The organism is Streptomyces sp. NBC_01551, assembly GCF_026339935.1.
Lineage (GTDB): Bacteria > Actinomycetota > Actinomycetes > Streptomycetales > Streptomycetaceae > Streptomyces.
On record NZ_JAPEPX010000001.1, the window covers coordinates 454,579 to 567,254 of the forward strand.

A 112,676-nucleotide genomic window follows, 5' to 3' on the forward strand; every position below is an offset into this window, starting at 1 on the left:
TCCTCCCGGCCGACCCGGAGACCGGCGAGTTGCTGCGCCGCCGCGCGGCCGTACGGGCAGCCGCCCCGGGCGTCTGACCGGAGGTCAGCCGGCGGCGGGGTGGCCGCGCCCCTCCCGGCCGAGGGTGAGCGCCGTGTTCACCAGGCCGACGTGGCTGAACGCCTGCGGGAAGTTGCCGAGTTGGCGCCCGGCGATGGGGTCGTACTCCTCGGCGAGCAGCCCCACGTCGTTGCGTACCGCCAGCAGCCGCTCGAAGAGTTCCCGCGCGTCCTTCTCCCGGCCGGTCAGGTGCAGCGCGTCGGCCAGCCAGAACGAGCAGGCCAGGAAGGCCCCTTCGTCACCGGGCAGGCCGTCCACGGAGGGGCCCTCGGTGGTGTAGCGGCGGACCAGGCCGCTGCGGCCGAGTTCCAGGCGGACGGCGTCGACGGTGCCGATGACCCGCGGATCGTCGGGCGGCAGGAAGCCGACCCTGGGGATGAGCAGGGTGGCCGCGTCCAGCTCGCGCGAGCCGTAGTACTGGGTGAAGGTGTTGCGCTCGGGGTCGAAGCCGTTCTCGCACACGTCGAGGTGGACCTGGTCCCGCATGACCCGCCAGCGCTCGACGTCGCCCGGCAACGTGGGATCGGCCTCCAGGGTCCGCACCGCCCGGTCGGCCGCGACCCAGGCCATCACCTTGGAGTGGACGAAGTGCCGGCGCGGGCCGCGCACCTCCCACAGCCCCTCGTCGGGCCGGTGCCAGTTGTCGCCCAGGAAGTCGAGGAGCGCGAGCTGGATCTGCCAGGCGTGCTTCTCCACCGGGATCCCGGCGGTCCTGGCCAGGTAGAGCGAGTCGAGGACCTCCCCGTACACGTCGAGCTGGAGCTGGTCCACGGCCGCGTTGCCGACCCGGACCGGCGCGGAGGAGGCGTACCCGCGCAGCCACGGCAGGTCGCTCTCGGGGATCCGCCGCTCGCCGCCGATCCCGTACATGATCTGCAGGTCGGCGGGGTCGCCGGCGATGGCGCGCAGCAGCCACCTGCGCCAGGCGCGGGCCTCGTCGTGGAAGCCGGTCGCGAGGAGCGAGCCGAGGGTGAGGGTGGAGTCGCGCAGCCAGCAGTAGCGGTAGTCCCAGTTGCGGACGCCGCCGAGCTCCTCGGGCAGGGAGGTGGTCGCGGCGGCGGCGATCCCGCCGGTGGGGGCGTAGGTGAGGGCCTTGAGGGTGATCAGGGAGCGGGTCACGGCCTCCCGGTAGGGGCCCTCGTAGGTGCACTGGTCGCTCCACTCGCGCCAGTCGGCGAGTGTCTGCTCCAGCGCCTCGTACGGGTCGCAGAGCTCGGGGCGCGGTTCGTGCGAGGGGTGCCAGGTGAGGCCGAAGGCGACCCGCTGCCCGGCGGTGACGGTGAACTCGGAGCGGGTGCTGTTGGCCTCGCCCCAGGTGCGCACGGACGGCTCGCTGCGGAACCAGGCGGAGTCCGGGCCGGCGACGGCGACCCGGTCGCTGCCGCTGCGGCGGACCCAGGGGACGACGTGCCCGTAGTCGAAGCGCAGGCGCAGCACGCTGAGTACGGTGGCCTCGCCGGAGAGGCCCTCGACGATCCGCATCACCTCGGGCGCGGTCTCGCGCTGCGGCATGAAGTCGATGACCTTGAACGCTGCGCCGTCCGGGGTCTCCCAGTACGACTCCAGGACCAGCGAGCCGTCCACGTAGGCCCGGCGGTTGCACCGCTCCCCCTCGGAGGCTCCGGCCGGGGCGATGCGCCAGTGGCCGTTCTCCTTGTCGCCGAGGAGCGCGGCGAAGCAGGCCGGCGAGTCGAAGCGCGGCAGGCACAGCCAGTCGATGGACCCGTCGCGGCCGACGAGCCCGCTGGTCATGAGGTCACCGATGAGTGCGTAGTCTTCGATGGGTTGGGTCATTTGTGCGCTGTTCCCCCGAATGCCCGGGCCCAATCAGCGTGGGACCCGGGCACCATTCGTGCGGGGGATGGCGCGGGCTCGCGCTCCGCTCCGCTAGCTGCGGACCAGGAGCATGACGCAGCCGAGGACGATGCCGAGGGCCAGGGCCACGGCGCCGTGGGCCAGGCGGTGGCCGCGCAGCACGGGCAGCAGGCGGTCGACGGCGTACCGGCCGGGGCCGGTGAGGGTGAGGGCCGCGGCGCCCGCGGTGAGCAGCAGCTCGTACTCGATGCCCTTGGGGGCGAAGAACTCCCCGGTGCCGTGGACGGCGATGGCGTTGATCATCGTGCCGACGACGGCGGCACCGGCCAGCGGGGTGAGCAGCCCGAGGGCGAGGCCGAGGCCGCCCAGGGTCTCGGTGAGGCCGGCGACGGCGGCCATGGCCTCGGGGGCGGGGTAGCCGCTGGCCTTGAAGAAGCCGCCGGTGCCGCTGATGCCGCCGCCGCCGAACCAGCCGAAGAGCTTCTGGCAGCCGTGGGCGGCCATGGTCAGGCCGAGGACGAGGCGGAGGAGGAGCAGGCCGACGTCGTGGCCGGGGGTGGAGAGGGTGGTCAGGGCGGATACGGCCGGTGCGTTGGCCTGCGACTTCGTCGAGGTGACGGAGGGGCTGGTCATGGTGGGGGCCTTCCGGACGGGGTGGGAGTTGTTCAAATTCGAACCGTAGGGGGACGACCATAGCGAGTCGTTCGCCGGTGATTCAAATTGGAACAACCCATGTACTCTGGGCTCCATGGCTGACACGAGATGGCTGGACGAGCGCGAGATGCGCGCCTGGAGCGGATTCCTGGCCGCGTCCGCACTGGTGAACCGCCGCCTCGATCAGCAGCTCAAGGATGACTCAGGACTCTCGCACCCGCAGTACGAGATCCTCGTCCGGCTGGCCGCCGCCCCCGACAACGAGCTGCGGATGACCGAGCTGGCCAACGGGCTGATCAACTCCAAGAGCGGGCTGACCTACCAGGTCACCCAGCTGGAGAAGGCCGGCCTGGTCCGCCGCCGCAGCTGCCCCTCCGACGTGCGCGGGGTCTTCGCCGTGCTCACCGAGGCCGGCCGCGCCCGCCTGGAGGAGGCCGCACCCGGGCACGTGGCGACGGTGCGGGAGATCCTGGTGGACGTGCTCACGCCGGAGCAGCTGGACGCGATGGCGGAGGGCCTGGGCGAGGTCGGCCGCCGACTGCGGGAACAGGGCGCCTGAGCGGGCCCCGACGGGGTATAGGGACGTTATGGACGGAAAGGCCTGGTTCACCGTCGCCGTGATCGTCGCCCTCGGGCTGGCGGTCGCGGCGGCCGTGCTGCTCGTACGGGTCCTCAAAGCGCGCCGGCTGCTGCTGGACGCGGGGATCCCGCTGCGCGACAAGGCCCTTTTCTGGGTGGCGGTGATCTACACGGTCTCGCCGGCGGACCTGATCCCGGACCCGGTGTACCTCGACGACGTCGGAATGCTGCTGCTGGCCCTGCGCTCGCTCCAGGCGGCCGCGTCGGCGGCCCGCCCGGCGAAGGAGCGGGGCGAGCTGTGACGGGCGGGGCGCAGGCGGCGTGACGGGCGGGCCCTGAAGGAACCGGGCCGGGGCGCTTGCGCCGATCGGGTGGCGCCCCGGGTGGACGCGGCCGCGACGTGCCGGGCGGTGCGCGCGCCCGGCACGTCGGCCTGTCCTACGTGCGCGGCGGGCACACCTGCCACGCGAGGTGGTAGAGGGTGCTGACGCTGGCGTCCGTGGAGTCCATGGCCATGAAGCTGGTGGCGGTCTGCGGGTTGGAGGTGCCGGCGTTCACCCGCAGTTCGGTATTGATGTTGAAGTTTCGCTTTTCCCCGCACGGCGCCCACACCAGGTCGGCGTATTCCGTCTTGTCGGAGGTCTGCCAGTTGTCGTTGAGCGGCCCGTTGAACGTGTGCGTCCGCTGGGAAGTCTGCGGCATTCCCTGGAAGTAGTAGTTCGCCCTTTCCTGACCCCAGGCACCGGGCTGCAGGAATGCGAATCCCCGGTAATCCGCCTGGACGATCGCGTAGGTGAATCCCGAGGGAACGTGCACGCGGAGATTGAGCTGGCAGTTCTTGCGGAAGGCCGTGGGCGGGGCGCCGGGGCCGACCTGCGCGAGGTACTCGCTGTACGTGACGGTGAAGGCGGTGTTGTCCGGTGCGACGGCCACCTCGGCGGTGCCCTCGCGGCAGCCGGAGCCGTTCACCGTGGCGAGCTCGATGACGATCTTGTCCGGCGGGACGGTGATGGGCGGCTTGTTGCCGGCGGCTCCGGCCGGCGCCGTCACCGTGGCGACGAGGGCGGCGGCCGCGGCGGCGGCGAGCAGGGTGCGGGACAGGGAATTGGACATGGTTGTCGCTCCTGACCGTGTGTCGGGTTCGGTGCGCTCGCGCCGCGTCAGGCCGCGGGGCATTCCTTCCACGCGAAGTGGTAGACCGTGCTGACGCTGCCGTCCGTCGAGTCCATGCTCATGAAGCTCAGGGCCTGCGGGTTCGAGCTCCCGGCGTAGACCCGCAGCTCGGTGTTGACGTTGAGGTTGCGCTCCTCGCCACAGGGCGCCCAGACCAGGTCGGCGTAGTCCGTCTGGTCGCTCGCCTGCCAGTTGTCGGTGTACGGGCCGTTGAACTGGTGGGTGGTACGGGCCGTCTGCCCCATGCCCTGGAAGTAGTAGTTGGCGCGCTCCTGCCCGAAGGCCCCGCGCTGGAGGTGCGCGAAGCCGCGGTAGTCGGCGCGGGCGATGGCGTAGGTGAACCCCTGGGGCACGTGGATCCTCAGGGCGAGCTGGCAGTTCTTGCGGAACTCCGTGCCACCGGAGCCGGCCCCCGCCTGGGCGAGGTAGTCGCTGTACGTGACGGTGAACGAGGTGTTGTCGGAGGCCGCGGCGACGCTCGCGGTCCCCTGGGGGCACCCCGATCCGTTCACCCCGACCACGTCGACGGTGATTCTTCCGGGCGGGTTGTCGGCCGTATCGGCCTGAGCGGGCACGGCGACGGCGGAAAGCACCGCGACCGCCGCGCCGATGGTGATCCTGCGCAGCTTCATCGCTGTTTCTCCATTCATCGGAACCGGCTGTTGAATTGCCGTGCACATGCCACCACGGGGAAGTCGGACCGGGAAGGGCCCGAAATGGACAACGCCGTTCCGGCCGTGCGCGTTGGCCGAATTCCGCGACCCGGCGAAAACCGCCGGACCCGGCCGTTAGCACCCCGGGCCTCGGCGGCGAACCGCCGGCCGGCACCCGCCGGCCCCGCCGGCCGTCCGCCGGGCCGCCGCGGCGAAGGCGCGATCGCACCGCCCCGCCCGGCGGCCGAGGCCGGTGGCCGGCCGCGAAGCGGATGGGCGCTGAAACCGCTCAACCACGTGGCGCGCGGCCCCCGATGACGCCCGGGTTCGAGACCCAGGGCCTGGTGCTCGGCGCCCTCACGGTGCCCGCGTTCGCCATCAAAGTGGCGGTCGGGCCGAGCGGATCACCGGGTCGGGCTCCATGAACACGGGAGAGAACGGGCGCGGGGCGAGGGCCGGAACCCCGACGGCGCCTGGCGCGTCGGATCCTGCCACCGGGCGCGGTAGTCGCCCGTCGCCGTCGCTCGGGGAGATCGCCACGGCCGCGACACCGCGGCCGTGACGATCTCGCGGCTCCTGGACGCGCCTGACCGTAGGGTGGTGGTGGGTGGGACTGGCCAGGCGATCTGAGGCGAGGAGATCCGGTGCGTGACGCAGACTTCTTCCGGCGCTGGATGACGACCACGGCGGCCGCCGTGGAGCGTGAGGCGGACCGGCTGACCGAACTCGACTCCCCCATCGGGGACGCCGACCACGGGAGCAACCTGCTGCGCGGGTTCACCGCGGTACGGGCGGCCCTGGAGGCGGAACCCCCGGCCACGCCGGGCGCGGCGCTCCAACTCGCCGGGCGGACCCTTATCTCGACGGTCGGCGGGGCGTCGGGACCGCTGTACGGGACGCTGCTGCGGCGGACCGGCAAGGAGCTCGGCGAGGCCGCCGAGGTCTCCGACGACGAGGTGCGCAAGGCCCTGTACGCCGGCGTGGGCGCGGTGGCTCAGCTCGGCGGCGCGGCGCCGGGCGACAAGACGATGCTGGACGCGCTGGTGCCGGGGGTGGCGGCGATGAGCACGTCGTACCGGGCGGCGGCGGAGGCCGCGGAGAACGGCGCGCAGGCGACGGTGCCGATGCAGGCCCGCAAGGGGCGGGCCAGCTACCTGGGCGAGCGGAGCATCGGCCACCAGGACCCGGGGGCGACGTCGTCGGCGCTGCTGCTGAGCGCGCTCGCGGAGGTGGCCGGATGACGGCGCTGGTCGGGATCGTGCTGGTGTCGCACAGCGCGGCGGTGGCGGAATCGGTGGCCGCGCTGGCGACCGGGCTGGCGGCGGGCGGCGCGGTCGCCCCGGTCGCCGCGGCGGGCGGCAGCGCCGACGGCGGCCTGGGCACGGACGCGGACCGCATCGCGGCGGCGGCGCGGGAGGTGGACCGGGGAGCCGGGGTCGCGCTGCTCGTGGACCTGGGGAGCGCGGTCCTGACGGTGAAGGCGCTGCTGGCGGAGGGCGACCTGCCGGACGGTGCGCGACTGGTGGACGCGCCGTTCGTCGAGGGCGCGGTGGCAGCCGTCGTCGCGGCCTCCACGGGTGCCCCGCTGGACGCGGTCCTCGCGGCCGGCTCCGAGGCGTACGCCTACCGCAAGCTGTAACCCGCCGGGGTCAGCCCCGAAGCCGCCGCCGCCGTCCCGGGGCGCCGCCCCACCCGGCACTGGGGGCCACCGAGGCCCCGGGGCACTGCGCGGCCCCGTCCGCTATCCACCGCACCCCGGCAGGGCGGGCACGGCTTGGACTCTCCCCGCCCCGCCTTCCACCTCCCCCGCACTCCCCGTCCGGGGGACCACCACCCGGCGCTGCCCGGCAGTGGGGCTTTGGACGGCGCAGGAGTTCCGTCCCGGCTGCCTCGGCCCGGCGGTGGCGGGGCGCCCGGGTACGTCCGGTACGCGGGCGCCCGCACGGCGCCGGACGCCGCCGGCCTGACCGGCGCCACTTCGACGACAGGGCTAGCGGGCGCGGAGGGAGTCGATTTCCCGGCGTTCGCGCTTCGTCGGGCGGCCCGCGCCGCGGTCGCGCGTGCCGACCACGGCCGCCTCGATCGGAGTCGGCGGCGGCGGGCTCTTGTCGATCAGGCATTGCGCCGCGACCGGCGGGCCGACCCGCTTCGACACCGGCCGCTTCACGACCACGATCCGCTCGCGCCCCGCGTGGTACAGCCGGACCTCGTCCCCGGCCTTCACCGACTGCGCCGGCTTCGCGCGCTCCCCGTTGACCCTCACATGGCCCGCCCGGCAGGCGGTCGCCGCGATCGCGCGCGTCTTCGTCAGACGGACCGACCAGATCCAGGCGTCCACCCGCGCCGAGCCGGGTTCTGATCCTGTTCCTGTTGATTCCTCAGCCATGCCTCGACTTTAGCGAGGCACACCCCCGAAAACGGAACGACTTTTGGCAGATTCGACAATACGCATCGCATCTGCCAAGTGGATTATCCCAATCGAATTGCAAATGCGCCACGTGTGCCCCTACCTTGTCGCACATGCAGTCCTACACCATCGGACAGGCGGCGCGCCTGCTGGGCGTCAGCCCGGACACCGCCCGCCGCTGGGCCGACGCCGGCCGGGTCGCGACCCATCGCGACGACACCGGCCGGCGCTTGATCAACGGCCGCGATCTGGCGGCTTTCTCCGTCGAGGTGGGCCAGGGCGCCCACACCGAGGACGGAGAGCCGTACACCTCGGCACGCAACGCCTTCCCCGGCATCGTCACCGCCGTCAAGCTCGGTGACGTCGCCGCCCAGGTCGAGATCCAGGCCGGTCCGCACCGGCTGGTCTCCCTGCTCACCCGTGAGGCCGTCGAGGAGCTCGGGCTGGAGGTCGGCATGCGGGCCACCGCCCGCGTGAAGTCCACCAGCGTGCACATCGACCGCACCTGACATCCGCCCTCCACCCGCTGATGTCCGCGGTCCCGACCCACCGCATTCCGCTCAGCAGCACCCCGCGTCCCCACCCGCTCCGCCCGTCACCGGCGCGGGTCACCACCGCGCGAACCGGCATCCGGCCGGCCGCCGACCCCCGACCGAGGAGCACCAGCTCATGTCCCCGATCACGACCGGCCGCCGCGCCGCCGTCGCCGCCCTGTCCGCCGCCCTGCTCGTCCCCGTCCTCGCCGCCTGCGGCAGCGACGACAAGAAGGCCGACGCCGCCGCCCCGAGCGCGAGCGCCGCCTCCGGCGAGACCAAGGCCGCGAACCTCACCGTCCTCGCCGCCTCCTCCCTCACCGACGTCTTCAAGACGGCGGGCGCCGCGTACGAGAAGGCGCACCCGGGCACGAAGGTCACCTTCTCCTTCGCCGGTTCGCAGGAGCTCGCCGCGCAGGTCAAGCAGGGTGCCCCGGCCGACGCGCTGGTCACCGCCGACACCAAGACGATGGACGGCCTCAAGGCCGAGACGAACGACCCGGCGATCATCGCCAAGAACCGTCTGGTCATCGCGACCGGCAAGGGCAACCCCTTCAAGGTGGACGACCTGAAGGACCTGGCCGACACCAAGCTCAAGGTCGTGCTCGCCGCGCCCGAGGTCCCGGTCGGCCGCTACAGCAAGCAGATCCTCGACGCCCAGAAGATCGAGGTGAAGCCGGTCTCCCAGGAGCCCAACGTGCGCGCCGTGCTGAGCAAGGTCGAGCTGGGTGAGGCCGACGCAGGTCTCGTCTACAAGACCGACTCCGCCAAGTCCGGCGACAAGGTCGTCACGGTCGACATCCCGGACAACCAGAACGCCGTGGCCTCCTACCCGGCCGCCACCCTCAAGCAGTCCAAGAACGCCGAGGCCGCGGCCGCGTTCGTGGCGTGGCTGAGCACCCCCGAGGCGCAGAAGATCCTCGCCGACGCCGGGTTCCAGAAGCCGTAACCCCTGCGGCACGGCCGTCGTAGGAGAGCCGAGAGGGGCTGCCCGGTCCGGGGGGACGGGCAGTCCCTCTCGGCATGTCCCGCCTCCCCCGCCGCCGTACTCTTCCCCCGCCAGGAACGCACGCACCCAGCCAGGAAATCCACATGAGCAGATTCCGTACCCGTACCAGGCCCCCCGTGACCCTGGCGCTCCCCGCGCTGCTCGCCGTCGCGTTCCTGCTGCTGCCGCTGGTCGGCATTCTGACCCGTACTCAGTGGGGCGAACTCGGCGAGCACCTCAGCAGTCCCGGTGTGGTCGAGGCCCTCCGGCTCTCGCTGATCGTCTCCTTCTGGGCGCTCGGTCTCTCCCTGGTCCTCGGTGTGCCGCTCGCCTGGCTGCTGGCCCGCGTCGAGTTCAAGGGCAAGGCGCTGGTCCGCTCGCTCGTCCTGCTCCCGATGGTGCTGCCGCCGACGGTCGGCGGTGTGGCGCTGCTGCTGGGCTTCGGACGGCGCGGGCTGCTCGGGCCGTGGCTGGAGGACACGTTCGGGATCACGCTGCCCTTTCACACGTCAGGTGCCGTCGTGGCGGCGACCTTTGTGGCGATGCCCTTCCTCGTCATCAGCCTGGAGGGCGCGCTCGGCGGCCTCAAGCAGAGCTACGAGGAGACCGCGGCCTCGCTCGGCGCCTCGCCGGTCCGGGTGTTCTTCACGGTGACGCTGCCCATGGTGGCCCCCGGTCTGATCGCGGGGGCGGCGCTCACCTGGGCCCGCGCCCTCGGCGAGTTCGGCGCGACCATCACCTTCGCCGGGAACCTTCCCGGCACCACCCAGACCCTCCCGCTCGCGGTGTACCTGCTGCTCCAGGACCAGCCGGAGGCCGCGACCTCCGTGTCGCTGCTGCTGCTCGCGATCGCGATGGGCGTACTGATCGCCCTGCGCGGCCGCTGGACCGCGACTCCCGTCGCGCGCAAGGCCGCCGAGGCCCCGCCGGTCGCCGAGGAGCCGGCGCCGGGCGCGGCGTCTCCCGCCGCCGAGCCCGCCGCCGAGTCCGCGGACGAGCCGCGGGCCGCCCGCGACGGCGGCCGCTGGCCCTTGCACGCCACCGTCACCGGCTTCAACCGGCTCGACCTCGAAGCCGAACCCGGCACCACCATCGCCGTCGTCGGCGAGAACGGCGCCGGCAAGACCACCCTGCTCCGCGCCCTGCTCGGGCTGACCCACCGCGCGCACGCCGAACTCCGGCTCGGCGACACCGACGTCACCTCCCTGCCCCCGCACAAGCGGCAGGTGGCCTGGGTCCCCCAGGACGGCGCCCTGTTCCCGCACCTGAGCGCGCTCGCCAACACCGCGTACGGGCTGCGCGCCCGCCGGATCCCGCGCGCCGAGGCCCGCCGCGAGGCGCAGACCTGGCTGGACCGGCTCGGCGTCGGGCACCTCGCCCGGCGCAAGCCCGCCCAGCTGTCCGGCGGGCAGGCCCAGCGGGTGGCGCTGGCCCGCGCGCTCGCCGCCCGCCCCCGGCTGCTGCTCCTGGACGAGCCGCTCGCCGCGCTCGACCAGACCACCCGGGCCCGCGTCCGGCACACCCTGCGCACGCACCTGGCGGGCTTCGGCGGGGTCTGCCTGATCGTCACGCACGATCCCGTGGAGGCCGTGTCACTGGCCGACCGGGTCCTCGTGCTCGCTGACGGGAAGACCCTCCAGGACGCGCCGCCCGCCGAGGTGACCCGGCACCCGCGCTCCCCCTGGGTGGCCCGGATGCTCGGCCGCAACGCCTGGCCCGGCACCGCCTCGGAGGGCGGGCTCGCGCTCGCCGCCGGCGGGCGCCTGGTGCTCGCCGAGCCGCTGCCCGACGGGGTGCGGGCCCTCGCGATCATCGCCCCCGAGGCCGTGTCCGTGCACCGGGAGCGCCCGGCGGGCAGCCCGCGCAACGTCTGGCCGGGAACGGTACGGGAGATCACCGCCGTCGGCAGTCGGCTGCGGGTGCTGATCGGCTCGCCGGAGGCGCCCGACCTGGTCGCGGAGATCACCCCGGACGCCGCCGCCGAACTGGGACTGGCCGACGGGACGCACGTGTGGACCAGCGTGAAGGCCACCGAGGTCACCCTCGTACGGCTCTAGCCCGGCCCGGCGCCGGTCAGTAGCGCCGTACGGAGAGCCAGTCGCCGGTGGCGAAGGCGTCGACCCCGAAGAGGGTCCGGCCGGCGCGCGGGGCCGAGACCTCCAGCACGCCCTCCGCGCGGCCGGCCGCGAAGCGGGGGGCGCCGAGCGTGATGACGGCGGCCCGCTTTCCGGTGGTACGCCGGAACTCCCCGAGGTACCGCGTCAGCAGGGCTTCCTCCTTGCCGTCCACGGCCCGCGGCGCGTACCGCCGTACGACGGCCAGCGCGCCGGTGTCCGGTTCCCGGGCGGCGGCCGCCAGGGCCGCGCGCAGCGTCCGCATCCGGTCGAGGCCGCCGCCGTCCAGGGTGGCCCGGCGGGTGTCGAGCGTCAGGAACCGCACGCCCCGGTGGGTGAACGCCGGGCGCTCCGTGGCCGTGTCGAGCACGAAGTCGGTGTCCGGGGTCCAGGCGGGAACCGCCCCGGCCGGGCGGACCGCGAACCTCCAGGGACGGGCCCGGACCTCGGCGGCGCCGGCCGCGATGGGGTCCGGTCGCCTCCGCTGGGCCGGGGCCCGGCCGGTGGGCGGAGTGTCGGCGGTGAGGGTGTCCAGCACCAGCCTCCCGGGCGCACCGGTCGCTGAGAGTCCGGTCAGGGTGAACGGCCGCTCCGCCCCGGCCGGCAGCGGGAGCGTGATCCGCCGCCAGCCGGTCCAGTCGACGGCGGGCCCGCGCAGGACGACCGCGGCCCCGATGTCATCGGCCAGCCGTACGCCGGGCCGGACCCCCGACCCGTCGCCGTCCACCCAGAGCGAGACCGACCGGGCCAACTCCGGCAGGACGACGGGCCGCGCCGCGGCGGCGACCGCTTCGGCGGCGCCGGCGGAGGTGGTGAGGGCGAGGCCGCGGCCCGGGTGGCCCGGGGCCGGGCCCGCCGCGGGGCCGGCCCACCGGGCGGCGTCGTCCAGGCCGGTCAGCGCCAGCGCCCGCAGGCCGGCCCCGAGGGCCAGTTCGGCGCTGGCGCCGGTGCTGTTGACGGTGGCGCGCAGCCGGCCGGTGGCGCGCGCGACCCGGGCGGTGACGGTGAAGCCGCCCCGGCCGTCGGCCGTGACCCGCCAGCGCGAGCGGTCGAAGCGCAGGGTGACGTCGCGGGGTTCGACGGCGGCGGCCGCGCCCTGCGCGTCGTATCCGACGAGGCCGAACCCGGCGCTCTCGCCCCGCCCGGCGAGGCCGATCCGGGCCTTCGTCGGGCGGAGCCGGACCGGCGGGCCGAGCACGTCGAGGGGGAGCACGCCGCGTACCGCCCCGCGCCGGGCGTACGCCCTAGCACCGCCGGGGCGCAGGGCGTGGAAGACCCCGGCTGAGTCGACTGTCCCGCCGCCCCCGGCCGACCAGGCGGGCGCACCCGGGGCCGGGCCGAGCGCGGTGTCGTGGCCGGAGGCGGTGAGGGTGCGGGTGAGCCCGCGCAGCACCCGGGCGAAGTCCGGGCCGGCGCCGCCCAGGGGCTCGACCCGGTACCCGGCGAGCTGCCCGGATCCGGCCGGGGCGGTGAGGGCCAGGCCGTTCGGGACCCTTCTCGGCGTCCCGTCCGACGGGGTGTTCTCCGGTGCCAGGTCCGTCGTCCCGCTGAGCCCGGCGAGCAGGGTCGTGGAGCCGCCGCCGTCCAGGTTGAGGGCCTCGTACATGCCGAGCCGGTGCATCAGCCGGCCGAGGCCGGTGAGGGTGAGGCCGCCGCTGTCGCGCCGGCGGCCGTCGACGGTGACGAGCCGGATCTGCCGTCCGTCGCGGGAGACGCCGACGGCGGTACGGGGCGCGGCGGTGTCGTTCGGCGCGCCGTCGTGGCTCCGCGGGACCCCGGCCACGACGAGGGCCTCGCGCCCTCCGACGGCCGCCCACGGTACCGGTCCGCCCCCGGTGACCGGACGGGCGGAGACGGCCACGGCGTTCCCGGGCCGCAGCGCGGCGAGTTCGGCGGCCGCGGTGGCGCCGGACGCGACCAGCACGGTGGCGCCGGGTGCGGGACGCTCGCGGTGCGCCGGTCCCCGTACCGGCGCGGCGGCCGCCGGGACGACGGCGGCGACACGGCCGTCCCGCAGTTCGACGGCCGGGCCCGTCCCGGGGAGCCCGGCGCCCGGCCAGTCCGAGGTGTACGCGGCGAAACCGGCGGTGGGCGGGCGCGCCGCGTTGTACCCGGCCAGCGGCCGGACCGCGCCGCCGGGCAGCGTGACGCTCCCGGCGAGGCCGAGGCGCAGCACCCGGCCGCTGCCGTCGGGGCCGAAGCCGACGGCCGGGACGAGGCGGGCAGCACCGCCGGGGCCGGGCGTCGCGGAGTGCAGCAGCCGGCCCTCGCGGATACCGGGGCCGAGGGGGGTCCCGGCGCCCAGGGCGTCGAAGAAGTCCCCGTTCACGGCGCCGACCACGCGCCGCCCGGGCCCGGCCGGATGACGGGCGGCGGCCTCGGCGACGGTCTCGGGGCCGTGACCGCCCAGGTATTCGGCGCGTACGCCGCCGGTACGGCCGGAGTCGGCGACGAGCTCGTCGACCCGGAGCCAGCGGTCCGCCTCCAGCCGGTCGTACGACTCCAGGCGGACTCCGGGTGCGATCCGCCGGGTGGTACGGGCGGTCTCGATACCGGGGTCGTCGGCGGCCTGGGCCGCGGGGGACGAAAGGGCCAGGGCCCCGGCGAGCAGGACGGGCAGCAGCGGACGCGGAGTCGGCACCCTGGCAGGATCCCCCGGCCGCTCCGCGCCCGGGCCCGCGAACCGGTCCGTGACCTGGTGGTTCAGCCGTTCGCCGCCGTCACGGAAGGCGCACATCTGTTTGGACGCCGGGTGACGGGCTGGCATATGTTCTGCGGGGCCCGCGCGTCAGCGGGTTCCACTCGCATGTCACATGTTCCCGTGGGGGGTACCGTCATGTCCTTCAGCGCGCCCGGCTCACCGCCGCCGCCCGCCGTGCCGCCGATACCGGGACACGCGCCGCAGATGATGCCTCCGGTACCGGCGCAGCCGTACGCGGGGCAGACGTACCCCGGCCCGCAGGGCCCGTATCCATACCCGTACCCGTACCCGGGTCAGCCGGTGCACCCCTACCCGGCGCCGGCCGCCGTCGACACCCTGCGCTCGCCGCACGGGCTGGCGACGGCCCTGACCGTCCTGCTCTCGGTCGCCGCCCTGTCCAACCTGTACGCGACGGGTGTCTGCCTCTACCTCTGGTCGCTGATGGACGGCCTGGTCACGGACCCGTTCAAGGTCACGGACAGGTCCCTCGTCAGGGCCGACGACCTGATGACCGTCGCCACCGTCGTCCAGATCCTGATCACGCTCGCCACGACCGTCGTCTTCATCGTGTGGTTCCACCGGGTCCGCCGCAACGGCGAGATCTTCCGGCCCGACGCGTTCACCCTGTCCCGGGGCTGGGCCATCGGCAGCTGGTTCATCCCCCTGGCCAATCTCGTGATGCCCTTCGTGATCGCGCGCCAGACCTGGGCGGCCAGCACCCAGCTCGCTCCGGACGGCTCGTTCCGCAAGGTCTCCACCGCGCCCCTGACGGCATGGTGGCTGGTGTTCGCCGCCTCGCAGATCGTGGATCGCGTCGCCGCCTCGCTCTTCCGCCTCGCGGACACGCCGGAACAGCTGCGCGGCAGCGCCGCGGTGGGCGTCGCCGACGGCCTGCTCACGCTCGTGGCCGCCGTCCTCGCCGTCCTCTTCGTCCGCAAGCTGACGGCCCTGCAGAACACGAAGGCGACGCAGGGCCCGTACGCGGCCGTGTGACACCTCCGATCAGTCCCCCGCTCCTCGATCGCACCCACGCGTAAGGAAACGCTGGGAGTCGGCTACACCGGCCTCGTGATGGACGCGCGCGCCGTCGAGCTCGCGGAGTTCCGTACCGCGGTGGCCGTCGAAGGCGCCGGCCACCTCCTGCTCCTCGTCGCGGGCGGTCTCGCGATCCTGTTCGTGCACAGGCCGACGGCCATGCAGACGGCCAAGCAGGGCGTCACGGCGGGCCGCTGAGACGGGTCGCTGAGACGAACCAATGAGACTGGCCCCGCCCGCTCAGCCGGGCGGGGGCGCGGCCTGCGGCGCGGGGACCGCGAACTCGCACCAGACGGATTTGCCGCCGCCCCGGGGGTCCACGCCCCAGTCGGCCGCGAGCCGGTCCACCAGCAGCAGCCCGCGCCCCGAGACAGCCCAGTCCCCCGCCTCGCGGCGGTGCGGCAGCGCGCTGCTCCCGTCCTCGACCTCGACCCGGATCCGGCCCTCCGCGGTCAGCCGCATGCTGAGCTGGGCCCCGCCGTCCGTGTGCACGAGGGCGTTGGTCATCAGCTCGTCCGCCGCCAGTACGATCTCGTCCGCCTGGTCCCTGGCGCCCCACGCGGCCACCGCCGCACGGATCAGGTGGCGGCCCATCGCGGGCCCGTCCGGGTCCCCGGGGCTGAGCCGCACGCGCAGCGGGCCGCCGCCGCGCGGGGCGGGGGTGCCGCGGCGGCGCAGCAGGAGCAGGGCCATGTCGTCGCCGCCGCCGGCGTCCCCGACCAGGTCGCAGAGCAGGTCGGCGAGTTCCTCGACGTCGACCGGTCCGGTCCGGACCGCCTCCATGAGTTCGCGCATGCCCGACTCGGGGTCGCCGCCGGGGCGGTCGATGAGGCCGTCCGTGCAGAGCACCAGGGTGTCGCCGGGGTGCAGTTCGAGGCTCGTGACGGGGTATCCGGAACCGGCGCCCGCACCGGACCCGAACCCGGAAACAGAGCCGGAGCCTGAACCGGAGCCGGAACCGGAGCCGGAACCGCCGGCCGTCTCGTCGCGCGGCGGCAGCCCGAGCGGCAGCCCGCCGGCCACTTGGACGCGGTGGCAGCTGCCGTCGCCCCGGCGGACCACCGGGTCGAGATGGCCGGCCCGGACGATGTGCAGCATCCCGGTCCCGAGGTCGATCTCCGCGTAGGTGCAGGTGGCGAACCGTTCCGTCTCCAGCTCGCGCAGGAAACCGGCCGCCCGCGACATGGCCGTCCCCGGGGTGTGGCCCTCCGCGACGTACGCGCGCAGGGCGATGCGCAGCTGGCCCATCACGGCGGCCGCGTCCGTGTCGTGGCCCTCCACGTCGCCGATCATCACCCCGACGCGGCTCTCGCCGAGCGGGATCACGTCGTACCAGTCCCCGCCGATGTCCCGCCCCATCCGGGCGGCCCTGTACCGCACGGCGATCAACGCGCCCGGGATGTCCGGGATCCGGCGGGGCAGCATGGCCCGCTGGAGGCCCTCGGCGAGATCGTGCTCCTGCTCGTAGAGCATGGCCCGCTGGAGGCTCTGCGCGATGCCGCTGCCGAGTGCCACCAGCAGGTTGCGCTCCTCGGCGGTGAAGTCGGCCTCCCGCGCGTAGAGCAGGCCGAGCGCGCCGATGGGGCGCCCCTGGGCGATCAGGGGCAGGTAGACGCCGCTGCGTACGGACAGCGGCTCGATGTACGGCCACAGCCGTGGGTAGCGCAGCCGGAACTCCCCGCGCGAGGCCAGGTACACCGGCTGCAGGGTCCGGACGGCCTCGCTCATCGGGAAGTCCGAGTCGATCCGGGTGTACTCGATCTCCGGGACGTACGAACCGAGCTGCCCCTCCGCGACCAGGTGGATCCGGCCGCCGTCGACGATGCCGAGCATGACGCTGACCGCGCCGAGGTGGCCGAGGGACTCGGGGTCCTTGAGGATGTCGGTCACGTCGTTGACCGTGCGGGCGTGGGCCAGGATCGCGGCGGTCCGCTCGACGACCCCGGTCATCCGGCGCCGCCCCTCGGCCTCCTCGCCGCCGGCGCCGGGCTCGCCCGGGTCGTGGGCGGCGTCGCGGACGATCCCGATGATCCGGTACGGGCGCCCGTCCGGGCCGCGCAGGATGTGGCCCTGGATGTGCGTCCAGGTGGGGGAACCGTCACGGCGGCGGCTGCGGAAGTACGCGCCGTAGTGGCTGCGCCCGTCCTTGAGCGCCTGGGCGACGCGCGCGTCGAGCCGGGCCTCCTCGCCGGGGGCGATCCGGGGCCCGAGCCCGGCGGCGGTGCCGCTGAACTCGTCCGGGCGCAGGTCGAGGACCTCGAGAGCGGTGTCGTCCAGATGCATCTGCCCGCTGTCGAGGTCCCAGTCGAAGGTGCCCAGGCGATTGAGCGCGAGGCTCGTGTCGGGCCGCGCGGGCCAGTCGACCTCGGGGGTCTCTCCCCTGTCGGACATGCAGCAAGCGTCTCATCGATACCCCACCCCCGGCATGTCCGGGACCGGCCTCGCCGTGCCGTGGCCCGGGCTATTCGGTGGTGCCGTCCTCCTGGGCGGGGGGAGGCTCCTCGGCCGGGGCCTCTTCCTCCGGGACGGGGTTCTGCTCCTGCTCCTGCTCCTGGGGCTCGACCTGCTCGGCCGGACTCTCCTCCTGCGCCGGGGGCTGGTCCTGCTCGGCCGGGGTCTCCCGGGCGGGCTCCTCGTTCGTGGCTTCGATGCTCGGCGGCGGCTCCGAGACCGGCTCCGAGACCGGCTCCGAAGCGGGCTCCGAAGCGGGGCCCGAGCCCGGCGCGGATTCCGGCGGCGGGCCGGTCACCGTCTCCTCGGGCGGTGCCGAGGACTGGACGGACGGCGGGGGCTCCGAAGCCGGCTCCGAGTTCCGCTCAGGCGTCGGCGCCTCCGTGGGCGTCTCTGCGGGCGTCTCTGCGGGCGTCTCGGTAAGCGTCTCCGCGGGCGTCTCCGCAGGCGTCTCCGTATCCGCGGGCGTCTCCGTAAGCGTCTGCGCGGGCGTCTCCGTGGGCGCCTCCGTGGGGGGCACTCGCTCGGACGGCGTCTCCCCGGACGGCGTATCCCCGGTGCGCGGCTCCTCCGACGGCGTCGACGGCGGCTCGCCCGTCTTCGTCCCCTTCGTCGGCGGGCCGGTCGGCGGCCCGGTCGGCGGTCCCGTCCGCGTCTGCGTCGGGGTCCGCGTGGACGTGCCCTCACCCGGCTTCCGCGTCGGGGACCCGTCCGGCTTCCGCGTCGGGGACCCGTCCGGCTTCCACGTCGGGGACTCGGTCGGGTTCCACGTGCCGGTCGGCGTCCAGGGCCTCCACGACGGCGTCGGGACGACGGGCGGCGGCACCGGCTTGTCGTGCTTGTCCTTGTGGTGGCGGCCGGGGTCGCGCTCGTACCAGTGCTTCTCGTGGTGGTCGTAGATCACGAACTTCTTCACGACCGTTACCGCCGGCGCGATGACGACGACCTTCGCCGGCTCGTACGAGGTCCACGGCTCGCCGTGCCGCTCCGGGTTCGCCCTCAGCGCCACCGGCAGGCCCAGCGGGTTCCCGCACGCGCAGCGCACCCGCGGCACTCCGCGGTCGTCCACGAGGACGGGGGTGCCGGCCTGGAGGACGGCCTGGTACGGGTGGACCTTGCCGTCGCGGTAGCCGTGGTTCGTGACCCGGGTGTCCAGACCCAGCTGGACCGGGGTGAGGGAGCGCAGGTAGCCCGGTACGGCCGCCGGCCGGATCCCGGCGGACGCGGCGAACGCGCTGTTCGTGGCGGGCTGTGCGGACAGCACCTTGATCTGCTTCTCCACGTCGCAGCTGGCCACGTCCTTGGTGCCGCCGTACACCCCCGGCGCGGCCCCGCTGACGCTCCACGTGGCCGTCCTGCCGGGGGTGGTGGACGCGGTCGTGCCGGGCCCGGTCTCGCGCGGGCCCGGCGACGTACGCGGGGCGGTCGGCGGCGACGTGCCCTGCGGCGGCGGTACGGCGTCCTTCGCCGCCGTGGACGCGGTGAACGGGTCGGGGCCGGTCGTGGAGGCGGGCTGGAGGAACACCTCGCCGCTCGCGGTGTCGTCGCCCTGGCCTCCCGGCCTGATCAGGACGACGACGAGCGTCACCACGGCGGCGAGCGCGACGAGCACGGTGGCGAGCCGGGGCGCGGACCGCCACCACGGCTGCCCGCCCGGCTCCCGCGGCGTTCCGGACGGACCCGAAGGGCCTGACGGCCCTCCGGGAGGCGCGGGCGGCGGTGGCGGTGGGGCTCCCTGGCCGCCCGAGAGCGGACCGGAAGGAGGACCCGTGGGGGGTGTGGTGTCGCGTTCGGACCGCGGCCGGGACGACTGCGACGGCTGCCGTGGCGGCTCTTGGCCGGAGGGTTGCATGGTCACGGGCTCTTCTTCCCGGGCGGAGGAGATCCGGTCCCGACGGGGACGCTCTGCGGGCAGTGGGCGGAAATATCGTGATTTCTTGCACTCCTGCGGACCATTGTGTGCGCCGTTCAGGTGGTGGCCGCAAGCCGGGGGTGCCTACGGTGGCGGGGTGAGCACGGCACGGTCCGGGCAGCGCCCGGAGTCTTCCGGGGGCTCCGCGAGGGCTTGGCGGGACGCCCTCGTCGCGGTCGTCGCGGGCTTCGCCGTGATGGGCGTGCTCGCCGCGGCGGGGCTCGCGTACGCGGGCGCGGCCGGGCTCCCCGAAGGCGCGTTCCCCCGGGTGGTGGCGGCCGTCGTGGTGATGGCGGCGGGCGGCTCGATGGAAGTGTCCGGCGAGGCCGGGTTCCTGGCCGGGGCCGACGCGAGCCTGTCCGTACTACCGCTGTCGGTCAGCCTCGGCGGCGCGCTCACGGCCGGGTCCCTCTTCCTGCGGCCGCTGCACAACCGGGCGGTGGCCGGGCCGCGCGAACTGCTGGCCCGGGCAGGTCCATTGGTGCTGTTGTGGATGGTCGCACTGACCGGCGTCGCGCTCCTGGCCCGCCAGACGTTCGGGATCTCCACTGGCGACTCCCCTCTCGGGCAGATCGGCGAACTCCTGGACTCCGGCCCGACGGTCGGGTTCGAGGCCGTCCTGCCCGCCACCCTGTTCTACGGCTTGCTGTGGATCCTCGGCCTGTTGGTGATCTCCCTACTGGTCTCCCGCCGCGCGCCGCTGCCCGCGAGGCTGGTCCGCTTCCACGCGGCGGTCCGGCCGGTCGCACACGCCACCGTCGTCCTGCTCCTCGCGTACGTGGTTCTCGGCGTCGTGGTCGGCCTGGTGGTGGCCGCCACCCAGGGCCATACGGCGCGCACCCTGGCGGTGGTCCTGCTCGGCCTGCCGAACCTGGCCTGGATGGCGCTGACGCTGGGCTTCGGCGGGGCGTGGCAGGGCCGGGTCGACGGCCCCTTCGGGCTGCCGATGCCGCACCTGCTGGACGAGGTGCTGCGCGGCCCGGAGCTGTCCACGGTGGACGTGGGCTCCCTCGCGGAGCAGGACGCCCGGGCGTGGTGGCTGGTGGTGGTCGCGGCCGTCCTGCTGCTCGGCACGGGCTTCTTGGCGGCCGCCCGCTCCCCCGCCGGCGTCCGCCCGTGGCAGCATGCCGTCCACCTGGGCGCGTCCCTGGCCCTCGCCACCTTGACGATCTGTCTCCTGGGCCGCGTACAGGCCCAGTTCGGCCTGTCCGTCCTGGGCATCGGCGAGGTGGACGCCCTGAACGGCACGGTGACCTTGGACCCGGTGCTGTGGCGGACGGTGGGCCTGGCGCTGCTCTGGGGCGCCCTGGCCGGCTACCTCGGCGCCCTCCTGGCCCGCCCCGTCCACCGCCGCGGGCGCGTGGGGTAGCGACTGAATGCCGACAGGTGCGTCAGGTCCGGGAACCGGTGGTCAGTGGAGACGGTGGCGGGCCGTCCAGGAGGTGAGGGACGCGGCGATCAGCGCCGGCTGGTCCTCCGGGGTGTGGTGGCCGGCGGGTACGGCGTGGTGTTCTACCTCCAGGGCGGCGATGTTCCGCGCGCACCAGGCGACCAGTTCCGGGCCCATCATCACGCCGGGTCCGGGCGCGAAGGTCAGCAGCAGCTTCGGCACGTCGGCGCTCGCCTCCAGCCAGGCGCCGTACGCCTCGACCCGCGCCACCACCTCGGCCGGTTCGCCGCCCAGCGGCATCGAACGGGCCCACCGCAGAAGCGGTCTGCGGCTCTCCCGGGTGGGGTACGGGGCCCGGTAGGCGGCCAGGTCGGCCGGGTCCAACGGGGTGGCGACGGTGCCGGGGAGCGCCTCCTCGACGAAGGCGTTCTCGTCGAGGATCATCGCCTCGCCCACCCCGTGCGTCTTGACGGCCCGGAACAACTCGCGCCCGCCCTCCGGGAATTCCTCCCACTGCATCGGCTTGACGATGGTCTCGGTGAAGGCGATGCCCCGCACCCGCCCCGGGTGGCGCGCGGCCCAGTCGAAGGCGAGCGCGCCGCCCCAGTCGTGGCCGATCAGGATCACCTCGTCGAGGCCGAGCGCATCGAACCAGCCGTCCAGATGGCGGGCCTGGTCGGCGAAGGTGTAGTCGATGTCCGGCTTGCCCGACCGGCCCATGCCGATCAGGTCCGGGGCGAGCCGGCGCCCCCCGCCCCCGACGGCCGGGAGGATGTCACGCCAGAGGTGCGAGGAAGTGGGGTTGCCGTGCAGGAACACCATCGGCGTACCGGCATCGGTACCGGCATCGGCGCCGAGTTCGAGGTGGTGCATCGTCGTGTCGAGGACGGGCAGTACGGGCACGTGAACGCCTTCCGGTCGGGTTCGGTCAGGTCCGGGCAGGTCGGGTCCGGGCAGGTCAGCTCTGGCCAGGGTCAGCGGAACGCGGCGGCGGCGCCGGCCGCCCAGTCGGCGAAGGTGCGGGGCGCCCGGCCCAGGACGCGTTCGACGTCCGGGCTGGTCCGCCGCTCGGCGGGCAGCGGCTCGCCGAGGATGCCGAGGGTGCCCTCCGCCACGGGTTCGGGCATGAACCGCAGCATCCGCTCCCGGGCCTGGGCCCGCGTCAGCTCCATGAACCGCACCGGGGCCCCGATCGCCGCGCCGATCGCCTCCGCCTGCTCCCTCGGGGTCACCGGCGCCGGCCCGGTGAGTTCGTACGTACGGCCCGTGTGGCCGCTCTCGCGCAGCACCGCCGCCGCCACGGCCGCGACGTCCGCCGGGTCGACGACCGGCAGCCCGACATCGCCGAACGGCGCCGCCGCGGTGCGCTGCGCACGGACCGAGTCGGCCCACGCGTAGGCGTTGGAATCCAGGCCTCCGGACCGCAGGATCGTCCAGTCGAGGCCGGACGCGCGGACGGCCTCCTCGAACGTTGCCGGGTGCCGGTAGACCTCCGGGCGCGTCCCCGCGCCCTGCGACGAGAGGAGGACGACGCGCCGGACCCCGCCCGCCGCCGCGAGGCGCAGGACGGCCCGCGGGTCCTCGCCCGCCACCAGCAGGAACAGCGTGTCCGCGCCCGCCAGGGCGGGGCGCAGGCCCTCCGGCTCGGCGAGGTCGGCCCGTACGTGCCGTACCCCCTCGGGCAGTTCACCCGGCCGCCGGGAGACGGCTGTCACCCGCTCCCCCGCGGCGACCAGCAGCCGTACGAGTTCCCGGCCTACGTTCCCGGTCGCACCCGTTACCACCATCATGCGCATTTCCCCCACTCACTCGGCCAGCCAGTCAGTTAGTTGACTGACTTAGTCACGTCACGAACATAGCCCGTCACCACGCCCACGTCTATAGTCAGTCAGGTGACTCACCCAAAAACTTCCGGGAAGGCCGCGGGCAAGCGCGAGCGGCTCGCGAACGCCGCGGCCCAGGTGCTGCACGAACAGGGCATCGCCGCCACCACGCTCGCCGACATCGCCCGCGCGGCCGACGTCCCGGTGGGCAACGTGTACTACTACTTCAAGACCAAGGACCAGCTGGTCGAGGCGGCGATAGGCGCGCACGAGCAGAACCTCCGGCAGCTGATCACCGCGCTCGACGCGCTTCCCGCCCCCCAGGACCGGCTGAAGGCCCTGCTGGGCGGCTGGGTCGACCAGCGCGAGGTGATGGCCCGGTACGGCTGCCCGACCGGCAGCCTGGCCTCCGAGCTCGACAAGCGTGCCGACGGCCTCGACGAGACCATCGCGAAGGTGATGCGGGTGCTCCTCGACTGGTCCGAGCAGCAGTTCCGGGCCATGGGCCGCGCGGACGCGCGGGAACTCGCGGTCGCGCTGATGGCCGCCTATCAGGGGATCGCCCTGCTCACCAACACCTTCCGCGACCCGGAGCTGATGGTCCGCGAGGGCCGCCGCCTGGAGCGCTGGATCGATTCCCTGGTCTGAGGCCCTACGGCTCCCGGTGGGCGCGGAACACCGGCGTGGCCCACTGCGGTGGTGGAGGCGGGGGCCCGGACGGCGTCAGCGGCCGGGGCTTCGGCGGCGTCGGGGGAGCGAGCGGCGCGGCGAGCGGGGCGGCGCCCGCACCCGCCCGGCGCAGGGCCGAGGTGAATTCCAGGCAGCTGCCCCAGCGGTCCTCCGGGGACTTGGCCAGGGCCTTCGCCAGGACGTCGTCCGCCGCCGGCGGCAGGTCCGGCCGCCGTGAGCTCAGCGGGGGCGCCGGGTCGTACTGGTGCGCCCACAGCAGGGCCATGTCGTCCTCGCGCTGGAAGGGCGGCCCGCCGGCCAGCATCTCGTAGACGACGCAGCCCAGGCTGTAGACGTCGCACCGCCCGTCCACCGGTTTCCCGGCGATCTGCTCGGGCGCGACGTAGTCCAGCGTCCCGACGAACTGCCCGACGCTGGTGAACCCGGTCAGCGACAGGGACTTCTTCGTCAGCCCGAAGTCCGTCAGGTACACGTGCTCGGGGTGTTCGCTGTCCGTCCCTTCCGCGACCAGGACGTTCCCCGGCTTCACGTCCCGGTGCACCAGGCCGTGGTCGTGCGCCGCGTCCAGCGCCGAGGCCACCTGGGCGGCGATCCGCACCGCCGCCTCGACCGGCATCGGACCCGTCCGGTCCAACAGCGCCCGCAGGTCCTGGCCGGCCACGTACCGCATCGCGATGTACAGCAGTCCGTCCGCCTCCCCGGCATCAAACACCGGGACGATGTGCGGGTGGTCGATGGCCGCCGCCGCCTTCGACTCGAAGGCGAACCGCTGCCTGAAGGTGTCGTTCCGGGCCAGCTCCGGTGCCAGCAGTTTCAGTGCCACCGTCCGGTCCAGCCGCAGGTCGTGCGCCTGGTAGACGACCGCCATCCCACCGCGCCCGATCTCGCTCTCCACCTGGTACCCGGCGATCCGCTTGCCCAGAAGGTCCGCCCGGTGGCCCGCGGGCTCGTACAGCCCGGAGGGGCGGGTGACCTCCTCGGGCTCGGAAGGCATCAGGACTCCCGCTCGGCCGATGCGGCCGGGGCCACCGACGGGTTCGAGGCGCCCGGGCCGGCCGCCACCGCGTAGGTCGTCAGGTGGAGCCCGTCGCCGTACATCCAGCGCCCGGAGGCCTCGTCGTACAGCCAGACCGCCTCCCCGTCGAGCACCATCCCGGCCTTCACCCCGAGCGTCGCCCGCCGGAACCCCTCCGTGTCCAGCCGCCCGGAGCCGAGGTCGTCGGCGGCCCGCCGGTAGCGGTCCAGGGCCTCGGCGGTCCGCGAGAGCAGCGCTCGCGGGTCCTCGGTGCGCGTCAGCGGCTGTCCGCCGGTCGGGGGCGGCTGCGGTACGGAGACCAGCAGGCGCCCGTCCACCCACGCGGACCACCCGTTGGCGCAGAGGATCTCCGCCCACTCCCCGCGCCGGGAGAGCAGTTGCACGGGCAGGAAGGCGTCGAGCGGGGTGGTCGGGCGGGAGGTGTCGGGTGCCTCCCAGGCGTGCAGCCCCTCCTGGGGGACGACGTGCGTGGGCCGGAAGTCCGCGAACTCTTCGGCGCCGACGGACGGGGTCGTCATCGGGCCTGCTTGCGCATGACCGCGGGCTCGTGCCGCCGCAGCAGCAGGGCGACCAGCACCCCGAACAGGACGGACAGGACCACCATCATCCCCATGTTCAGCAGCCACACCCCGCCCGCGTGTGCGAACAGCGGGTCGGCGGCGAGGGTGCCGGGGACGATCGCGCCCAGGTCGATGGTGCCCGCCATCGCGCCCAGGGCCCAGCGCGAGGGCACCAGCCAGGCCAGTTGCTCGATGACCGGGACCCCGCTGAGCTGGAGGAGGGCCCCGCAGAACACCACTTGCACGATGGCGAGGAGGACCAGCAGCGGCATGGTGACCTCCTCCTTCGTGACCAGGGCGGAGACCAGCAGGCCGAGCATCATCGCGGTGAACGACAGCAGGGCGACGGCGAGGGTGATTTCGAGGAGCGGCGGGAGGAACACGCCCTCGCCGTCCGGGGCGCCGAGCTGTACGCCGAGCAGCGCGACCAGGGTCAGGACGACGGCCTGCGCCACGGTGACGGCGCCGAGCACCACCACCTTGGACATCAGATAGGCCGACCGCGACAGCCCGACCGCGCGTTCGCGCTGGTGGATGACGCGTTCCTTGACCAGCTCGCGCACGGCGTTGGCGGCGCCGGTCAGCACCCCGCCGACGCACAGGATGAGCAGGGCGTTGACGGCCGTCTCCGCGGTCAGCGCGCTGCCCGCGAGGGCGCGGGCCATGGCGCCCATCACGAACGGCAGCGCGATCATGACGACGAGGAAGGTGCGGTCGGCGCCGAGCACGGCGGCGTACCGCCGGATCAGGGTGCCCAGCTGGGAGCGCCGGCTCTGGGCGGTGGGCGCCGGGGCCACGGCCGCCGGCCCCGCGGTCCGGTCACCGCCGCAGGCTCTGGGCTGGCGGGCGGCGATGTCCACGTAGGCGCGGTACGGCGGCGAGCCCCGGTACTCGCCGGCCCAGTCGCGGCCGCGCTGGTTCTCGAACGCCTCGAAGGCGTCGGGCCACTGCGTGAAGCCGAAGAAGGCGAGCGTGTCCTCGGGCGGCCCGAAGTAGGCGGTGCGCCCGCCCGGCGCGAGGACCAGGAGCCGGTCGCAGACGTCGAGGCTGAGCACGCTGTGGGTGACCACGATGACGGTGCGGCCGTCGTCGGCGAGGCCGCGCAGCATGCGCATCACCGAGCGGTCCATCCCGGGGTCGAGCCCCGACGTGGGCTCGTCGAGGAAGAGCAGGGAGGGTTTGGTGAGCAGTTCCAGGGCGACGGAGACGCGTTTGCGCTGGCCGCCGGAGAGGCTGTGGAGGGGCTGGTCGGCGCGCTGCGCGAGGCCGAGTTCGCCGATCACCTCCTCCACCCGGGCCTGCCGTTCCGCCGTGGCGGTGTCCTGCGGGAAGCGGAGTTCCGCGGCGTAGCCGAGGGCGCGGCGGACGGTGAGCTGGGTGTGCAGGATGTCGTCCTGCGGGACCAGGCCGATGCGGTTGCGGAGTTCGGCGTAGTCGCGGTAGAGGTCGCGGCCGTCGTAGAGGACGGTGCCGTGGTCGGCGGGGCGCAGCCCGGTGAGCGCGCCGAGGAGGGTGGACTTGCCGGCTCCGCTGGGTCCGACGACGGCGAGCAGGCATTTGGCGCCGACGGGGAAGGAGACGTGGTCGAGGAGGGTCCTGCGGGCTCGGCCGGTGCTCACGGACACGGCGAGCTCCTGCACGTCGAGGGAGACCTCGCCGGTGTCGACGTACTCCTGGAGCTGGTCCCCGGCGAGGCAGAAGGCGACATGGCCGATGCCGATGATGTCGCCCTCGGTGATGCGGGCGGCGCGTTCGACGGGGGCACCGTTCAGGTAGGTGCCGTTGTGGCTGGCGAGGTCGACGATCTCGTACGTGCCGTCGCCCCGGGCGCGCAGTTCGGCGTGCCGGCGGGAGACGGCGAGGTCGTCGATGACGAGGTCGTTGTCGAGGGCGCGGCCGATGCGGACGGCGGTCCGGGAGGGCAGCGGGCGGGTGCCGCTGGGCTGCCGGAAGGTGTGGGTCAGGGCGGGCCGCGAGACCGCGGCGGGGCCGTCCCCGGCGGAGGCGGCCGATGCGGCCGATCCGGCCGGTGCGGCCGGTGCGGGCGATGCCTCCGATGCGCGGGACGCGGAGGGCGCGGCGGACGCGGAGGACGCGGAGGACGCGGGGGACGCGGCGTGGGGCGCGGGGCCGAGGAGGAGGGCGCGCGGGCCGTCGTCCGCGCCGCCGAAGCGGAGTTCGCTGCCGATTCCGACGGCCCACTCGTGGACGCGGTGGCCGTCGGCCCAGGTGCCGTTGGTGCTGTCCTCGTCCTCCAGGGTCCAGTGGTCGCCGTCGGGGCGCAGGACCGCGTGGTGCCACGAGACGCGGGCGTCGTCGAGGCAGATCTCGCACAGGGGGTCCCGGCCGACGTGATACGTCCGGCCCGGGCTCATCCGTGTGGAGCCCCTGTCGGTTTCCAGGACAAGCTCGGGCGCGGTCGGCACACCGGGGCGCTGGACCATGAGCAGATTTTCCCACGATCGGACCGGCTCAGCATAACCGCAGGTCAGAGGCCTCTTATGGGTAATGACAACGGTCCCCGTTGCAGCCTTTGCCCATCTCGGCGCGGTGCGCTTCACTTCACGCGTCGGAACCGAATCAACGGGGGATCCCATGACTGGGCACGACCACGCTCACAGCGACCACGCCGACCACGGCAGCCGCGGCGACCACGACGGTCACGGACACGGCGACCACGGACACGGCGGTCACAGCCACGGCGTCGACCCGAACGCCGACCGCCGCTGGCTGGCGATCGCGCTCGGCCTGATCGGCACCTTCATGGCGATCGAGGTGACCATCGGCGTGATGGCCCACTCCCTGGCCCTGATCTCCGACGCCGCGCACATGCTGACCGACGCCGTCTCGATCGTCCTCGCGCTGATCGCGATGCGGCTCGCGGCCCGCCCGGCGCGCGGCGGGTTCACGTACGGCCTCAAGCGCGCGGAGATACTCTCCGCCCAGGCCAACGGGCTCACCCTGCTGCTGCTCGCGGCCTGGCTGGCCTACGAGGCGGTGCGCCGGCTGCTCGACCCGCCGCCGGTGGCGGGCGGGCTGGTCCTGGTGACGGCGCTCGCGGGCATCGTCGTCAACATCGCGGCGGCCTGGTGCATCTCCCGGGCGAACCGTTCCTCCCTGGCCGTCGAGGGCGCGTACCAGCACATCCTGAACGACCTGTTCGCCTTCATCGGGACGGCGGTGGCCGGCCTGATCGTGCTCACCACCGGCTTCGTGCAGGCCGACGCGATCGCCACGCTGGTGGTCGTGGTGCTGATGGTCCGGGCGGGCTACGGGCTGGTCCGCGAGTCCGGCCGAATCTTCCTGGAGGCGGCCCCGGCCAACGTGGACCCGGACGCGGTCGGCGACCGGCTCGTCGGACAGCCGCCGGTCACCGAGGTGCACGACCTGCACATCTGGACCATCACCTCCGGCCAGGCGGCCCTCTCGGCGCACGTCCTGGTGGAACCGGCGGGCGACTGCCACGCGGTGCGCCGCGACCTGGAGCAGCTGCTCGCCAAGGAGTACGGGATCACCCACACCACGCTCCAGGTCGACCACGTCCAGGAGGAGCTGCTCTCGGTGGGCCGGGCGGGCGGCCACCCGGCGGACCCGCACTGTGCGGACGCCCACGGCCCGGTCCACCGCGAGGGTCCGCACGCGCACTGACCCGGCCCGTTTCGGGGCATGGATCGGGGCATGACGAAGAAGCGGAGTGCCGGACTGCTGCTGTTTCGCCGGACGGGCGGCGAGGACGGCGCCGACCACGGGATCGAGGTCCTGCTCGGGCACATGGGCGGCCCGCTCTGGGAGCACCGCGACGAGGGCGGGTGGGGCATCCCCAAGGGCGAGTACGAGCCGGACGAGGCCCCGCTCGACGCGGCCCGCCGGGAGTTCACCGAGGAGATCGGGCTGCCGCCGCCGGACGGCCCGTACCTGCCGCTGGGCGAGGTGGTCCTTTCGAGCGGAAAAACGGTGCGGATCTGGGCCGTGCGGGCGGACCTGGATCCGGCGCTGATGGTGCCCGGGACCTTCACGATGGAGTGGCCGCCGCACTCGGGACGGGTCGAGGAGTTCCCGGAGCTGGACCGAGTGGCCTGGTTTACTCCCACCGTGGCCGGAACCAAACTGGTGAAGGGTCAAATTCCTTTCCTGGAGCGGCTGTTGGGGCTCCTGAAGGGTTGACCGCACCTTGACTTGCCAGCGGACCACATCTGCATTGACATTACACATATGACGAACGTCGTGCTGGTGGGAACCCTGGACACCAAGGGTGTGGAGTACGGCTGGTTGCGCGAGAAGCTGCTGCGTGCCGGCGTCGAAGTGGTACTGGTCGACACAGGGATCATGGGCGAGCCCCGGGTGCCCGCGGACGTGCCGCGTGAAGCGGTGGCCCGGGCGGCGGGAACGGAACTGACGGAACTGCGGACGGCCGCCGACCGGGGCGCGGCCGTCACCACGATGGCCCAGGGGGCCGAGGCGGTCCTCTTACGGCTGCACGCCGAGGGCCGGCTGCACGGGGTCCTCGCGATCGGCGGCAGCGGCGGGACCTCCATCGCCAGCCGGGCGATGCGCGCACTGCCGCTGGGCGTCCCGAAGCTGATGGTCTCGTCCATGGCGTCCGGGAACGTGGCCCCGTACGTCGGATCCTCGGACATCACGATGATGTACAGCGTGGTGGACATCGCGGGCATCAACAGCGTCTCGGCGCCGGTGCTGACGAACGCGGTGGAAGCGATCGCCGGGATGGCCAAGGCCTTCGCCCGCACCTCGGTGGAGCGCCGGCCGGCCCGGCTGGGCGCGGGCGGCCCGCCGCTGATCGCCGCGAGCATGGCGGGGGTGACCACGACCGGAGTGGACGCCGCCCGCGAGCGGCTCACCGAACTCGGCTACGAGGTGCTGGTCTTCCACGTCAGCGGCACCGGCGGCCGCACCCTGGAGACCCTGGCCGGGCAGGGGATCTTCGCCGGGGTGCTGGACCTCACCCTCAGCGAGCTCGCCGACGACCTGTGCGGCGGCGTCCTGAGCGCCGGCCCCGACCGGCTCAGCGCGGCCGGGCGGGCCGGGATTCCGCAGGTGGTGAGCCTGGGCGCGCTGGACATGGTGAAGTTCGGCCCGCTGGAGACCCTGCCGGAACACGCCCGCTACCGGCGGGTCCGCGTCCACAACCCCTCGATCACGGTCATCCGTACGACCGAGTCCGAATGCGCGGAACTCGGCCGCCGGGTCGCCGGCAAACTCCGCGTGGCGACCGGGCCCACGGCGGTCTGCGTCCCACTGCGCGGACTGTCCACGCTCGGCGCCCCCGGCGGGCCGTACCATGACCCGCGCGCGGACCGGGCCCTGTTCTCGGCGCTGCGCGACGGATTGCGGGGCAGCGCCGCCCGGCTCTACGACTACGACACCCACATCAACGACCCGGCCTTCGGGCGGGCGGCGGCCGACCGGCTGCACTCCATGATCGGGGCCCTGCGGGCCGCGGCCTGATCACGGCCCGACCACGGCCCGGCCACGGTTCGGGACACCGGACGGGGTTGGGAACCGGCCGTGGCGGAAACCGTGTCCCAGGGGGTGGCCGGTCGGCTTGCGACCGGAGACCTTGGGCGCGGCGACGCCACGGCAGGGGGCAAAACGATGAGCAGCACCTGGACGGTGCCCGGATACACGGAGGTCCGGGACCTCGGTTCCGGCGGCAGCGGCCGCGTCGTGCTCGCCGTCCACGACGGCACGGGCACGGCGGTCGCGGTCAAGTACCTGAGCGACCGGCTCCGCGAGGACCCGGCCTTCGTCCGGGAGTTCCGGGCGGAGGCGCGGCTCCTGGGCGGGCTGCGGTCGCCGTACGTCGTCGGGCTGTACGAGTACGTGGAGTCGCCCGGCGGGGCCGCCATCGTGATGGAACTGGTGGACGGCGTCTCGCTGCGCGCGCTGCTGAAGCAGTCCGGGCGGGCCGACGCCGAGGCCGCGCTGGTGGTGCTCAAGGGCTCGCTGCTCGGGCTGGCCGCGGCGCACCGGGCGGGTGTGGTGCACCGCGACTACAAGCCGGAGAACGTGCTGGTCGCGGCGGACGGTTCGTCGAAGCTGGTGGACTTCGGGATCGCGGCGGGCCGCGGCACGACTCCGGGGGTGGCGGGTACGCCCGCGTACATGGCCCCCGAGCAGTGGCAGGGGCAGCCGGCCTCGCCCGCCGCGGACGTGTACGCGGCGACGGCCACGTTCTTCGAGTGCCTGACCGGGCGCAAGCCGTACGACGGGGAGAACTTCGCGGAGCTCGCGGTCCAGCACATAGAGGCCCCGGTGCCGGAGACGGAGGCGCCGGAGCCGGTACGTCCGCTGATCCGGCGCGGTCTGGCCAAGCGGCCGGAGCAGCGCCCGGAGAACGCCGAGGCGTTCGTGGCGGAGCTGGAGGGCGTGGCGCTGGCCGCGTACGGACCGCAGTGGGAGGAGCGCGGGCAGCGCAAGCTGGCGGCGCTGGCCGCGCTGCTGCCGCTGCTGTTCCCGTCGGCGGGAGCGCCGGCCGCGGGGACGACGGCGGTGGCGACGACGGTGCTGGAGCCTCCGCCGCCGAGCTGGGCTCCGGGGCGGCGCGGGCTGACCGCCGCCGGGGTGGCGCTGGTGGTGGGGGCCGTCCTGGTGCTCACGTACAACGCGGTCGGCGGGGAGCCGGGCGGCGCCTCGGCGCTGAGCGCGTTCGCGACGACGAGCCCGTCCGCCGGAAGCGTTTCCCCGGGCCCGGGCCCCGCGGCGAGCCCGAGCCCGAGCCCGTCCGCGACGGCGAGCCCGAGCGCGAGCCCCTCGGTGTCCGCGTCCGCGTCCGGGACCCCGACGGCGAGCCACTCCCCCACGCCTACGCCCACGCCCACGCCGACCAAGACCACCCCGACACCGACGCCGACGCCGACGCCGACTCCCACGCCGACCATCGTGGTCGGCGGCGTGAAGGTCTCCCTGGCGGCGAGCCCCTCGGCCGGGCTGGCGACCGTGTCGGTCGACGTCAAGGGCGGTCCGGCCACGGTGACGCTCGAATGGTTCCTGGGCGACAGCCCGGGCGACCTGCGCCACGCCGACGGCTCGGAGTCCGTCCCGGTCCAGGCCGGCTCCACCACGCTGGAGCGTCGGCACGCCTTCACGCGCGGCAGCGGCTGCCACCTGACCGTGCGGGTGACCACCAAGCCTGGCGCCAAGGTCGCCACGGACTCACAGCCCATCCCCCGGTGCAAGCCCCCGGTGATCCTGGAGCCTCCGCGATGAGCGATCCCCGCGTCCCCGAGGACGACGACTACAGCGCCACGGTGCTCGGCAGCCACTGGATCAGCGGCCCGCCGCAGCGGCCCGCGGAGACGAAGCGGTTCGACACGCCCCAGGCCGTGTCCGGGGCGGTACCCGACCGTATCGAGGGGTCGCTGCTGCGGTTCGGGCCCGGGGTGACGGCGCAGATGCCGGGCACGCCGTTCCCGGTGGCCGTCGCGCCCGCCCCGCGTCGGCGTCGGGGGGCGGCCCTGCGCCGGTACGCCCTGGCGGCCGTGGTGCTGGCGGCGGTCCTCGCGTACCTGGGCTGGCAGCGGCTCGGCCCGGCGCTGGAGGTGCGGGAGGTGTCGGTGAGCACCGACCCGAAGGGTCCCGCCTGCGACACGGCGGCCGATGTGGTGGCCCTCGTACGGACGAACGGGCGCCCGGGAACCCTCACGTACCGCTGGGTGCGCAGCGACGGGACGCGCTCGGATCCGCTGACGGAGCGGGTGCCGAGCGGGCGGAAGGAGGCCACGCTGCACCTGCTGTGGACCTTCCAGGGGACGGGCACCTATCCCGCCAGGGCCGAGCTCGAACTGATCTCGCCCGCGAGCCGCACGGCCGCGGTGGAGTTCACGTACCGCTGCCGCCCGTAGCCGGCTCGGCCGATCGGCCGATGCGCGGGAGCGCCGGTTCCGTTCTTCCGGCCGAGGCGCCGGGGTGCCGTGCGCTGTTTCACTCGACCCGTCAGAACCGGGCGTGCGCCGTGATGTCCGCCGCGAACTCCCCCGTCATCGCCGGCGTCACCGTCGGCCGACACTGCGCCACCGCCGCCAGGTAGTCCGCGGTGCTCGCGCCCAGCTGCGCGGCCGCCGCGCCGCGCGCGCCCACCGCCTCCAGGTCCCGCTCGAACGACACCTGCGCCGCGATCCGCGCCGCGTGCTCGATGTCGGCCGGGGTGAACAGCTCGCTCGCCGCCACCAGCGCTGCCACGTCGACGTCCGCGCGGCCGGCCGTGTAGCGGCCCCAGATCGCGGCGCGGGCCCCGGCGTCCGGGGTGCCGATCGGGATCAGGTAGTCGAAGCGGCCGGGCCGCAGGAAGGCCGGGTCGAGGGAGCGGATGGAGTTGGTGGCGCAGACCAGCAGCCGCTCGCCGCCCTCCCGGAAGCCGGGTATCAGCTTGAGCAGCTCGTTGGTGACGCCGTGGATGCCGCCGGGCTGCGCGGGTTCGGTGCGTACGGGCGCGATCTCCTCGACCTCGTCGATGAAGACGAGCACCCGCTCCAGTTCGGCGATCCGGGCGAACGCGGTGCGCAGCGCGGCGGCCAGGTTGCCCTCGTCGGCCAGCCGGGACGGCAGCAGTTCCACGAAGGGCCAGCCCAGCCGGGAGGCGATGGCTCGGGCGAAGGTGGTCTTGCCCGTGCCGGGCGGGCCGAACAGGGTGATGGCGCGCGGCGGCTGCACGCCGTGTGCGGCGGCCCGTTCGGGCTCGGCGAGCGGCAGCACCACGCGCCGCTCGATCAGGTCCTTCTCCGTCTCCATGCCGGCGACCTTGGTCCAGAGGTCGTTCGCGAGGAAGCGTCCGCCGAGGTCGTCGAGGAGACCGGCGGCCGGTCCGTGCAGCGGCTCGGTCTTCTCGAAGTAGGCGACGGCGGGCTGGCGGGTGTAACCGGCGTTGAGCAGGCCCTCGCCGAGCAGGTCCTCCTCGGGCAGCACGTAGGCGATGCGGCCGACGCGGGCGGCGATCAGCCGCCGCTCCAGCTCGACGAGCAGGGCGCTGGCCAGGCCGCGGCCCCGCCAGCCGGCGGCGATCGCGATGCGCATCACCCAGGCCCGTTCCCCGGTGACGCAGGCGAGGGCGGCGCCGATCGGGACGCCCTGGTGGACGGCGACGACACAGGGCTGCCGGTCGGTCAGGGCGCTGATGCACTCGGCCAGCGAGAAGACGGACTCCTGGCCGAGTTCGGCCGTGGTGTCGATCAGGTGGACCACCGCGGCGAGATCGCTCTCGCGGTAGTCGTGGATGAGCCAGTTCACCGGGTACCGCCCCTCGTTCGTGCTCCTGCGGCGAGGCTAGGGGCGGGCGGGCCCGGCGCTCACGCGCCGCCGTGCACAACACACGTTCGATAAACCCTCCGTGGCGTCCATAGACTGGCCGCTTCCGCCGTCGCATCCCACCGAGGACCCGAGCTCTTTCATGACATCCCACATATCCACCGGACCCGCCTGGGCCCGCACCGGCCCGCGACGGCATCTCGGCTGGCTGGTACCGGTCGTGTGGACCCTGGCCCTCGGGCTGTGGGGGCTGTCGCGGCAGGACAGCGTCTGGCGGGACGAGGCGGCGACCTGGCAGGTGGCCGGCCGGTCGGCGGGCGAGATCTGGTCGATGCTCGGCAACGTGGACGCCGTGCACGGGCTGTACTACCTGCTGATGCACGGGCTCTTCGAGGTCTTCGGGGCGGGTACGGCGGTCCTGCGGCTGCCGTCGGTGCTGGCGGTGGCGGCGGCCGCGGCGTGCGTGGCGCTGATCGGGCGGCGGCTGGCCGGGTTCTGGGCGGGGCTCGGGGCCGGGCTGGCGCTGGGGCTGCTGCCCGCCGTGCAGTTCTACCTCCAGGAGGGGCGTCCGTACGCGCTGGTCGCGGCCGGGGCCGGGGTGTCGACGCTGCTGTTGGTGTCGCTGGGTGCGCAGGACCGGCCCGGGCGGCGGGTGTGGCCGCGCTGGACGGCGTACGGGCTGACGGTGCTGGTGTGCGCGCTGCTGAATTGGCTGTCGCTGCTGGTCCTGCCCGCGCACGCGGCGACCCTGTGGTGGGTGCGGACCGGGCGCGGGGTGTGGGGGCGCTGGCTGCTCGCCGCCGGGGCGGCCGGGGCGGGGGCGCTGCCGCTGATCCTGTTCAGCCGGAGCCAGTCCGACCAGGTGTCGTGGATACCGCCGCTGACCTGGCACATGCTGACGGGCCCCGGGATCCTGCTGGCGGTGGGCGCCCTGGGCGCGTGGGCGGACCGGTGGAACGGGCCGCGCGCCGCCGGCCGGCTGTCGGTTGCCTCGGTCGGGCTGCCGCTGCTGGCGGTGCCACAGCTGGGGCTGGTGGGGCTGTCGCTGGCGCAGCCGCTGTTCCTGGACCGGTACGTGCTGTTCAGCATGCTGGGTCTGGCCCTGCTGATCGGCGCGGCCCTGGGCGCGGCGGTACGGGCCTGCGCGCCGCGGTTCCCGACGGCGGCGACCCTGCTGGTGCCGGGCCTGGTCGGGGTCTCGGTGCTGGCGCTGCTTCCGGTGGAGCTGGGCAAGCGGGCCCCGGCCAGCCGGTTGGACGACGTCCTGGCGGTGGCCGGCGAGGTGGCCCGGCTGAAGCGGGACGGGGACGCGGTGCTGTTCGTGCCGGCGGCGCGGCGGGACACCGCGCTGGTGTCGCCGGAGGCGTTCGCGGGGCTGTCGGACGTGGCGCTGGCGCGGACTCCGGTGGCCTCGGCGACCCTCAAGGGCGAGGAGGCGGGTCCGGAGCGGATCCGGGCGGAGCTGCTCGGCCGGCAGCGGGTGCTGCTGGTGACGGACTCGGCGAAGGTGGCGAAGCCGTCGGGCGCGGCCCGGGACCGGGAGAAGGCGGCCGTGCTGAGGGAGCACTTCACCCCGGTCGAGGACCGTCAGGTCCGGGGGCGCCGGGTGACGGTGTACGAACGCCGCTAGAGGGCCCTGATCAGGAGGTTTCGGCTGTGTCCGGGTTTTCCCTCTGCGCCGGGGCATTCCGGACGTACGGCGCGCGGTTCCCGGGATTCACAGCGAATTCTTATGGAATATCGAGCTCCGGACACAGTTTCGCGGGGAAGGCTCGGGTGCATGATCCAGCACCTGCTCCCCCGTGCCTGTGACATCGCCCGCACCCCTCGGCGGCGGGCGTCCACGATCCTGCCCGCGCTCGCCGCGGTCGCCGCGCTGCTCAGCGTGCCCGACGCTTCGGCGGCGCCCGCGCTCGGCGTGACCGCGCAGGCCGCGCCGAGCGCGGCCGCCGCCCGGGTGGGACCGCTGTTCGAGGGGAGTCTCGACGGCGGCCACTTCTGCACCGCCTCCGTCGTCCGCAGCGACTACGGCGACGTGATCGCCACCGCCGCGCACTGCCTGGACGGCCTCGACGACCCGGAGAACACCGTCTTCGCCCCGGGCTACCACGACGGCGTGGCCCCGTACGGACTCTGGAGGATCACCGGCAGCCACATCGCCCCGGGCTGGACCGAGGGCGAGGACCCGAACGACGACATAGCCTTCGCCACGGTCGCCCCGCTCGGCGGCGCGGAGGGACAGAACGTCCAGGACCTGGTGGGCGGCTTCCCGATGGCCGTCACCCGCTCCGCCGACCCCACCGTCACGGTGCTCGGCTACCCGAGCAGCCGGGAGACCCCGCTGCGCTGCGCCAACGTCACCAGCCTGCTGTCCGACTCCCAGCGCCGGATCGACTGCCCGGCCCTCAGCGGCGGCACCAGCGGCAGCCCGTGGCTGGTGGGCGGCGCGGTCGCCGGGGTGCTCGGCGGCTACGAGGGCGGCGGCACGGACCCGGACGTCTCGTACAGCGCGGTGCTGGGCGAGGAGGCCCTGGACCTCTACCGTGAAGTGGCCGTCTCGCAGGACTGACCGCCGGGCGACGCGCTACTGCGCGATCTGCGCCGGCGCCTCGAACCACGTCGGCTCGTCGCGCAGGGCCCGGTCGATGCGGTCCAGGGCGAACGGCTCCAGCGGCGGCAGGGCGTCCCTCTCGAACCAGGCCACCTCCAGCGACTCGTGGTCGTTGGCCCGCGCCTCGCCGCCCGTCGCCCGGCAGCGGAAGGTGATGTCCTGGAACTGGCAGACGTCCCCGTTGGGGTACGTCACCGGCGCCAGCATCTGTACGAGGACCACCCGCTCGGGGACGCAGCGCACCGCCGTCTCCTCGTACACCTCGCGCACCGCGGTCTCGGCGGGCTGCTCCCCCGGCTCGGCGATGCCGCCGATCACGGACCACCGCCCGGTGTCGGAGCGGCGGCCGAGCAGCACCCGGCCCCCGTCGTCGAGGACGACGGCGGTGACACCGGGCAGTAGGAGCAGCCGTTTCCCGGCGGTGGCACGGATCTCGCGGATGAATTCGGGAGTGCTCATCCTCCGACCCTACGAGGTCCCCCGGACCTACGAGGACCTCCGACCGCCGGCCCTACGAGGAGGACCGGCGACCGCCGGCTCACGAGGCCGTCGGCGCCTGCGGGCCGGCAGCGCGCCGGGACCGGATGCGCCGGGTCAGGACCCAGCCGAGCCCGCCGCCGGCGATCGCGAGCAGGACGTACTCGGGCAGCGGCCCGAAGCGGGTGGCCGGGGTCTCGGTGGAGCGCAGCGGGATCTCGGCGACGAGCGCGTCGGCGGTGAACATCTCGGTCTGCGCCACGATCGTGCCGTCGGGGCGGATCACGGCGCTGACGCCGCTGGTGACGGGGACCAGGACGGTCCGGCTGTGCTCGACGGCGCGGATCCGGTCCATGGCGAGCTGCTGGTAGGTCATCTGGGACCGGCCGAAGGTGGCGTTGTTGCTGGGGACGGCGATGACCTGGGCGCCCGCCCGGACCGTGGAGCGCACGGCGTCGTCGAAGGCGGCCTCGTAGCAGGTGACCATGCCGACGCCGCTGCCCGCCATGTCGAAGACGCCGGGCTCCTTGCCGGGGCCGAAGTCGCGGCGCACCCGGTCCACGTCGGCGCTGAAGATCCGGACGAAGGAGCGCATCGGCATCCGCTCGCCGAAGGGCTGGATCTTGCGCTTGTCGTAGGTGTCCGTGGGGCCCTTGACCGGATCCCAGAGGATCATCGTGTTGCGCAGCGGCCCGGTGTCGGGGGCCAGTACGGAGCCGATCGCGACGGGCACGCCGATGGCCTTGACCGCCTTGTCGATGACCTCGTAGGCGTCGGGCTGGGTGAAGGGGTCGATGTCGGAGGAGTTCTCCGGCCAGACCACGAAGTCGGGCTTCGGGGCGCGCCCGGCCTTGACGTCCTCGGCGAGTTCGATCGTGCGCTTGGCGTGGTTGTCGAGGACCGCGCGGCGCTGGGCGTTGAAGTCGAAGCCGGCACGCGGGACGTTGCCCTGGATCACGGCGGCGACGGCGGTGCCGTCCTCGGCGGAGTCGGAGACCAGCGGCCGGGCGGCGAGGGCCGCGCCGATCGGGGCGGCGACGGTGAGGGCGGCGAGGACGGCGGTCGCCCGGCGGGGGTGGTCGCGGGCGATGCGCAGGGCCTCGTAGAGCCCGAATCCGCACAGGACGACGGCGAAGGAGAGCAGCGGGGTGCCGCCGAGGGCGGCGAGCGGCAGGAAGAGGCCGTCGGCCTGGCCGAAGGCGAGCTTGCCCCAGGGGAACCCGCCGAAGGGGGCGCGGGCGCGCAGGGCCTCGCCGGCGATCCAGACGGCCGCGGCCCACAGCGGTCGGCCGGGGAGCCGGCTGACGAGGGCAATACCGAGGCCGGTCAGGCCGATCAGGAGCGCTTCGAGCGTGACGAGGGCCAGCCACGGGACGGGGCCGACGCCCTCGCTGGTCCAGACGAGCAGCGGCAGCAGGTAGCCGAGGCCGAACAGGAAGCCGAGGCCGAAGCCCGCGCGGGCGCGGCGGCCGTGGAGGCAGCCGGCGAGCAGGGCGAGCGCGAAGGGCGCCAGCCACCACAGGGGGCGGGGCGGGAAGCTCGCGTACAGCAGCGCGCCGGCGAGGACGGCCAGGACGGGGCGCGCGAACCGGGCGACCGCACGGGAGCCGGTTGCGCTCCGCTCGCCGACGGGCGGCTCGACCCCGGTCCCGGGCTCGGGCGCGAGGTCGGTGCTGGCTGCCGCGGAGGGCTGCGGGGGCTCGTTCCCGGCCGCGCGGGTGACACTGCTGCTCATCTGGCGGAGTGTACGTCCCCGCCTGCCGGAGACCGGTAAACGCCTCAGCGGGCGAGGGCGCGCAGATGCGTACGGATGACCCGGACCGCGTTCTCGGCGTCGTCGACGGTGACGGTGAACAGCTTCCCGTCGTCGAGACGCAGCTCCACTCCCTCGCCCCGCCGGACGATCACGGCGGTGCCCTTCTCGGGGCGCCAGCGGTAGCCCCAGCCGCCCCACTGCTGGGGGGTGATCCGGGGCACGAACTCGGCCGACGTCACCTCCGCCAGCGAGATCCGGCGGCGCGGCAGCCCTATGTGGCCGCAGCGGACCACCAGGGCCTCGGAGTCGACCGTGACGGCGACGTGGACGAAGGCGAGGGTCCCGTAGAGGATGAGCAGGCCCACGGCGAGGCAGCCGATCACGGACATCAGCAGCGGGGCGATGCCCCCGGTCCACGAGGAGCCGACGGCCAGCGCGATGCCGAGCGCCAGACAGGCCGCACCGGCTGCGGCGAGCAGCCACTGCGCGCGGTTGGAGGCCCGGCCCGTCCACAGCGGACCAGGGGGGTGCACCGTCATGTGTAGCAGCGTACTCACGTTCCGCATGGCCGCCACCGCCTCTGCGCCGGTCGGTTCAGCAAGCCGCCTGCCGACGGTTGACCTCAAGCGAACTTGCGGTTCTACGGTCACGAACATGACCACTCACGAGGCAGTACAGACGGCCGTTCCGGAGCGCTACCGCACCGCCGTGGTGTCACACGTCATGGTGTCCGACGCGGACGCGGCGATCTCCTTCTACACCGAGGCCTTCGGCGCGACCGAGGAGTTCCGGCTGGGCCACCCGGAGGGCGGAGTGATGCACGCCGAGATCCGGATCGCCGGGGCCGTCCTGATGCTGGGCGACGTCTCCGAGGGCCCGTTCGCGGCGCCCTCGGCGCTCGGCGGGACGTCCGTGGCCCTGCACGTCTTCGTCCCGGACGTGGACGCGCTCACCCGCAGGGCCGTGGCGGCGGGCGCCGAGCTGGTGCGTGCCCCGGAGGACCAGTTCCACGGCGACCGCAACGTCATCCTCCGCGACCCCTTCGGACACGTCTGGGTGTTCATGACGCACCTGGAGGACCTCTCCGAGGAGGAGCTCGCGCGTCGGCTCGCGCAGGCGCAGGCACAGGCACAGCCCTAGGCGTAGGCGTAGGCCGAGGGCCGCGGGGGCTTCAGCCGGCCAGCAGGCTCACGAGCACGTCGCGCAGGGCGCGGACCGGCTGCGCGACGCGGCCGTCGCGGTGCCGGCGGAACGGCGCGATCCCGCACCTGCTGACCGGGGCCCCGCAGACCCTCGCCGCGGCCGGCCTCGACGACCTGGAAGGCTTCGCACGCGCGGTGCTGGCCCGCGCATACCCCGAACCATCCGAGGAGCAACCGTGATCACCCGACTCGACCGCGCCGTGGGCGCCGTACTGGGCTCGGCCGTCGGCGACGCGCTGGGCGCTCCCTACGAGTTCGGCCCGGCCGGGGAGTTGACCGCGCGCGGCGCGGAGATGTGCGCGGGCGGCGGCTGGGATCCGGGTGAGGCCACCGACGACACGCAGATGGCGGTCCTGGTCGGCGAGTCGCTGCTGGAGCACGGCGGACTCGAACTCCCGGATGCCTTCGGGCGGTTCCAGCGCTGGGCGGCCGGACACCCCAAGGACATCGGGCTCCAGACGGAGGACGTGCTCACCAACGGGCAGCCCTGGGACCTGGCCGCCGCGGTGCACTTCCAGGTCAACTCCCGTGCTGCGGGCAACGGTTCGCTGATGCGGGCCTCCACCTCGGCGGTGTACTTCGCCGCCGCCGGGCGGGATGAGTCGATGGACGCCGCCCGGCGGATCTCGGCGCTGACGCACGGCGACCGGGCCGCCTGGGAAGGCACCGCGATCCTGCACGAGCTGGTACGGGTCTGCCTGGACGGCTCCGATCCGCTGGCCGCCCTCCCCGAGGCGCTCGACGCGGTCCACCCCGACCACCGCGAACGGTACGGCCGGGTGCTCGCCCCCGACTGGCATCCGGGCCTGGCCACCGAGTTCAACGGGGCGGTGTGGCCGTGCCTCGGCTCGGCGGTGTGGGCGCTGCGGACCACCTCCGGGTTCGCGCAGGCCGTACGGGCCGCCGTTGACCTGGGCGGCGACACCGACACGGTGGCGGCGGTGACCGGAACCCTGGCCGGCGCCCGGTACGGACAGGCCGAGATCCCGGTGGAGTGGACGGCCCCGCTGCACGTACCGCTGCCGGGGTTCGGGGACCGGGTCCTGGACGCGGCGGCGCTGCGGGAACTGGCTCAGCGGCTCGCGGCCGCGGGCTGACCGGCGCGCGGCTGACCGGTCGCGAGGTCGCCCGCCGCCGGGGCCAGCTCCAGGCGGCGGCCGCGGAAGGCCGCGCGCAGCCGGCGGTCGTGGGTGACGAGGATCAAGGTCGCGGTGAACCCGGCCAGGGCCGCCTCCAGTTCCTCCACCACGGCGGGGGCCAGGTGGTTCGTCGGCTCGTCCAGCATCAGCAGGTCCAGCGGCCGCGTGACCAGCCGGGCCAGCTCCAGCTTGCGCCGCTGACCGGCCGAGAGGGCGCGGACGGGTCGGGTCAGGTCCGCCGGGCGCAGCAGGCCGAGGGCGGTGACCCGGTCGGCGTACTCCGGGCCGAACACCTCGACGGTGGAACGGGGTTCGCTCACCCAGGGGTCGTCCTGCCGTAGCAGCCCGACGCGCTGCGGTACGCGCACCGCGCCTTCCCCCGGGGCGAGTTCACCGGCAAGCAGGTGCAACAGGGTCGACTTCCCGGCGCCGTTGGGGCCGGTGACCAGCAGCCGTTCGCCCGCCGCGAGCCGGAACCCGGTGGGCGCCAGCCGCCCGGGCAGCGCGAGTCCCGTCGCCTCGACGACCCCGGCGGAGCCGGCCGTGAACCGGCCGGTGAAGCTGAGCGGCCGGGGCGGCGGCGGTACCGGGTTCTCCGTCAGGCGGTGCAGTCGCTCGCGGGCCGCCCGGATCCGGCTCGCAGCGCCATGGGTGCGGGACCGGGCCCGGAACGCGCCGGCCCCGCTGAAGCCGCGCGGCAGCTTGCGGGGGATCTCGCCGAAGCGCCCGATGCTGGTCTCGGCGAGCCGCTCGGCGCGGCGGAACTCCTCGCGCCATTCCTCGTGCTCCCGCTCCCGGCGGGCGCGGTCGGCGGCGCGGGCGGTCAGGAAGCCGGCGTAGCCGTTGCCGTAACGGCGAACGGTGCGGTGGTCGTGGTCCACCTCCAGGATCGTGGTGGTGACGCGGTCGAGGAAGAGCCGGTCGTGGGTGACGGCGACGAGGGTGCCGCGGTGGGCGCGCAGCCGGTCCTCCAGCCAGCCGACGGCCTCGTCGTCGAGGTCGTTGGTGGGTTCGTCGAGCAGGAGCAGCTCCGGTTCGGCGGCGAGGGTGGCGGCGAGGGCGAGGCGGGAGCGCCGGCCACCGGAGAGCGCGGCGAGCCGGCGGTCCGGGTCGAGCGCGGTGCGTTCACCGAGGCGGCGCAGGACGGTCGCGACCCGGCGCTCGGCGTCGCGGCCGCCGCGCGCCTCGTAGGCCGCGAGGAGGTCTCCGTAGGCGGCGAGCCCGTCGGGGCCGGCCTGCCGCAGTTGCGCCTCGGCGGTGCGGATGCGGCGTTCCAGGGCCCGCAGGTCGGCGAGGGCGAGGTCGATCACGTCGCCGACGCGGGCGGTCGGGGGGAGGTCGAGCGCCTGCGCGAGGTGCCCGACCCCGCCGGGCGCGGTGACGGCGACCCGCCCGTGGTCGGGCCGTTCGGCGCCCGCGAGGAGCCGGAGCAGGGTGGACTTCCCCGATCCGTTGTCCCCGACGACACCGACCCGCTCGCCGGGCCGGACCGTACGGCTGACGCGGTCCAGGACGACGTGGGTGCCGTAGCGCTTGGTGACGTCGGACAGGACGATCTGGGTGGCGGCAAGTGGAGCACGCAAGGGCAATCCCTCTCCTCGACGGCAACGTGAAGAGACGAACCGTCTCGTCTCGTGACGACCTTAAACGAAGACCAGGAGCCATCGCAAGACGTTTCGTCTCGTCAGCGCGAGCGCGTGCATGCGCGTGCGCGCGCGGATCACCCGACGGGCGCGTTCTCCCCGACGAGCAGCCGGCCCTCGGCGTATCCGAGCGCGGCGGCCGGGAGCTGCGACGGGCGGCCGCTGAGCAGCACGGTCAGTGCGCCGGTACGGGGCAGACCGGGCTCCGGCAGTGCGCCGAAGCGGCGCAACGCCTGGACGGCGACCGGTTCGGCGGAGCCGTGGAAGACGAGCTCGGTGCCGCCGGTCCGCTGGGCCAGGGCGGCCCGGATGGGCTCCTCGACCAGCTCGTAGTGCGTGCAGCCGAGCACCACGTCGGTGACGTCCGGCGGGGTCAGCGCGGCGGCCGCGGCGACGGCCCGTACGACCGCCTCCTCGTTCCCGTACTCGACGGCGTCCGCGAGACCGGGGCACGGCACCTCGGTCACCTGGACCCCGGCGGCGAAGTCCCGGATCAGCCCGCGCTGGTAGGGGCTGCCGGTGGTGGCGGGGGTGGCCCAGATCGCCACCCGGCCGCCGGAGGCCGCGGCGGGCTTGATCGCCGGCACGGTCCCGATGACGGGGATCCCCGGCTCCAGCTCGGCCCGCAGGTTCGGCAGGCTGTGCACGGAGGCGGTGTTGCAGGCCACGATCAGCGCGTCGGGGCGGTGCGCGGCGGCGGCCCGTGCGACGGCGACGGCCCGCTCGGTGAGGTCGGCGGGGGTACGCGGCCCCCACGGCATTCCGTCGGGGTCGGAGGAGAGAACCAGATCGGCATCCGGCCGCAGCCGCCGCATCGCGGCAGCCGCCGCGAGGAGGCCGATCCCGGAGTCCATGAGGGCGATCTTCACCTGGTCACCTTAATCGACCGGACCCGAAACCCCAGCTTTCCCCACCCCCGGCGCCCTCGTCCCCGCCGGCCCGTCCCGGCCCCGCGGCAATCCCAGCCCCGTCGGCGTTTGAGGCGCGGGGTCCGGGGCCGCGCCCCGGCAGCGGCGCCGCACCCGACACCCCACCACCCGGCCCCGCCGACCCCGCCGGCCCGTCCCGGCCCCGCCGGAATCCCAGCCCCGTCGGCGTTTGAGGCGCGGGGTCCGGGGCCGCGCCCCGGCAGCGGCGCCGCACGGGCGGGGATCCGTCGGCGGGACACCCCCGAGGAGCGAGACACGCGCCCCCCGCTTCGGCACACTGCCGCAATGGGCCTCCTCACCACCGCCGCCTACGTCTCCCTCGCCGCCTGGCTCTGGCTCACCCTCGCCCAGGGCATGTTCTGGCGCACCGACGTCCGCCTCCCCCCGCGCACCGCCCCCGCCCACTGGCCCTCCGTCGCCATCGTCGTCCCGGCCAGGGACGAGGCCGAGGTGCTGCCACGCAGCCTGCCTTCCCTGCTCGCCCAGGACTATCCCGGCGACGCCGAGGTGATCCTGGTCGACGACGGCAGTACGGACGGCACCGCCGCCCTCGCCCTCCGCCTCGCCGCCGCACACCCCGGACTCCCCCTCACCGTCGTCTCCCCCGGCGACCCCGAACCCGGCTGGACCGGCAAGCTCTGGGCGCTCCGACACGGCATCGCCCACGCCCGCCGCACCCCGCAGGGTCCGGACGGGCCCGAGTTCCTCCTCCTCACCGACGCCGACATCGCCCACGAGCCCGACAGCCTCCGCGAGCTCGTCGCCGCCGCGACCACCGCCCACCTCGACCTCGTCTCCCAGATGGCCCGGCTGCGCGTCGCGAGCTTCTGGGAGCGGCTCGTCGTCCCCGCCTTCGTCTACTTCTTCGCCCAGCTCTACCCCTTCCGCCGGATCAACCGCCCCACCGGCCGCACCGCCGCGGCCGCCGGCGGCTGCGTCCTGCTGCGCACCGAGGCCGCCGTCCGCGCCGGCGTCCCCGACTCCATCCGGCAGGCCGTCATCGACGACGTCTCCCTCGCCCGCGCGGTCCGCCGCAGCGGCGGCCGGATCTGGCTGGGGCTCGCGGAGCGGGTGGACAGCGTGCGCCCGTACCCCGCCCTGAAGGACCTGTGGCGGATGGTCTCGCGCAGCGCCTACGCGCAACTGCGCCACCAGCCGCTACTGCTGGCCGGGACGGTGGCCGGCCTGGTCCTCGTCTACCTCGTCCCCCCGGCCGCCCTCCTCGCCGGCCTCGCGGCCGGCCCGCCGGCGGCCGCCTGGGCCGGGGGCCTGGCCTGGCTGCTGATGGCCGGCACCTACCTGCCGATGCTGCGCTACTACCGGCAGCCCGCCGCCCTCGCCCCGCTGCTGCCGTTCACCGCGCTGCTCTACCTGCTGATGACCGTCGACTCCGCTTTCCTTCACTACCGCGGTCGCGGGGCCGCCTGGAAGGGCCGTACCTATGCCCGCCCCAGCGACGCCTGAAACCGTGCGGCAGCCCCTGAAGGGGCGTCATCCGAGGTCACCGCGTTGTGACGCTCCGTCAACAGCACGTCGGTGCAACACACAACCAGTGAGCACGAGAGGTATCAAGATGGGACGCACGTGACGAAACGTGCACGTGAACGTGAAGTGAAAGCTGAGGCCCTGACCTGGGAATATGCAGGTCAGGGCGGTGTTGACGAGCCCTCGCTATGGACCCCGTGAAGTCGTGGGCTTAACTTAGGTCCCATGACCTCCCCCCGCTCCACTTATGGCGGCGGTTACTACTCCGCGCCCTCCTTCCCGGACACCCCCATCTACGACTCCCTCGTCGCCGAACGCGGCACCCCGCAGATCGCCCCGATCCGCGTTCCGGCCGCCTACGACTCCCCGAGCGCCGGTTACTCGAGCGGTGGTTACCTGCCGGCCCTCGCCTCCGCCCTGCCGGCGCTGCCGGCCGCGCTGCCCCCGGCGATGCCGCAGCAGCAGGCCCCGGCGTACGGGTACCCCCAGTACCAGCAGCAGGCGGCGCCGCAGCCGATGCCGCTGCAGAACGCGCCGGCCCCGTACATCCCGCAGCAGCAGCCGGTCCGCGCGGGCTACGTCCCGCAGCCGCAGCAGCCCCGGCCGGTAGCCGCCGCCACCGGGTACGAGGCGATGCGCCCGGCCGCCCCGCGCCCGATGCCGACTCCGGCACAGGGCGGGTACGAGGACCCGTACGGCCGCCCCTACCAGGGACGCGGCTACTGACGGCGGGCCGCCGGGCGGTCTGACAGGAGGCTGACGGGCGCTGCGACGGGCGGGCCGATACTCCCTCGGTCCGCGCCGGGGTCGCCTGGCAAGATGCCTCCATGGCGAATTTGTATGTCCAGGCCCTCCATGTCCATCCCGTCAAGTCGGTAGCGGGGACTGCTCCCGACGAGGTGGCCGTGGAGCCCTGGGGGCTGTCCGGGGACCGCCGCTGGGCGGTGGTCGACAGCGAGGGTGCGGTGATCACCCAACGCCAGCAGGCGCGGCTGGCCTTGGCCTCGGCCCGTCCGCTGGAGGGCGGCCGGGTCGCGCTGTCCGGTCCGGGCATGGCGGAGCTGGTCGTGGAGGTGCCGGAGCCCGGGCCCCTGGAGCCCGTCGTGCTGTTCGGCAAGAAGGTCGAGACCGTCGTCGCGGCGAGCGCCGCGGCCGACTGGTTCTCCGCGTACCTCGGGCTCCCGGCCCGGCTGGTGCACATGGACGACCCCGCCGTGCGCCGGCCCGTCGACCCGGACTACGCCCTGCCCGGCGAGACCGTGAGCCTGGCCGACGCCTACCCGCTGCTCCTCACCACCCTCGCCTCGCTGGACGCGCTGAACCAGCTGATCGCGCAGGGGGACCATCCCGAGGAGGGCCCGCTCCCGATCGATCGGTTCCGCTCGAACGTGGTGGTGGCGGGGGCCGAGGCGTGGGCCGAGGACGGCTGGCGGCGGATCGCGATCGGCGACGCCGTCTTCCGCGGGGTGCGCGAGTGCGGGCGGTGCATCGTCACCACCACCGACCAGAGGACGGCGGAGCGCGGCAAGGAGCCGCTGAAGACCCTGGCGCGGCACCGGCGGATCGGGAAGTCCCTCGCGTTCGGACGGCAGCTGGTGCCGGTCCGGCTGGGCACGGTACGCGTGGGCGACGAGGTACGCGTGCTGGAATAACACCTTCGAGGGGCTCCGCACGCCTTCTGGAACCAACGTGCCCGACCACGCCGTTGGAGCTTTCGGAACGTGTGGACACTCAGGTGGAATCTCGCGTGGAAGTCACGTGAATCTCACGACGAGACGGTGCGGGGGAACGTGCACCGGATCGGGTGACACATGTCCCGCGCGTCCCGGAATGCGCGTCCGCCGGGCGTGCGGGAGGCTGGGACGCGCAGGCAGGCGGAGGCTGGCACAAGTAGGGGGAGCCGGACCGTGTGGACAGCACTGGGTGTGTGGCGTTGGCGGCGCAATCCGCTGCGCCGGCCGACCGATCTCTTCGAGGCGTGGGTGGCGTTCGCCGCGCTGCTGTGCTTCCTGGTGGTGGCTCCGGCCATCGGCTGGGTGGCGGGAGCGCAGGTGGACGGAACCCTTCAGCGGGCCGCGCGCGAACAGCGGCACGAGCGGTACCTCGTCCCGGCCGTGGTGGTCCGGCCTGGCCCGGCGCCGCTGCCCGGGGCGTCCGCCGATCCGTCGGCGCAGCGGCAGACCCCGCAGCGGACGCGGATCGTGGCCGCGTGGACGGCGCCCGACGGCAGCAGCCACGAGGGCACGGTGCCGGCCGCGGAGGAACCGCCCCGCGCCGGCGACCAGTTCCGGATATGGACGGACACCCGGGGCCGGGTGGTGGGGCAGCCGCTCGACCCGTCCTCCGCCTCGTTCCACGCGGGTACGGCAGGCCTGGCCGCCGCCCTCGCCGCGGCCGCTCTGGTGGAGACGGTCCGGCGGCTGGTCGTACGAAGGCTCATGCATCGGCGGTACATACGGCTGGACCGCGCCTGGGCGGCGGCCGGCCCGGACTGGGGCCGGGCGGGCGCGGGCAGCTGACCTGGCAACTCCCCGGCCCCGCGCGCGCTACGGTGGAGAGCCAGTTCAGTCGCTTCAGTCGCTTCGGCCGCTTCGGTGGCTTTTGAGCGGCTTCCGTCGCTTCGGCAGCGCGAGTACGAGGGTGGGGGCACGACAGCACCATGGCTCAGGGCACGGTCCAGGTGACGCACGGCGGGGCTTCTCGGTGGCGGCGCCGCTCCGGTGAGTATCCGACACTGGCGGCCGCGCTCGCCGTCGCGGGCGACGGGGACGTGCTGTCGATCGCCCCCGGCACCTACCGGGAGAACCTGGTGCTGAACCATGCCGTCACCCTGCGCGGGCCGGAGGGTTCGGTGGGGTCGGTGCGGATCGCCCCGCTCGACGGGGTCGCGCTGACCGTCCGCGCCTCGGCCGTGGTGCAGGACCTGCACGTGGAGGGCCAGGACCGGGCGGCGCCCGCCGTGCTGGTCGAGGACGGCTCCCCCGAGCTCACCGACCTGCGGGTGAGCACCCGCTCGGCGGCCGGCATCGAGGTCCGCGGCGGGGCCCGGCCGCTGGTGCGGCGCTGCACCGTGGAGAACCCGACCGGGGTCGGGATCGCCGTACTGGACGGCGGCGGCGGGGTGTTCGAGGAGTGCGAGGTCGTCGCCGCCGGACAGACCGGCGTCTCGGTGCGCGGCGGGGGCCATCCGCGCCTGGAGCGCTGCCGGATCCACCACGCGACCGGCGCGGGCATCGGCGTGACCGGCGAGGGCTCCGGCCTGGAGGCGCTGGGCTGCGAGGTGTACGAGATCCGGGGCACCGGAGTGCAGGTCGCCGCCCGCGCCGCCGCCCGGCTCACCGACTGCTCGGTGCACCGCACCTCCGCCGACGGGGTCACCCTCGACACCGACGCCGTACTCACGCTCGCCGGGTGCGACATCCACGACATCCCGGAGAACGCGGTCGACCTGCGCGCCCGTTCGGTTCTCACGCTCAGCCGCACCACCGTCCGCCGGTTCGGCCGCAACGGCCTGTCGGTGTGGGACCCGGGTACCCGGGTGGATGCCGAGTCCTGCGAGATCCACGACAGCACGGGCGACTATCCGGCGGTGTGGATCAGTGACGGGGCCACCGCCTCGCTGGACTCCTGCCGGGTCCACGACGTGCCGGACGCGGTGTTCGTCCTCGACCGGGGCTCGCGGGTGGACGTGGTGGACAGCGACCTGTCCCAGGTGCGCAACACGGCCGTCTCCGTGAGCGACGGAGCCACCGCCCAGCTGGACGACTGCCGCATCCGGGAAGCGGCGACGGGCGCCTGGTTCCGCGACCACGGCAGCGGCGGCACGCTCGCCAACTGCACCATCGACTCCGTGCAGACGGGCGTGATCGTCACCAAGGGCGCCGATCCGTCCCTGGAACGGTGCGTGGTCAGCTCCCCCGCCGAGGCCGGGTTCTACGTCTCGGCCGGCGGCCGGGGCACCTTCACGGCATGCCGGGTGACGGGCAGCTCCGGCTTCGGCTTCCACGTCATCGACGGCTGCCGCACCACGCTGAGCCGCTGCCACACCGAGCGCTGCGCGCGCGGGGGTTACGAGTTCGCCGAGGACGGACCCGTCGCCGAGGAGTGCACAAGCGACGAGTCGGGGCCGCGTCTCGCCGCCCAGTCGGCTTCGGGCGGCGGGTCCGCCGGGGAGCGAGCGGGCATCCGTACGGTCACCGCGGCCGCGGCGCGGAGCGGGCCGACGGCGCCGGAGGTGCCCGCACCACGCCCCGCGGGCCGGCCGGACCCGACGGCGGCCGCGACGACCGGAACGGCGGCGGGAACGGCTGCGGGAACGGCGGCCGGCCGGGGCTCCGGTGCGGTACTGGGGCAGCTGGACGCGCTCGTCGGGCTGGACAGCGTCAAGCGGGAGGTCCGCGCGCTCACCGACATGATCGAGGTCGGCCGGCGGCGGCAGCAGGCGGGCCTGAAGGCGGCCTCGGTGCGCCGGCACCTGGTCTTCACCGGCTCCCCCGGCACCGGCAAGACCACGGTGGCCCGGCTGTACGGGGAGATCCTCGCCTCCCTCGGCGTGCTGGAGCACGGCCACCTGGTCGAGGTGTCCCGGGTGGACCTGGTCGGCGAGCACATCGGCTCCACCGCCATCCGCACGCAGGAGGCCTTCGACCGGGCGCGCGGCGGGGTGCTGTTCATCGACGAGGCGTACGCGCTGGCGCCGGAGGACTCGGGCCGGGACTTCGGGCGCGAGGCGATCGACACCCTGGTGAAGCTGATGGAGGACCACCGGGACGCGGTGGTGGTGATCGTCGCCGGGTACACGGCGGAGATGGACCGGTTCCTGACCGTCAACCCGGGGGTGGCCTCCCGGTTCTCCCGGACCATCACCTTCGGCGACTACGGGCCCGGGGAACTGCTGCGGATCGTGGAGCAGCAGGCGGAGGAACACGAGTACCGGCTGGGCGAGGGCACCTGCGAGGCGCTGCTGACGTACTTCACGGAGCTGCCCAAGGGCCCGGCCTTCGGCAACGGCCGCACCGCGCGCCAGACCTTCGAGTCGATGGTCGAGCGGCACGCGGGACGGGTGGCGCAGCTGTCGGAGCCGACCACGGACGAGCTCACCCTGCTGTTCCCGGCGGATCTCCCGGACCTTCCGGTGCCGCCGGACCTCACGGTGCTGCCGGCGGGGGCCCGCTGAGGCCCGGGGGCGGCTCCGGCGGGCTCTGAGCAGCGCCGGGCGGGTCCTCGCGCTGGTGCGGTACGTCGGCCCGCGCGGCGGCGGCCAGCCGTGCGAGGAGCCGGTCGCGCTCGGCGGCGAAGGCCGGGTCCGCCTGGTAGGCGGAGTGCCCCAGGATCGGCGCGGGCAGCGGGTGGCGGGCGCTGCGCCCGTACGCGATCGGGTCGGCGAGCGGGCCCCGGTCCACGTCCGCGCCGGCGTCGGCCAGCACCGGGCCGCCGATCGGGTCGGTGGCCCGCCACAGGTTGCGCCAGCAGTCGACCTCCCCGTGCAGGGCGGCCAGCGGGCCCGGCCCGAAGTACGCCGGGAACCAGCGCCCGTAGAGCCGGCCGAGCGGCGAGCCGTACGTCAGCAGCGCGACCCTGCGGCGGACCGGCGGCGGCAGCTGCCAGACGGCGGCGGCCGCGAGCACGCTGCCCTGCGAGTGGCCGGAGATCACCAGACGGCCGCCGGTGCGCCCGGTCCAGCCGGTCATCCGCCAGGTCAGGTCGGGGACGGCCCGCTCGGCGTAGCAGGGCGGGGCGAACGGGTGGGCGGCGCGCGGCCAGAAGGTGCCGACGTCCCACAGGATGCCGATGGTGCGGCGGGCGGCGGCGTCCCGGTAGGCGCGGCGGCCCCAGGTGACGAACACGGCGATGCCGAGGCCGATGAGCCACGCCCCGGCGTCCTGCGCGGCGCGGGCGGCGCCCTCCAGCAGCGGGTCCGCGCCCCGGGCCGCCTCGCCCGGGACCCGTCCGGTGAGCCAGGCCCCCGCGAGGGCGCCGGCGCCGAGCAGCAGGGTGATCCCGGAGACGGCTCCCACGAACCAGGGCGCGGAGTCGGTCAGCGCGGCGGCGGCCCGGGCCCCGGCGATCCGGCGGCTGCGGGCGGTGTCGGGCACCTCCCCCGGGTACTCGGCGGCCACGGCCCGGGCGAGCCGGCGTCGGGAGCCCGGCCCCGCGCACGGTGAACCAGGCAGCGAGCAGCGCCAGTACGAGGAGCAGCGGGGGCAGTACGGCGGCCTGCCAGGACAGCAGCACGGGCGGCCCGGGCAGCGGGGCGCCGGCCATGCCGGGGGTGGCTCCGCCGTCGAGCCAGTCGGCCACGCGCTGCGCGACCCCGCCGGACATCACCCCGCCGAGCGCGCAGCCGAGCATGGCGACGGCGGGCCCGCCGAGGCCGCGCAGGGCGGCGGCCGGATCGGGTGCCCTGCGGTGGAGGTGGCCGGCGACGAAGGCCAGGGCGAGCACGCCGCACCCCTGAGCCAGCATGATCACGCCGAAGGCGAAGTCCCCGGGAAGCCGCCCGGCGGAGTGCCAGCCGGGGCGCGACCAGCAGGCGTGCCCGAGGACGAGGACGAGCAGCGCGAGGGCCCCGCCGGGCAGCAGGGTGACGGCGGCCCGGTCGAGACGGTGGTCGGGGCGGGCCTCGGTGCGGCCGCGTCGGCACACGACCCAGGCCACCGTGACGGCCCCGGCGGCGAGCAGCGCCTCGACGGCCCACCCGAAGGCCTCCAGCGCGGGGACGCCGGCCCGGCGGTCGTGGCGGGCCACGGGTGCGGCGACGGCCGCCGCGACGGTGAGCAGCCCGGCGGCGGTGTGCGCCGCGCGCAGCCGGGCCACGAGGCGGCGCCCGTACCAGAATCCGGGGCGGCCGAGGGCGGGCGCGGTGTCGTCCAGGGCGTCCGGGTCGCCGGTGCCAGAGGGCGGCGGCTGGGATTCGTAGGCGCTCCACGTGCGGTTGGACAGGAACCAGAGCAGCCCGGTCAGCGCGGCCGGGACCAGCGCGCCCAGCGCGAGGCGCCGCCCGGGCTGGCCCCACCAGCCGCCGTCGGCGGAGAGGAATCCGAGCCAGGAGCGGGAGCCGGTGCAGGCCGAGGAGCCGGCGCACTGCCAGGCGAGGAGGTCGAGCGCGACCTCGCAGGCGGCGGCGATGAGCAGGGCGGTGAGGCTGAGCGCGAGGATCCGGACGAGCAGCCCGTACGCCCGGACGGCGCGCGGTGATCCCCCGGCACCGGTCTCGGCGGCGGGCGCCGGGGCGGGCGTGGAGGCGACCCCGTTGCCGGACGCGGAGGTTGGCGCGGCCGGGCGGGCCCAGTGGGCGAGGTTGACCACCATGAACGGCAGGAGCAGCAACCACAGCGCGCGGGTGCCGTTGCCGGAGGTCAGGCGGGACCAGCAGTAGGCCTCGGGCACGGGCCGGCCCGCGTACCGCTCGGGGTGGGCCTCGGCGTCGGCGTCCTCGGTGCGGCGGAAGACGGCGGCGGTGGAGTCTCCGGTGACGCGGACGGTGCGGGGATCGCCGAGCAGCTCGTCGGGCCCGGCGCCGGCGACGCCGTGGACGAGCAGTTCCAGTGCGAGCGGATCGGGACGTACGGGGGTGCTCAGAGCGGGGGTGTTGAGCGCGGGGGCGTTCAGTGCGGGGGCGTTGAGCGCGGGGGTGTTCAGTGCGGGGGTGTTCAGTGCGGGGGTGTCCGGCACGGCGGCCTCCTGCGTGCGGTCCCGGCCGGTACGGACTTCTGACGGGAGCTCGGCTATGGTGCCCGCACACAGGCCGTGTCACACCTCAGGGGGTACTTCCATGGCTCGCCGACTCCGCCCCGTGGGGCTCGACTTCATCGAGGTCGCCCCGGTCCGGCACGTCTTCACGGCCGAGGTCGCCGCCGCGCCGGAGACGGTGTACCGGGCGCTGGCGGAGGAAGTCGAGGGCTGGCCGCGCTGGTTCAGGGCGGTGACCGTGGCCCGGCCGACGCACGGCGGCGCGGGCCGCGAGGTCAAGCTGGTCGGCGGGGTCCGGTTCCGCGAGACGATCATGGCCGCGGACCCGGGGCAGCGCTACGCGTACCGGGTCGACGAGACCAATGCCCCCGGCATGCGGGCCCTGTTGGAGGAATGGCGGCTCACTCCCTCGGGCACCGGAACCCGCGTCCGCTGGACCTTCGCGACCGACGGCCCGAAGCCCTTCCGGCTGGCCCTGGCCGCCGCCCGCCCGGGCCTCGGCCACTCCTTCCGCCAGGCGGTCCGCGCCCTGGACACCCGCTTGGCGACCCGCCGCGCGGCGGGCGACCGCTAGGTCGTGTCATGACCGGAAAGGTTGCCGGGTCGCGGTGTCCGATGCGGTGCGGCGCGAGGCGGAGGGCCGCGGCTCGTACCGGACGTACTCGCGCGGCCCGACGGCGCGGCGAGGCGCGGCGCCGGACGCCGCGGGCCTGACCGGCGCCCCTTTGACGACGGGACCCAGGGGGGTCCCTTCCCGGGCAGACCGCGTCGGCAGGACCCCGGCCGCTCAGGCGATCGGGCGCTTGCGGGCCTGGGCGCCGAAGCCGGCCGCCTCCCACACCCGGGAGCGGAACTCCAGCAGGCTCAGGGCCGGTTCGCCCGAGACGTGGACCATGCCGCACCGGCCGCAGTACCAACCGGCGGACCACACCCGGTCGGCGGGACCGCGCCCGGCCGCCGCGCGTCGCGCGTAGCGCCGGTCGATCAGCCGGTCCACGAGGACCAGCAGGACGCCCAGCACCAGTGCGGCCCCCGCGATCCACGCCAGGTGGGTGTGGGGCGGGTCGACGACGAGGCGGGCGTCGCCGTTGCCCTGCGCCACCAACCTCCGCGCCGACTCCCGGTCGAACCACTTCCCCGCGACGGCGCCCCAGATGGCGATGCCGATCGAGGCCAGGATCAGCACCGTGCCCAGACAGGACCGGCCGACCTCCGACGGCTCGGGCGGGGCCGGGGCCAGCGCCGTCGCCAGCGCCGAGTTCTCCTCGCGGGTGACGGTCTCAAAAGTCCGCACAGCGTAGCCAGCCGGTTCCAACCGGACCAGGGGTGCGGCGCGTTCGGCCCGCCGCGTCCGGCCGCGTCCGGCCCCGCCCGAGCGCCGGTCAGGCGACCGGCTCGCGCCAGTCCCCCGTCGTCAGGAGCGTGTCGAGGGTCTTCGCGTACGGGGCGATGTCGAGGCCTTGCGCCGCCAGCCACTCGTCCGAGTAGTACTTGTCGAGGTAGCGGTCGCCCGGGTCGCACAGCAGGGTGACCACGCTGCCCGTGCGGCCCTCCGCGACCATCTCCGAGACGATCTTCAGGGCGCTCCACAGGCCGGTGCCGGTCGAGCCGCCCGCCTTGCGCCCGATGGCCTGCTCCAGCGCCCGGCACGCGGCCACGCTCGCCGCGTCCGGCACCTTCATCATGCGGTCTATGGCGCCCGGAACGAAGCTCGGCTCCATCCGCGGCCGCCCGATGCCCTCGATGCGCGAGCCGCAATCGCTGCTCGCGTGCGGGTCGTTGTTGGTCCAGCCGTCGAAGAAACAGGAGTTCTCCGGGTCCGGGACGCAGATGCGGGTGTCGTGCTGCATGTAGTGCACGTAGCGCGCGATGGTCGCGGAGGTGCCACCGGTGCCCGCGGTCGCCACGATCCACGCGGGCTCGGGGTACCGCTCCAGGCGCAGCTGCTGGTACATCGATTCCGCGATGTTGTTGTTGCCGCGCCAGTCCGTCGCGCGCTCCGCGTACGTGAACTGGTCCATGTAGTGGCCGCCGGTCCGGGCCGCGAGGTCCGCCGACTCCTCGTACATCTTCATGGGGTCGTCGACGAAGTGGCATGCGCCGCCGTGGAATTCGATGAGGCGGCACTTCTCCGGGCTGGTCGTCCTCGGCATGACCGCGATGAACGGCACGCCGATCAGCTTGGCGAAGTACGCCTCTGAGACGGCGGTCGAGCCGCTGGACGCCTCGATGACCGGGCGGCCGGGGCGGACCCAGCCGTTGCAGAGGGCGTACAGGAACAGGGACCGGGCGAGGCGGTGCTTGAGGGAGCCCGTGGGGTGGGTGGACTCGTCCTTCAGGTAGAGGTCGATGCCCCAGGCCTCGGGGAGCGGGAAGCGCAGCAGGTGGGTGTCGGCGGAGCGGTTGGCGTCCGCCTGGACCTTGCGGACGGCTTCCTTCAGCCAGGCGCGGTAGTCCGCGTCAGTGCGGTCGACGTCGACGGTCGTGACCGTCGCGCCGGTGCTGCGGGTGCTGCCGGTGGTGCTCATGCGCCGTGCTCCTTCGTGCGTGCGTTCGCCCCCTGCTCTCGCAATGTACCTCCCTCACCTGCGCAAACAGTCACTTTGGGTATCTATGCGGATCGCTTTAGGCCGCCGCTGCGCGCGCACCGGCGAAGGCCCGCGCAGGCCGTCGACGCGCCCCCGCGGCCCCCTCGAACGGCTCGTCTCGCGTGTTCTCGCGCGTTCTCGCGCGTTCGGTTGCACAGCGGGGCACCGTGGGTGACCCTGGTGGAGCATTACTGAGGGTGCAGCACCCGTAACACTCATGTCGGGGAGTCGCAGCCGTGATCAGTCATTCCCGCAGGTACTGCGTCGTCGAACTGCAAGCCCTGCCGTCGCGGATCGGTCAGGTCCGAAGAATCGTTTCTGCTCAACTGCGCCACTGGCAGCTCGACCCGCTCATAGACCGGGCTGCGCTCGGCGTGACGGAGCTGCTCAGCAACGTCCACCGCCACGCGCAGCCGGACAAGGCGTGCACCGTCGAGATCGAGTTCCGCCTCGGCCGCCTCACCGTCTCGGTGTACGACAGCGATCCGCGGCTTCCGGTCCTGCGCGAGGCGCGGGCGGACGCCCTGGACTCGCCGGACGCCCTCGACGCGCTGGAGACCTGCGGACGCGGCCTCGCGCTCGTCGAGGCCGTCAGCGAGGCCTGGGGGGCGCGGCCGCAGGACGCCGGCCCGGGCAAGGTCGTGTGGTTCTCGCTGCGGGCCACGCCCGCGCCCGCCGCGCCGACCGGCACGGTCCGCATCGATACCGCCCTGCCCGTACGAGAGCCCGCGCCGGCGGCGTTCGTCGCCGTCGATCCGGGAGCCGTCGCCGTCGGCGTGCCGGTGGCGGTGTCGGTCGGCGCCCGGCCCGGGTAGCCCTGGGCCGGCCGGGCCCGCCGGAGTCACCCGAACGGCTCAGGCCGCCGCTCCCAGGGCCCCCAGCGGGTCGTCGAGCACCGGCTGCCACGCCAGCTCCGCCGCGCCGACCAGGCTGTTGTGGTCCAGGGTGCACGGCAGGATCGGCACTCCCCCGCTGCGCCCCCACAGGCTCCGGTCCGCGACGACCGCGCGCAGCCGCTCCGGGTCCGCGTCCAGCAGCTCCCGGTGCAGGCCGCCCAGGATGATGCGGTCCGGGTTGAGGATGTTCACCAGACCCGCGAGGCCGAGGCCGAGCCGGTCGATGAGCTCCTCGGCGGCCGCCCGCACGGCGGGCTCGGCGTACTCCTCGCGCAGCAGGTCGCGGGCCTGCTGGAGGAGCGACACCTCGGGGCCCGGGATGCGGCCCGCCGCGGTCAGGAAGGCCAGCGGGTCGGCCTCGACGTCGAGGCAGCCCCGGCTGCCGCAGTGGCAGGGCCGCCCCTCCGGGTTCACGGTGAGGTGGCCGACCTCCAAGGCCAGTCCGGAACTCCCGCTGTGCAGGCGGCCGTCGAGCACCAGCGCGCCGCCGACGCCGCGGTGGCCGGTGGCCACGCAGAGCAGGTGCTGGGCGCTGCGCCCCGCGCCGTGGCGGTGCTCGGCGAGCGCGGCGAGGTTGACGTCGTTGCCGGTCAGGGCGGGGCCGTCGATCCCGGCGGCCTTGACGCACTCCGCGAAGATGTCCCGTACGGGAGCACCGGCCGGCCAGGCCAGGTGCAGCGGGTTGAGCGCCGTCCCCTCCGGCTCGGCGACGGCCGACGGCACGGCGAGGCCCGCGCCGACGCAGCGGCGGCCGCTGCGCGCGAGCAGCGTGGCTCCCGCCCCGACCACCGCGCCGAGCACCTGGGCCGGGTCGGCGGAGACGGTGACCTTGCCGGGGGCGGTCGCCACGATCCGGCCGCCGAGGCCGACCAGGGCGGCCCGGAACCCGTCCGGGTGTACCTGCGCGGCCAGCGCGACCGGGCCGTTCTCGTCGACGGAGAGCCGGTGCGAGGGGCGGCCCTGGGTGCCGCCCGCGCCGCCCGGGCGGGAGTCGACGCGGATCAGACCGAGCGCCTCCAGCTCGGCGGCGACGGCTCCGGCGGTGGCGCGGGTGACGCCGAGCTCGGCCGTGAGGACCGCCCGGGTCGGGGCCCGGCCGGTGTGGACGAGCTCCAGCGCCGGTCCGAGCGCGCCCCGGCCCCGCTCCAGCTTGGTCCTCGCGGACGCCGTGGACCCCGTGGTCTCATCCCCCACCCGCGGCGGGGCCCCGTTGCCGTTCATGACAGCGATCCTCGCATGATCGGCGCCCCGGCCGCGCCGCCAGGCCCTGTCGTCAAAGCGGCGCCCGGCCGCGGCGTCCGGCGCCGCGGGCCTGACCGGCGCCACGCTGACGACACGCCCTAGTCCGTCCCCGGCGCCGGCTGCCCGAGCCCGCCGACGCGGAGGGTGATGTTCAGCCGCCCGGTCAGGCCCAGCCCGGCCGGGGCGGTCCCGGGCAGCACCCTCGGCACCCCGTGATACGCCAGCCGGCTCGGACCGCCGAAGACGAACAGGTCCCCGCTGCGCAGCTCGACGTCCCGGTACGGGCGTCCGCGCGAGGCGGTGTTGCCGAACCGGAAGACGCAGGCGTCGCCGAGGCTGAGGGAGACCACCGGGGCCGCGGACTTCTCCTCGGCGTCGCGGTGCATGCCCATCCGGGCGTCCGTGTCGTAGAAGTTGATCAGCGCGATGTCGTAGGAGGCTGTGGTGCCGTCGACGGCGTCGCCGTACGCGGCGGCCACGGCGTCCCGGCCCAGTTGCGCGAGCCATCCCGGCATCGGCTTCACCGGCGCCCCGTCGCCGTCGACGGCCGTGCGGGCGTAGGCGTACGGGTACCAGTGCAGCCCGAGGCACACCTGCCGGGCGGTCATCGTCCCGCCGCCGGGCGTGCGCACCGTCCGCAGCCCGGCGGGCGGGCGCGCCCACTCCCGGCAGGCGGCGAGCAGCTCCCGCTGCCGCTCCGGTCCGAGCCAGTCGGGCACGTGCACCGCGCCGGGGGCGATCAGGGTCCGCTCGCGCGGGAAGAGTTCCCCGTCCATGCCTCCATTGTCGGCGGTGGCCTGGGAGACTCCGGCCATGACCATGAAGACGGATGACTTCGTGAAGACGCTGGTACGGGAAGGCGAGCTGCTCGCCGACACCGCGGAACGGGCGGGTACGGAGGCCCCGGTGCCCACGTGTCCGCAGTGGCGGGTCTCGGATCTGCTGCGGCACACGGGCGCGGTGCACCGCTGGGCGGCCGGGTTCGTCGCGGAGGCGGTCGTGGACCCGGTGCCGTTCCCGGACGCGCCCGAACTGGTCGGCCCGGAGCTGCTGGCGTGGTTCCGCGAGGGGCACGCGGACCTCGTCCGCACCCTGGCCGGGGCCCCGGCCGATGTGCAGTGCTGGACTTTCCTGCCGACGGCCGCGCCCTCGCCGCTGGCCTTCTGGGCGCGGCGCCAGGCGCACGAGACGGCCGTCCACCGGATGGACGCCGAGGCGGCGCTGGGCGTCGAGTTCGCTCCGGTGGACCCCGAGTTCGCGGAGGACGGGGTGGACGAGCTGCTCACCGGTTTCCACGCGCGCCCGCGCAGCCGGGTGCGGACCCCGGAGCCCCGGGTGCTGCGGGTCCGGGCGGCCGACACCGGGGCGGTGTGGACCGTACACCTGTCCGCGGAGCCGCCGCGGACGGTGGTGGGGGACACGGGCGAGCTGGTGGACTGCGAGGTGACCGATACGGCGGCCTGGCTGTACGCGGCCCTGTGGAACCGGCTCCCGCTGGCCGGGCCGGGGGTGTCGGGCGACCTGGACCTGGCCCGGCTGTGGATCGAGACGGGCCGCGTCTGACCGGAGGCGTCCTTGTGACGGGCCGCGCCTGACCAGAGGCGTCCTTGTGACGGGCCGCGCCTGACCGGAAGCGTCCTTGTGAGAGGCCGACGCGCGATGTGACACTGCGCGCATGGGGCGACGTACGCAGGCGGACCGTGACGCGATCACCGTCGAGATCGCGTACGCCGTGTTCAGCGGGATCTTCGTGGCCGCCCTGGTCTTCGGGGCGGTCGCCGGCCCGGCGCTGGTCTTCTCGCTCCCGGAAGCCGCGCGCCGCGCCCTGACGGTGACGGGCCCGGTCCTGGCCGCGGCGGTCTTCCTGCTCCGCGCGGTCCACGTACTGTGGCGCTTCGCCCGCCGCCCCGCGCACGACGGCCGTTAGGCACCCGCCGTACCGGTGCTCTCCCGGTCGTCAGTCCCGGATGAGCAGGACGATGAGTCCCACGACGACGCCCAGCACCACCGCGAGCACGGAGTACCGGGGCCGCGACTCGCGCAGTACGGGGAGGAAGTGGTCGACGGAGAAGCGGCCCGGCCCGGTGAGCGTGAGGGTGAGGGCCCCGGCGAGCAGCAGCACTTCGAGTTCGACGCCCTTCGGGGGGAAGAAGGCGCTGAGCCCCCGCACGTCGAGGACGTTGATGAAGATGCCGATCAGGGCCGCGCCGGCGAGCGGGGTGAGCAGGCCGAGGGCGAGGCCGAGGCCGCCCAGGGTCTCGGAGAGACCGGCGATGACGGCCATGGCGTCCCCGGCGGGGTATCCGGCCAGCGTGAAGCCCTTGCCGGTCGCGGAGAGCCCGGGACCGCCGAACCATCCGAAGAGCTTCTGCATGCCGTGGCCGACCATGGAGAGGCCGACGACGAGCCGGAGCACCAGCAGGCCGACGTCGTGGGTCACGGTGGTGCCGGGGGCCGACGCGGGGGCGAACATCGGGCGGTCCCATCGTTCTTGCGCCATGGACGTCCCGTTCTTCCGGCACCGGTGAGCGACGGCCACCCTATGCCGCGCGTCCGCGATGACCTGGCCGCAACGGCGGCGGGCCGTATCGACGACCCGTTCGGCCGCAGATCAACGGCGCGGACGGCCCGGGCCCGGGCCCCGGGGCCTTCACGGCGTCGCCGTCTAGCCGAGGTCGGCCGCGTACGCGGTCTGGGCGCGGTACGGCCAGGCGGGGCCCGCGTTCCAGGGGTTGGGCATGACCGTGCTGGTGGCGTACGCGTAGCCCGCGCCGCGGGCGAAGGCCGCGCGGAGGGTGGCGCGCATCGCCGCGGCGTCGGGGACGTCGTGGACGAGGTGCCAGAACGCGGTGCCGTCCGGGTCGAGTTCGGTGCCCGGGCGGTAGCCCTCTTCACCGTCGAAGACGTTGCCGCCGGGCCAGCCGTCGGACATGTACGCCTCGTACGTGTCCTCGTACGTGACGAAGACGTCGGCCGTGCGGTGGCCGGGCTCCAGGTAGCAGTCCGCGATGGCGGTCCCGGGGTTGTTGACGACCAGGTCGGGGACGCCGGGACCGGCGGCGTTCATGGTGTCCTCGACGTAGCGGCGGAGCTGCGCGTAGTGGTCGCGGGTGGCGTTGGCGGGGCCGCAGTCGCGGCTGACGACGTCGAAGAAGATGCCGTCCACGTGGAGGCGGCCGTCGGGGGTCTTGAGGTAGTTGTCGACGGAGGCCTTGACGGCGGCGAGGCCGCGGTTGCCGTTGTCGGTGTGGACGTAGCCGAGCACCTTGGGCCGCTCGCCGGTGGCCGTGGTCCCGGCGCGCAGGGCGTCGGCGCGGGCCTGCCAGGGGGCGTCGAACGGGGCGTCGCCGTTGCCGGGGTTGAGGACGACGACCGAGGCGGCCGGGCCGGTGGCGGTGAGTTCCGCGAGCATGCGGTCGTCGGCCCATACGTACGCGGGGACGGCGATCTCCAGGCCCCGTACGCCGGGTATCCGGGGTCTGGGGGCCGGCGCCGCCGCGGGTCTCGCCTCCTTGGCGAGAGACCCGGCGGATCCGGCGGACCCGGTGGCCCCGGCCGCGCCCCTGGCGGCACCGGCCGCCTCGGTCACCCCGGGCGCCGGGGCGGCCAGTGCGGCGGTGAGCAGGACGGCGTACAGGGCCTTCACGGCGCGGTCGGGGGCCATGACTGTTCCTCCGGCGAGGACGGGGGCGGGGCGTCGGCGGAGCGGGGGCGCGACCCGAGGAACAGTAGACGGGCGGCAAGCCGGTGAAAGCCGAACCACCCGCATTGGTGTGAGGAACAGAAGAGCGGGCTGTCACCTCATCATGTGAATGTCCGTCGTGAATCTCCGTCAGGGCCGTGTCACACCCGGGTCATGCCGTGTCATACGGACGGCAGCCCGACCTCGTGCGCCAGTCGGCCGGCGGCGTGCGTGAAGAAGGCGTCACGGTCCTCGACCACCCGGTTGAACTGGCCGAACACGTCGAAGGAGATGAGGCCGACCAGCTGCGCCCAGGCCGCGACCAGCGCGGCGGTCGCCTCCGGGGGCAGGCCCTCGGCGAAGTCCGCGACCATCCGCTCGGCTTCGGGGCGCAGGGCGGCGGGCAGCGGCGGCAGGGCGAGGCCGCGGCCCTGGTGGGCGGCGCGGGCGATGCCGATCAAGGTGTTGCCGACGCGGGCGGCGGGACCGACGGTGTCCATCGGGGCGCTGTAGCCGGGGACCGGGGAGCCGTAGATGAGCGAGTACTCGTGCGGGTGCGCCAGCGCCCAGGCGCGGACGGCCTCACAGACCGCCACCCAGCGGGCGCGGGGCTGTTCGCCGGCGGCGACGGCGCGGGTGTCGGCCTCCTCGGCGGCGGCGCCGACGCTGTCGTAGGCGTCGACGATCAGCGCGGTGAGCAGTTCGTCGCGGCTGGGGAAGTAGCGGTAGAGGGCCGAGGAGACCATGCCGAGCTCGCGGGCGACGGCGCGCAGCGAGAGTTTGGCCGCGCCCTCGGCGGCGAGCATGCGGCGCGCCTCGTCCTTGATGGCGGCGGTGACCTCGATGCGGGCCCGTTCCCTGGCCCCTCGCACGGTGCTCATGCGGGCCAGTCTGCCATGCGGGTGGAGCACTGCCCAAAAATCGGAGCACCGATCCCTTCAGAGAGCAGTGCTCTTGCTTTGGTGCGCCGCTCCGTGCACACTGGGCAGTGCACCGAAACGAGAGCACTGCTCTCCCAAGCCCCGGAGGCCACCATGAACGCGCCCACCCCGCACTACGTCCAGGCCGGTCCGCTCGCCATCCGCTTCAACGCGCTTTTCGGCAAGCTCGCCCGCCACGGGATCAGCCTGGCCGGCAGCGCGGAGCTGTCGGTGCGCGGCCGCACGTCCGGCCAGATGCAGCGGATCCCGGTCAACCCGCACACCCACGAGGGCGAGCAGTACCTGGTCTCGGCCCGCGGCCACTCCCAGTGGGTGCGCAACATGCGGGTCGCCGGCGGCGGGGAGCTGCGGGTGGGCCGCAAGGTGCGCGCCTTCACGGTCACCGAGGTCACCGACCCCGCGGCCAAGGCCGCCGTGCTGCGGACGTACCTGCAGAAGTGGGGCTGGGAGGTGAACCGCTTCTTCAACGGCGTCACCGCCCGATCCTCCGAAGCGGAACTCCAGGCGGCTTCCGCCGATCACCCGGTCTTCCGACTCACGACCTCAAACTGATCCGCCCCCGTCGGCCGTGCCCGCTTCGACCGTGCGGGCGATCTGCGGCGTCCCCGCCGCGCGAGCACACCTGTCCTGACGGCCCGTCATGTTTGGCTGGACCTTCGCCCCGCCCGGCCTTCGTGCCCGGTCGAGAAGGAGAGTCCCGTGCCCCGTATGGTCCGTCTGCCACGTATCGCCGGTGCCGGCGCCGTAGCCGTCGCCCTCGCCGTGCTCGCGTCCGCCCCCAGCGCCGGCGCCGCCGTCTTCGCCGAGCCTCCGCCGTCGACGCTGCCGGCCCCGGCCCCCGCCGCGCCCCTGTCGCTCGTGGACCCGCACATCGTCAAGCACTTCGACCTCGCGAAGGGCCAGACCCCGGAGAACATCGCCCTGGAGCCCGACGGTTCCGTCGACCTGACGTTCGCGCTCGCCCGCCAGGTCGCACGCGTGGACAAGCGCGGTCACACCCGGACCATCGCCACCCTGCCCGCCGTGGCGGACCCCCAGACACCGCTCATCGGCGTCGCCGTCACGACCGGCCTCGTACGGGCCCACGACGGCACCCTCTACGTCGGCTACGCCACCGGAACCGAGGCCAACGGCATCTGGCGGATCACCCCGGACGGCGAGGTCAGCCAGTTCACCGGCGCCGACGTGCCGGCCGACGCCTTCCTCAACGGCCTCGCGATCGACGAGCACCGAGGCGTCCTCTACGCCGCCGACTCCTACCTCGGGCAGGTGTGGCGGATCTCCCTCGACGACGGCTCGGCGACGGCCTGGGCCACCGACCCCGAGCTCGAACCCGTCGACCTCATCGGCGCGAACGGCATCAAGGTGCGCAAGGACTCGGTCTGGGTCTCCAACTTCGACCAGGGCACACTGCTGCGGATCCCGGTCGAGGCGGACGGGTCCGCGGGCCCGGTCGAGACCCGCGCCACCGACCTCGCCGGCATCGACGACTTCGCCTTCGCCGGGCACGGCGAGACGGTCCTGGCCGCCCTGAACTCCACCAGCGAGGTCGCCGCGGTCCAGCGCGACGGCTCGCACAGCATTCTGCTGACGGCGGCCGACGGGCTGTCCAACCCCACCTCCGTGGCCGTGAACGGGCAGAAGGTCTACGTCCCGAGCGGCGCCTTCAACACCCAGACCGACCCGAACCTGCTGCTCGCCCGCCTGGAGAAGCACCGCCCCAAGCCGTGACCGGCCGACGCCGTCGGGGGCCCGGCAGCACGCCGGGCCCCCGACGGATCGGCGCCGCCCGTCAGCTCCCGCCGCCCCGCGCCTGCCGGTTGTCCAGCGCGTGCAGCGCCCTGCGGGCCAGCGGGTACGTCCGTACCAGGTCGGCCAGCGTCGTCGAGCCGCGCACGATCCGGGCGAACGACGTCCACGCCGGCCGGAAACCGGTGATCGCGGCGTGCAGCAGCCCCGGCCGGGCCTCGAACAAGGTCAGCATCCGCTTGCCGACGCCCATCTCCACACCCAGCCCCGCCTTCACCGCGAAGGCGTAGTTGAGGGCCTGGCGCCGCGCGTCCACCGCGTCCTGCGCCTCTGAGATCTTCACGGCCCACTCCCCCGCGAGCCGCCCCGAGCGCAGCGCGAAGGAGATGCCCTCCCGGGTCCACGGCTCCAGCAGCCCGGCCGCGTCGCCCGCGACCAGCACCCGGCCGCGCGAGAGCGGCGATTCGGGCTTGCGGCAGCGGGTCAGGTGCCCGGAGGAGACGGCCGGCTCGAAGCCGGCGAGGCCCAGGCGGGCGATGAAGTCGTCCAGGTACCGCTTGGTCGCGGCGCCCTCGCCCTTCGCCGAGATGACCCCGACGGTGAGGGTGTCGCCCTTGGGGAAGACCCAGCCGTAGCTGCCGGGCAGCGGGCCCCAGTCGATGAGCACCCGGCCCTTCCAGTCCGCGGCGACCGTCTGCGGAACCGGGATCTCCGCCTCCAGGCCGAGGTCGACGGTGTCCATCTCGACGCCCACGTGCGCGCCGATCCGGCTCGCGCTGCCGTCCGCGCCGACAACCGCCCGGGCCAGCACGGTCTCGCCGTCCGCGAGGACGACGGCCACGGTGCGCCGGTCGGGCACCGCCGCGCCGTGCTGCTCGACTCGCGCCACGGCCGTCCCGGTACGGACGGTCGCGCCGGCCTTCTCCGCTTCGGCGACCAGGCCCGCGTCGAACTCCGGCCGGTTGATGAGCCCGAACAGCATCTGCTTCGAGCGCCGGGTCCGCGTCAGCTTGCCGTTGTGGGAGAAGGTGACCGCGTGGATGCGGTCCTTCAGGGGCAGCACGAAGCCCGGCGGGAGGGCATCGCGCGAGGGGCCGATGATGCCGCCGCCGCAGGTCTTGTAGCGGGGCAGCTCGGCCTTCTCCAGCAGCAGGACGCGCCGCCCCGCCGTCGCCGCCGCGTGCGCGGCCGAGGCGCCGGCCGGGCCGGCCCCGACCACGACCACGTCCCACACCTCACCGGTCCCCCCGGCGACCTCCTCGCCCGCCCCCTGAGCGGCCCGCCCCGAACCTTCGCCGTGTACGTCGTCTGCGCCGTGTACGTCGTCGTCGCTGCTCACGATGTGCTGCTGCTCCTGATCACGCTGTTGCTCGGATGCCGGGGAAATCCTACGGCGAGAGACCGCCCCGGCCGGCTGTGCCCGGCTGTGCGAGGATCGGGGCTGTCTTTCGCCGTGCCCGCATGCGCACACCCCGCGTACGCGGGCGGCGTACACGGAGTACAACGTCGCACCCAAAAGGAGCGTGCCCATGTCCCAGAATCCGATCGCCGAGACCATCGCCTCGCTGATGCCCCGCGCCAAGCGGGAGCTGACCGAGCTGGTGGCCTTCCAGTCGGTGGCGGACTGGGCGCAGTTCCCGAAGAGCGAGAGCGAGGGTGCCGCCAACTGGGTGGCCGACGCCCTGCGCGCCGAGGGTTTCCAGGACGTGGCGCTGCTCGACACCCCGGACGGCACCCAGTCGGTGTACGGCTTCCTGCCCGGCCCCGAGGGCGCCCCGACCGTCCTGCTGTACGCGCACTACGACGTGCAGCCGCCGCTCGACGACGCCGCCTGGATCTCCCCCGCGTTCGAGCTGACCGAGCGCGACGGCCGCTGGTACGGGCGCGGCGCGGCGGACTGCAAGGGCGGGTTCATCATGCACCTGCTGGCGCTGCGGGCGCTGAAGGCCAACGGCGGTGTGCCGGTGAGCGTGAAGGTCATCGTCGAGGGCTCGGAGGAGCAGGGCACGGGCGGCCTCCAGCAGTACGCGGAGGCCCACCCCGAGCTGCTCACCGCCGACACGATCCTCATCGGCGACGCGGGCAACTTCCGTCTCGGCCTGCCGACGGTGACGGCGACGCTGCGCGGCATGACGCTGGTCAAGGTCAAGATCGACACGCTGGGCGGCAACCTGCACTCGGGCATGTTCGGCGGTGTCGCCCCCGACGCGCTGGCGGCCCTGATCCAGCTGCTGGCCTCGCTGCGCGCGGCCGACGGCTCGACCACCGTGGACGGGCTGGCCTCGGACGCGGTCTGGGAGGGCCTGCAGTACCCGGAGGCGGACTTCCGCTCCGACGCGAAGGTGCTGGACGGGGTCGGCCTGATCGGCGAGGGCACCATCGCGGACCGCCTCTGGGCGCGCCCGGCGGTCACCGTCCTCGGTATCGACTGCCCGCCGGTCGTCGGCGCCACCCCGTCGGTGCACGCGAGCGCGGGCGCGCTGATCAGCCTGCGCGTGCCGCCGGGCGTGGACACCGCGGAGGCCATCAAGCGGCTGGAGGCGCACCTGGTGGCGCACACGCCGTGGCAGGCGCGGCTGGAGCTGGAGGTCGTGGGCCAGGGGCAGCCGTTCCAGGCCGACACGAGCAGCCCGGCGTACGCGTCGATGGCCGCGGCGATGCGGGTGGCGTACCCCGGCCAGGAGATGCAGATCGCGGGCATGGGCGGCTCGATCCCGCTGTGCAACACGCTGACGTCGCTGTACCCGGAGGCGGAGATGCTGCTGATCGGGCTGAGCGAGCCGGAGGCGCAGATCCACGCGGTGAACGAGAGCGTGTCCCCCGAGGAGCTGGAGCGGCTGTCGGTCGCCGAGGCCCACTTCCTGCTGAACTACGCGGAGTCCAAGCGCGGCTGACGCGCCGCCGGGCTGCGCCACGAGCGAACTCCGCTCCCGGTGAAAGGAACCCCGGGAGCGGAGCGGTCGTACGTACGTTGGGATCATGGAACTCGACCTCGTAGAAGTGATCCCCGGCCGGCTGCACATGCTCCGCTTCCGCATCGGCCAGGCCTACCTGTGGCGCGACGGCGAGGCGCTGACCCTGATCGACGCCGGGCACGCCGGCGCGGCGGACGCGATCGAGGGCGGGATCCGCTCGCTCGGGCTGCGGCCGGAGTGCCTGGAGCGGATCGTCCTGACCCACTGCCACCGCGACCACATCGGCGCGGCCGGTGAACTCGCCGGCCGCTGGGGCGCGGAGGTGCTCGCGCACGGCCTGGACGCCCCGGTGATCCGGGGCGAGCGGCCGGTCCCGGAGCCGGTGCTGCTGGACTGGGAGGTCCCGCTGTACGCACACGGCCTGACGGTGCCGCCGGCTCCGCCGGTGCGGGTGGACCGCGAGCTGGCGGACGGCGAGGTCCTCCCCTTCGGCGACGGGGCGGTCATCGTGCACGCCCCCGGTCACACCCCGGGCAGCATAGGGGTCCACCTGCCGCGCCACGGGGTGCTGTTCACGGGTGATTGCGTGGCAGGGGTGGGCCAGGTGATGCTGGGCGTGTTCAACGTGGACCGCGCCCAGGCCGAGGCCTCCTTGCGCCGGCTGGCCGCGCTCGCCCCGTCGGTGGCCTGCTTCGGCCACGGCGACCCGCTGACCTCCGGCACGGCGGCGGCCCTCCGGCAGGCCACTTGAGTCCGATTGGCCAGGTGACCGCCGGGGCGGCGGGGGAAGACTGGAGGTCCGACGCCGCAACCGAGGAGTTTTGATGCAGGTAGCCGTGGTCACCTTCGACGGGTTCAACGAGCTCGACAGCTTCATCGCCGCCGCCCTGATCAACCGCTGCCGCAAGGACGGCCTGGAGGCCTTCATCACCACGCCGACGCCCGTGGTCACCTCGATGAACGGCGTCGAGGTGAGGGGGCAGCGCCCGATGGAGTTCATTCCCGAAGCGGACGTCGTACTGATCGGGAGCGGGGTCAAGACCCGTGACGTGGTCGCCGACGACCGGCTGCTCGCCCAGCTGCCGCTGGACCCCGCGCGCCAGCTGATCGGTTCGCAGTGCTCGGGCGCGCTGGTGCTGGCGCGGCTCGGGCTGCTGGACTCCATGCCGGTCTGCGCGGACCTGACGAGCCGCCCGTTCGTCGAGGCCCGCGGCGTGACCGTGCTGGACGCGCCGTTCCACGCCGAGGGCAACATCGCGTCGGCCGGCGGCTGCCTGGCGTCGCAGTACCTCGCCGCCTGGGTGATGACCCGGACGCTCGGCGAGGACGCGGCGCGCGCCTCCATCGCCTACGCGGCCCCGGTCGGAGAGCAGCGGGAGACCGTCGAGCGCGTCATGAACGCCGTCCTCGCGGGCGAGACCGTGCCGCGCTGACACCCGCCCGGCCGGGCCGTCCACCGGCGGCTGCTCCCCGGGCGTCTCCGGGCGTCCTCCCGGCCTCGGTGCGGGACGCCGGCGCGGTGCGCGGACCCGTCGCCGGCCAGGCCCCGTCGCCGGCGGGGCTCCATGGTCGGCCGGGCCCCGTCGCCGGCCAGGCCAGGGCCGGGCCCCGTCGTCGGCCGGGCCCCGTCGTCGGCCGGACGCCGTCTCGGCCGGACGCCGTCTCGGCCGGACCCCGTCGTCGGCCGAGCCCCGCCGCCGGCCAAGCTCCGTTGTCGGCAAGCTCGGTTGTCGGCCAGGCCAGGCCAGGCCAAGCCCCGTCCCGCCCCCCGTCACCGGCCCGGGGGGCTACGGCGTCGGGCGGCCCGCCTCCAGGTAGAGGGGGTGGCCGCGTTCGCGGGCGCGCAGGGCCCAGCGCAGGCGTTCGCGGCGTTGTGGCGGCAACAGGGTCGCCGCCTCCGGCTCGGTGACGAACCGCCACTGGCGCAGCTCCGGCCCGGGCAGGCGCAGGTTCGCGATGTCGGGCTCCGTCAGGCGGCCCCCGTCGAAGAGCAACCGCAGGCCCCCGTAAGCGGGGTGGCGCGGCGGCTCCCAGTCCACCACCAGCAGCCCCGGCACCCGGTCGAGGGCGAGGCCCAGTTCCTCCTCCACCTCCCGGATCCCCGCACGGGCCGGCGCCTCGCCCGATTCGACCACGCCGCCCGGGAACTCCCAGCCCGCCTTGTACGTCGGATCAACCAGCAGCACCCGGTCCCGCTCGTCGAACAGCAGCACCCCCGCCGCCACGGTCTCCCGCGTCGGCTCCGGGGTCTGCACGATGTCGCAGACCCGCGCCGCGTCGGTCCGTACGGCCTCCGCGATCCGCTCCGCCGTCTCCCGCGGGCCGATCGCGCCGTTGTCGATGACGTGCGCGTCGGCGGTGAGCCAGCCCAGCGCCTGCTGGTACGTGGAGATGTGCTCGTACGCTCCGTGCCGGTCCTGCGGATCCGCCGGCTCCGTCTGCGGCTCCGTCTGGGGCTCCTGCCGCGCCCGCCGCCCCGCCATCCGCTCCCGAAGGATCGTTTCCGCCGGGGCCAGCAGGACGTGTCGCACCGGAATCCGACGCGCCGCCAGACCGCCGAAGATCTCGTCCCGGTACTCCTGCCGCAGCAGCGTCATCGGCACCACGAGCACCCCGCCCAACTCCCCGAGCATGGCCGCCGCCGTGTCCACGACGAGCCGCCGCCAGCTCGGCAGGTCCTGGTAGTCGCCGACCTCGGCGAGCCGCTTGCGCGGCAACAGCACGCGCAGCGCGTCGCCGATGAACTCCGGGTCGAACAGGGTGCTGTCCGGAAGGAGTCCTGCCAGTTCGCGGGCCGTGCTGGTCTTCCCGGCACCGAACGCGCCGTTGATCCAGACAATCACGTGTACCCCTCTCGCGATGGCTCGCCTCCGCAGCCCCCAGTGGCTTGCCCGCACCACCCTGCCACGGAAACCCGGTTATCAGCCGAGTGCTTATCCTCAAGGTCAGGGCGTTGTCCTACCTCGCCCCAGACCTCCGGAGGTATCCCCGCCGTGCCCCACAGCCGCCGTCCGTCCGAGCCCCGCTACGGCAACCGGCCGACCATGAAGGACGTGGCGGCCCGCGCGGGCGTGGGCCTCAAGACGGTGTCGCGGGTGGTCAACGGCGAGCCGGGCGTCACCCCCGACACCGGGCGGCGCGTCCAGGAGGCCATCGACGCCCTCGGCTTCCGCCGCAACGACAGTGCCCGCGTGCTCCGCAAGGGCCGTACCGCCAGCGTCGGCCTGGTCCTGGAGGACCTCGCCGACCCGTTCTACGGTCCGCTGAACCGGGCGGTCGAGGAGGTGGCCCGCGCGCACGGCGCCCTGCTCATCATCGGCTCCAGCGCCGAGGACCCGGACCGGGAGCGGGAGTTGGCCCTCGCCCTGTGCGCGCGCCGGGTGGACGGGCTGATCGTGATCCCGGCCGGCGACGACCACCGCTACCTGGAGCCGGAGATCCGGGCGGGCGTGGCCACGGTGTTCGTGGACCGCCCGGCCGGCCGGATCGACGCGGACGTGGTGCTCTCCGACAGCTTCGGCGGCGCCCGCGACGGCGTGGCCCACCTGATCGCCGGAGGCCACCGCCGGATCGGCTTCATCGGGGACCAGGCGCACATCCACACGGCCGCGGAGCGGCTGCGCGGCTATCGCGCCGCCATGGCGGACGCGGGCCTTCCGGTGGCTGGATCCTGGGTGTCCCTCGGCTCCACCGAGCCGGAGCGCGTCCGCGCGGCCGCCCACTCGATGCTGACGGGCCCGGATCCGGTGACGGCCGTCTTCGCCGGCAACAACCGCGTGACCGTGACGGTGGTACGGGTGCTGGCCGGGCGGACGCCGCCGGTGGCCCTGGTCGGCTTCGACGACTTCGAGCTGGCAGACCTGCTGCGCCCCGGCGTGACGGTGGTCGCCCAGGACCCCGCGGCCCTCGGCAGGGTCGCCGCCGGCCGGCTCTTCCACCGCCTCGCCGGCGCCGCCCTCCCCCCGGCCCGCACGGAACTCCCGACCCGGCTGATCCGGCGCGGCTCGGGGGAGATCTCCCCGCCCTCCTGACGCTCACCGGATCAGAGACCGCAGTACGGGCACGGCCGCCCCGGTGGCGCCCAGTCCGGCGAGTACCGCGAGGGCGGGATGGAAGCCGCCCAGGAAGGTCAGCCCGCCGACGACGAGGCCGATCAGCACGGCGATGACGAGCACGACGGCGGTGTGCAGGGACAGGAACGGCGGATCGGTGCCCGGTGGTGGTGTGGTCATGCCTCGATTTCACCGCCCGGCGGCCTCCGCACCTCGCGGACGGAACGACTCCGGCTCACCCTGGATCACCGCCGAACTCCTCCTGAACGGAGCCGCGTTCGGCGGGGACCGCTCCGCCCGTTCCGCCGTGCCGTTCCCTGCGGCCGCACGCCGTTCCGTGCCGTTCGCAGAAATTCGGGGAAGTTCAGGGAAATTCGGGGAAGCACGGACCGCCACCCCGCGGGCGTTCTACCGTGTTCGCCATGACCTCGCAGCCCACCGGCCCGGTCGGCGCCGAACTGGGCGCCCTCGCCGCCGAACTACGCCGCCTGCGGATCGAGCGCGGCAACCCCTCCTACCGCGATCTCGTCGCCCGCGCGGCAGGGTCCGGCGCCGGGATCCAGCTGTCGACGGCCACCCTGAGCGACGCGTTCAACGCCAAACGGCTCGTCAGGATCGACACCCTGATGGCCCTGGTCCGGATCCTGTACGCCTACGACGAGTTCGGCGGCGAGGTGCCGGTCCCCACCCACACCGCCCCGGAGCTGACCCCCTGGCGCGTGCGCTGGCGGGCGATCGCCGCCGCGCGGTCCGCGGCCCCGACCCCGACCCCAGCCCCGACCCCGGTCGGGGCTCCCGCCGAAGGGTCACCGCCGGTCGTCACCCGGCCCGAGCCCGCTGCCGCCCCCGCCCCGGACCCGGCCTTCTCCCCGTACACGTTGCGCTTCCGGATGGTCGGGCACCCGGGCCCGGTCCGGCACCTGGCCTTCCCCGCCGACGGGAGGCAACTGGCCGCCGCCGCCGACGGGGACGAGGTACTGCTGTGGAACACCGACACCGGACTTCCGTACAAGTACCGCGCCATGATCCGGGACTCGGGGCCCGTCACGTTCGCCCCCGACAACGCCCTGATGACGGTGAACCACACGGACACCCGCACCGTTTCCCTCTGGGACGCGGTGCTCCGAACGCGCCGCAAGACGGCCCTGGAGAAGGCCCACCAGCAGCCCCTCTCCCGGCTGGCCCACTCACCGGACGGCCGCCTGCTCGTGAGTGTCGACACCGCGGGAGCGGCCCGGGTCTGGTACGCGGCCGGCCACCTGCCCGTACCGTCCACCGCCCACGACCTCCCGGGCCGTGTCACCGCCGTCGGCTTCACCCCCGACGGGCAGGTGCTCGCCCTCGTGGCCGACCCGGCGGGGGTCCGCATGTGGGAGGTGTTCGGCGCACAGCCCCTGGGCGAGCCCCTCTCCGGTCAGCCGGTCGACCCGGACACGGCCGCGTTCTCCCCGGACGGCCGGCTGCTCGCCACCGCCGGGCACGACGGCTCGCTGCTCCTGCGGGACACCGCCACCGGCCTGCCCCGCGCCGCGCAGCCGGCCCCGCGTAGCGGAGCGGTCTGCGCCGTCGCCTTCTCCCCGGACGGGCGAGTGCTCGCCAGCGCCGCCGACGACGGCGCCGTACACCTCGTGGACACCGCCACCGGACGGCCCGCCGGCCCCCCGCTGACCGGACACCGGCAGCCCGTCCACGCCCTGGCCTTCTCCCCGGACGGCGCCCTGCTCGCCACGGGGTCCCGGGACACCACGGTGCTCCTGTACGAGCGACAGGCGCGGCCGCCGGCCCCCGTCTCGGGCTCCGGCGGCGTCGCCGCCGGGGCCCTGGCCGTCCTGACCGCCGACGGGAAGCTCGTGCCCCTGCCCCCACTGGCCTTGGACGAGTGCCTGGTCCGGGTCGCCTTCTCCCCCGACGGGCGGGTGCTGGCGATGACCACCGACACCCAGAAAGTGCTGTTCCGGGACACCCTGACGGGCCGGCCGGCCGGCGGGCCGCTCGCCGGCCCGCCGGTCCTGCCCTGGGGGCTGCTCTACACCCCCGACGGGCGGCTGTTCGTCACGCCGGCCATGACATCGGTCGCGATCCCCTGGGATCCGCGCACGGCGCGCCCCGCGGGCGAGCCGCTGACCGGTCACGACGGTCCGGTGATGCGTCTGGCGCTGTCCGCCGACGCACGGCTGTTGGCCACCGCCGGCGCGGACGGCATGCTGCGGCTGTGGGACGCGGCATCGGGAAAGCCCGCGGGGGACCCGTTCCCCGGGCAGGCCAAGGATGCCCTGGGAGTCGCGTTCTCCCCGGACGGCCGCCGGCTCGTCGGCACGTACCGGGACGGGACGGTACGGCTGTGGGACCTCTCCCGGCCCAGGGAGCTGCCGAACAGCCGCGTGCTGGACGGCCACGAGGGCCCGGTGTGGTCGGCGGCGTTCACACCCGACGGCAAGGTGCTGGCCACGGCGGGCGCGGACGCCACCGTGCGGTTGTGGAACCCGAGGACGGGGGAACCACGCGGAAACCCCCTCGCCGGCCACGCCGCGATGATCAACGACCTGGTGTTCACGCCGGACGGAACCCTCCTGGCCACCGTGAGCGTGGACGGCACGCTGCGGCTGTGGGACCCTGCCGCCGGGCGGCCCCTGGGCGAGCCGCTGACCGGTCACACGGGCCCGGTGTGCGGGGTGGCCTGCTCCCCCGACGGCAGCATGCTCGCCACGGCGGGCCAGGACGGCACCCTGCTCCGGTGGATCATCGGCGCGGCCCGGCCGGGGCGGACCCCCGGCCGTGCCCCGCACACGGCTGCGACCGTCAGGCCGTCGCCGTCAGCGTCGCCGAGCGGCGCGGGATCGCGAACGCGTCAAGCTCGGCGCGGGTCAGGCCGGTGAGCGCGGTGACCTCGTCGGCGCCGACCGCGCCGCAGTCGAGGCCGCGCACCAGGTAGCCGGCCAGGGCCTTCGCGGTGGCGGGCTCGTCCATGACGTCGCCCTCGATCTTCGCGACGTACGCCTTCAGACGGGCCGCGGCGGTCTCCAGGCCCTCGCGGTAGAAGGTGAACACGGCCGCGTAGCGGGTCGGAAGGTGGCCCGGGTGCATGTCCCAGCCCTGGTAGTAGGCGCGGGCCAGGGCGCGGCGGGTGAGGCCGTAGTGCAGCTTCCAGGCCTCGTGGACGTGCTCGGTGGTGCCGATCGGCAGGACGTTCGTCGAGCCGTCGGAGACGCGTACGCCGGTGCCGGCGGCGGCGACCTGCATGATCGCCTTGGCGTGGTCGGCGGCGGGGTGGTCGCTCGACTGGTACGCGGCGGAGACGCCGACGCAGGCGCTGTAGTCGAAGGTGCCGTAGTGCAGGCCCGTCGCGCGGCCCTTGGAGGCCTCGATCATCCGGGCGACGGTCGCGGTGCCGTCGGAGGCCACGATCGACTGGCTGGTCTCGATCTGGATCTCGAAGCCGATCCGGCCCGTGCGCAGTCCGCGGGCGGTCTCGAAGGCCTCCAGCAGCTCGACGAACGCGCTGACCTGCTCTGCGTAGGTGACCTTCGGCAGGGTGAGGACCAGCCCGTCCGGGAGGCCGCCGTGCGCGAGCAGCCCGGTGAGGAAGATGTCGGTGGTGCGGATGCCGCGGTCGCGGACGTTGGACTCCATGCACTTCATGCGGATGCCCATGTACGGGGCGTTCGTCCCGTTCGAGAACGCCTCCGCGACGAGGCGGGCGGCGCGGGCCGCGGCCTGGTCCTCCTCCTCGTCGGAGCGGACGCCGAAGCCGTCCTCGAAGTCGACGCGGAGGTCCTCGATGGGCTCGGAGGCGAGCTTGGCGCGGACCCGGTCGTAGACGGGTACGGCCAGCTCGTCGCTGATGCCGAGGACCTTGGCGAAGGTGGCGGCGTCCGGAGCGTGCTCGTCGAGGGCGGCGAGGGCCTGGTCGCCCCAGGAGCGGATGGTGTCGGCCGCGAAGACGTCACCGGGGACGTAGACCGTGTGGATGGGCTGACGGGTGCCGGGGTCGCCCGGGTAGTGGCGCGCGAGTTCCGCGTCCACCGGGGCGAGGGAGGCGCTGATGCCCTCGCTGATCGCGCCTGCGAGGCTCGTCGCCACCTTCTCCTGCTGACCCATCGTGCACTCTCCTCTTTTTCCGCTTCACGGAAGCTTAGATCCGCATAGCAGAATTTAGTGATGAGTACATTGTCTAGTCAATGGTTGCAGGAAACACCTCGGGGCCGCGTGGTGAGTGTCACCACGCGGCCCCGAGTCACAGCATCGACGCAGGTCAGCCCTTGCGGGCCTTGATCTCGCCGGTCAGCTGCGGGACGACCTCGAAGAGGTCGCCGACCACGCCGTAGTCGACCAGGTCGAAGATCGGTGCCTCGGCGTCCTTGTTGATGGCCACGATGGTCTTCGAGGTCTGCATGCCGGCCCGGTGCTGGATCGCGCCCGAGATGCCGGAGGCGATGTACAGCTGCGGGGAGACCGACTTGCCGGTCTGGCCGACCTGGTTGGAGTGCGGGTACCAGCCGGCGTCCACGGCGGCGCGCGAGGCGCCGACCGCCGCACCGAGGGAGTCCGCGAGGTCCTCGATGATGTGGAAGTTCTCGGCACCGTTGACGCCGCGGCCGCCGGAGACCACGATCGCGGCCTCGGTCAGCTCGGGGCGGCCGGTGGACTCGCGCGCGGTGCGGGAGACGACCTTGGTGCCGGTGGCCAGCGCGCCGAAGGTGACGGCGAGCGCCTCGACGGCGCCGGCGGCCGGGGCGGCCTCGACCGGAGCCGAGTTCGGCTTGACGGTGATGACCGGGGTGCCCTTGGAGACACGGGACTTGGTGGTGAAGGAAGCGGCGAACGCGGCCTGCGTCGCGACCGGGCCCTCGTCACCCGCCTCCAGGTCGACGGCGTCGGTGATGATGCCGGAACCGATGCGGACCGCCAGGCGCGCGGCGATCTCCTTGCCCTCGGCGGAGGACGGGACGAGCACGGCGGCCGGGGAGACGGCCTCGTACGCGGCCTGCAGCGCGTCCACCTTGGGTACGACGAGGTACTCGGTGAACTCGGGGGCGTCGGCGGTGAGGACCTTGACGGCGCCGTGCTCGGCGAGCACGGCGGCGGTGTCGGCCGCACCGGCGCCCAGGGCGACGGCGACGGGCTCGCCGATGCGGCGGGCCAGCGTCAGCAGCTCGAGGGTGGGCTTGCGGACGGCGCCGTCCACGTGGTCGACGTAGACGAGAACTTCAGCCATGGGACTGCTCTCCTGCTATTGCGAAGTGTCTGGGGACTATGAGGGGGTGACCGGAGTTCTCAGATGAACCTCTGGCCGGCCAGGCTGCCTCTTAGATGAATTTCTGCTCCGCAAGGAAGGCGGCCAGCTGCTTGCCGCCCTCGCCCTCGTCCTTGACGATCGTGCCGGCGGTGCGGGCCGGGCGCTGCGCCGCGGAGTCGACCGCGGTCCAGGAGCCCTCGAGGCCGACCTCGTCGGACTCGATCTCCAGCTCCTCCAGGTCCCAGGACTCCACCGGCTTCTTCTTGGCGGCCATGATGCCCTTGAAGGACGGGTAACGGGCCTCGCCCGACTGGTCGGTCACGGAGACGACCGCGGGGAGGGAGGCCTCGAGCTGCTCGCTCGCGGAGTCGCCGTCGCGGCGGCCGGTGACGGTGCCGTCCTCGACCTTGACCTCGGACAGCAGGGTGACCTGCGGGACGCCCAGGCGCTCGGCCAGGATCGCCGGGAGGACACCCATGGTGCCGTCGGTCGACGCCATGCCGGTGATGACCAGGTCGTAGCCGGCCTTCTCGATCGCCTTGGCGAGCACCAGCGAGGTGCCCATGACGTCGGAGCCGTGCAGATCGTCGTCCTCGACGTGGATGGCCTTGTCGGCACCCATCGACAGCGCCTTGCGCAGCGCGTCCTTGGCGTCCTCGGGGCCCACCGTCAGAACGGTGATCTCGGCGTCGTCCGCCTCGTCGGCGATCTGCAGCGCCTGCTCGACGGCGTACTCGTCGAGCTCCGACAGCAGGCCGTCGACGTCTTCGCGGTCAACGGTCAGGTCATCGGCGAAGTGCCGGTCGCCCGTGGCGTCGGGCACGTACTTCACACAGACAACGATCCTCAGGCTCACGCCGGCTCTCCTACCGCATCGTCTTTTACTGATACCGCCTTGTGGAGGCAGCATAGGCGCCTTTTCGGGCGGATCCCGGTCGGGGCGGCCCGCGCTCCGAAGGGAATGTTACTCGTCAGTACACCGTGGGTCTTCCCGGGTTGCAAGGCCACCGAACTGTGATCTGGCCAACGCACCCGAACCCGTCCCAGCAGGGACGATTCAGTCGCGCAGAGCGTTGAAGCGCCCTTGGTGGTACAGCAGCGGCCGGCCTTCGCCGGCCGGGTCCCCCTCAAGGGCTTCCGCGATGACCACCCGGTGCGCCCCCGCGGGCACCAGCGCCACCACCCGGCACGCCAGCCACGCCAGTACGCCGTCCAGCAGCGGGACCCCGTGCGGGCCCGGGGCCCAGGCGGTCGCGTGGCCGAAGCGGTCGGCGCCGCTGCGCGCGAAGAGGCCGGCCAGCTCGCTCTGGTGCTCGCCGAGTATGTGCACGCCGATGTGGCCGGAGTCGCGTATCGCGGGCCAGCTGGAGGAGCCGGTGCCGATGGTGAAGGACAGCAGCGGCGGGTCCGCGGACACCGAGTTGAGCGAGGTCGCGGTGAACCCCACCGGGCCGTCGCCGTGCGCGGCGGTGATCACCGCGACCCCGGCGGCGTGCCGGCGGAAGACGGAGCGCAGGAGGTCGGGCGAACCGGGCAGGCCGAAGCGGTCGCCGTCGTGGCCTGCGGTCGGGACTGTCGTGGCCGTCGGGGCCGTCATGTGGGGTCTTCCTTCTGCCGCGGGAACGGGCACAGTCGGGGATCGAGGGGTTGGGCGTTCAGCGATCCCAACAGCGCGCGCTCGCGTACCGGGCGAGGTCCACATGGAGCCGCCGGTAAAGCAGGAGTTCATACCGCATACGACCAGCCTGTCGATCTCTCGTGTACACAGTCAAGCGGCAGCGGCCAGATGTCAGGCGCGTCACGCTGCGTGCGGGCGCGCGTACCGGCGCGAGCGGCCCTCTCCCTCTTGTACGTCGCCCGGCGCGCCGGGGTTCATCCGTCGCCCACCGCCACCCCCAGGGCGGCGATCACGTCCGCCTTGCGCGGCATCCCGACACCCCGCCGCACGATCCGCCCGTCCCCGTCGAGCACGAGCACCGTGGGCGTCTTCTCGATGCCCAGGGCCCGCACCAGGGCCAGGTTCCGCTCGGCGTCGACCTCGATGTGCGCGACCCCGTCGACGAGGCCCGCGACCTCGGCCAGGATCCGCCGGGTGGCCCTGCAGGGCTGGCAGAAGGCGCTGGAGAACTGGACCAGGCTCGCCCGCTCCCCCGGCTCGGCACCCAGGTCCGCACTGCCCAGCGGCACCCGCCCCCGCGCCACGCCGCTCGGCACGGCGTCTCCGCCGGGACCCCCGCGTTCCTCCTGGCCGCCGCTGTCACGCCCGCGCACGCCCGCTCCCGTCCTCGTCGGTGTACTCGTCGGTACGCCCGCCCGCCTGATGGTCCGTACCCTGTTGCGAGCGCCCCGCGCGGGCGCCACATTCCCGGCGTGACGAGAATCTCGCCGGGTGCGGGCCTCTGGACTGGCCAGCAGGCCACATTTGGGGCACGATCCCCATGGTCGCGTACCTACGCTTCCGTAACTTCCGGCCGGGAGCACCTCCCCAGGCAGAAAGCGGGGTCTCCCCTCCATGGCTGAGCTCGTCTACCCCCCGGTGATCGGCGCCGCGCACACGCTGTTCCGCGCGCTGGACATCCGCATCGACATGAAGGGCACCGAGAACATCCCCCGCAAGGGCGGGGCGGTCCTGGTGTCCAACCACATCGGCTACCTCGACTTCATCTTCGCCGGGCTGACCGCGCGGCCGCAGAAGCGCCTGGTCCGCTTCATGGCGAAGGAGTCGGTGTTCCGGCACAAGGTCTCCGGCCCGCTGATGCGCGCGATGAAGCACATCCCGGTCGACCGCAAGCAGGGCGAGACCGCGTACCAGCACGCGCTGGACTCGCTGCGCTCCGGCGAGATCATCGGGGTGTTCCCGGAGGCGACGATCTCCCAGTCGTTCACCCTCAAGAGCTTCAAGTCCGGTGCGGCGCGGATGGCCCAGGAGGCCGGCGTCCCGCTGATCCCGGTGGCGCTGTGGGGCACGCAGCGGCTGTGGACCAAGGGGCGCCCGAAGGACCTCAAGCGCAGCCACATCCCGGTGACGATGCGCGTGGGCGAGCCGATGGAGGCCCCCGCCGACCAGTACGCCGGCGCCATCACGCGGCGGGTGCGCGAGCGCGTGCAGGAGCTGCTGGACGCCGCGCAGCGCGCGTATCCGGCCAAGCCCGCGGGCCCCGAGGATTCCTGGTGGCTGCCGGCCCACCTGGGCGGCACGGCGCCGACGCCGGCCGAGGTCAAGGACGCCGGCTGAGGCAGCGGGCCTGCGCCCGAGCAGCAAGAGCACGCGCGAACACGCGAACGCGGCCCCGCCGGGAAGGCGGGGCCGCGTTTCCCGTTCCGCCCCGGCTCAGTTGGGGTTGTCGGCACACTCGACGACCGCACGCGGCTCGGGCGGGCGCGGCGGCCGCCGCAGGACTTGCGGCGTGCGCGGGCGGGGTGGGGGTGGGGGTCGTGGCGGCGACCGTCGCGAGGGTCAGGCCCGCGCCGCGGCGGCCCGCTTGCGGCGGCGGTGGGCCGCCACGCGGGCGCGGGTGGCGCAGGCGGGGGAACAGTAGCGGCGGGTGCTGCCGGGGCCGGCGCCGAGGAAGAGGCGGCCGCAACCGTCGGCCGCGCAGGCGCCCCAGGCGATCCGGCCGTGCTCGGTGAGGAGCTGGGCGAGCGCGAGGGCCCCGGAGGCGAGGAACCAGTCGCCCCAGCCCGCCCCTTCACCCCGGTCCACGTGCAGGTGCCAGGGGTGGCCGTCGTGCCGGGTCAGGCGGGGCCGGGTGCCGCACTCCTCGAAGAGCGCGTTGAGGGCGCCCGCGGCGCGGTCCTCGTCCGCCTCGGCGAGCACCGCGCCCATCCGCCGGGCGGCGGCGCGCAGTTCGGCAGCGTCGGCCTCGGTGAACGCCTCGTCGATGAGGTCCCCGGGGCGCTCACCGTGCCGGGCGAGCAGCGCGGCGAGTTCCGCGCGCGGGCACTCGGCGTCCGCCCGGACCGCCTCGGCCAGGTCGATCAGCCTTCGGCCCGCCGAGAAGCCCGCCCGGCCGGAGCCCGCCGCCTCCGCCATCCCCAGGTCCTTTCGTCGTACACCCACATGGCGTAACGTCTTGTCCGCCCATCACGTTACAGCCCAAGGGGAGGGGTCCGGGATGCACGGGTTCGGGCGGTACCTGGCGGCGGCGCTCGCCGCGCGCTTCGCCTCCGAGGGCATGGGCATGGCCGTGGTGCTGCTCGCCCTGGAGCGGACCGGGAGCGCGGCGTACGGGGCGTACGTACTGACCGCCTGGCTGGCCCCGCACGTCCTGGCGGCCCCGCTCGCGGGCGCCGCCGCGGCCCGGACTCGCCGTCCCCGGCTGTTCTACGTCGCCACCCTGAGCGGGTTCACCGCGGCGGCGGCCGCACTCGCCGTGCTGCTGGGCCGGGCCCCGGCGCCGGTGGTGCTCGCGGTGGCGGTGCTCGGCGGCGCCTGCGGACCCATGGTGACGGGCGGGCTCTCCAGCCTGGTCGCGGGTCTGGTCCCGGAGGGCGCCCGGCGCGACCGGGCGTACGGCTGGGACGCGTCCACCTACAACGCCGCCTCCGTCACCGCCCCGGCGGTGGTCGGCCTGGTCGCGGCGCTGGCTTCGGCGGCGCCCGCGATGGCGGTGCTCGCCGCGTCCGGGGTGCTGGCGGCGGTGCTCGCCGGGAGCCTCCCGTACGGGCCGCCCGCCGCGGCGCCCGCGTCCGGCGGCCCCCGCGCCGGCCTGGGCGCGGGGCTGGCCGCCCTGTGGCGGGTGCGGGAGCTGCGGGCCATCACCTCGGCCACCACGCTGGCCTTCGTCGGCATCGGCTCGCTGACCGCCACCTCGGTGCTGCTGGCCGGCGCGCTCGGCAGTCCGCGCGCGGGCGGCGTCCTGATGACGGCGTTCGCCCTGGGCGCCCTGGCCGGCTCGCTGACCCTGGGCCGGATGACGGCCGTGGAGCCGGGCCGGCTGGCCCGCTGGGCCCTGGCCGGCACCGGGGTGGCACTGGCGGCGGCCGCGTTGTCCCCGTCGGTCGCGGTGACGGCGGCGCTGTTCGCGGTGGCCGGGGTGTGCGACGGCCCGCTGCTGACGGCCACGCTGCGGATCCGCTCGCAGTACGCGCCGGAGGCGGTGCGGACCCAGGTGTTCACCCTCGGCGCGGGCCTCAAGCTGACGGCCGCCTCGGCCGGCGCGGCCCTGGTGGGGCTGACGGCAGAGTTGCCCGCGCAGGCGCTGCTGGGCGGGATCGCCGTGCTCCAGCTGGCCGCCGCCCTGCTGCACGCCGCGGTGGCCGCGCGAAGGCCCGTACCCGCCGCGAGCGGGCAGTCGGCCGGGGCCGCTACAGCCCCGTCGGCAGGTTCCGCCACAGCTCCGGCCGGTCGGCGGACTCCCGGAGCGCCTTGAGCACGGCCGGGTGCGCGGTGGCGTACAGCCCGGGGTAGTCGATCTCACCGAGCTCGGGGCGGACGGGGAAGGCCAGTTGCTCCCGGTCCAGGACGAACTGGGCGTCCACGCCGGGCTTGTTGCCGCGCGGGTCGACCCGGGCCCAGCCGTCGCCGCCGGGCAGGCGCAGCGCGATCAGGCCGTGGACCAGGGCGTTCGAGCCGTCGTCGTCGGTCAGGAGCTGGTAGCAGAGGGCCGCGGGGATGCCCTGGGCGCGCAGCAGGGCGGCGAGGGCGTGGGCCTTGGCGTGGCAGATGCCGTTGCGGGTGCCGAGCACGTCGGAGGCGCGCCAGCTGACACGCATGTCCCCGGAGTCGGCGGAGTGCGCGACCGTGTCGCGGACGAACTCGAAGGCGACTTCCGCATAGGCGTACGGGTCGCCGCCCGTGGCGGTCCACAGGGCGTCGGCGGTCTCGCGGACGAGGGGATGGTCGTGGTCGACCACGTCGTCGGCCGCCAGATAGGCGGCGACGTCAGGATGCTCCTGGATCATCTCCATGATCCAGGAGCATACCTATGCGCATTCACGCATGCCTATCGAATTATCCGGGCGACCGGGCTCAGCGGGCCAGCTCTTCCTTCAGGGCCTGGAGGAAGCCGTCCACGTCCTCTTCCCGGGTGTCGTAGCTGCACATCCAGCGGACGTCGCCCGCCATCTCGTCCCAGAAGTAGAAGCGGTAGCGCTCCTGGAGCCGGCGCGACACCTCGTGCGGAAGCCGCGCGAAGACGGCGTTCGCCTGCACCGGGTAGAGGATCTCCACCCCGTCGGTCTCGCGCACGCCCTCGGCCAGCCGCTGCGCCATCGCGTTGGCGTGCCGGGCGTTGCGCAGCCACAGGTCCTTGGCGAGCAGGGCCTCCAGCTGCACCGACACGAAGCGCATCTTCGACGCGAGCTGCATCGACATCTTGCGGATGTGCTTCATCTGCCGGACGGCGTCCGGGTTGAGCACGACCACGGCCTCGCCGAACATCATGCCGTTCTTGGTGCCGCCGTAGGACAGCACGTCGACGCCGGCGGTGTTCGTGAACGCGCGCATCGGCACGTCGAGCGAGGCCGCGGCGTTGGCTATCCGGGCACCGTCGAGGTGCACCTTCATGCCCTTGGCGTGCGCGTGCTCGGTGATGGCCTTGATCTCGTCGACCGTGTACACGGTGCCGAGCTCGGTGTTCTGGGTGATCGAGACGACCTGCGGCATCGCCCGGTGCTCGTCCTCCCAGCCCCAGGCCTGCCGGTCGATGAGCTCGGGGGTGAGCTTGCCGTCCGGGGTGGGCACGGTGAGCAGCTTGAGGCCCGCCATCCGCTCGGGCGCGCCGCCCTCGTCGACGTTGATGTGCGCCGTCTCCGCGCAGATCACCGCGCCCCAGCGGTCGGTGAGGGCCTGGAGGGCCGTCACGTTCGCACCGGTGCCGTTGAAGACCGGGTAGGCCTGCGCGTACGGACCGAAGTGACTGCGGAAGATCTTCTGCAGGTACTCGGTGTACTCGTCGTCGCCGTAGGAGACCTGGTGGCCTCCGTTGGCCAGCGCGACGGCCTCCAGGATCTCCGGATGCACCCCCGCGTAGTTGTCGCTCGCGAAACCGCGTACCGCCGGGTCGTGGTGGCGGTGCGCATCGGTTTTCACGGTTGCGGAGTGAGCCACAGACGCTGTCCGTTCACATCGGTGGCGGGCCGCTCCCAGACGCCGGCGATGGCCTCGGCCAGCTCCTTGACGTCGGTGAAGCCCGCGAACTTCGCACTGGGGCGCTCAGCGCGCATCGCGTCGTGCACCAGTGCCTTGATGACCAGGATCGCAGCCGCGGCGCCCGGGCCCTCCTCGCCCCCCGCCTTGCGGAAGGAGTCGGCGAGCGCGAGCGTCCACGCCTCGGCGGCCGCCTTGCCGGCGTTGTACGCGGCGTTGTTGGCGACCGGCTTGTGCGCGCCGGACTGGCTGATCAGGACGTAGCGGCCGCGGTCACTGCGCAGCAGGGCGTCGTGGAAGGCGAGCGAGGTGGTCTGCACGGTGCGGATCAGGAGCTTCTCCAGGAAGGTCCAGTCCGCGAGGTCCGTCTCCGTGAAGGAGCTGCTGCCGCGCCAGCCGCCCACGAGGTGGACGAGCCCGTCGACGCGCCCGAACTCCTTCTCCGTCCGCTCGGCCCACGCCTTGGTGGCGTCCAGGTCGAGCAGGTCGACGGTGTCACCGACGACCGTGGCGCCGCCGTGGGCGTAGCGGGCCGCGTCCACGGCCTCCGCCAGACGCGTCGGATCGGCGTCGGAGGCCACCACGATGGCGCCCGCCTCCGCGAGGCGGAGCAGCGCGGCGTGGCCGGCGGGGCCGCCGGCTCCGGCCACCGCCACTACGGCGCCATGGAGCTTCCCGTTGCCGTTCCCGGACCCGTTCATCTCTGCAGCCTCCTGTGGGCGAGAGCTCACGCGGCGGCTCGCTCTGCCTGGTCGTCGTCCTCTACGTGTCCCGCGTTCAGAGCAGTGATGCCCTTCGTGGAGGCGATCACGCCCTTGAGCTTCTTGGCGAGGGCCTCATAGAACATGCTCAGCGGAAACTCGTCCGGAAGCACGTCGTCGACGAGCTTCCGCGGCGGCTGCGTCAGGTCGAGGGCGTCGGGGCCCTTGGCCCACTTGGAGCCCGGGTGCGGGGCGAGGTAGGTGGAGACGAGCTCGTACGCCTTGAACCAGTGGACCAGCTTCGGGCGGTCGATGCCGGCCCGGTAGAGGTCCTCGATCTCGGCGCACAGCTGGTTGGTGACCTGCGGGGCACGCATCCAGTCGATCTTCAGCTTGTTGTCCGTCCAGCGCACGACGTCGTGCTTGTGGAGGTACGCGAAGAGCAGCTGGCCGCCGAGGCCGTCGTAGTTCCGGTTGCGGTCGCCGGACACCGGGAAGCGGAACATCCGGTCGAAGAGGACCGCGTACTGCACGTCGCGGCCGTGCTCGTTGCCCTCGGACTCCAGCTTCACGGCCTCCTTGAAGGCGGTGAGGTCGCAGCGCAGCTCCTCCAGGCCGTACATCCAGAACGGCTGGCGCTGCTTGATCATGAAGGGGTCGAACGGCAGGTCACCGTGGCTGTGGGTGCGGTCGTGGACCATGTCCCACAGGACGAAGGCCTTCTCGCAGCGCTCCTGGTCCTCGACCATGCGCGCGATGTCCTCGGGCAGCTCGATGCCCAGGATGTCGACGGCGGCCGCGGTGACCTTGCGGTAGCGGGCGGCCTCGCGGTCGCAGAAGATGCCGCCCCAGGTGAAGCGCTCGGGGGCCTCGCGGACCGCGATGGTCTCCGGGAAGAGCACGGCGGAGTGGGTGTCGTAGCCCGGGGTGAAGTCCTCGAAGGTGATGCCGAGGAAGAGCGGGTTGTCGTACCGGGTGCGCTCCAGCTCGGAGAGCCACTCGGGCCACACCATCTTCAGGACGACGGCCTCGAAGTTGCGGTCCGGGTTGCCGTTCTGCGTGTACATCGGGAACACCACGAGGTGCTGGAGCCCGTCGGCGCGGCCGGCGGCCGGGTGGAAGGCCAGCAGGGAGTCGAGGAAGTCCGGCACCCGGAAGTCGCCCGCGACCCACTTGCGCAGGTCGGCGACGAGCGCCGCGTGGTACTCGGTGGCGTGCGGCAGCAGCGGGGACAGCACCTCGACGGCGCCGATGACCCGCTCCACGGCGGCCTCGACGTCGATGCGGGCGGGGGCGCCCTCGGCCTCGAAGTCGATCGAGCCGTCCTTGGCCTGCCAGGGGCGGATCTCCTCCACGGCGGCCTTGAGCTCGGGCCACGCCGGGTGGTCGACCACCCGCGCGCCGGCGGTTATCACGGCACCGCCGGAACCCGGCACAAGAGTTTCCGTCATGTCACTTCCTCCACAGGAGAACCTCACGTCAACACAGCGTATGCAGAGGAGGCTCTCCTGCTCAAGAGTTAACTCGGGAAATTATCCTGTGGTACCCCCCACTCCGCCGGAAGTCTTCCCGTCGTTTGCCATGGAATTGATGACTCCGCCTAGTCGCCGCATGGCCTCGCGGGCCTGGGGCAGTACGTCGGCCAGCGCGAGGAATCCGTGGAACATCCCCGGGTGGTGGTCGAGGTCCGCCCGCGTACCCGCCGCCCGCAGAGCCCGTACGTACGCGGCCCCCTCGTCCCGCAGCGGATCACAGCCGGCCGTGACCACGTGGGCGGGCGGCAGTCCGGCCGGGTCGGCGGCCGCCGGCGAGGCCAGCGGGTCCGCCGGGTCGCCGCCCGGCCCGAGGTACTGCTCCCAGAACCAGCGCAGGTGGGCGGCGGTCAGGAAGTACCCCTCGGCGTTGGTCCGGTACGACCCGCTGTCCCGGGCGGCGTCCAGGCACGGGTAGACCAGCACCTGCAGGGCGACCGCCGGCCCCCCGAGGTCCCGGGCCAGCAGCGCGGAGCCCACCGCGAGGTTGCCGCCGGCGCTGTCCCCCGCGACCACGAGCGCGGCGGGGTCGCCGCCCAGCTCCGCCACGCGCCCGGCGGCCCAGCGCAGCGCGGCGTACGCGTCGAGGAGGGCGGCGGGGAAGCGGTGCTCGGGGGCGCGGCGGTAGTCGACGGACACGATCACCGCCCCGGAGGCCCGGCACAGCGCCCGCACGGTGCGGTCGTGGCTGTCGAGGCCGCACAGCACCCAGCCGCCGCCGTGGCAGAACACGACGGTCGGCCGGGGCCCCGGCCACCGCCGCGGGTCCGGACGGTAGACCCGGACGGGAACCGGGGGCGCCCCGTCGGGGCCGGGGACCACCCGGTCCTCGACGGAGCCGACCACGGGCGGCGGCCCGGAGGGCTTGGGCGCGGCCGCGAGGATCCGCCGGGCCTCGACGGCGTCGGTGACGGCCCCGCCGAGATCGGGGAACGCGGCGGCGAGCGCGTCCACGTACGGCCGGGCGGCGGGATCGAGGCCGGTCCCGGCGGGGGAGGCGAGCGCCGGGGCGCGGTCGCGGGAGTCGGCGGAATCGGGCGCATCCGTCATCGCGGCGGACCCTCACGCGTTCCGGAAGTGCGGGATGACCTTCTCGCCCCACTGCCTCAGGGTCTCCAGGCAGGCCTCCTGTGGCACCGTGCCCATCTGGATCAGGCACATGACCTCGTCGGCCCCCGCCTTCCTGAGCCGTTCCACGTAGGCGATGGCCTCGTCCGCGCTCCCGTAGGCGTGGTCCGCGTTGAACGTGGCCGTCGAGGTGGGCCGGACCGGGATGTCCAGCTCGTGCAGCCGCGCCACCACCTGCTCGGCCGCCTCCCGCATCCGCGCCGCCTCGTCCGTGCCGGCGACCACCGCCTCGTCCGGGATGCCGGCGCCGCCGTACCAGTGGCCGATGGACTGGGCGAAGAACCGCTGCCCCCGGATCCCGATCCGACGGGCCTCCCCCGCGTCGTCGAGCACGATGGTCGGGCAGAGCACCGAGAAGTGGTCGTTGACCGCGGTGGACACGAACCGGCCGCCGTCCCGCCCGGCGATCGCCGCGTCGTAGACGCCCCGCATCCGGGCGATCGACTCCGGTCCGGCGAAGCCCATCACCAGCGCGCCGACGCCCAGTTCGGCGGCCCGCTCCAGCGTCTCGTCCCGGCTGCACGCCAGGAACAGGGGCGGGTGCGGGGCCTGCGCGGGCCTCGGCAGGATCGGGTGCGGGGAGATGTCGATCAGCTCCCCGCGGTACTCCAGCTCCTCCTCCTGCCAGGCCTTTCCGATGATCCGCAGCGCCTCCTCGACCTCGGCCGTCGTGCGGTCCTTGTCCACCCCGCACAGCGAGGTCTCCTGCTCGGTGCCGCCCCGCCCGGCGCCCAGGTCGAGCCGCCCGCCCGACAGCAGATCGAGCATCGCGGCGCGCTCGGCGACCCGGACCGGATGGTTGAAGTTGAAGGGCATGCACACGACGCCATGGCCGATGCGTATGGTGTTCGTCCTGGCCGCGACCCAGGTCAGGAAGATTTCCGGAGCGCTCATGTGGGCGTACCACTTCAACGAGTGGTGCTCGACGGCCCAGATCCGGTCGAATCCCATCTGTTCGGCGAGCACCGCCTGCTCGACGCAGTCACGGATGACCTGATGCTCCCGTTCCACCGTCGGGTCGGCCAGCTGTGCTTCGAAGATCACGGAGAACTTCACGATGCCTCCAGGGTTGCGTCCCGTTCCCGGCCTTACTTCGATTAGGAATATGACTAGTAGTCAGAAGCCGAAGAAGCAAGACCTGCCACCGACCGCGTGGGCGGTGCTCGGCCTGCTGTCCTTCCCGGGGGAACGCACCGGGTACGAGCTGAAGAAGTGGGCGGACTCCTCGCTGCGCTTCTTCTACTGGTCCCCGGCCATCAGCCAGATCTACGCCGAACTGCGCCGCCTGGAGGAGCTCGGCTACGCGCGATCCGCGCGCTCGGGACCGCAGGAGGCGCGGGCCAAGCGCCGCTACGCCATCACCGACGCCGGGCGCGAGGCCCTGGCCGGCTGGGCCTCGGACACGGCGGAGGCGGGGCCGCCGGTGCTCAAGCACGGGCTGCTGCTGCGGATCTGGCTCGGGCATCTGGCCGAGCCGGAGCGGCTGCGCGCGATGGTGGGCGAGCACATGGAGCGCACGCGGGGCGAACTGGCCGCCGTACGCGAGGCCATGGAGCACGCGGCGGACGTGCCGGACTGGGCCTTCCCCGCGCTCGCGCTGCGCTGGAGCGAGCGGCAGCAGCTGGCCGAACTGGCACTGTCGGAAGCCCTGTTGGCCGACCTCGACGACGTGTCCGACGCCACCGGCCCGGCGGACCCGGAGCCCCCGGCCACCAGCCCCGGCGACGCGGCGGACACCGACTCGGACACCGGCCCGGACGCCGCCGCACCGCCGCGTCAAGCCGCCGGGGACGCGCCCACCCCCGGGTGACGCGGCGGACCCGACGGCCCCGCGTCCGGCCGCGCGCAACCCTGGCGGGAAAGGGCCACCGGCCCCTTCCGGGTCGCTGCACGGGCGGTCTCATCGCGCTCGCGGCGCACTAGCATGCGACCTCACCGCGCGCGGCCGGTCGGGACACCGCGACCGCGCGGGGAGCCGCCGTCGACGGAAGCGAGAGAACCTTGACTTTCCTCACCATCGGTCACCGCGGGGTCATGGGTGTCGAACCGGAGAACACCCTCCGGTCGTTCGTCCGCGCGGAACGCTCCGGCATGGACGTCATCGCGCTGGAGGTACAGCTCAGCAAGGACGGCGACCTCGTCGTCCTGCACGACGCCGAGGTGGACCGGACCACCGACGGCGTGGGCGCCGTCGCCGATCTGACCCTGGCCGAGCTGCGCGAACTGGACGCCGGGCTCGGCGAGCGCGTGCCGGTCCTCGAAGAGGCCCTGGACGCCGTCCGGACCCCGCTCCAGGTGACGGTGGGGGACCAGCCCGCCGCCGCCGCGCTCGCGCGGCTGCTGCTGCGCCGCGACCTGACCGCCCGGGTGGAGGTGGCCTCGTTCCACGAGGCGGTGCTCTCCGAGACGGCCCGGCTGGTGCCGGGCGTACGGACCGCCCTGTACGCGGAGCAGACCGGCGCCGACGCCGCGGAGATCGTGGACAGGGCCCGGGCCGCGCGGGCCCGGGCGGTCTCCCTGGACATCCGGCGGCTCACCCTGGAGACCGTCGGGGCGGCGCACGCGGCCGGGCTGCGGGTGACCGGCTGGACGGTGAACACCCTGGAGCAGCTGCGCGTGGCGCGGGCGCTCGAACTGGACGGCGTGACCACCGACTTCCCGGAGATCCGCAGCACCGGCCGTTTCATGGCCTAGGGCCTGTCGTCAAAGTGGCGCCTGGCCCTGGCCGGCGCCGACCACCCCGACCGCTACAGCGACTTGACCAGCAGCTCGAAGGCCAGGTCGTCGCGGAGCGGGATGCCGAAGCGCTCGTCGCCGTAGGGGAAGGGGCTCAGCTCGCCGGTGCGCCGGTAGCCGCGGCGCACGTAGTAGGCGATGAGGTCCTCGCGGACGTTGACCACCGTCATCCGCATCTCCTCGGCGCCCCACGTCTCGCGGGCGCGCCGCTCGGCCTCGGCCAGGATCTCCTTGCCGAGGCCGCCGCCCTGGAGCCCCGGGCGGACGGCGAACATGCCGAAGTAGACGTGGTCCCCGCGGTGTTCGAGCTGGCAGCAGGCGACGAGCTCGCCCGCGCGCTCGACGGCGAGCAGCACGCCGTCCGGGGCGGCCATGACCTGGCGGACGCCGTCCTCGTCGGTGCGCCGGCCGTCCAGGTAGTCCGCCTCCGTGGTCCAGCCGCCGCGGCTGGCCTCGCCGCGGTACGCGGACTCGACGAGCTTCACCAGCTCGGGCACGTCCGCCTCGACGGCGCTGCGGAAACTCAGGGCAGCGGGGTCGTCGGTGGGTCCAGGGCGCGACATCGGGGCTCCGTTCTACGCGGTGACATACGCGCTGCGTATGAGGGGCATATGACATGCCCGGTACGGCAAGGAGAGCCTAACCCGGCGCGGCGTGCGGGCCGCCGTACAGGGGCATCTCTTCCGGTGAACGCCGACGAACCGGGAGGTTCCGCCGTGCACGGTTCCGCGATGTCCCTGCCCGCCGCCGTCTCCTCCTGGCTGCTCGTGCTGGTGTGCGCGGTCAGCGGGGCGTACTGCCTCGGGCGGGTGCGCAGATCGGGCGGCGCGGCCCCCTGGGAGGCGGGCCCCGAGGCGCTGATGGGTTTCGGCATGGCGGTGATGGCGGTGCCGCTCGGGACCGGCGAGGGCTGGCGGGCGCCGGTGTTCGGGGTGGTGTTCGGGGTGGTGTTCTGCGCGGCCGCCCTGCACGCGGGGTGGCTGCTGCGGGGCGGGATCCACCACGCGCACCACCTGGTGGGCTCGCTGGCCATGGTCTACATGGCGCTCGTGCCGGCCGCGGGGCACGGGTCGGGCGGACACGGGCCGGGCGGGCACGGGGCCGGGCTGCCGCTGGTCACCGGCACCCTGCTCCTCTACTACGCGGGGTACGTGGTGCTGGGCGGGGCCCGGCTGGTCACGGCGGGCGGTGCGGCGACGGCCCCGCACCCGGACACCCCGCATCCGGGCACCCCGCATCCGGACACCCCGCGCCCGGGCACCCCGGACGCCCCCGCCGAGATGATCCGGGCCTGCCGACTGGCCATGGGCACGGGGATGTTGGCGATGCTGTCGGCCATGTGACGGCGCACGACCGGGCGGCGGACGTGGGCTGCGTCACCAAACCCCGCAAGCGATACCGTGCGCGGGCACCCGCTCATAGGCTGGCGGACATGATGGTCTCCGCCGCTCTCCTGATGCTCGGCGCACTGACCGCGGTGCTCGCCCCCCGCCTGCTCGCCCGGGCCGAGTGGCCCGAACGTGAACCCGTCGTCGCGCTGTGGGCCTGGCAGTGCGTGGTGGGCGCGGTGCTCCTGTGCTTCGCGCTGTCGATGCTGCTCAGCGCCGCGGCGGCTTGGGTCGCGGTGCGGGGTCCGCTGTTCGCCGCCGCCCCGCACGGGGTGGTGCACGCGTACGGGCTGGGTCCGCGGGAGGGCGGTCCGTGGGCCGCCGCCACGGCGCTCGCGCTGGCCGGTGGCGGGCTGTGGACCGGGGCGATGCTGACCCGCGAGGTACTGCGGGCGCGGGCCCGCAAGCGCGCCCAGGGGGCCGAACTCCGTTTCCGGGCCCCGCTGCTGCCCGGGGAGGATCCGCAGGGTGCGCGGCTCGTCGTACTGGAGGGGCCGAAGCCCGACGCGTGGTGGCAGCCGGGCGCGACACCGCAGCTGGTGGTCACGACGGCGGCGCTGGACCGGCTCAAGGGCAGCCAGCTGGACGCCGTGCTGGCGCACGAGCAGGGGCACGTGGCGGCGCGGCACGACTGGCTGCTGCACTGCTCGCGGGCGCTGGCCGGCGGGTTCCCGCAGGTGCCGGTGTTCGCGGCGTTCGAGGCGGAGATGCACCGGCTGGTCGAGCTGGCCGCCGACGACGTGGCCTCGCGGCGGTACGGGCGGCTGACCATCGCTCTGGCGCTGGTCGGGCTCAACGAGGACCGGGGCGTGTTCGGGGCCTCGCCGGCGCCGCAGGCGCACGTACCGCAGCGGGTGCGCCGGCTGCTGTCGGCCGAGCCCCGGCTGCCGGCGGGCCGGCGGCTGCGGCTGACGGCGCTGGCCACGCTGGTCCCGGCGGTACCGCTGGTGGTGGCCTTCGTGCCCGGTCTGACTGCCCTGGCCTAGAGAGCGCGGGCCGTGCGAGGATCGCGGTATGCGCAGCGATCACGTCCGGTGGACCGGGGCCGGCTGCGCGCTGCTCGCGGCCGTCCTGACCGTCTTGGTCGTGACCGGCTGGGAGCCCGTCGTTTCCTACGACGAACAACTCGCGCGGGATCTGCACGCGAGCGCCGTCTCCCACCCCGGGGTCACCGATCTGACGCGGGTCCTGACCGACTGGGTCTGGGATCCCTGGACCATGCGAGCCCTCGCCGCCCTGGCCTGCTTCTGGTCGTGGCAGCGGGGGCGGGGCCGGGCGGCGCTGCGCGTCGCGGTGGCCGTCCTCGTGGCCTCGGGGGTGCAACAGGGGCTGAAGGCGCTGGTGGACCGGGAGCGCCCGGTGTGGTCGGACCCGCTGGATTCGGCGCAGTACGCCGCCTACCCCTCCGGCCACGCGATGACGGCGACGGTGGTGTGCGGGCTGCTGCTGTGGCTGCTCCCCCGCTCCGCGCCCGGGACGGCCGGGAACCTGCTTGCGCGGACGGCCTGGGCGGTGGCGGCGGTGACGGTGCTGGGGGTCGGCTTCACCCGGCTGTACCTCGGCGTCCACTGGTTCTCGGACGTGGTCGCGGGCTGGCTCCTGGGCGTGGCGCTGGTCGCCCTCGCGATCTGCCTCCCGGATCCCGGCCGGCGGGTACGCCCCGCGAGCGGATGCGTCCCCGAGCCCGCGGACAGACGCTGAAGGCATGCGCCACACGCCGATAGCCGTACACCGGATCTCCGCCTCGGGCGGCCGCCAGGTCACGTTTCGCCAGGTCGGGCGGGATGTCGTCCTCGGCGTGGCGCACAGCGACGCGGACGTGATCGAGTTCCTGCGCCGGGCGGAGGTGCCGGATCCGGACGAGATCGTGCTGGGTGAGGACTCCGAGTTGATCTCGTGGGAGGGCGACGAGCCGCACGTCTACGAGCCGGCCCCGCCCGATCTCGACGTCCCCTGAGCCGCGCGGCTCGGCCGCGACCGGGCCCTCGGACTCCGGCCGGTGAACCTGCTGTGGGCGATCCCCCGCGTCGCCCACAGCAGGCGACCTCGCGCTGAGTATATTGGCTGGGAGCCAGTCAACGCAGGAGTAAGCATGTCCCCGCGCAGCGCATCGGTCAATGAAGAATTGCGCAGACGCTCAAGGGAGCGGCTGCTCCACGCCACGGTCGAACTCGTGGCCGAACGCGGGTACGAGGCGACCACTCTCGGGGACATCGCCGACCGCGCGGGCGCGGCCCGCGGGCTCGTTTCGTACTACTTTCCGGGCAAGCGGCACCTGCTGCAGTCCGCCGTGCACCGGCTGATGCACCTCACCCTCGAAGCGGCGCTGGAGCGGGAGCCGCGCACCGACGACGGCCGCGAGCGGCTCGCCCGCGCCATCGACGCGATCCTCGGCCTGGCACACGACCAGCCGCGGCTGATGCGGACCCACATGGCGGGCATCCTCCAGGCCGAGGGCTTCGTCCGGTGCACGGAGCAGCAGCGCCTCGCGGAGCTGCTGCGCGACACGGTGGTGCGGTACGGATCGCGGGACCCGGACACCGACTACCCGCTGCTGCGCGCGCTGCTGATGGGGGCGGTGGTGGCGGTGCTGCTGCCGGGGGCCCCGATGCCGATGGCCCGGCTGCGCGCCGAGTTGTTCCAGCGCTACGGGCTGGACTGGGAGATGGGTGTCCCGCCGGACGGCGGACCGCCCGGCGGAACGTTTCCCTCAGCGCGTCAGTGACGCGTGGGGGCGGACGCGCTCATCGGTAGTCGCGGTAGTCGGGCTGGCTCTGCACGTTGAGCCGGTCCATCCACACCCACTCGGCGTCCTCGGTGCGCCAGTCGTCGAGCCGCAGGACGTCGAGGCCCTTGGCGATGTCGTTCGAGTAGATGTGCCCGTTGTAGTAGTACGCCGACCAGGAGCCGCCGAGGCCGAGCGCGTCGGTGGTCAGCGGGCCGCGCTCGAAGTAGCCGATCTCCTTCGGCTTGTCGGAGTCGGTGAAGTCCCAGACCGAGACGCCGCCCTGGTACCAGGCCTGGACCATGATGTCGCGGCCGCCGCCGACCGGGATCAGCGAGCCGTTGTGGGCCACGCAGTTCTCGGTGTCGGCCTGGTGGCGCGGGATCTTGAAGTAGCTGCGGAAGGCGAGCTTGCGCTGGTCGCCGCGGCCGGTGATGTCGTAGATCCCGTCGGCGCCCCGGTTGGGGCCGGTGGCCTCGTTGCAGGTGGCGCCGCCACCGCCGCCGAGTTCGTCGGTGAACACCACCTTGTTCGCCCGCTCGTTGAAGGTCGCCGAGTGCCAGAACGCGAAGTTCACGTTGTCCTGCACGCGGTCGATGACCCTCGGCTGCTCGGGCTTGCTGATGTCGAAGAGGATGCCGTCACCCATGCAGGCGCCGGCGGCCAGGTTCTTGGACGGCAGCACCGTGATGTCGTGGCAGCCGGTGGTCTTGGAGACGCCCGGGTTGACGGGACCGCCCGGGTTGCCGCCGTCGGGGAAGAGCACCGGGAAGCCGACGACCGAGGCCTGCGTCGGGGCCTTCTTCGGGACCTTGATCACCGAGATGCCGTCGTGCGGCGGCTTGCAGTCGGGGAAGGCCTCGCTCGGGGAGTACGAGGAGACGTAGAGGTAGATGTCGCGGCTGCCCGGCACCAGGGTGTGGGTGTGGGAGCCGCAGGCGGTCTCGACGGACTTGATGTACTTGGGGTTCTTCTTGTCCTTGATGTCGAAGATCTTGATGCCCTCCCACGAGGACTTCTCCGTCGCGGGCTGCGAGACGCTGTTGCAGGAGTCGTCGCTGCGGGAGGAGTCGGTGGAGAGGAAGAGCAGGTCACCGGAGACGGAGATGTCGTTCTGTCCGCCCGGGCAGAGCACCCGGCTCACCGTCTTGGGCGCCTTCGGGTTGCCGATGTCGTAGATCGTGAAGCCGTCGTAGTTGCCCGCGTAGGCGTACCGGCCCTGGAAGGCCAGGTCGGAGTTGATCACGTCGGGGTTGGCGCTGGGGATGTTGGCCAGGGGCTTGATGTTCCGGCTGTGGACGATCTCGTCCTGGCCGGGGATCTCGCCGGGGCTGATGTCGCGGCCCTGGGCGATGCCGGAGCCGAGGCCCTGCCGCGAGCCCGCCCCGGGCGTTAAGTCGCCCGGATCGGGGGTGGCGGACGCGGGTCCCGCCGCCAGGAGCGTGGTGAGGAGTCCGGCCGCCGCGACGGCCACCCCCAGACTCCTGGTCCGCACTCTGGTGGTGTGCAACGAGGTCACTGTGCCCTCCCATGGGAGTCCGATCGGTTCCGTTCTCGGTGGAACGGAACCAGGACCCCGGCAGTATCTTCCTTTCCATGGACATGGCAAAAGGGTTACTTCGCGGATCAGCCGGAGCGGCCGTGGCCGCCGCGGCCCTGCTCGCGCTCGCCGGATGCCAGGACGGCGGCGGCGAGACCGGGGCGAACGGGGCGAAAGGCGGCCAGAACTCGGTGATCGCGCCCGGCAAACCGGGTGAGCGGGCCCGCACCCTCTCCCCCGAACAAGCCGCCAGGGAACGTCCGGACGACACCCCCAACGCGGCCGACCACGCCTACGTGACGGGGATGATCGAGCACCACCGGCAGGCCCTCACCATGAGCGCGCTCGCACCGGACCGGGCGTCGGCGGACGGGGTCAAGGGGCTCGCGGAGCGGATCGCGGCCGCACAGAAGCCCGAGATCGGGGCGATGGAGAAATGGCTGACGCGCCACCCCGCGCCGAGCGGGACCGGTGGGCACCAGCACGGTGCGATGCCGGGCATGGCCACCGACGCGCAGCTGAGGGAACTCGCCGACGCCAAGGGGGCCGATTTCGACCGGCTCTTCCTGAAGCTGATGACCGCCCACCACGAGGGCGCCCTGAAGATGGCGGGCGAGGCGCTGGCCGGCGGGAACAACGTGGCGGTCGAGGAGATGGCCACCGAGGTGGTGGCCACCCAGAGCGCCGAGATCCACCGTATGCGCGCGATGGGCTGACGACCCCGGGAGCCGGTGGCATGCTGGGAGCACCTGCGGGAGGAGCTCCGCCGTGCTTCGTATCGCCGTCGTCGGTTCGGGCCCCAGCGGGGTCTACGCCGCGCAGACCCTGACCCAGCAGCGCGAGGTGCCGGGGGTGCGGGTCGACGTACTGGACCGGCTGCCGGCGCCGTACGGGCTGGTGCGGTACGGGGTGGCCCCCGACCACGAGAAGATCAAGTCGCTCCAGGGCAGCCTGCGCACGGTTTTGGAGGACGAGCGGATCCGCTTCCTCGGCAACGTCGAGGTCGGCGGGGAACTGCTGCCCACCGCGCGACTCCTGGAGCTGTACCACGCGGTGGTGTACTGCGTCGGGGCGGCGCGGGACCGGATGCTCGGGATCCCCGGCGAGGAACTGGCCGGGGTCCACTCCGCGACGGCGTTCGTGTCCTGGTACAGCGGCCACCCGGACACCGACCCCGGCGCCTTCGACCTGACCGGGGTGCGCTCGGCGGTCGTGATCGGGGCCGGGAACGTCGCGGTGGACGTGACACGGATGCTGGCGCGGGGCGTACCCGAACTCGCGCCGACCGACATGCCGCAGGCGGCTCTGGGCGTGCTCGGCGCCAGCGCGGTGCGCGAGGTCCACATGGTGGCGCGCCGGGGCCCCTCGCAGGGCAAGTTCACCACCAAGGAGCTGCGCGAGCTGGGCACCCTGCCGGGCGTCGACGTCCGGGTCGACCCGGCGGAGCTGGCCGTGGACCCGGCGTACGCGGACCAGGGCGCGGCCCTGCCCGCCGTGAACCGGCGCAACGTGGAGGCCCTGCGGGGCTGGGCCACCAGCCCCCCGGCCGGCGGCGACCGGAGCATCTCCCTGCGGTTCTTCCTGCGCCCGGTGGAGGTGCTGGGCGGTCCCGGCACCGGCGTGAGCGGTGTGCGCTTCGAGCGGACGGCCCCCGACGCCCGGGGCGGGGTGACGGGCACGGGCGAGTACGAGGACGTCCCGGCCGAGCTGGTCCTGCGCTCCGTGGGCTACCAGGGCGTCCCCCTCCCCGGACTGCCGTTCGACCCGGCGACCGCGACGGTGCCGCACGCGGCCGGCCGGGTCATGCGCGAGGGCCGCGCCTCGGTCGGCGAATACGTGGCGGGCTGGATCAAACGCGGCCCGACCGGCGTGATCGGCACCAACCGCCCCTGCGCGAAGGAGACGGCGTCCTCGCTGCTCCAGGACGCGGGCGTACTGGCCCGCCGCGAACTCCCGGACGACCCGCTGCCCGCCCTGCGCGCGGCGGGCCTCCACCCGGTGGAATGGCCGGGCTGGCTGGCCATCGAATCCGCCGAATCCGCCCTGGGCCACTCCCTGGGCCGTCGCTCCGTGAAGATCGCGGACTGGCCGGGCCTCCTGGCAGCCGCCGCCGGCCGGCCCTGACCTCCCCCCGCCACCAAGGTCTCGACCCTACGGCCGACATCCGACCCGAGCCCCGGCCGGCTCTCTTCTCGCTGGTCACGCTCGCACCTCGGCCCACCACGGACGGCCGGCCGAGGGCCCGGCGATCACCCGCCCAGCCGGGCCGCCTCCGCCGCGGCCGCCGTCAGGACGCTGTCCAGCAGCCCCGGGAACAACACCTCCAGGTCCGCCCGGCGCAGGGTGTTCATCTTGGCCGTCCCCCGGTACGTCTGCCGTACGACCCCGCTCTCGCGCAGCACGCGGAAGTGGTGCGTGGTGGTCGACTTCGTCACCGGGAGCACGAAGTACGAGCAGGCCAGCTCCGCCTCCGACGCCGCCAAGTCCCGCACGATGGACAGCCGGATCGGGTCGGAGAGCGCGTGCAGCACGCCCTCCAGCCGGATCTCGGCGGTCTCGGGGTGGGGAAGAGCGCGGCCCGTGTCACGTTCCGTCATGTCCCCTGCTCCACTCCTTCGGTGCGCCGGACCGCGCCGGCCCCGCCCTGACCTCCCATCGTACGAGAGCCGTCGTAGCAGCGGGGGCGGGGCGGACGGCTCCTGGCCGGATCTACCAGGCCCGGTGGTACGCGATCGGCCGGCGGACCTCACCGCCGAGCTCGGCGGCCGCGCGCCGGGCCCAGTAGGGGTCGCGGAGCAGCTCCCGGCCCAGCAGGACCGCGTCCGCCTCACCGTTGGCCAGGATCTTCTCGGCCTGCTCCGGGTCGGTGATCAGCCCGACGGCCGCCACCGGCAGGCGGGTCTCCGCCTTGACGCGGGCCGCGAACGGCACCTGGTAGCCGGGGCCGACGGGGATCTTCGCGCCCGGGGCGAGCCCGCCCGTGGAGGTGTCGAGCAGGTCCACGCCGTGCTCCAGGAGCAGCTCCGCCAGCCGGACCGTTTCGTCGGCGGTCCAGCCTGCCTCGTCCAGCCAGTCGGTGGCGGAGATCCGGAAGAACAGCGGGAGCTCCTGCGGCCACGCCGCCCGCACGGCGTCGACGACTTCGAGGGCGAAGCGGGTGCGGTTCTCGAAGGAACCGCCGTACTCGTCGGTGCGCCGGTTGCTGTGCGGGGAGAGGAACTCCCCGATGAGGTAGCCGTGGGCGCCGTGGATCTCGACGACCTGGTAGCCGGCGTCGAGTGCCCGGCGCGCGGCGGCCGCGAACTGCCCGGTGATCTCGTGGATCTCATCGACCGTCAGCTCGTGCGGGACGGGGTGGCCCTCGGCGAACGGGAGCGGGCTCGGCGCGCTCGGCAGCCAGCCGTGCGCCTCGGGCCCGACCGGGCCGCCGCCCTTCCAGGTCCGGTCGGTGGAGGCCTTGCGGCCGGCGTGACCGAGCTGGATGCCCGAAACGGCGCCCTGCGCCTTGACGAAGGAGGTGATCCGGCGCAGCGCCTCGACCTGGGTGTCGTTCCAGATGCCGAGGTCGTAGGGGGAGATCCGGCCCTCCGGGGAGACGGCGGTGGCCTCCTGGATGATCAGCCCGGTGCCTCCGACGGCGCGGGCGGCGTAGTGCGCGAAGTGCCACTCGTGGGCGACGCCCGCGTCGGGCCCGAAGGCCTCGGCGCTGTACTGGCACATCGGGGCCATCCAGATCCGGTTCGGGATGGTCACCGACCGCACGGTGTACGGGGCGAACAGGGCGGCGAAGCCGGCCGGGTCGGCGGGGGTGGCGGGGGTGGCGGGGGCAGCACTCATCAGGGATCTCCAGATGTCACCGGGCGCGCGCCGCGGATCGGCGGCTCAGTACGAGAGTCACCGTACTACGAATCTCCTCGTACTACGAGCCTTCTCGTACTACGCCGTTTCCCGTACTACCGGACCTCCTACGACACTTCCCGCACGAACGCGTCCAGCTCGGCCCGCAGCGCCGCCGTCAGCGCGGCCAGGTCCGGCACGGCGGCCGCGTCGGCGACCAGCCCGTAGTGGACGATCCCCTTGTACGTCGAGACGGCGACAGCCAGGGACTGCCCCCGGGCCAGCGGGGCGAGCGGGTAGACCTCGCGCACCGTGCTGCCGCCGAGGGTGAAGGTCAGGCCGGGCAGCGGAACGCTGGTGACGAGGATGTCGTAGAGCAGCCGGGCGGCCTGCGCCACGAGCGGGCCGCCGAGGCGGTGTCCGAGCGGGTGGACGTGGTCGGCCAGCAGCGCGACGGCCCCGGCGCCGCGCGCGGGCCCCGCCTCCTTGTTGCGGTCCATGCCGGTCCGTACGGCGTACAGCCGCCGCAGCGGGTCGGCCTCGGCGATCGGGAGCCTGAGCAGGTAGCCGGAGAGCCGGTTCCCGGCGCCGGCGCCGGGTCTGCGGCGGGAGACGGGCACCAGGGCGCGAGGGCCCGCGCCCCGGGGAGCGGGGTCGCCGCGTTCGGCCAGCCAGCGCCGCAGGGCGCCCGCGACCAGGGCGATCAGCACGTCGTTGACGGTGCCGCCCGCCATCTTCCGGATGAGGTTGACCTCGTCGAGGTCGAGGGCCAGTCCCGCGACGGTACGGGTTCCCGCGCCGGCTCCCGCCTCGGCGGCGACGAGCGCATCCGGGACCCCGAGGGGCAGCCCGGCGCGGGCGACGGCGGCGCCGATCTCCAGCGCCTGCCCGAGGTCCTGGACGCGGGAGGCCAGCATCCCGGACAGCCGGCGCAGCGCGGACCCGGGCGGACCCGGCACCGGGCGCGCTGGGCCCCGTCCGGCGGGGCCCGCCGCGGCGGCCGGCGTCCGGTCGAAGAGGCCGGCGGCGAGGGCGAGGGCGCCCAACCCGTCGGCGAGGGCGTGGTGGAACTTGAACAGCACCGCGAAGGAGTCCGCACCGGGCCCGGCCAGCACGTGCGCCTCCCAGGGCGGCCGGGTCCGGTCGAGCGGGCGCGCCATCAGCGGCCCGGCGGCGGCACGCGGGTCGGCGGCGCCCTCACCGCCGGCTCCGCCTCCACCCCCGCCGACGAGGAAGACGTGCCGGGCCGGATCGAAGTCCGGATCGGGCGCCCAGGCGGCCGCGCCGACCGGGATCAGCACGTCGTGGATCCGGCGGCGCAGCCCCGGCAGGCCGGCGCACCGCTCGGTGAGCAGGGCGGCCGCGCGGGCGGCCGCGTCCGGACCGGAAGCCGTCAGGACGGCGAGGGCGCCGAGGTGCATGGGGTGCGCGGCGGATTCGATCCGCCAGAAGGCGAGGTCGAGCGGGGACAGGTGCTCGGGGGCCACGTAGTGCCTCTCGCGTGCGGCGACAGAGGCTGGAAGTCAATCCTTTTCGGCCTCCTACGATCAAGTAACCGACAAGTAGATGATCTGTTCGGTCGCCCGCCGATCGCCGACGATCAGCTGGTCAGGGCCGCGCGCCCAGGCCCGCCGCCGCCTCGGGGCTCCGGCGGGGCGACCTCCGGGCGGTTGTCGGTGGCGCGGTGCAGACTGGCGGAAAGCTGCTGTGAAGCACCGTGAAGGACAACGACGTCCGGAGGTGTCGGCCATGACCGACGTGCTACTGCTCGCGGGTACCCGCAAGGGACTCTTCATCGGCCACCGCAAGGGCCGCGGCCCTTGGGAGTTCGACGGGCCCCACTTCAACGCGCAGGCCGTCTCGGCGGTCGCGATCGACACCCGGGGGCCCGCGCCCCGGCTACTGGTCGGCGGCGACAGTTCGCACTGGGGGCCGTCCGTCTTCAGCTCCGACGACCTCGGGGCGACGTGGCGGGAGCCCGCCGCGGCCGCCGTGCGGTTCCCCAAGGACACCGGGGCCTCGCTGGAGCGGGTCTGGCAGCTCCATCCGGCCGGACCCGAGGCCCCGGACGTGGTCTACGCGGGGACGGAGCCGGCCGCGCTGTTCCGCTCGACGGACCGCGGCGAGTCCTTCGAGCTGGTCCGGCCGCTGTGGGAGCACCCGAGCCGCAAGGACTGGGTGCCTGGCGGCGGCGGTGAGGGCCTGCACACCGTGATCACCGACCCGGCCGACCCGGACGCGGTGACGGTGGCGGTGTCCACCGCCGGGGTGTTCCGCACCCGGGACGGCGGGGCGAGCTGGGCGCCGTCCAACCACGGGGTCTCGGCGGTGTTCCTGCCCGATCCGCACCCCGAGTTCGGCCAGTGCGTGCACAAGATCGCCCAGGACGCCGGGGACGCCGGCCGGCTGTACCTCCAGAACCACTGGGGCGTCTACCGCAGCGACGACGCCGGGACCCGGTGGACCGACATCGGCGCCGGCCTGCCCTCCGACTTCGGCTTCGCCGTCGCGGCGCACCCGCACCGGCCGGACACCGCGTACGTCTTCCCCCTCAACGCCGACTCCGACCGGGTCCCGGCCCAGCACCGCTGCCGGGTCTTCCGCACCGAGGACGCGGGCGCCAGCTGGGAGCCGCTGGCGCGGGGCCTGCCGGCCGGGGACCACTACGGCACGGTGTTGCGGGACGCCCTGTGCACGGACGACGCGGACCCGGCGGGGATCTACTTCGGCAACCGCAACGGCGAGCTGTACGCGAGCGACGACGACGGGGACAGCTGGCGGCTGCTGGCGGAGCACCTGCCGGACGTGCTGTGCGTACGGGCGGAGGTACTGCGCACGTAGATCGGCCAGTAGAGTGACTCACCGTGGCAGCACGACCGTTGAACGAGATCGTCGAGCCGGGCTGGGCCCGCGCTCTGGAGCCGGTGGCGGAGCAGATCGCCGCCATGGGCGACTTCCTGCGCGCGGAGATCGCGGCGGGCAGAACCTACCTGCCGGCCGGGGCGCACGTCCTGCGCGCCTTCCAGCAGCCCTTCGACGAGGTGAAGGTGCTGATCGTCGGGCAGGACCCGTACCCCACCCCGGGGCACGCGATGGGCCTGTCCTTCTCGGTGGCGCCCGAGGTCAGCCCGTGGCCGCCGAGCCTGGACAACATCTTCCGCGAGCTGCACGCCGACCTCGGGACGGGGCGCCCGGCGAACGGCGACCTGACGCCGTGGACCCGGCAGGGCGTGCTGCTGCTGAACCGCTCGCTGACGACGGCGCCCCGCAAGCCCAACGCCCATCGCGGCAAGGGCTGGGAGGCCGTCACCGAGCAGGCGATCCGGGCGCTGGCCGCGCGCGGGAAGCCGCTGGTGTCGGTGCTGTGGGGCCGTGACGCCCGCAATCTGCGGCCGCTGCTGGGCGAGTTGCCCGCCGTGGAGTCCGTCCACCCCTCCCCCATGTCCGCCGACAACGGGTTCTTCGGTTCCCGGCCGTTCAGCAGGACCAATGACCTGCTGGTACGCCAGGGAGCGCAGCCGGTGGACTGGCGTCTGCCGAACGCCTCTTGAGTGGTCAAGTTGAACCGTGTACGACATTCCTAGGATAAATACGGACAGATGCCGCCCGAAGTGGCCCTGCCCGAACACCCGGTTCCGATAAACCAGTAGCATGCGGCGCCATGAGCTCCCCCACTGGGCCCGCAAATGGCCTGCCCGTACGAATGCCGCGACCCCGCCAGACCGGACGGCACCGCCGGCCCGAGCCCGCGGTGGCGCCCGAGGGCGCGCCCGCGCTGGTGCTCGCCGTGCCCGGTGCCCCCTCGGCCGCCTCGCGGGGGCTCGCGGAAGAGATCATCAGCATCGGCCGCTCCGAGCTGCCCGGCCTGGACGCCCGCCTGGGCTTCCTGGACGGTGACGAGGACTCCGAGTTCCCGTCGCTGTCCTGCGTCCTGAACGCCGTCGCGCGCGAGCGCGCCGAGCGCGCGGAGTTCGCCCGCGCCGCCGGCCACGAGGTGCCCGCGCCGACCGGCCCGGACGCCGTGGTGGTACCGCTGCTCGCCGGTCCGGACGCCGATCTGCTGCGCCGCTGCCGCCAGGCACTGATGGACTCCTCGGCCGCCGCCGAGCTGGCCGACGTACTCGGCCCGCACCCGCTGCTCGCCGAGGGCCTGCACGTGCGGCTGTCCGAGGCCGGCCAGGCCCGCGCCGACCGCGCGCGCCTGTTCTCCGTGACCACGGCCGCCGACGGCATCATCGTCGCCACCACCGGCGGCGAGGAGGCCGTCCAGGCCGCCGCCGTCACCGGCATGCTGCTGGCCGCCCGCCTCGCGGTGCCCGTGAAGGCGGCCGCGCTGGACCAGGAGGGCTCGGTGGCCGCGGTCGCCGAGCAGCTGCGCCTGGAGGGCTCCACGCAGCTCGCGCTGGCCCCGCACCTGATCGGCCCGGAGGCCGCCGAGGGGCTGCTGGACACCGCGTGCAAGGAGGGCGACTGCGCCGCCGCCGAGGTGCTGGGCGCGTACCCGGCGCTCGGCAAGCTGGCCGTCGCGCAGTACTCCGCGGCCCTCGGTCTGCCCCAGGGCGCCACCGCGCGCTGACCGCTCACGCCACGCCGCGAGGGCCCGCGCTCCGGATTCCGGAGCGCGGGCCCTCGTACGTGCCGGGCGGCGGCCCGGGCGGGCCGAAGGTCAGCCGAAGACCACACAGCTGGCGGCCGGCACGGCCACCGAGCCGGCCCGGCGCGGCAGACCGGTCAGCGGGTCCACGTCGAACCAGGCGACGTCCCCGGAGTGCTCGTTGGCCGCGTACAGCCTGCGCCCCGAGGGGTCGGCGGCGAGGTCGCGCGGCCACCGGCCACCGCAGGAGACCGTGCCCGTGAGCTGTGGCTTCTCGGCCCCGTCGGCGAGCGAGAGCGTGACGATGACGTCGGCGCCGCGGACGGCGGCCCAGACGAAGCGCCCGTCCGGCGAGGCGACGATGGCCGACGGGTAGGCCCGTGCGGCCCCCTGGGCGGCCGCTGAGGCGACCGGAACCTCCACGACCGGTTCCAGGTGTCCACGCCCCGGATTCCAGCGGCAGACGGTCACCTGCGGCTCCAGCTCGTGCAGTACGTAGACCACCTCGCCGCCGGGATGGAAGGCGAGGTGGCGGGGGCCGGTCCCGGCGCGCAGGGCTGCCTCCGAGTGGACGCGCAGCGCGCCGGTGGCGGGGTCGGGCGCGCACACCCGCACCGAGTCGGTGCCGAGATCCACGCTGAGCACCCAGCATCCCCCCGGGTCGGGCAGCACCTGGTGCGCGTGCGGGCCCGCCTGCCGGTCGGCGTCGAGGCCGGAACCCCGGTGGGTGAGGACGGAGGCGGGACCGCCGATGGCGCCGTCGGCGGCGAGCGGGAGGCTGCTGACGCTGCCGGAGGTGTAGTTGGCGGTGAGCAGCCGGCGCCCGGCCACACTGAGGTGGGTGGGGCCGGAGCCGCCGACGCGGACGGCGGGCCCGAGGGCGGTGAGGCCCTCGGGGGAGGTCCGGAAGGCGCTGACCGCGCCCTGGTCGGTCTCGCTGACCGCGTAGAGCACCCCGGCCCCCCGGTCGAGGGCGAGGTACGAGGGATCGGCGAGGGCCCGGTGCTCGGCGAGCGGGGTCAGCGCCCCGGTGGCCGGGTCCACGGCCGCGGTGGTGATGCCGCGGCCGCCGCCCGAGGTGAACGAGCCGATGTAGGCCCGGCGTTCGCCGCCCTGCCCGGCGCTGTCCGCGCCGTTCGCGCCCCTGTCCGCGTCGCCCACGGGAGCCCCTCTCAGTCACTGCCGGATCCGTTGGGAGCCGACGGTAACAGAAGGTCTAGACCAAATCCCGCCCCTGGGCCCGTTCTTGCGCGCCGGGGTGGTGCACGTACGCCGGAGAGACCTGCCTGTCCTCGAAGGTGCGGTGGAAGACCGGGGTGGCCGAGCCGGAGATCGGCGGCACGATCCAGGACCAGTCGGCGCCCACGTCCCGCCCCTTGCGCTCCTCGCGCTCCAGGTGGGTCAGGAAGCGCCGGGACTCGCTGTGATGGTCGGCGATGGTGACCTTGGCGCGGTCGAAGGAGTGCAGCACGGCCCGGTTGAGCTCGACGAGCGCCCGGTCCTTCCACAGCGAGCGGTCGCTGGAGGTGTCCAGGCCCAGGCGGCGGCCGACGGCCGGGAGCAGGTTGTACCGGTCGGCGTCGGCGAGGTTGCGGGCGCCGATCTCGGTGCCCATGTACCAGCCGTTGAACGGGGCGGCCGGGTAGTGGATGCCGCCGATCTCCAGGCACATGTTGGAGATGGCGGGCACGGCGTGCCAGCGCAGCCCCCAGTCCGTCCAGCCGTCGCCGCCGCCCTCCCCGTCGGGGTGCGCGATCGGGACTTCGAGGACCGCATCGGCGGGGGTGTCGAACCAGCGGGGCTTGTCGTCGACGCCCTGGACCACCAGCGGGAGGAGGTCGAAGGGGGTGCCCGCGCCACCGGACCAGCCGAGCTGGAGGAGGGCCTCCGTGAGGGGGGCGTTGCGGGCGTCGCCCACCGTTATGGAGTGGTGGTCGCCGTAGCCGGCGTAGCGGACCAGCTGCTCGCTCCAGATCAGCGGGCCGGGGCGGCCCGGGGCGTCCGGGGCGAAGACGGTGATCGTGGGGCGGACCCGGCCGCCGTTGGTCGCCTCGCGCAGGTGCTCGAAGCATTCGGCGGCGATGTCGTCCGAGTCGGTGAGCGCGCGCCGGTCGCGCACCCGCAGCGAATTCCAGTAGAGCCGGCCTATGCAGCGGTTGCTGTTGCGCCATGCCACGCGGGCCCCGTGGACCAGCTCCTGCGGGGTGTGCCGGTACGTTCCGGTCTCCGCGAGTTCGGCCCGTACGGCGGCGAGCCGGGCACGCGAATCACCGGCCTCCGGAATTTCCCGATGGAAGAGCCGGATGAACTCCTCGGCCGCTTCCCACACCTGAGCGGTGGTGGAACGCTGTTTCAGAATTTCCATTCCGGGCCGTTACCCCCTGTCCTGCCAGATCCACCCTGTACGTGCCGGACGAATGTTCAATGAACAATTACCCGTTGTACAGCTCGCAGGTCAGGGGTGTGAGCGGGGCAGGGCGGGAACTACACCTCCGGGTGATCTTCGCGGATCGGCCTGCGGAAGCGAGTCGACGCGGCGTAGCATCCGTCGCAGTTCTCGTACGCATATGCCCGTAGCCACTGTGCCCGTAGCCATATCCGTGGGATCGAGAACCCTGCGGATGGTCCGCTCAGGCGGCGGGGATCAGGGGAGCCCTCGGGTCGGTGCGCAGCGGGGCCGCGAGGGCCACCAAGGCGTGCTCCAGGCCGTGCAGGTGCGCGAGGGCCGACTCGGCGCCCGCCGCCGGGCGGGGCGCGGGCGGTGCGGTGAGTTCCGGGGCGCCGTGCGGGGCGGTGAGCGCCTCGACGGCGGCCTCCACGCGCCAGCAGGCGGCGGCGAGCCGGGCGTCGTGCGAGGCCTGCGGGTCGGCGGCGACGGCCACGAGACCGCGCACCTCCCGGGCGCAGTCGTCGAGCAGCCGGAGCACCTGGCGGGCCCGGGCCTTGCGGGCGCGCAGCGGGCTCAGCGGGTGGACGAGGGGCGCGAGGGCCATCCGTACCCGGCCCAGCAGCAGTTCGAGCTCGGCGGCGTGCGGGGCCGGATCGGCGTCGGGGTCACCGGCGAGGCGGTCCAGGGCGGCGGCGGTGGAAGCCCGTACGCAGTGCAGCGCGCGCTGGATCCAGGCGTCGTTGGCGGCATGGGTGGTCACCGGGAGCACGATCACGACGGCGAGCGCGGCACCGAGCGCGCCGATCGCGGTCTCCTCGAAGCGCAGGAGCAGCAGGCCGGGGTGGAGGACGCCGAGGAGGCCGTAGAGCAGTCCGGCCATGACGGTGACGAAGAACATCATCCAGGAGTACGACGGCGCGGCGGTGTAGAAGATGCCGAAGACGCATACGGCGACCAGCGCTGCGGTGGGCGCGGGGGCGCCGTGCAGGGGTACGGCGATCAGCAGGCCGGCGGCGATGCCGATGACGGTGCCGAGGACCCGGCGGAAGCCTCGTACCAGGGTCTCGCCCCGGGAGGTGGTGTTGACGAAGATCCACCAGGTGGTGCCGACCGCCCAGTACCAGCGGTCGTCGGAGAGCGCCTGGCCGATGCTCAGCGCGAAGGCACAGGCGGCGGTGGCCTGGAAGGCCTGCCGGGTGGTGGGCCGGGCCAGACCGGTGCCGGGGAGGCCGGGCGGAGCGGCGGGCGGCGGTGTACGGCGCTCGATGGGCCACAGGACGAACCGCGCGGCGCCGGCCGAGAGGAGGGCCAGGCCGACGGCGGCGTACAGCTCGGGCAGCTGGCCGGGCCGCGCGTGGAGGAACTGGGTGACGAAGAACATCATGAACGCGAAGATCCCGAGCGCGTGTCCGCGCGGGCCCCAGCGGCGGGCGTAGACCCCGGCGAAGACGACGGCGAGGAACGCGACGTCCCGGGCGAGCGGGACGCCGTGCAGGGTCGTGGCCAGGGCGAGGACGGGGAACCCGGCGGCGGGCAGCAGGGCGGTCGTCAGGCGCTGGGCGCGCACGGTGGGGTCGAGCACGGTGAAGAGGGCGAGCAGGGCCGCCAGTCCCCCGGTGATGGAGGCGGTGAGGGAGAGCCCGCAGAGCTCGGCGACGGCGACGGCGAGCGCGACGCCGATCACCGCCCGGCTGGAATTCCTCAGTCGCATGAGCCCCGGATCCGGAGCCACGAACATTCTCTTCACGGCGGTGTGCCGCCCCCCTTGCAGTGGCGCGCGCCGGCCCGGCGTCCGCCCGGGGGTGGTGGGCGGCGAAACGGGCACGGCGAAGGCGCCGCGCTCCGGTCCGGCCTCGTTGCCGCCCGGCGCTGCGCGGCGCCGTAAGTACTTGGATACGCCACAGATAAACATGTACGGCCCACTGGCTCAACTGTGCGGCGCCGCACTGTGCCATTGGTACAGCGACAGCCGGTCGGTTTCGGCCGGTCGCGGCCAACGGACCAGGGCAGGGGACCTTGGTCCGGACAATGCGTGGATTGCGGCACATATGCGGGCAACCTAGACTGAAAATGATCAATAAAGATCAACCCCGAGCGGGTAACCCTCATGGCCGAGCGCGTACGACAGTGCGACCCACGGACCGGTACCCACCGCGAGAGGCGGGCGCCGCGGGGACCGTCGAAGGCGCGGGCGGGGACGTGGGAGACCCCCGGGACCTCCGAGATCCCCCAGGGCCCGGGGGCCTCGCCCGGGCTGGCCCGGCTGATGGCGTCCGGCGCCGGGAACCGCGCGGTGGGCGCGTACCTGCGCGAGGAGGCGCGGAGCGCCGAGGGGCAGCCGCTCGACCCCTCCCTGCGTGCGCGCATGGAGTCGCATCTGGGCGCCGACCTGTCCGGGGTCCGGCTGCACACCTCCACCGCCGCCGGCCAGTCGGCGAACGCGCTGCGGGCCAGGGCCTTCACCGTCGGCCAGGACATCGTCTTCGCGGCCGGCGAGTACCGGCCCGCCGACGCGGCCGGCCGCGCACTGCTCGCCCACGAGCTGACGCACACGGTCCAGCAAGCGCGCGGCGGGGCCGCGCCCGCCGGGTCGGACCGTACGGAGCGGGCGGCGGGCGCGAGCGCCTCCCGGCTGGCGCACGGCGCGGGCGGGGCGCGGGTCACGGAGGGGTCCGCGGTCGGGGTGGCGCGTGTACCGGCCGGGGAGCAGACCCAGGAGCAGGCCCCCGAGAAGCCGGACTCCCTCGGATTCTGGGGCGACCTGGTGGTCGACGAGCTCGCGGGTGTGGCGGTCGGGTCGGGCTTGCAGCAGCAGATGCTGAAGGCCGCCGTGACCGGCTTCTTCGCGGAGCTGGACCGCCAGATCCAGGACCCGAAGACCAGGTCCGACATCCACGCCGGCGCCATGGAACTGGCCAAGCGCGGCAACCAGGAGAAGATGATCGCGGCGTACTACGCCGGCGCGGCCGCGGGCCTCGTGAGCCCGCTGACCGACCTCCTGGGCATCGGCGTGCTGCTCGAACAGCTACAGGCGTTCGGCGGGAAGCTCGCGACCGGAGTCCTGAAGGGCGAGATCGACCTGATCGACGAGGTCACGGGCCTGGTCGGGGCGTACGAGAACTTCAAGCAGCACCTGATCGAGTCGCTGATCGACACCATCAAGGAGCACCCGGAGGAGCTCTTCTTCTTCGGCAGCCTCCAGGCCGTGGCGGTACGCAAGGCAGGGGAGGCCGGCCGCACCGGAGCCCGGCGCGTCGTCGCGGCGATCTCCGAGAAGGACGAGGACAAGCCGGCCGCCGCGCCCGAGACGGCGCAGCAGATCCTGACGAACCACACCGAGGCCGAGAAGGCCGGTGCGGCCAGCGCCCTCACCTCCAAGGCGACCCGGGCGCGGCAGGCGATCTTCCACACGCACCCGGAGCGCATCGGCTACGACGTGGGAGAGGCCGTCGGCTCGGCCATCGGCAACCTGCTCATCGCGCTGTTCACGGAGGGCGTCGGCAACGCCGTCACCAAGATCGCGGGAGAGATCGGCCGTGTCTGCCCCGTGCTCGCCCGCGGGGCGGAGGCGCTCGCCGAGATCGGCAAGGCCATCACCGCCGTGGAGAACGCGATCGGCGCGCTGATCGAAGGGGCGCTCAACACGCTCAAGGGCCTGGGCAGGATCCTCGGGCCGTTCCGCGCGCTGATGACACGCCTGCGGGAGTTCCTGGGCAAGGTGCTCGGCCGGGTGACCCGGTTGGAGGCGGCGGCGGCGCTCCACGCGGGGGAGACGACGGCGCCGAAGCTCGCCCCGAAGCTGGCGCCCAAGCTCCCGGGTCCGGGCAGGGCGGGCAAGCCGGGCAGCCCGGGCAAGCCGCACGCGAAGCCGTCGGCGGCGCCGAAGCGCGGGCGCTCCACGCCGGGGGGCGCGGTCAACGACAACGACGTTCCGCTGCGCACGGGCGAGACCGTGAAGGAGCCCGCCCCCAAGGCCGCCACCGAGCCGGGCGGGCGGCCGGAAGCCCCCGAGCCGCACCCCCAGAGCGGGGTCCAGCCGGCGGCCCGGGCCACCGAGGAGCAGGTCGAGGAACAAGCCGCACAGCAGGTCGAGCAGAAGATCGCGGTCAACGCGCCGCCTCCCGCGCACACCCCGACCACGGCCGCGAAGACCCCGCCGAAGAAGCCCCCCGCGCTCAAGGTGGTCCCCCCGCCGAAGGGCGCCACGGCGCCCGCGAAACCGCTGTCGCCGAAGGCTCCGCCGGGTACCAAGGGCGCCAAGGCACCCGGCGGGAAACAGGCCGCCGACACGGCGGAAAAGGCCGCGAGAAGGGCGGAGCGCAGAGCGAAGGAATTCAAGCTCGCCTCGGCCGACGGGCGCCTCACCTTGCCTCTGACCAACGAAGAACGCTCCCTGATCATGGAGCACCTCGCCGAGCGCCAACCGCTCAACGACGCCATGAAGAAGAGGCTGCGCACGGACGCGGCCGCCGAATGGAAAAGGGCCACCGGTGGGACGGGACATCAGCCGGGTGAGAATTATCAGGTGCATCACATCGTCCCCCTGGAATTCGCGCACAGATTCCCGGGACGGTTCCCCAATGAGACGAGCAATCTGGTCCTGATGGACACCGTGGCCCACAACCGGTGGCACACCACGATCAACGCGCGCAGCCGCAAGTACGGTCTGACGCCCAAGGACCTCGCGAACCTCGAGCGCAGGACCGTGCCCTACAACAAGGGGTCGGTTTTCGTCATCCGGAACGGGAAGGTCGTTCCCGCCGAGTGAGGGTGCGCGCCCCTACGCGAGACCCGACGCCCGGAACACCGTGTGTGCCGTCTCCCGGTCGATCAGCCGGCACAGGCGCCGCAGCGGCACGAGGCCCTCGCGCATCGTGCCGCGCGCGAGGCTGGTGTGGATGTCCCGGTCCAGGACGTGCCACAACGGCGGGTTCGCGGCCAGGACGCGGGGGTCGACTTCGAGGCGGTTGCCGTCGATGTCCCGCAGCACGAGCCGCTGCGCGACCCCGTCGTGCCAGGCGACCGAGGCCAGCCGGTCCGTGTGGACGCGGCGGCGGTGGACCAGGCCCCGGGTGGTGAGCAGGCCCGGGACGGCGCGGACGCGGGTCGGCCACAGGACGAGGAACAGGGCGAGGCCGAGCGCGGTCCACACCACGACGCGGCGCCAGTCGGCGGAGCCGGCCGCCGTGTCGACGGCCAGGAGCAGCGCCGGGAAGAGGGTGGCGAGGCCGGTCGCGGCGCGGGCGTCGCCCGCCCAGCCGCGGTCCTGCGCGGGCGCCGGTTCGGGTGCGGGGTTCACCGGGCCAGCTCCCGCGCGTCCAGCGGCATCCGCCACGCGTTGCGGCGGCGTACGGCGGCCAGGTCGGCCTGGAGCGGGCTGGGCGGCACCGCCAGGACGGGGCAGGGGGCGTGCGCGACGCAGTACCGGGCGACCGAGGGCGCCAGCGCGCGCAGCAGCGGCCCGCGTGAGCCGGTGCCGACGACGAGCAGGTCGCCCGGGTCGTGGACGGCGTCGACCAGCGCGGCGCCGGGCGTGCCGCGGGCGGTCAGCCCGGCCAGCGTGACCCCCGGCGGGCGCTCGCCGAAGGCGGTCCCCAGGATCTCCCGCAGCCGCTCGACCGCCACGGACCGGCAGCCGTCGAGGACGGACAGGCCGCAGGAGCCGCGGCCGCCGAGTCCTCCGCCGGGCGGTTGCCAGGCCAGCACCACCCACAGTTCCGCGTCCCGGGCGCGGGCCTCGGCGGCCGCCCGGTGCAGTGCCGCCAGGCTCCCGAGGGATCCGCCCGTCCCCACCACGACTCTCGCTCGCACCGTCCCGACCCCTCCCCGCTCCGCGTTCGTACGACGCCTCCCATGGAACGGCGGGAAGCGGCCCCGGGGCGGTTTCGCTGACGGTCTTCTGACGCCGCGTCCGCACATCCTGACGCGTCCCTGATCCGGCGGGGCGCGGGCCGTCAGCGACGTGTATGGACTCGGGCCTTCGCCGTCAAGGTGGCGTCAGGAGGCGGCGCGCAGCGGCCGGGGTCGGGCATAGCTTCGGTGGCGCGCCTCAGGCGCCATCAGTCGATCGTGGTTCCTCAGGGAGGGCCCCATGTGTCTGTTCCAGTACGCCGACGACCCCGAGCCCGAAGAACGGATCCCGGCCGGGCCGCTGTTCGTGCCCGTCCGGCCGGGGAGCGGAGGAGCGCCGGTGATCCGGCTGTTCCGTACTCCGCTGGGCATGCGTACGGCCGTCGGCTTCACCCGCGCGGAGCGGCTGGCCGCGACGCTCGGCGAGGGCCAGGCGTACATCCGGCTGGCGGAGTCCGCGCTGCGGGCGCTGTGCGAGCCGCTCGGCGCGGGGCTGGTCACCGTGGACCCGACGCTGTCGGCTCCCCCGGTGGCGGCCCCGGTCGCGCCGGCGCCGGACCGGCTCCCGGTCCCGCACGCCGGCCGGGCCGTCTGAGAGCGAGGGGATCGAAATGACCATGACCACGCTGCCCGAGGTCACCGCGGGCGCGGACGAGCTGTCCATATGGCCGGCGTCCACCAGCCGCCTGCCGCACGGCGGCCTCGCCGTCGGCGGGGTGTCCCTCGCCGAGGTGGCCGACCGCTTCGACACCCCGGCGTACGTCCTGGACGAGGGCGAGGTACGGGCCCGCTGCCGGACGTACCGGGACGCCTTCCCCGAGGCCGAAGTGATGTACGCCGCCAAGGCGTTCCTGTCCCGGGCGATGGTGCGCTGGGTCGACGAGGAGGGCCTCGGGCTGGACGTGTGCTCGGCGGGCGAGCTCGAACTCGCCGTCACCGCCGGGTTCCCGCCGGAGCGGATCGTCCTGCACGGCAACGCCAAGTCGCCGCGCGACATCGGGGCGGCGCTGCGGCTCGGCGTCGGCCGGATCGTGATCGACAGCGCGTCCGAGATCGC

The 112,676-nt window shown here is 74.1% G+C and carries 105 protein-coding genes and 1 pseudogene (2 of these 106 only partly in view); 54 read left to right on the forward strand and 52 right to left on the reverse strand.

Translation table 11 applies throughout. The features are described 5' to 3' along the window. On the forward strand, positions 1-77 hold the 3' end of the coding sequence (locus OG982_RS01875) for a helix-turn-helix domain-containing protein (protein ID WP_266790347.1). Its footprint begins 751 nt before the window's first position; only the last 77 of its 828 coding nucleotides appear in the window; its start codon lies off the left edge, out of view; its stop codon occupies positions 75-77. 7 nt (positions 78-84) lie between these two features. Here OG982_RS01875 and OG982_RS01880 read toward each other — a convergent pair whose 3' ends face one another. Beyond that, positions 85-1,893 (reverse strand): glycoside hydrolase family 15 protein, encoded by a 1,809-nt coding sequence (locus tag OG982_RS01880; RefSeq protein ID WP_266790345.1) that lies wholly within the window; start codon positions 1,891-1,893, stop codon positions 85-87. Between the two features lie 93 nt (positions 1,894-1,986). Next, on the reverse strand, positions 1,987-2,547 hold the full coding sequence (locus tag OG982_RS01885) for a DoxX family membrane protein (protein WP_266790343.1): 561 nt from the start codon (positions 2,545-2,547) through the stop codon (positions 1,987-1,989). 115 nt (positions 2,548-2,662) lie between these two features. Here OG982_RS01885 and OG982_RS01890 point away from each other — a divergent pair, with 115 nt between their 5' ends. Continuing rightward, positions 2,663-3,127, forward strand: a complete 465-nt coding sequence (locus OG982_RS01890; protein ID WP_266790342.1) for a MarR family winged helix-turn-helix transcriptional regulator — start codon at positions 2,663-2,665, stop codon at positions 3,125-3,127. 28 nt (positions 3,128-3,155) lie between these two features. After that, entirely contained in the window at positions 3,156-3,449 is a 294-nt protein-coding gene (locus tag OG982_RS01895) for a YkvA family protein (protein WP_266790340.1), read from the forward strand. A 136-nt stretch (positions 3,450-3,585) separates the two neighbouring features. On the opposite strand, the gene OG982_RS01900 is transcribed toward OG982_RS01895, so the two are convergent. Continuing rightward, positions 3,586-4,260 carry a DUF4360 domain-containing protein gene (locus OG982_RS01900; RefSeq protein ID WP_266790338.1) on the reverse strand — a complete coding sequence of 225 codons (675 nt, stop codon included), beginning with the start codon at positions 4,258-4,260 and terminating at the stop codon, positions 3,586-3,588. A gap of 47 nt (positions 4,261-4,307) precedes the next feature. Further along, positions 4,308-4,952, reverse strand: coding sequence for a DUF4360 domain-containing protein (locus tag OG982_RS01905; protein WP_266790336.1), 645 nt, complete (start codon positions 4,950-4,952; stop codon positions 4,308-4,310). A gap of 665 nt (positions 4,953-5,617) precedes the next feature. Between OG982_RS01905 and dhaL the strand changes: the two genes are divergently transcribed. Further along, positions 5,618-6,214 carry a dihydroxyacetone kinase subunit DhaL gene (gene dhaL, locus OG982_RS01910; protein ID WP_266790334.1) on the forward strand — a complete coding sequence of 199 codons (597 nt, stop codon included), beginning with the start codon at positions 5,618-5,620 and terminating at the stop codon, positions 6,212-6,214. Continuing rightward, positions 6,211-6,612, forward strand: a complete 402-nt coding sequence (locus OG982_RS01915; protein WP_266790332.1) for a PTS fructose transporter subunit IIA — start codon at positions 6,211-6,213, stop codon at positions 6,610-6,612. The genes dhaL and OG982_RS01915 overlap by 4 nt, the downstream gene beginning before the upstream one ends. Before the next feature lie 351 nt (positions 6,613-6,963). Here the strand turns inward: OG982_RS01915 and OG982_RS01920 are convergent, their stop codons facing one another. Beyond that, positions 6,964-7,359, reverse strand: coding sequence for an RNA-binding S4 domain-containing protein (locus OG982_RS01920; protein WP_266790331.1), 396 nt, complete (start codon positions 7,357-7,359; stop codon positions 6,964-6,966). Between the two features lie 134 nt (positions 7,360-7,493). Here OG982_RS01920 and OG982_RS01925 point away from each other — a divergent pair, with 134 nt between their 5' ends. The 3 genes from OG982_RS01925 to OG982_RS01935 all read left to right on the forward strand — a co-directional run bounded on the left by OG982_RS01925 (position 7,494) and on the right by OG982_RS01935 (position 10,958). Further along, on the forward strand, positions 7,494-7,889 hold the full coding sequence (locus OG982_RS01925; protein ID WP_266947767.1) for a molybdopterin-binding protein: 396 nt from the start codon (positions 7,494-7,496) through the stop codon (positions 7,887-7,889). 160 nt (positions 7,890-8,049) lie between these two features. Further along, the gene (modA, locus tag OG982_RS01930; RefSeq protein WP_266947768.1) at positions 8,050-8,862 is read left to right on the forward strand and encodes a molybdate ABC transporter substrate-binding protein; all 813 of its coding nucleotides are present in this window, start codon (positions 8,050-8,052) and stop codon (positions 8,860-8,862) included. Between the two features lie 143 nt (positions 8,863-9,005). Further along, entirely contained in the window at positions 9,006-10,958 is a 1,953-nt protein-coding gene (locus OG982_RS01935; RefSeq protein WP_266790325.1) for an ABC transporter permease, read from the forward strand. Positions 10,959-10,974: 16 nt separating this feature from the next. On the opposite strand, the gene OG982_RS01940 is transcribed toward OG982_RS01935, so the two are convergent. Continuing rightward, positions 10,975-13,656, reverse strand: a complete 2,682-nt coding sequence (locus tag OG982_RS01940) for a phosphodiester glycosidase family protein (protein ID WP_266947769.1) — start codon at positions 13,654-13,656, stop codon at positions 10,975-10,977. 195 nt (positions 13,657-13,851) lie between these two features. On the opposite strand from OG982_RS01940, the gene OG982_RS01945 reads away from it, so the two are divergent. Both OG982_RS01945 and OG982_RS01950 read left to right on the forward strand, forming a co-directional pair. Next, positions 13,852-14,709, forward strand: a complete 858-nt coding sequence (locus OG982_RS01945; RefSeq protein ID WP_266947771.1) for a DUF4328 domain-containing protein — start codon at positions 13,852-13,854, stop codon at positions 14,707-14,709. A gap of 75 nt (positions 14,710-14,784) precedes the next feature. Further along, on the forward strand, positions 14,785-14,949 hold the full coding sequence (locus tag OG982_RS01950; RefSeq protein ID WP_266947772.1) for a hypothetical protein: 165 nt from the start codon (positions 14,785-14,787) through the stop codon (positions 14,947-14,949). A 42-nt stretch (positions 14,950-14,991) separates the two neighbouring features. On the opposite strand, the gene OG982_RS01955 is transcribed toward OG982_RS01950, so the two are convergent. After that, entirely contained in the window at positions 14,992-17,142 is a 2,151-nt protein-coding gene (locus tag OG982_RS01955) for a SpoIIE family protein phosphatase (RefSeq protein WP_266947773.1), read from the reverse strand. A gap of 70 nt (positions 17,143-17,212) precedes the next feature. Continuing rightward, the gene (locus OG982_RS01960) at positions 17,213-18,814 is read right to left on the reverse strand and encodes a DUF6777 domain-containing protein (RefSeq protein WP_266947774.1); all 1,602 of its coding nucleotides are present in this window, start codon (positions 18,812-18,814) and stop codon (positions 17,213-17,215) included. A gap of 397 nt (positions 18,815-19,211) precedes the next feature. Here OG982_RS01960 and OG982_RS01965 point away from each other — a divergent pair, with 397 nt between their 5' ends. Then, positions 19,212-20,483 (forward strand): streptophobe family protein, encoded by a 1,272-nt coding sequence (locus tag OG982_RS01965; protein WP_266790314.1) that lies wholly within the window; start codon positions 19,212-19,214, stop codon positions 20,481-20,483. A gap of 42 nt (positions 20,484-20,525) precedes the next feature. On the opposite strand, the gene OG982_RS01970 is transcribed toward OG982_RS01965, so the two are convergent. Next, a complete protein-coding gene (locus OG982_RS01970; protein ID WP_266790312.1) occupies positions 20,526-21,407 on the reverse strand; it encodes a haloalkane dehalogenase in 882 nt (293 codons plus the stop codon). A gap of 71 nt (positions 21,408-21,478) precedes the next feature. After that, the gene (locus OG982_RS01975; protein WP_266947775.1) at positions 21,479-22,294 is read right to left on the reverse strand and encodes an SDR family oxidoreductase; all 816 of its coding nucleotides are present in this window, start codon (positions 22,292-22,294) and stop codon (positions 21,479-21,481) included. Positions 22,295-22,396: 102 nt separating this feature from the next. Here OG982_RS01975 and OG982_RS01980 point away from each other — a divergent pair, with 102 nt between their 5' ends. Continuing rightward, positions 22,397-22,975, forward strand: a complete 579-nt coding sequence (locus OG982_RS01980) for a TetR/AcrR family transcriptional regulator (protein WP_266790309.1) — start codon at positions 22,397-22,399, stop codon at positions 22,973-22,975. A 4-nt stretch (positions 22,976-22,979) separates the two neighbouring features. Here OG982_RS01980 and OG982_RS01985 read toward each other — a convergent pair whose 3' ends face one another. Genes OG982_RS01985 through OG982_RS01995 form a run of 3 tightly spaced genes read right to left on the reverse strand, consistent with a single transcriptional unit; the run spans position 22,980 to position 27,057 of the window. Beyond that, complete coding sequence (locus tag OG982_RS01985) at positions 22,980-24,011, reverse strand: serine/threonine-protein kinase (protein WP_266790307.1); 1,032 nt, start codon at positions 24,009-24,011, stop codon at positions 22,980-22,982. Then, the gene (locus OG982_RS01990; RefSeq protein WP_266790305.1) at positions 24,011-24,571 is read right to left on the reverse strand and encodes a hypothetical protein; all 561 of its coding nucleotides are present in this window, start codon (positions 24,569-24,571) and stop codon (positions 24,011-24,013) included. The genes OG982_RS01985 and OG982_RS01990 overlap by 1 nt, the downstream gene beginning before the upstream one ends. Continuing rightward, complete coding sequence (locus OG982_RS01995; RefSeq protein ID WP_266947776.1) at positions 24,568-27,057, reverse strand: FHA domain-containing protein; 2,490 nt, start codon at positions 27,055-27,057, stop codon at positions 24,568-24,570. Before OG982_RS01995 ends, OG982_RS01990 begins: the two co-directional genes overlap by 4 nt. Positions 27,058-27,208: 151 nt before the next feature. Between OG982_RS01995 and OG982_RS02000 the strand changes: the two genes are divergently transcribed. From OG982_RS02000 to OG982_RS02020, 5 genes are all read left to right on the forward strand, one after another. After that, entirely contained in the window at positions 27,209-28,261 is a 1,053-nt protein-coding gene (locus tag OG982_RS02000) for a cation diffusion facilitator family transporter (protein WP_266790301.1), read from the forward strand. 30 nt (positions 28,262-28,291) lie between these two features. Next, on the forward strand, positions 28,292-28,777 hold the full coding sequence (locus OG982_RS02005; protein ID WP_266790300.1) for an NUDIX domain-containing protein: 486 nt from the start codon (positions 28,292-28,294) through the stop codon (positions 28,775-28,777). Between the two features lie 48 nt (positions 28,778-28,825). Then, a complete protein-coding gene (locus tag OG982_RS02010; protein ID WP_266947777.1) occupies positions 28,826-30,079 on the forward strand; it encodes a Tm-1-like ATP-binding domain-containing protein in 1,254 nt (417 codons plus the stop codon). 147 nt (positions 30,080-30,226) lie between these two features. Next, positions 30,227-31,840 carry a serine/threonine-protein kinase gene (locus OG982_RS02015; RefSeq protein WP_266947779.1) on the forward strand — a complete coding sequence of 538 codons (1,614 nt, stop codon included), beginning with the start codon at positions 30,227-30,229 and terminating at the stop codon, positions 31,838-31,840. Then, complete coding sequence (locus OG982_RS02020; protein WP_266947780.1) at positions 31,837-32,475, forward strand: hypothetical protein; 639 nt, start codon at positions 31,837-31,839, stop codon at positions 32,473-32,475. Before OG982_RS02015 ends, OG982_RS02020 begins: the two co-directional genes overlap by 4 nt. Before the next feature lie 91 nt (positions 32,476-32,566). Here OG982_RS02020 and OG982_RS02025 read toward each other — a convergent pair whose 3' ends face one another. Continuing rightward, positions 32,567-33,856: an ATP-binding protein gene (locus OG982_RS02025; protein ID WP_266947782.1), complete on the reverse strand. Its 1,290-nt coding sequence runs from the start codon at positions 33,854-33,856 to the stop codon at positions 32,567-32,569. Between the two features lie 160 nt (positions 33,857-34,016). Here OG982_RS02025 and OG982_RS02030 point away from each other — a divergent pair, with 160 nt between their 5' ends. Further along, a complete protein-coding gene (locus OG982_RS02030; protein ID WP_266790291.1) occupies positions 34,017-35,504 on the forward strand; it encodes a hypothetical protein in 1,488 nt (495 codons plus the stop codon). Between the two features lie 150 nt (positions 35,505-35,654). Continuing rightward, the gene (locus OG982_RS02035; RefSeq protein WP_266790289.1) at positions 35,655-36,443 is read left to right on the forward strand and encodes a serine protease; all 789 of its coding nucleotides are present in this window, start codon (positions 35,655-35,657) and stop codon (positions 36,441-36,443) included. Positions 36,444-36,458: 15 nt separating this feature from the next. Here OG982_RS02035 and OG982_RS02040 read toward each other — a convergent pair whose 3' ends face one another. The 3 genes from OG982_RS02040 to OG982_RS02050 form a co-directional block, all read right to left on the reverse strand. Next, a complete protein-coding gene (locus OG982_RS02040) occupies positions 36,459-36,944 on the reverse strand; it encodes an NUDIX domain-containing protein (protein ID WP_266790287.1) in 486 nt (161 codons plus the stop codon). A gap of 79 nt (positions 36,945-37,023) precedes the next feature. Further along, complete coding sequence (lnt, locus tag OG982_RS02045) at positions 37,024-38,697, reverse strand: apolipoprotein N-acyltransferase (protein WP_266790285.1); 1,674 nt, start codon at positions 38,695-38,697, stop codon at positions 37,024-37,026. 44 nt (positions 38,698-38,741) lie between these two features. Further along, the gene (locus OG982_RS02050; protein WP_266790283.1) at positions 38,742-39,257 is read right to left on the reverse strand and encodes a hypothetical protein; all 516 of its coding nucleotides are present in this window, start codon (positions 39,255-39,257) and stop codon (positions 38,742-38,744) included. A 115-nt stretch (positions 39,258-39,372) separates the two neighbouring features. On the opposite strand from OG982_RS02050, the gene OG982_RS02055 reads away from it, so the two are divergent. Then, on the forward strand, positions 39,373-39,858 hold the full coding sequence (locus OG982_RS02055; RefSeq protein ID WP_266947784.1) for a VOC family protein: 486 nt from the start codon (positions 39,373-39,375) through the stop codon (positions 39,856-39,858). 241 nt (positions 39,859-40,099) lie between these two features. Next, positions 40,100-41,017, forward strand: coding sequence for an ADP-ribosylglycohydrolase family protein (locus OG982_RS02060; protein WP_266792278.1), 918 nt, complete (start codon positions 40,100-40,102; stop codon positions 41,015-41,017). Here OG982_RS02060 and OG982_RS02065 read toward each other — a convergent pair. Both OG982_RS02065 and OG982_RS02070 read right to left on the reverse strand, forming a co-directional pair. After that, positions 40,993-42,642, reverse strand: a complete 1,650-nt coding sequence (locus OG982_RS02065) for an ATP-binding cassette domain-containing protein (protein ID WP_323139218.1) — start codon at positions 42,640-42,642, stop codon at positions 40,993-40,995. The genes OG982_RS02060 and OG982_RS02065 overlap by 25 nt on opposite strands. A gap of 137 nt (positions 42,643-42,779) precedes the next feature. Further along, positions 42,780-43,571 carry a glutamate racemase gene (locus OG982_RS02070; RefSeq protein WP_266790277.1) on the reverse strand — a complete coding sequence of 264 codons (792 nt, stop codon included), beginning with the start codon at positions 43,569-43,571 and terminating at the stop codon, positions 42,780-42,782. 345 nt (positions 43,572-43,916) lie between these two features. Between OG982_RS02070 and OG982_RS02075 the strand changes: the two genes are divergently transcribed. From OG982_RS02075 to OG982_RS02095, 5 genes are all read left to right on the forward strand, one after another. Beyond that, a complete protein-coding gene (locus OG982_RS02075) occupies positions 43,917-45,095 on the forward strand; it encodes a glycosyltransferase (protein WP_266790275.1) in 1,179 nt (392 codons plus the stop codon). A 246-nt stretch (positions 45,096-45,341) separates the two neighbouring features. Continuing rightward, positions 45,342-45,842, forward strand: coding sequence for a DUF6643 family protein (locus OG982_RS02080; RefSeq protein ID WP_266790273.1), 501 nt, complete (start codon positions 45,342-45,344; stop codon positions 45,840-45,842). A gap of 101 nt (positions 45,843-45,943) precedes the next feature. Further along, positions 45,944-46,768 (forward strand): MOSC domain-containing protein, encoded by an 825-nt coding sequence (locus OG982_RS02085; protein ID WP_266790271.1) that lies wholly within the window; start codon positions 45,944-45,946, stop codon positions 46,766-46,768. A gap of 255 nt (positions 46,769-47,023) precedes the next feature. Beyond that, on the forward strand, positions 47,024-47,635 hold the full coding sequence (locus OG982_RS02090; RefSeq protein WP_266790269.1) for a hypothetical protein: 612 nt from the start codon (positions 47,024-47,026) through the stop codon (positions 47,633-47,635). Positions 47,636-47,775: 140 nt separating this feature from the next. Continuing rightward, positions 47,776-50,292, forward strand: a complete 2,517-nt coding sequence (locus OG982_RS02095) for a right-handed parallel beta-helix repeat-containing protein (protein WP_266790268.1) — start codon at positions 47,776-47,778, stop codon at positions 50,290-50,292. Here OG982_RS02095 and OG982_RS02100 read toward each other — a convergent pair. After that, positions 50,264-52,697, reverse strand: a pseudogene (locus tag OG982_RS02100) (hypothetical protein). The gene OG982_RS02095 and the pseudogene OG982_RS02100 sit on opposite strands and share 29 nt — an antisense overlap. Positions 52,698-52,890: 193 nt before the next feature. Between OG982_RS02100 and OG982_RS02105 the strand changes: the two are divergent. Then, entirely contained in the window at positions 52,891-53,382 is a 492-nt protein-coding gene (locus OG982_RS02105) for an SRPBCC family protein (RefSeq protein ID WP_266790266.1), read from the forward strand. Between the two features lie 213 nt (positions 53,383-53,595). Here OG982_RS02105 and OG982_RS02110 read toward each other — a convergent pair whose 3' ends face one another. Beyond that, on the reverse strand, positions 53,596-54,102 hold the full coding sequence (locus OG982_RS02110; RefSeq protein ID WP_266790264.1) for a hypothetical protein: 507 nt from the start codon (positions 54,100-54,102) through the stop codon (positions 53,596-53,598). A gap of 88 nt (positions 54,103-54,190) precedes the next feature. Further along, positions 54,191-55,336, reverse strand: coding sequence for a PLP-dependent cysteine synthase family protein (locus OG982_RS02115; RefSeq protein WP_266790263.1), 1,146 nt, complete (start codon positions 55,334-55,336; stop codon positions 54,191-54,193). 296 nt (positions 55,337-55,632) lie between these two features. Between OG982_RS02115 and OG982_RS02120 the strand changes: the two genes are divergently transcribed. Further along, positions 55,633-56,211 (forward strand): ATP-binding protein, encoded by a 579-nt coding sequence (locus tag OG982_RS02120; protein WP_266790262.1) that lies wholly within the window; start codon positions 55,633-55,635, stop codon positions 56,209-56,211. A 39-nt stretch (positions 56,212-56,250) separates the two neighbouring features. Here the strand turns inward: OG982_RS02120 and OG982_RS02125 are convergent, their stop codons facing one another. Together OG982_RS02125 and OG982_RS02130 are read right to left on the reverse strand one after the other, a co-directional pair. Continuing rightward, on the reverse strand, positions 56,251-57,513 hold the full coding sequence (locus OG982_RS02125) for an ROK family protein (RefSeq protein WP_266790260.1): 1,263 nt from the start codon (positions 57,511-57,513) through the stop codon (positions 56,251-56,253). A gap of 119 nt (positions 57,514-57,632) precedes the next feature. After that, complete coding sequence (locus OG982_RS02130) at positions 57,633-58,310, reverse strand: alpha-ketoglutarate-dependent dioxygenase AlkB (protein ID WP_266947785.1); 678 nt, start codon at positions 58,308-58,310, stop codon at positions 57,633-57,635. Positions 58,311-58,353: 43 nt separating this feature from the next. On the opposite strand from OG982_RS02130, the gene OG982_RS02135 reads away from it, so the two are divergent. Both OG982_RS02135 and OG982_RS02140 read left to right on the forward strand, forming a co-directional pair. Then, on the forward strand, positions 58,354-59,097 hold the full coding sequence (locus OG982_RS02135; RefSeq protein ID WP_266949847.1) for a maleylpyruvate isomerase family mycothiol-dependent enzyme: 744 nt from the start codon (positions 58,354-58,356) through the stop codon (positions 59,095-59,097). 112 nt (positions 59,098-59,209) lie between these two features. Continuing rightward, positions 59,210-59,461 (forward strand): DUF6332 family protein, encoded by a 252-nt coding sequence (locus OG982_RS02140; protein ID WP_266790256.1) that lies wholly within the window; start codon positions 59,210-59,212, stop codon positions 59,459-59,461. A gap of 30 nt (positions 59,462-59,491) precedes the next feature. Here the strand turns inward: OG982_RS02140 and OG982_RS02145 are convergent, their stop codons facing one another. The 3 genes from OG982_RS02145 to OG982_RS02155 form a co-directional block, all read right to left on the reverse strand. After that, complete coding sequence (locus tag OG982_RS02145; RefSeq protein WP_266947787.1) at positions 59,492-60,034, reverse strand: DoxX family membrane protein; 543 nt, start codon at positions 60,032-60,034, stop codon at positions 59,492-59,494. A gap of 165 nt (positions 60,035-60,199) precedes the next feature. Further along, positions 60,200-61,198 (reverse strand): spherulation-specific family 4 protein, encoded by a 999-nt coding sequence (locus tag OG982_RS02150; RefSeq protein ID WP_266947788.1) that lies wholly within the window; start codon positions 61,196-61,198, stop codon positions 60,200-60,202. Positions 61,199-61,398: 200 nt separating this feature from the next. After that, a complete protein-coding gene (locus OG982_RS02155) occupies positions 61,399-62,097 on the reverse strand; it encodes a TetR/AcrR family transcriptional regulator (RefSeq protein WP_266790251.1) in 699 nt (232 codons plus the stop codon). A 153-nt stretch (positions 62,098-62,250) separates the two neighbouring features. Here OG982_RS02155 and OG982_RS02160 point away from each other — a divergent pair, with 153 nt between their 5' ends. Together OG982_RS02160 and OG982_RS02165 are read left to right on the forward strand one after the other, a co-directional pair. Next, positions 62,251-62,709: a nitroreductase/quinone reductase family protein gene (locus OG982_RS02160; protein WP_266790249.1), complete on the forward strand. Its 459-nt coding sequence runs from the start codon at positions 62,251-62,253 to the stop codon at positions 62,707-62,709. A 156-nt stretch (positions 62,710-62,865) separates the two neighbouring features. Beyond that, complete coding sequence (locus OG982_RS02165; protein ID WP_266792272.1) at positions 62,866-63,888, forward strand: hypothetical protein; 1,023 nt, start codon at positions 62,866-62,868, stop codon at positions 63,886-63,888. A 61-nt stretch (positions 63,889-63,949) separates the two neighbouring features. Here the strand turns inward: OG982_RS02165 and OG982_RS02170 are convergent, their stop codons facing one another. Beyond that, the gene (locus tag OG982_RS02170) at positions 63,950-65,140 is read right to left on the reverse strand and encodes a geranylgeranyl reductase family protein (protein WP_266792271.1); all 1,191 of its coding nucleotides are present in this window, start codon (positions 65,138-65,140) and stop codon (positions 63,950-63,952) included. Positions 65,141-65,435: 295 nt separating this feature from the next. Here OG982_RS02170 and OG982_RS02175 point away from each other — a divergent pair, with 295 nt between their 5' ends. The 3 genes from OG982_RS02175 (at position 65,436) to OG982_RS02185 (ending at position 68,254) form a co-directional block, all read left to right on the forward strand. Beyond that, entirely contained in the window at positions 65,436-66,800 is a 1,365-nt protein-coding gene (locus OG982_RS02175; protein ID WP_266790247.1) for a dipeptidase, read from the forward strand. Positions 66,801-66,885: 85 nt separating this feature from the next. Next, positions 66,886-67,572: an MBL fold metallo-hydrolase gene (locus OG982_RS02180; protein WP_266790245.1), complete on the forward strand. Its 687-nt coding sequence runs from the start codon at positions 66,886-66,888 to the stop codon at positions 67,570-67,572. 73 nt (positions 67,573-67,645) lie between these two features. Beyond that, positions 67,646-68,254, forward strand: a complete 609-nt coding sequence (locus OG982_RS02185; RefSeq protein ID WP_266947789.1) for an AraC family transcriptional regulator — start codon at positions 67,646-67,648, stop codon at positions 68,252-68,254. A 354-nt stretch (positions 68,255-68,608) separates the two neighbouring features. On the opposite strand, the gene OG982_RS02190 is transcribed toward OG982_RS02185, so the two are convergent. Then, positions 68,609-69,664 carry an NUDIX domain-containing protein gene (locus OG982_RS02190; RefSeq protein ID WP_266790241.1) on the reverse strand — a complete coding sequence of 352 codons (1,056 nt, stop codon included), beginning with the start codon at positions 69,662-69,664 and terminating at the stop codon, positions 68,609-68,611. A 201-nt stretch (positions 69,665-69,865) separates the two neighbouring features. Here OG982_RS02190 and OG982_RS02195 point away from each other — a divergent pair, with 201 nt between their 5' ends. Continuing rightward, positions 69,866-70,852, forward strand: coding sequence for a LacI family DNA-binding transcriptional regulator (locus tag OG982_RS02195; protein ID WP_266792269.1), 987 nt, complete (start codon positions 69,866-69,868; stop codon positions 70,850-70,852). Positions 70,853-70,855: 3 nt separating this feature from the next. Here OG982_RS02195 and OG982_RS02200 read toward each other — a convergent pair whose 3' ends face one another. After that, a complete protein-coding gene (locus OG982_RS02200; RefSeq protein ID WP_266790239.1) occupies positions 70,856-71,053 on the reverse strand; it encodes a hypothetical protein in 198 nt (65 codons plus the stop codon). A gap of 242 nt (positions 71,054-71,295) precedes the next feature. Between OG982_RS02200 and OG982_RS02205 the strand changes: the two genes are divergently transcribed. Further along, on the forward strand, positions 71,296-73,749 hold the full coding sequence (locus OG982_RS02205; protein ID WP_266947790.1) for a WD40 repeat domain-containing protein: 2,454 nt from the start codon (positions 71,296-71,298) through the stop codon (positions 73,747-73,749). On the opposite strand, the gene OG982_RS02210 is transcribed toward OG982_RS02205, so the two are convergent. The 5 genes from OG982_RS02210 to OG982_RS02230 form a co-directional block, all read right to left on the reverse strand. Next, on the reverse strand, positions 73,673-74,971 hold the full coding sequence (locus OG982_RS02210) for an aldolase/citrate lyase family protein (protein WP_266790235.1): 1,299 nt from the start codon (positions 74,969-74,971) through the stop codon (positions 73,673-73,675). The two genes, OG982_RS02205 and OG982_RS02210, sit on opposite strands and share 77 nt — an antisense overlap. A 154-nt stretch (positions 74,972-75,125) precedes the next feature. Beyond that, positions 75,126-76,088 (reverse strand): electron transfer flavoprotein subunit alpha/FixB family protein, encoded by a 963-nt coding sequence (locus OG982_RS02215; RefSeq protein WP_266790233.1) that lies wholly within the window; start codon positions 76,086-76,088, stop codon positions 75,126-75,128. 91 nt (positions 76,089-76,179) lie between these two features. Further along, on the reverse strand, positions 76,180-76,965 hold the full coding sequence (locus OG982_RS02220) for an electron transfer flavoprotein subunit beta/FixA family protein (RefSeq protein WP_266790231.1): 786 nt from the start codon (positions 76,963-76,965) through the stop codon (positions 76,180-76,182). A gap of 201 nt (positions 76,966-77,166) precedes the next feature. Beyond that, positions 77,167-77,706: a flavin reductase family protein gene (locus OG982_RS02225; protein ID WP_266790229.1), complete on the reverse strand. Its 540-nt coding sequence runs from the start codon at positions 77,704-77,706 to the stop codon at positions 77,167-77,169. A 275-nt stretch (positions 77,707-77,981) separates the two neighbouring features. Next, positions 77,982-78,323: a thioredoxin family protein gene (locus OG982_RS02230; protein ID WP_266792267.1), complete on the reverse strand. Its 342-nt coding sequence runs from the start codon at positions 78,321-78,323 to the stop codon at positions 77,982-77,984. Between the two features lie 298 nt (positions 78,324-78,621). Here OG982_RS02230 and OG982_RS02235 point away from each other — a divergent pair, with 298 nt between their 5' ends. After that, on the forward strand, positions 78,622-79,344 hold the full coding sequence (locus tag OG982_RS02235) for a 1-acyl-sn-glycerol-3-phosphate acyltransferase (RefSeq protein ID WP_266790227.1): 723 nt from the start codon (positions 78,622-78,624) through the stop codon (positions 79,342-79,344). 222 nt (positions 79,345-79,566) lie between these two features. Here OG982_RS02235 and OG982_RS02240 read toward each other — a convergent pair whose 3' ends face one another. Then, complete coding sequence (locus OG982_RS02240; protein ID WP_266792265.1) at positions 79,567-80,142, reverse strand: CGNR zinc finger domain-containing protein; 576 nt, start codon at positions 80,140-80,142, stop codon at positions 79,567-79,569. 82 nt (positions 80,143-80,224) lie between these two features. Between OG982_RS02240 and OG982_RS02245 the strand changes: the two genes are divergently transcribed. Next, positions 80,225-81,481, forward strand: a complete 1,257-nt coding sequence (locus tag OG982_RS02245; RefSeq protein WP_266790225.1) for an MFS transporter — start codon at positions 80,225-80,227, stop codon at positions 81,479-81,481. On the opposite strand, the gene OG982_RS02250 is transcribed toward OG982_RS02245, so the two are convergent. The 6 genes from OG982_RS02250 to OG982_RS02275 all read right to left on the reverse strand — a co-directional run bounded on the left by OG982_RS02250 (position 81,417) and on the right by OG982_RS02275 (position 87,616). Continuing rightward, on the reverse strand, positions 81,417-82,019 hold the full coding sequence (locus OG982_RS02250; protein ID WP_266790223.1) for a transglutaminase domain-containing protein: 603 nt from the start codon (positions 82,017-82,019) through the stop codon (positions 81,417-81,419). The two genes, OG982_RS02245 and OG982_RS02250, sit on opposite strands and share 65 nt — an antisense overlap. 61 nt (positions 82,020-82,080) lie before the next feature. Then, positions 82,081-83,142 carry a low specificity L-threonine aldolase gene (locus OG982_RS02255; RefSeq protein WP_266790222.1) on the reverse strand — a complete coding sequence of 354 codons (1,062 nt, stop codon included), beginning with the start codon at positions 83,140-83,142 and terminating at the stop codon, positions 82,081-82,083. Continuing rightward, on the reverse strand, positions 83,139-83,900 hold the full coding sequence (locus OG982_RS02260; RefSeq protein ID WP_266790220.1) for an SDR family oxidoreductase: 762 nt from the start codon (positions 83,898-83,900) through the stop codon (positions 83,139-83,141). Before OG982_RS02260 ends, OG982_RS02255 begins: the two co-directional genes overlap by 4 nt. Before the next feature lie 26 nt (positions 83,901-83,926). After that, positions 83,927-85,351, reverse strand: a complete 1,425-nt coding sequence (locus OG982_RS02265; RefSeq protein WP_266790219.1) for a DUF6421 family protein — start codon at positions 85,349-85,351, stop codon at positions 83,927-83,929. Positions 85,352-85,432: 81 nt separating this feature from the next. Continuing rightward, positions 85,433-86,482: an alpha/beta hydrolase gene (locus tag OG982_RS02270; protein ID WP_266790217.1), complete on the reverse strand. Its 1,050-nt coding sequence runs from the start codon at positions 86,480-86,482 to the stop codon at positions 85,433-85,435. Positions 86,483-86,494: 12 nt separating this feature from the next. Continuing rightward, positions 86,495-87,616 (reverse strand): LLM class flavin-dependent oxidoreductase, encoded by a 1,122-nt coding sequence (locus tag OG982_RS02275; protein WP_266790215.1) that lies wholly within the window; start codon positions 87,614-87,616, stop codon positions 86,495-86,497. A 49-nt stretch (positions 87,617-87,665) separates the two neighbouring features. Between OG982_RS02275 and OG982_RS02280 the strand changes: the two genes are divergently transcribed. Next, positions 87,666-88,370, forward strand: coding sequence for a PadR family transcriptional regulator (locus OG982_RS02280; RefSeq protein WP_266947791.1), 705 nt, complete (start codon positions 87,666-87,668; stop codon positions 88,368-88,370). A gap of 191 nt (positions 88,371-88,561) precedes the next feature. Then, positions 88,562-89,254 (forward strand): glycerophosphodiester phosphodiesterase family protein, encoded by a 693-nt coding sequence (locus OG982_RS02285; RefSeq protein ID WP_266790213.1) that lies wholly within the window; start codon positions 88,562-88,564, stop codon positions 89,252-89,254. Between the two features lie 53 nt (positions 89,255-89,307). Here OG982_RS02285 and OG982_RS02290 read toward each other — a convergent pair whose 3' ends face one another. Further along, positions 89,308-89,859, reverse strand: a complete 552-nt coding sequence (locus OG982_RS02290) for a GNAT family N-acetyltransferase (RefSeq protein WP_266947792.1) — start codon at positions 89,857-89,859, stop codon at positions 89,308-89,310. 168 nt (positions 89,860-90,027) lie between these two features. On the opposite strand from OG982_RS02290, the gene OG982_RS02295 reads away from it, so the two are divergent. The 5 genes from OG982_RS02295 (at position 90,028) to OG982_RS02315 (ending at position 93,409) form a co-directional block, all read left to right on the forward strand. After that, a complete protein-coding gene (locus tag OG982_RS02295; protein ID WP_266790209.1) occupies positions 90,028-90,639 on the forward strand; it encodes a DUF5134 domain-containing protein in 612 nt (203 codons plus the stop codon). An 89-nt stretch (positions 90,640-90,728) separates the two neighbouring features. Continuing rightward, positions 90,729-91,670 carry a M56 family metallopeptidase gene (locus OG982_RS02300; protein WP_266790207.1) on the forward strand — a complete coding sequence of 314 codons (942 nt, stop codon included), beginning with the start codon at positions 90,729-90,731 and terminating at the stop codon, positions 91,668-91,670. A 28-nt stretch (positions 91,671-91,698) separates the two neighbouring features. Then, the gene (locus tag OG982_RS02305; RefSeq protein ID WP_266790205.1) at positions 91,699-92,385 is read left to right on the forward strand and encodes a phosphatase PAP2 family protein; all 687 of its coding nucleotides are present in this window, start codon (positions 91,699-91,701) and stop codon (positions 92,383-92,385) included. Positions 92,386-92,389: 4 nt separating this feature from the next. After that, complete coding sequence (locus OG982_RS02310; protein WP_266790203.1) at positions 92,390-92,641, forward strand: hypothetical protein; 252 nt, start codon at positions 92,390-92,392, stop codon at positions 92,639-92,641. Between the two features lie 135 nt (positions 92,642-92,776). Further along, positions 92,777-93,409 (forward strand): TetR/AcrR family transcriptional regulator, encoded by a 633-nt coding sequence (locus tag OG982_RS02315; RefSeq protein ID WP_266947794.1) that lies wholly within the window; start codon positions 92,777-92,779, stop codon positions 93,407-93,409. Positions 93,410-93,428: 19 nt separating this feature from the next. Here OG982_RS02315 and OG982_RS02320 read toward each other — a convergent pair whose 3' ends face one another. Further along, on the reverse strand, positions 93,429-94,928 hold the full coding sequence (locus OG982_RS02320; protein WP_266790200.1) for an LVIVD repeat-containing protein: 1,500 nt from the start codon (positions 94,926-94,928) through the stop codon (positions 93,429-93,431). 77 nt (positions 94,929-95,005) lie between these two features. Here OG982_RS02320 and OG982_RS02325 point away from each other — a divergent pair, with 77 nt between their 5' ends. After that, the gene (locus tag OG982_RS02325; RefSeq protein ID WP_266790198.1) at positions 95,006-95,665 is read left to right on the forward strand and encodes a DUF305 domain-containing protein; all 660 of its coding nucleotides are present in this window, start codon (positions 95,006-95,008) and stop codon (positions 95,663-95,665) included. 52 nt (positions 95,666-95,717) lie between these two features. Further along, positions 95,718-97,073: an FAD-dependent oxidoreductase gene (locus OG982_RS02330; RefSeq protein ID WP_266947795.1), complete on the forward strand. Its 1,356-nt coding sequence runs from the start codon at positions 95,718-95,720 to the stop codon at positions 97,071-97,073. Positions 97,074-97,198: 125 nt separating this feature from the next. Here the strand turns inward: OG982_RS02330 and OG982_RS02335 are convergent, their stop codons facing one another. From OG982_RS02335 to OG982_RS02345, 3 genes are all read right to left on the reverse strand, one after another. Then, positions 97,199-97,546, reverse strand: coding sequence for a helix-turn-helix transcriptional regulator (locus tag OG982_RS02335; RefSeq protein WP_266790194.1), 348 nt, complete (start codon positions 97,544-97,546; stop codon positions 97,199-97,201). A gap of 112 nt (positions 97,547-97,658) precedes the next feature. Beyond that, positions 97,659-98,786, reverse strand: a complete 1,128-nt coding sequence (locus tag OG982_RS02340; protein WP_266947796.1) for an NADH:flavin oxidoreductase/NADH oxidase — start codon at positions 98,784-98,786, stop codon at positions 97,659-97,661. Positions 98,787-98,914: 128 nt separating this feature from the next. Then, entirely contained in the window at positions 98,915-100,273 is a 1,359-nt protein-coding gene (locus OG982_RS02345) for a wax ester/triacylglycerol synthase family O-acyltransferase (protein WP_266947798.1), read from the reverse strand. Positions 100,274-100,535: 262 nt separating this feature from the next. On the opposite strand from OG982_RS02345, the gene OG982_RS02350 reads away from it, so the two are divergent. The 3 genes from OG982_RS02350 (at position 100,536) to OG982_RS02360 (ending at position 103,362) form a co-directional block, all read left to right on the forward strand. Next, positions 100,536-101,627, forward strand: coding sequence for a sialidase family protein (locus OG982_RS02350; RefSeq protein WP_266947799.1), 1,092 nt, complete (start codon positions 100,536-100,538; stop codon positions 101,625-101,627). Positions 101,628-101,650: 23 nt separating this feature from the next. Continuing rightward, positions 101,651-102,337 (forward strand): uracil-DNA glycosylase, encoded by a 687-nt coding sequence (locus tag OG982_RS02355; protein WP_266790188.1) that lies wholly within the window; start codon positions 101,651-101,653, stop codon positions 102,335-102,337. A 110-nt stretch (positions 102,338-102,447) separates the two neighbouring features. Further along, a complete protein-coding gene (locus OG982_RS02360) occupies positions 102,448-103,362 on the forward strand; it encodes a sirohydrochlorin chelatase (protein ID WP_266790186.1) in 915 nt (304 codons plus the stop codon). Positions 103,363-103,452: 90 nt separating this feature from the next. Here OG982_RS02360 and OG982_RS02365 read toward each other — a convergent pair whose 3' ends face one another. The 3 genes from OG982_RS02365 to OG982_RS02375 form a co-directional block, all read right to left on the reverse strand. Beyond that, positions 103,453-104,541 (reverse strand): lactonase family protein, encoded by a 1,089-nt coding sequence (locus tag OG982_RS02365; RefSeq protein ID WP_266947800.1) that lies wholly within the window; start codon positions 104,539-104,541, stop codon positions 103,453-103,455. 55 nt (positions 104,542-104,596) lie between these two features. Then, a complete protein-coding gene (locus OG982_RS02370; protein ID WP_266947801.1) occupies positions 104,597-105,745 on the reverse strand; it encodes a nitric oxide synthase oxygenase in 1,149 nt (382 codons plus the stop codon). 265 nt (positions 105,746-106,010) lie between these two features. Beyond that, positions 106,011-107,507, reverse strand: a complete 1,497-nt coding sequence (locus OG982_RS02375; protein ID WP_266949848.1) for an FUSC family protein — start codon at positions 107,505-107,507, stop codon at positions 106,011-106,013. Between the two features lie 528 nt (positions 107,508-108,035). Here OG982_RS02375 and OG982_RS02380 point away from each other — a divergent pair. Continuing rightward, entirely contained in the window at positions 108,036-110,537 is a 2,502-nt protein-coding gene (locus OG982_RS02380) for a DUF4157 domain-containing protein (RefSeq protein ID WP_266947802.1), read from the forward strand. Positions 110,538-110,549: 12 nt separating this feature from the next. On the opposite strand, the gene OG982_RS02385 is transcribed toward OG982_RS02380, so the two are convergent. Further along, positions 110,550-111,068 carry a hypothetical protein gene (locus OG982_RS02385; RefSeq protein ID WP_266790179.1) on the reverse strand — a complete coding sequence of 173 codons (519 nt, stop codon included), beginning with the start codon at positions 111,066-111,068 and terminating at the stop codon, positions 110,550-110,552. Then, positions 111,065-111,580 (reverse strand): universal stress protein, encoded by a 516-nt coding sequence (locus tag OG982_RS02390; RefSeq protein WP_266947803.1) that lies wholly within the window; start codon positions 111,578-111,580, stop codon positions 111,065-111,067. The genes OG982_RS02385 and OG982_RS02390 overlap by 4 nt, the downstream gene beginning before the upstream one ends. A gap of 280 nt (positions 111,581-111,860) precedes the next feature. Here OG982_RS02390 and OG982_RS02395 point away from each other — a divergent pair, with 280 nt between their 5' ends. Both OG982_RS02395 and lysA read left to right on the forward strand, forming a co-directional pair. Further along, on the forward strand, positions 111,861-112,214 hold the full coding sequence (locus OG982_RS02395) for an SAV_915 family protein (protein ID WP_266947804.1): 354 nt from the start codon (positions 111,861-111,863) through the stop codon (positions 112,212-112,214). 16 nt (positions 112,215-112,230) lie between these two features. Beyond that, a protein-coding gene (gene lysA, locus OG982_RS02400; RefSeq protein WP_266947806.1) for a diaminopimelate decarboxylase crosses the window boundary here: on the forward strand, positions 112,231-112,676 show its 5' portion. The gene runs 889 nt beyond the window's last position; only the first 446 of its 1,335 coding nucleotides appear in the window; the start codon lies at positions 112,231-112,233; its stop codon lies off the right edge, out of view.

Coding starts and splice junctions, on each gene's coding strand:
- OG982_RS02035 (WP_266790289.1), top strand. CDS start 35,655: ATGATCCAGCACCTGCTCCCCCGTGCCTGTGACATCGCCCGCACCCCT.
- OG982_RS02150 (WP_266947788.1), bottom strand. CDS start 61,198: ATGGCCCCCGACCGCGCCGTGAAGGCCCTGTACGCCGTCCTGCTCACC.
- OG982_RS02370 (WP_266947801.1), bottom strand. CDS start 105,745: ATGGAAATTCTGAAACAGCGTTCCACCACCGCTCAGGTGTGGGAAGCG.
- OG982_RS02280 (WP_266947791.1), top strand. CDS start 87,666: ATGACTAGTAGTCAGAAGCCGAAGAAGCAAGACCTGCCACCGACCGCG.
- OG982_RS02305 (WP_266790205.1), top strand. CDS start 91,699: ATGCGCAGCGATCACGTCCGGTGGACCGGGGCCGGCTGCGCGCTGCTC.
- OG982_RS01925 (WP_266947767.1), top strand. CDS start 7,494: ATGCAGTCCTACACCATCGGACAGGCGGCGCGCCTGCTGGGCGTCAGC.
- OG982_RS01995 (WP_266947776.1), bottom strand. CDS start 27,057: ATGGTCCAGCGCCCCGGTGTGCCGACCGCGCCCGAGCTTGTCCTGGAA.
- OG982_RS02085 (WP_266790271.1), top strand. CDS start 45,944: ATGGCGAATTTGTATGTCCAGGCCCTCCATGTCCATCCCGTCAAGTCG.
- OG982_RS01990 (WP_266790305.1), bottom strand. CDS start 24,571: ATGACGACCCCGTCCGTCGGCGCCGAAGAGTTCGCGGACTTCCGGCCC.
- lnt (WP_266790285.1), bottom strand. CDS start 38,697: ATGAGCAGCAGTGTCACCCGCGCGGCCGGGAACGAGCCCCCGCAGCCC.
- OG982_RS02075 (WP_266790275.1), top strand. CDS start 43,917: ATGGGCCTCCTCACCACCGCCGCCTACGTCTCCCTCGCCGCCTGGCTC.
- OG982_RS02125 (WP_266790260.1), bottom strand. CDS start 57,513: ATGAACGGCAACGGGGCCCCGCCGCGGGTGGGGGATGAGACCACGGGG.
- OG982_RS02055 (WP_266947784.1), top strand. CDS start 39,373: ATGACCACTCACGAGGCAGTACAGACGGCCGTTCCGGAGCGCTACCGC.
- OG982_RS02310 (WP_266790203.1), top strand. CDS start 92,390: ATGCGCCACACGCCGATAGCCGTACACCGGATCTCCGCCTCGGGCGGC.
- OG982_RS01920 (WP_266790331.1), bottom strand. CDS start 7,359: ATGGCTGAGGAATCAACAGGAACAGGATCAGAACCCGGCTCGGCGCGG.
- OG982_RS02175 (WP_266790247.1), top strand. CDS start 65,436: ATGTCCCAGAATCCGATCGCCGAGACCATCGCCTCGCTGATGCCCCGC.
- OG982_RS02340 (WP_266947796.1), bottom strand. CDS start 98,786: ATGAGTGCTGCCCCCGCCACCCCCGCCACCCCCGCCGACCCGGCCGGC.
- OG982_RS02210 (WP_266790235.1), bottom strand. CDS start 74,971: ATGGGTCAGCAGGAGAAGGTGGCGACGAGCCTCGCAGGCGCGATCAGC.
- OG982_RS02290 (WP_266947792.1), bottom strand. CDS start 89,859: ATGTCGCGCCCTGGACCCACCGACGACCCCGCTGCCCTGAGTTTCCGC.
- OG982_RS02225 (WP_266790229.1), bottom strand. CDS start 77,706: ATGACGGCCCCGACGGCCACGACAGTCCCGACCGCAGGCCACGACGGC.
- OG982_RS02185 (WP_266947789.1), top strand. CDS start 67,646: ATGCAGGTAGCCGTGGTCACCTTCGACGGGTTCAACGAGCTCGACAGC.
- OG982_RS01915 (WP_266790332.1), top strand. CDS start 6,211: ATGACGGCGCTGGTCGGGATCGTGCTGGTGTCGCACAGCGCGGCGGTG.
- OG982_RS01985 (WP_266790307.1), bottom strand. CDS start 24,011: ATGCCTTCCGAGCCCGAGGAGGTCACCCGCCCCTCCGGGCTGTACGAG.
- OG982_RS02145 (WP_266947787.1), bottom strand. CDS start 60,034: ATGGCGCAAGAACGATGGGACCGCCCGATGTTCGCCCCCGCGTCGGCC.
- modA (WP_266947768.1), top strand. CDS start 8,050: ATGTCCCCGATCACGACCGGCCGCCGCGCCGCCGTCGCCGCCCTGTCC.
- OG982_RS02080 (WP_266790273.1), top strand. CDS start 45,342: ATGACCTCCCCCCGCTCCACTTATGGCGGCGGTTACTACTCCGCGCCC.
- OG982_RS01900 (WP_266790338.1), bottom strand. CDS start 4,260: ATGTCCAATTCCCTGTCCCGCACCCTGCTCGCCGCCGCCGCGGCCGCC.
- OG982_RS02300 (WP_266790207.1), top strand. CDS start 90,729: ATGATGGTCTCCGCCGCTCTCCTGATGCTCGGCGCACTGACCGCGGTG.
- OG982_RS02200 (WP_266790239.1), bottom strand. CDS start 71,053: ATGACCACACCACCACCGGGCACCGATCCGCCGTTCCTGTCCCTGCAC.
- OG982_RS02000 (WP_266790301.1), top strand. CDS start 27,209: ATGACTGGGCACGACCACGCTCACAGCGACCACGCCGACCACGGCAGC.
- OG982_RS02165 (WP_266792272.1), top strand. CDS start 62,866: ATGGTCCGTCTGCCACGTATCGCCGGTGCCGGCGCCGTAGCCGTCGCC.
- OG982_RS02315 (WP_266947794.1), top strand. CDS start 92,777: ATGTCCCCGCGCAGCGCATCGGTCAATGAAGAATTGCGCAGACGCTCA.
- OG982_RS02130 (WP_266947785.1), bottom strand. CDS start 58,310: ATGGACGGGGAACTCTTCCCGCGCGAGCGGACCCTGATCGCCCCCGGC.
- OG982_RS02205 (WP_266947790.1), top strand. CDS start 71,296: ATGACCTCGCAGCCCACCGGCCCGGTCGGCGCCGAACTGGGCGCCCTC.
- OG982_RS02245 (WP_266790225.1), top strand. CDS start 80,225: ATGCACGGGTTCGGGCGGTACCTGGCGGCGGCGCTCGCCGCGCGCTTC.
- OG982_RS02160 (WP_266790249.1), top strand. CDS start 62,251: ATGAACGCGCCCACCCCGCACTACGTCCAGGCCGGTCCGCTCGCCATC.
- OG982_RS01945 (WP_266947771.1), top strand. CDS start 13,852: ATGTCCTTCAGCGCGCCCGGCTCACCGCCGCCGCCCGCCGTGCCGCCG.
- OG982_RS02105 (WP_266790266.1), top strand. CDS start 52,891: ATGGCTCGCCGACTCCGCCCCGTGGGGCTCGACTTCATCGAGGTCGCC.
- OG982_RS02380 (WP_266947802.1), top strand. CDS start 108,036: ATGGCGTCCGGCGCCGGGAACCGCGCGGTGGGCGCGTACCTGCGCGAG.
- OG982_RS01895 (WP_266790340.1), top strand. CDS start 3,156: ATGGACGGAAAGGCCTGGTTCACCGTCGCCGTGATCGTCGCCCTCGGG.
- OG982_RS02395 (WP_266947804.1), top strand. CDS start 111,861: ATGTGTCTGTTCCAGTACGCCGACGACCCCGAGCCCGAAGAACGGATC.
- OG982_RS02295 (WP_266790209.1), top strand. CDS start 90,028: ATGTCCCTGCCCGCCGCCGTCTCCTCCTGGCTGCTCGTGCTGGTGTGC.
- OG982_RS01890 (WP_266790342.1), top strand. CDS start 2,663: ATGGCTGACACGAGATGGCTGGACGAGCGCGAGATGCGCGCCTGGAGC.
- OG982_RS02005 (WP_266790300.1), top strand. CDS start 28,292: ATGACGAAGAAGCGGAGTGCCGGACTGCTGCTGTTTCGCCGGACGGGC.
- OG982_RS02095 (WP_266790268.1), top strand. CDS start 47,776: ATGGCTCAGGGCACGGTCCAGGTGACGCACGGCGGGGCTTCTCGGTGG.
- OG982_RS02020 (WP_266947780.1), top strand. CDS start 31,837: ATGAGCGATCCCCGCGTCCCCGAGGACGACGACTACAGCGCCACGGTG.
- OG982_RS02180 (WP_266790245.1), top strand. CDS start 66,886: ATGGAACTCGACCTCGTAGAAGTGATCCCCGGCCGGCTGCACATGCTC.
- OG982_RS02335 (WP_266790194.1), bottom strand. CDS start 97,546: ATGACGGAACGTGACACGGGCCGCGCTCTTCCCCACCCCGAGACCGCC.
- OG982_RS02155 (WP_266790251.1), bottom strand. CDS start 62,097: ATGAGCACCGTGCGAGGGGCCAGGGAACGGGCCCGCATCGAGGTCACC.
- OG982_RS02260 (WP_266790220.1), bottom strand. CDS start 83,900: ATGAACGGGTCCGGGAACGGCAACGGGAAGCTCCATGGCGCCGTAGTG.
- OG982_RS02350 (WP_266947799.1), top strand. CDS start 100,536: ATGACCGACGTGCTACTGCTCGCGGGTACCCGCAAGGGACTCTTCATC.
- OG982_RS02140 (WP_266790256.1), top strand. CDS start 59,210: ATGGGGCGACGTACGCAGGCGGACCGTGACGCGATCACCGTCGAGATC.
- OG982_RS02135 (WP_266949847.1), top strand. CDS start 58,354: ATGAAGACGGATGACTTCGTGAAGACGCTGGTACGGGAAGGCGAGCTG.
- OG982_RS02250 (WP_266790223.1), bottom strand. CDS start 82,019: ATGGAGATGATCCAGGAGCATCCTGACGTCGCCGCCTATCTGGCGGCC.
- OG982_RS02375 (WP_266949848.1), bottom strand. CDS start 107,507: ATGTTCGTGGCTCCGGATCCGGGGCTCATGCGACTGAGGAATTCCAGC.
- OG982_RS02235 (WP_266790227.1), top strand. CDS start 78,622: ATGGCTGAGCTCGTCTACCCCCCGGTGATCGGCGCCGCGCACACGCTG.
- OG982_RS02010 (WP_266947777.1), top strand. CDS start 28,826: ATGACGAACGTCGTGCTGGTGGGAACCCTGGACACCAAGGGTGTGGAG.
- OG982_RS02030 (WP_266790291.1), top strand. CDS start 34,017: ATGACATCCCACATATCCACCGGACCCGCCTGGGCCCGCACCGGCCCG.
- OG982_RS01880 (WP_266790345.1), bottom strand. CDS start 1,893: ATGACCCAACCCATCGAAGACTACGCACTCATCGGTGACCTCATGACC.
- OG982_RS02050 (WP_266790283.1), bottom strand. CDS start 39,257: ATGACGGTGCACCCCCCTGGTCCGCTGTGGACGGGCCGGGCCTCCAAC.
- OG982_RS01955 (WP_266947773.1), bottom strand. CDS start 17,142: ATGTCCGACAGGGGAGAGACCCCCGAGGTCGACTGGCCCGCGCGGCCC.
- OG982_RS02265 (WP_266790219.1), bottom strand. CDS start 85,351: ATGACGGAAACTCTTGTGCCGGGTTCCGGCGGTGCCGTGATAACCGCC.
- OG982_RS02215 (WP_266790233.1), bottom strand. CDS start 76,088: ATGGCTGAAGTTCTCGTCTACGTCGACCACGTGGACGGCGCCGTCCGC.
- OG982_RS02015 (WP_266947779.1), top strand. CDS start 30,227: ATGAGCAGCACCTGGACGGTGCCCGGATACACGGAGGTCCGGGACCTC.
- OG982_RS02360 (WP_266790186.1), top strand. CDS start 102,448: ATGAGCTCCCCCACTGGGCCCGCAAATGGCCTGCCCGTACGAATGCCG.
- OG982_RS01935 (WP_266790325.1), top strand. CDS start 9,006: ATGAGCAGATTCCGTACCCGTACCAGGCCCCCCGTGACCCTGGCGCTC.
- OG982_RS01905 (WP_266790336.1), bottom strand. CDS start 4,952: ATGAAGCTGCGCAGGATCACCATCGGCGCGGCGGTCGCGGTGCTTTCC.
- OG982_RS02270 (WP_266790217.1), bottom strand. CDS start 86,482: ATGACGGATGCGCCCGATTCCGCCGACTCCCGCGACCGCGCCCCGGCG.
- OG982_RS02115 (WP_266790263.1), bottom strand. CDS start 55,336: ATGAGCACCACCGGCAGCACCCGCAGCACCGGCGCGACGGTCACGACC.
- OG982_RS01885 (WP_266790343.1), bottom strand. CDS start 2,547: ATGACCAGCCCCTCCGTCACCTCGACGAAGTCGCAGGCCAACGCACCG.
- OG982_RS02325 (WP_266790198.1), top strand. CDS start 95,006: ATGGACATGGCAAAAGGGTTACTTCGCGGATCAGCCGGAGCGGCCGTG.
- OG982_RS02195 (WP_266792269.1), top strand. CDS start 69,866: ATGAAGGACGTGGCGGCCCGCGCGGGCGTGGGCCTCAAGACGGTGTCG.
- OG982_RS01975 (WP_266947775.1), bottom strand. CDS start 22,294: ATGATGGTGGTAACGGGTGCGACCGGGAACGTAGGCCGGGAACTCGTA.
- OG982_RS02040 (WP_266790287.1), bottom strand. CDS start 36,944: ATGAGCACTCCCGAATTCATCCGCGAGATCCGTGCCACCGCCGGGAAA.
- OG982_RS02240 (WP_266792265.1), bottom strand. CDS start 80,142: ATGGCGGAGGCGGCGGGCTCCGGCCGGGCGGGCTTCTCGGCGGGCCGA.